Raw genomic sequence first — 114,649 nt, 5'->3', positions numbered from 1 at the left:
CCGGGCGCCCGCCTCCAGGCCGGTGGCCAGGAAGGCCGCCAGGAGGATCAGGACCAGGGCGCGGGAGGGCCAGCGGCGGGGACGGGGCGCCTCGGGGGCGTCCTCCTCCTCGTCCGCCCGGTCCAGCCAGGGCCGGTCCAGGCGGGCGACCTCGCGGCGCAGGTCCTGGACCTCCGCGTGGTAGTAATCGCGCTCCTCGCGGACCCGCTGGAGTTCGGCGCGTTCGGCCCGGACGGCGGCACGGGCGTCGACGATGTCGATGCGGGCGCCCTCGGGTCCGTGCCGGGAGTGCCAGCGCTCCAGCCGGGCCAGGGGGAGGTCGGCGTACTGGGTGGGCCAGTTGTCCTCGGGGACCTCGTCGTCGGGGAAGTGTTCCAGGTCGGGTTCGGTCTCGGCCGCGTAGTCCAGCGGCGCCGGTTGCGGGGGGTCGGTCTCCTGGTCGGGGACCACGGGCAGGGGCGGCGCGTCGGCGGGGGTGCGGTCCTCGGGACCGTCCGTGAGGCCGGGCCCCGGGGCCGGGTCGGGGTCCGCGGTCCCTCGGTCCGGCGACGGCCCCCGTGTTCCGGGGGAGGCGGCGATGGTCCACTCGTCCGTGGGAGCGGGGGGCTGGTGGAGGGATTCGGGGGGCGGTGCGGACTCGCGGGCCAGGCTTACCGTCCCGCCCGTTCCGAAGGTGTCCTGGGCCGGGGCCGGTGACGGCTCCGCGGTCTCCTCACGCAGGGCTCCGGTCCGTGGGTCGGACGCGTCCGTGGACGCCCGGTCCGGGGACCCGGGCGCGGGCGCGGACATGTTCCGTGGCGCTCCGTCCGCGAACAGGGGCGCCGACGCGGCCGCAGCCTCCCGCGGCCAGCTACGGGGCTCCTCCCGCGGCGCGCTGCGGGGCGCGGACTCCTCCGCGTCCCCGTTGCGCGGTGACGCGCCCGCGAACTCGGACGCGCGCGCGGCGCGGCCTCCCGGCGTCCCGTCCGGGGATCCGGGCGCGGATCCGACCCCGCCTTCCGGCGCTCCGTGGGCGGGCACGGCCGCGTCCCCTGGCGGTCCACCCTGGATCGCGGACTCGTCCGGTTCCGGAACGGCGCGTCTGCCTCGGCCGAGGAACCGGAAGGTCTCCCGGCCGCTCCGGGGGGTCCGCGGTCCGCCCTCCCGGGACGTGTGCTCCTCTGGTCCGTCCGGCATCGGCGCACCGGCGGACCACAACCCGTTCCGCCCCGCCTCCTCGGCCCCGGAGGCGGGCTCACGGGACTCGAAGGCCCGGTCGGAGGCCGGTTCGCCGCCGGTGTCCGGGACCAGACGCGGCCTGCGGTGGGGTTCGGGCGCCCCGAAGACGCCGGACCGCGCGGAGGCGCCCTCCGGGGCCGCGGACGCCTGCCCCCGGGCGGGTGCGATGCGCGGGTGCGGGTGCGGCGAGGCGTCACCGGGGCCGTCGGTTCCCGGTTCCTCGGGCGGGCGTTCGGACGCGGGTTCGGGCCAGAGCGCCTCGTTGTCCCCGTCCGCCTCACCGCCCCCGCGCTTCCCGCTCTGTCCGTGGGCCTCCTCGTCCCTGTGCGGCTCACCGCCCTCGCGCGTCCCGTGCTCCCGGTGGGCCTCGCCGCCTCCGCGGGTTCCCTCGGCCCCGTGCGCGGCGGGGTCCGCGCGGTCGTCCCCGCGCCCTCCGGTGCCCGCCCCGGCGGAGGAGGGCTCCACGTCCTCCTCGGTGATCCCCTTCAGGGAGCGCTGGCCGCCGGGTACACCCGGGACCGCGTCCGTCTCCAGGCCAGGGCGGCCCACCGGGACGCGGGATACGGGGAGCGGCCACGGACCGGTCTCCTCCTCCCCCGGGGCCTCGACCTCGGGCAGGTCGGGCAGGGGCGCACCGCCGTACACGGCGTCCCCGTCCGGCAGCCGTTCGGGGACGGGGACCTCGTCGAACCGCCGGGGCCGCGGGTCGAGCCAGTCGCGCAGCAGCGCGCGCCGGTCGGCGAAGGTCGGGGCCTCGGCGACACCGCGTTCGGCCAGGTGGCGGGCGAGCGCGTCCCCGCCCTCCTCCCGCAGGACGGACACGAGCCCCTCCGCGACCGCGCGGTAGTCGGGGGCCGGGGGTCGCAGGAAGGGCCCGGGCGCGTCGGCGACCGGCGGGCCGAAGGCCAGGTGCTGGCCGTCCGGGGTGCCCAGCACCGGGTCGTAGGTGGAGAACGACCAGCTCCACCCGGCCGCGGGGATGGCGCGGGGCGGGGTGAGCACGTCGTGCAGCATCCGGTGCATGCCCCACAGGAAGCGCAGCTGCACCGCCTGCCACAGGTCGGCCCGTTCGGGAGCCAGGGCGATGTGGATCGGTGCTTCGGGCCGGTACAGGGCGGCGGCCACCGCGCCCACCAGGAGGGGTTCGCCCCCGACGGTGGTCTCGGCGGCGCGCCGGTCCCGGGTGCGCACGGCCCCGGGTGCGGCGGTGCGCTCCCAGGGCTCGGGCGTGGGCAGGGCGTCCATGGTCGCCCAGCCCGGCTCCGGCGGGCGGCGCGGGGCCGGGCGGGTGTGGGGATTCTCGTGCAGGGAGAGCAGCCGCGGCAGGGTCAGGCCGTGCGCGGGCCCCACGATCGCCCAGGCGTGCGCGGACCGGACGTCGCCGGGCCAGCGGTAGACCAGCGCGGCCTGCCCGTCGGGGTAGGCGCGCGCCCAGAGGGTCTCGGGGTACTCCCCCGGGTCGGTGTCGGGCAGCGCGGAGCGGTAGTCGGCGGTGAGCGCGGGGACGAGGCGGTCGCGCCAGGAGCGCAGGACGGGCTGCTCGGCCTCGGGGAGGGAGGAGGCGGCCGGTCCGGGTCCGAACCGGCCGAGGAGGGTGGGTTCGGCCCAGGCGAAGTGGATCTGGTGGTACGTGCTGTCGGGCAAGTCGCCCCTCCCACGGGTTCGCGGACCGAGGCGGCGCGGCCGCTCCGCCGCCACTAGGGAAGGTATCCGGTCAAAGGATGGTGAAAACCGCGCATGAATACTTATGAGGTGTTACACGTGGTTTGTCCGGGACTGGTGACCGGCCCCGGCCATGCCCGCCCTTCCGGGCAGGCGACAGACGGCAGACAGCAGGCGGGGCCGGGACGTCCACAGGGTGAGGGACTGGCTGGTGCCGCACAGTGGAGACGGCCTAACCTTGGTCCGGGGGCGCTGCGCCTCGCCTGTGGACGCCGCGTGTACCCCCGATTCCAGTGTGACCGACCGCCCTCTCTCCCGCCAGGTCGCGACCTCGCCCTGTGGACAACGCCGCACCGCACGCGGCCCCGCCCCACCCCGGTGGCGGAGCGGGCTGGCAGCGGAGCGGGCCGGGTACCGCGCGGTCCGCAGGAGCAGCCGTCCCAGCACCACCGGGGGTGCCCGCACCGGTGCACGGCGTTCGGCCCGTCCCCGGCTACCCCGCCTCGGCCATGCGCCTCCACTGCTCGTCGCTGAGCACCAGGTCGGTGGCCTCGATCGCCTCGTCCAGCTGTTCCAGGGAGCTCACCCCCACCAGCGGCACCACCTTCGGGTCACTGCCCATGAGCCAGGCGAGCACGACCTGGTTGCGGGTGGCGCCGGTCTCGCGGGCGACCTCGTCCAGGACGGCCAGGCGGGCTGGGGTCCCCGGGTGGTCGTAGGCCCGGTCCAGCTCGGCGGCCTTCTCCGGACGGGTGTAGGCGCCCCACAGCAGCGAGGTGTAGGCGACCAGCGTGTACTCGCGGCCCTCGGCGGCCTCGGCTCGGACGAAGTCCAGGAGTTCGGGCGTGGCGTGCATGTGGCCCGCGGACCGCAGCGGCAGGTCGAGGCGGGGCTGGAGGTAGCTGTACCGGTACTGGAGCACGCGGGGGCGCGGCCACCCCCGGGCCTCGGTGACGGCGCGGGCCCTCTCCAGCTTCCAGGCGCGGTGGTTGCTCAGCCCCAGGTGGGCGACGGCGCCCTCGCCGACCAGGGCGGCGAAGGCCTCCAGGGTCTCCGGGAGCGGGGTTCTGGGGTCCTCGTTGTGGGCGTAGAGCACGTCCAGGCGGTCCATTCCCAGGCGCTCGCGGCTGCGCTCGGCGGCCGTCGCCACGGCCCGCGCCGACAGTCCCTCCTTGGTCTCCGCGCCGGTGCCGGGCACGGTGGGCTGCGCGCCGAGCTTGGTGGCGATGACCACCTCGTCGGTGACGCCGCGCTCGCGCCGCCAGCGGCCCAGGAAGGTCTCGCTCTCGTGCCCCTCGAAGCCCTCCACCCAGTACTGGTAGCAGTCCGCGGTGTCCACGAAGGTGCCCCCGGCCGCCACGAAGCGGTCGAGCAGCGCGGCGGAGGTGGCGTCGTCGGTCTCGCTGCCGAACTTCATCGCGCCCAGGCACAGGGCGCTGACACGGCGGTCGCCGATGGTGGTGTAGCGCATCAGGAGGTCTCCTTGAGGGGTTCGGGGGCGCGGGCGGCGAGCACGCCGCGGTAGTAGTCGATCTTGTGCTGGATCACCGTCTGGCACCGGCGCATCTCCTCCATGCGCTCGTCCAGCCGCTCCTGGTGGCCCTGGAGCAGGTCCAGGCGGTCGGGAACGGTGTGCTCGCCCTCGCGGATGAGCTCGGCGAACTCGCGCAGCCGGACGATGGGCATGTCGGTCTCGCGCAGGCACCGGATCATGTCGAGCAGTTCGACGTCGTCGGCCCGGTAGCGGCGGTGCCCGCTGGGAGAGCGCTCGACCCGGCGGAGCAGTCCCGCCTTCTCGTAGTAGCGCAGGGTGTCCAGGGTGAGGTCGAAGCGCTGCGCGACCTGGCCCGGCGTGTAGTAGTCCCTCATGAACAGAAAGCATGGGACCTGGAGCGCACTCCAGGTCAAGGGAGGGAACGAAAAAGCCGTCTAGGTCTCGCTGGCGCGGATGGCGCCGACCACCGCGGCGGTGAGGTCGTCGATGATCTCCTCCTCGCCGACCTCGGGGTGCTCCAGCCACCACTCCCCCGCCGCCTGCACCATGCCTACGACGGCGTGCGCGACGATCTGGGAACGCGGGCGGTCGCCGACGCGCCGTTCGGCGACGAGCTGGTCGGCGAGCTCCTCGCCCAGGCGGCGGACCATCATGCCCAGGTCGCCGCGGGTCCGGGAGTCCTCGGAGGTGGCCCGGTCCATCAGGAACCGGTAGAGGTTGAGGTTCTGGGAGATCATCGACAGGTAGGCGCCGACCGTGGCGCGGGCCCGGACCTCGAACTCGGTGTGCTGGTGCAGCTCCTCGCGGATGCGCTCGATGAGCGGGTCCACGTGGCGCCGGGCGAGCGCCCGGTACAGGCCGCCCTTGTCACCGAAGTGCCGGTACAGGATCGGTTTGCTGATCCCGGCCTCGGCCGCGATGACCACCATCGACGCGTCCGGGCCGTCGCGCTGGATCACCCGGTCGGCCGCGTCCAGGATGGCGCGGCGCCGCTCGGGGTCGCGTCCGCGCGCGCCCCGCCCTCCGCGCGGGGCCGAGGCCTGCGGCGCGGGCGCGCCGGAGGCGTCACTGCTGTCGGTCAGCGCGGTCGGCCGCGCGCGTTCGAGTGCCACAAGGGTTCACCGTAGCGGCTCGCGGAGCCCCGGATCAGGCCCGGAGCGCGATCCAGGTGGCCCTCGCCAGGGCCAGGAGGCGGCCCTCGCCGTCGTGGAGGGCGCTGGCGGTGGTGATCTTACGGCCGTCGACCGCCTCCAGGTACCCCATCACCACGTGGGCCTCACCGATCCTGGGCAGCTCGTCCACGCGGACGGTGATGCGGCCCAGGAGGGCGGGACGGCCGGAGATGGCGCTGGACCAGCCGCCGGGGCAGTCCAGTGCGGCCCACACCTGGGCGGGACCGACCGCGCCGGAGCCCTCGTCCAGGGACGGGTGCGGGGTCCAGGCGCAGGCGACGGTGTTGCCGACCCCGTCGGGGCCGGTGCCCGGGCGCACGGAACCGGCGAACAGGCGCAGGCCCTCGCCCTCGGCGCGTTCGGGGCCGCAGCTGTAGCAGCGCGGGAAGGGGTGGTCGGTCAGGCCCGCGTAGCGCTCCTCGGCCTCGCGGGCCTCGGGCACGGTGACGGGGCCGCCGGGAATGGCGGAGTCACGGGGGAGGTCGGCGGTCACCGCCTCGGCCACCAGGTGGGCGTCCTCCCCGGCGCCGGGGTCGGTCAGGTGCAGGGCGCCCTCGGGGCCGCTCTCCACCGTCAGCGGGCGGCCCAGGGGCGGCGGGGTGCGCAGGGTGACCCGCACGGCCGGTCCGCCGACGGAGGTGAGCCGCGCGGCGAGCAGTCCGGCGGTGTAGCCGCCGTTGCCCGAACCGTCGGGGCCGTTGTATCCGATGGGGATGGTGAGGGTGGGGGCGCCGTTGCCCGCGGTGGCGTTCATGCGAGCCAGGTTAGAGGTCGGATGTCCGGACCGGGAAGCCCTGCCGCCGGGCGGGGGCCGGACGTCGACCCGCGTGACGGCCCCGCCGTCGCCGGTCTCGGGAAAGGCCGGGGCGAACGTGTTCCCGTCCGCGAGCACACCGCTGCCCCGACGGGCCTCCTCGGGCCCGAGCGCGGTCGAGCCGCCGTAGGAGAGGTTCTGGCTGCGACGTCACTCTCCCCCCGGCGATCGGCCCGGTCACGGCCTCCGTTCCGCCCGCGCCCTCCGGAACCGGGGCCCGGCGTCCGGACCGCTCAGCCGCCCAGCTGCCGGGAGGTCTCGCCGACGTTCTCGGTGAGCGTGCGGACGTTGTCGGCGACCTCGGGGGCCTCCCCGGTGAGGGCGAGGAGGCCGTCGTGGGTCTCGTGCACGCACCGGGGCGAGGGCATACTCCCCATGTCGAGCCGGTGCAGGGGGCGGGGGTAGAGGTTCCAGGTGCCCGGGACGGTCAGCACGGCGATACTCCCCACCTCCTCGGTGTCGCCCCCGCTCTCGTGCAGGGTGATCCGGACCAGGGCGACGCCCCCGCCCAGGTCGTTGGCGCCCACGGGGAGTTCGAGCGCCTCCGCCTTCTTGGGCTCCAGGGCGTAGGCGATGTCGGTGGAGGACTCCTCGCCCACCGCGGGCAGGTCGATCTCGTAGGAGGCCGTCACCTCGACGGGTCCGCCGACGCCGTCGACGCACTCGGTGACCGGGACGAAGTCCTCGGTCCGGACGGTGATCCGCTCGAACACCTTCAGGTCGTCGGAGTCGTTCCTGAGGACCACGGTGAGCACGGTGGCGTGGACCTCCGCGTCCTGGGCGGCCGTGTCCTGGGCCGGGTCGGTGACCTGTCCGCCGACGACCTGCGAGCCGTCGGCGGACAGCTCCACGACCTCCAGGGCGCCGCGCCCGAGCCAACCGCCTCCGCCCCACACGACGGGGACGGCCGCCAGGAGGGCGGCCAGCACGGTCGCCCACGCCACGGTCCCCCCGGACGGCTTCCAACCTCGTGCGCCTCGGGGCCCGCGCCGTCCGCGGCCCGCGGAGGCCCCCTGTCCGTCGGTCGGTGCCATGTGCGCTCCCGGTCTGAGGGCGGCTCCCGGCCGCCGGGTCGGTGTGCCCCGGTGCGGGGCGGGTTCAGTCGGTGGTCGGCGCCGCGGGGACCGGGGTCGGCGGGGTCGGTCCCGTGGTCGTCCCGTGCGTGTCGGTGGCCTGCTCGTCCTGGATCCTGACGCACACGGGCTCGTAGGCCAGGTCCGGCAGCTCGCGCTCCCACTCCCCCGGCCCGAGGAGGACGGGCGCGCCCGCGCAGCGCGTCTCCAGCGCGATGGTGAGCGCCTCCTCGTCGAGGTAGGGGGCGTGGGGGTCGCGGCTCAGGTCCCACAGCGCGGGGTCGCCGTCGGTGGGGGCCGCGGCCACGACGTGGAGGCCGGACGTCGTCCTGGGGGCCGCGACCAGCGCGATCCTGCCCGGAACGGTGACCGAGTCCGTCCGCCGGTAGTCCAGGACCGCGACCGGCGGCGACTCCCACAGGACCAGTTCGTCGGACCCGACCGCCGGTTCCGCGGTGACCAGGGCCGCGGCGTTGCCCTGGGCGGCCGGGCCCGCGTGGGTGTCCGCGTGCTGGTGCCGGCTGGGCCGGGTGGAGGGCTCGTCGCAGAAGACCCCCGTGCAGTACTGGGGCGTGTCCACCGGGCCGTCGCCGTGCTGGACCGCCTCGACGGACACCACGAAGACGCCCTCGTCGCCGGTCACCGGGATCGTGTCGTGGCCCACCGGCGCGGGCGCGAGCCGAAAGCCCCCGCCGGGGAAGCCGACCGCGCCCAGGTCCGTCTCGCCGATGGACGCCCGGGTGGTGGCGTCCCACAGGCCGAGGACCCCGTCGTCGGTCAGGGTGACCAGGGTCCTGGTGTGTCCGGTCATGCCCAGGGAGACGAGCCGCTCCTCCTGGGCGACCCGGGGCCCGGCCTCCCAGGTCCCGGTGTCCCACAGCCGCGCGCCGCCCTCGGCCGTTCCCAGCGCCAGGTACTGGGCCTCCAGGAACGAGCCCCGCCAACTGCTGACGAAGACCGCGCCCGAGGCGTCTCCGGTGTCCAGGCGGGCCCGCTCGGTTCCGGAGTCGACGTCCCACACCACGGCGCCGCCCCCGCCGTGCCGGGCCGCGACCAGGAGGCCCTCGGTGTCCAGGGCGACCTCCTCCACGGCGCCGGGCGCCCGCTGGTCGAGGACGGTGTCGCCGGTGTAGACGTCCCAGACCAGGATCCGCCCTCCCTCGGTGCCCCCGGCGAGGAACCGGCCCTGGTAGGCGAAGGCCAGGGCGCTCAGGGATTCGCCGCCGCTGTCCAGGTCCATGACCCGGTGCGGCTCGGCGAGGCGTGCCATCGCCGCCGCCGAGGCGTCGGTGTGGGCCAGGCCCGCCGCCTCCAGCGCGAGCGCGCTGGACAGACGGGGGTCCCCGGTCGCGGTGTCCAGGGAGCGCGCGGCGAGGACGTCGGCCAGGCGTTCGCGCTCCCCGGCGTCCAGGTCCGACACCGAGCGGGGCGGGGCGTCCGCGCTCCCGTCGTCGGCGGAGGGGAGGCAGGAGGCGCCCAGGCACAGGAGCAGGGGGAGCGCGAGAAGGAGGCGGACGGAGGCCGTCCGAGGGGGCGTGGAGGGAACTCGAACCCGGGGGAAGGGTAGGCCCATGCCCTCAGTCTAGGCCGCGGATCCCCGCCAGCGCAGGGGTTTCGGCCGCCGAAACCGCCCGGTCACGCTCCGGAGCGCACCGCAGGGCGCCCGGGCCGGAAGGGCCGCTCCGCCACCGAACGCCGTCAGGGCCCAAAGGAGCCCGGGGCGCCCCGCGCTCGGGCACGGCGTTGTGGCAGGCGAAGTCAACTGTTACCGTTGGTAACACATACTGACCCCCTCCCCCGGAGGGCCCCCGACAAAGGATGTGAGCGCATGAGTGAGGCCACCGCGCCCGGCTTCAGCCTGGAACTGAGCGAGGACGTCCGCGAGGTCCGGGACTGGACCCACGGGTTCGCCGCCGACGTCATCCGCCCCGCCGCCGCCGAGTGGGACGAACGGGAGGAGACCCCCTGGCCGATCATCCAGGAGGCCGCCAAGATCGGCCTGTACTCCCTCGACTTCTTCGCCAACCAGTGGCTGGAGCCCAGCGGCGTCGGCATCCCCGTGGCCTTCGAGGAGCTGTACTGGGGTGATCCGGGCATCGCCCTGGCCATCACCGGCACCGGCCTGGCCGCGGTGTCCGTCGCCGCCAACGGCACCCAGGAGCAGCTCTTCGAGTGGACGCCGCAGATGTTCGGCACCCCCGACGACATCCGGCTCGCCGCGTTCTGCTCCTCCGAGCCCGACGCGGGCAGCGACGTCTCGGCCATCCGGACCCGCGCCGTCTACGACCAGGCCAAGGACGAGTGGGTGCTCAACGGCACCAAGACCTGGGCGACCAACGGCGGTATCGCCGACATCCACGTCGTGGTCGCCTCGGTGGAGCCCGAGCTCGGCTCGCGCGGGCAGGCCACGTTCATCGTGCCGCCCAACACACCCGGGCTCAGCCAGGGACAGAAGTTCGCCAAGCACGGCATCCGCGCCTCGCACACCGCCGAGGTGGTCCTGGACGACGTGCGCGTGCCCGGCTCGTGCCTGCTGGGCGGCAAGGACAAGCTCGACGAGCGCCTGGCCCGCGCCCGCGAGGGCAGGGGGTCCAAGGGACAGGCCGCCATGAAGACCTTCGAGGCCTCCCGCCCGACGGTCGGCGCGATGGCGGTGGGCTGCGCCCGCGCCGCCTACGAGTACGCCCGCGACTACTCCACCCAGCGCGAGCAGTTCGGCCGCCCGATCGGCGAGAACCAGGGCGTGGCCTTCACCCTGGCCGAGATGGCCACCCGCATCGACGCGGCCCGCCTGCTGGTGTGGCGCGCGGCGTGGATGGCGCGCAACGACAAGGACTTCGACAGCGCGCAGGGCTCGATGAGCAAGCTCTACGCCAGCGAGACCGCCACGTTCGTCACCCAGAACGCGGTACGCATCCTCGGCGGCAACGGGTACACGCGCGACTACCCGGTGGAGCGTTGGCACCGCGACGCCACGATCTTCACCATCTTCGAGGGCGCCAGCGAGATCCAGAAGCTCATCATCGGCCGCGCCGTCACGGGCCTGCCGGTGCGCTGAGGCCCCGGCGGTCCGCCGCGCGGCGGCATGCGCGGAAGAGGGGGGTCGGCGCGCGCCGCCCCCCTTTTCCGCGTCCCCCGCCGGGCCCGTCGCTCAGTCGGCGCTGTGTTTCTCCAGGAAGGTGTAGACGTCGTGCTCGTCCACGCCCGGGAAGGTCCCCGAGGGCAGCGCCGAGAGCACGTGGGAGTGCGCGCGGGCCGACGGCCACACGTTGCCCTCCCAGCGCGCGGCCAGCTCGGCGGGCGGGTGCACGCAGCACTCGCCGTTGGGGCAGTTGGACTTGGTGCGGTTGGTGGTCTCGCGCCCGCGGAACCAGCGCGACTCCTTGTAGGGCACGCCCAGGGTGATGGCGAAGTTGCGCTCGCGGCTGGGGTCCACGTGCGCCACGCACCAGTGGGTGCCGTTGGGCTTGTCCGTGTACTGGTAGTAGATCGAGTAGCGGTCCGGCGAGGCGAAGACCTGTCGCCCCGACCACTGGCGGCACATGCGCTGGCCCTCGATGGCCCCGGTGTCGTCGGTGGGGAAGACGAGGCCGTCGTTCTCGTAGGCCTTGTAGATGATGCCGGTCTCGTCGTTGCGGATGAAGTGGCAGACCAGGTCCAGGTGGCGGTGGGCCAGGTTGGTGAACCGGTGCGCGGCCATCTCGTAGGAGACCGAGTACACGTCGCGCAGGTCCTCCACCGACAGGTCGCGGGCCTGCTTGGCCTCCTGGAGGTAGCGCACGGCGGTGGACTCGGGGATGAGGACCGCGGCGGCGAAGTAGTTGGCCTCCACCCGCTGGCGCAGGAAGTCGCCGAAGTCGCGCGGCCTGCCGTGGCCCAGCACGACGTGGCCCAGGGTCTGGAGCAGGATCGTGCGCGGGCTGTGCATGCCCAGCGTGGTCTCGCGCTTGAGGTAGATGCGCCGGTTGACGTGGTCGGTGAGGGAGCGCACCGAGCGGGGCAGGTCCTGCACGTACTTGAGGGAGAACCCGTGGTGGGTGGCGATGGCGAGGATCTGCCCCTGTGACAGGGCCCCCGCGGTGTAGTTGACGGCGTCGAGGGTCTGGGCCGCCGCCTTCTCGATGTGCTCGAAGTAGTTGCCGCGCTCGCGCATCTGGCGGCGCAGGTCGGCGTTGGCCCGGCGGGCCTCCTCGGGGGTGGCCGTCGGCTTGGCGCTGCGCCGCCGGAGCTCCCCGTACAGGCCCACGATGTGTTCGAGCACGTCGTTGGGGACCCGCTTGCCGATCCTCAGGTGCGGCAGGTTCAGATCCTGGTAGAGCGTGTCGCGCTGTGCCTCCTCGACCGCGATCTCCAGCTGCGCGCGGCGGCTCGGGGGCTGCTTGGACAGCAGTTCCTCCACCGAGACGCCCAGTGCCGAGGCCAGGGAGGTGAGGAGGGAGAGCTTGGGCTCGCGCTTGCCGTTCTCCAGCAGGGAGAGCTGGGAGGGGGCCCGGCCGACGCGTTCGCCCAGGTCGGAGAGGGTGAGGCCGCGTGCCCGCCGCAGGTGGCGGAGCCGCTGACCAAAGGTGACGAGATCCAGGTCACCTGTCAAAGACGGTATTTCTTCAGCACCAAAGTACGCCATGGCTTCATAGTACGGAAAGAAATGTCGATCTTCGCAAGATTTCCCATGGAAAAGCCTCGGAAGTTGCCCAAGAATCTAGTTACCGGCGGGGAACTTACCGCTCAGGGCTCACCCCCTGGCTCTGACCCGGCCTTCTCGACCGGTGTGAACACTTGGGGACTACACGTAAGGCGGGATCGAACATGGGCACCAGCGCTCGACGACAGGAAGCCAGCGCCGCACTCCAGCGCGACTGGGAGACCAACCCCCGGTGGGCCGGTATCGAGCGCACCTACTCCGCCGACGACGTGGTCAAGCTCCGCGGTTCGGTCACCGAGGAGCACACCCTGGCCCGCCGCGGCGCGGAACGCCTGTGGGACCTGCTCCACACCGAGGACTACGTCAACACCCTCGGCGCCCTCACCGGCAACCAGGCGGTCCAGCAGGTCCGCGCCGGACTGAAGGCCATCTACCTCTCCGGCTGGCAGGTCGCGGCCGACGCCAACCTCTCGGGCAACACCTACCCCGACCAGAGCCTGTACCCGGCCAACTCGGTCCCGGCCGTGGTCCGCCGCATCAACAACGCGCTGATGCGCGCCGACCAGATCACCTGGGCCGAGGGCGACGACAGCGCGCCCGAGTGGCTCGCCCCGATCGTGGCCGACGCCGAGGCCGGGTTCGGCGGCGTCCTCAACGCCTACGAGCTGATGCGGGGCATGATCGCCTCCGGCGCGGCGGGCGTGCACTGGGAGGACCAGCTGGCCTCCGAGAAGAAGTGCGGCCACCTGGGCGGCAAGGTCCTCATCCCCACCGGGCAGCACGTCAAGACGCTCAACGCCGCCCGCCTGGCCGCGGACGTCGCCGGCGTCCCGTCCCTGGTCATCGCGCGGACCGACGCCCAGGCCGCGACCCTGATCACCAGCGACGTCGACGAGCGCGACCAGCCCTTCATCACGGGCGAGCGCACCGCCGAGGGCTTCTACCGCTTCCGCAACGGCGTCGAGGCCTGCGTGGCGCGCGGCCTGGCCTACGCCCCGCACTCGGACCTGCTGTGGATGGAGACCGCCACCCCCGACCTGGAGGTGGCCCGCGACTTCGCCGAGCGGATCAAGGCCGAGTACCCGGACCAGATGCTGGCCTACAACTGCTCGCCGTCCTTCAACTGGAAGCGGCACCTGGACGACGCGACCATCGCCAAGTTCCAGCGCGAGCTGGGCCACATGGGCTACAAGTTCCAGTTCATCACCCTGGCGGGCTTCCACTCGCTCAACTACTCGATGTTCAACCTGGCCAAGGGCTACGCCCAGAACGGGATGACCTCGTACGTCGAGCTCCAGGAGGCCGAGTTCGCGGCCGAGTCGCAGGGCTACACCGCCACCCGCCACCAGCGCGAGGTCGGTACCGGCTACTTCGACTCCATCAGCACGACCATCTCCCCCGAGGCCAGCACCACGGCTCTCACCGGCTCCACCGAGGAAGACCAGTTCTCAGCGGCTCACTGACACTGGTCTTCGTTCCCAGGAGGCCGTCCCTCCCCGCTTTCGTGGCTGGGGCGGGGCGGGCGGCCTCCGCCCCCTAGCCGTCGGCCATGCGCGCTCCGTGTCACACGCGCATGGCCGGCGGCTCGTCCTGTGCGCGGCGTCCGCCGTGTCCGTTGCCGGTCTCCCTGAACGCGGGTCCGGCCCCCGCGGGGACGGGGGCGCCCCGACCGCCCGCGCGGCCGGGTCCTAGGCTGGCCGCTGCACGGGGCCGCGCCCCCGCGGCCCGCCCGCAGATCCGGAGGTCTGGCGTCAGCTTCTCGGCCTTGAAGGACCGAGCTTGCAGCTCTTCCACACACTTGGCAGGTGTGCTTCAGGCCGCGTCGTCGGCAGCGTGACTCACTGCCCAGCCCGCCACACCCCTGGAGGAGATGTTGCGGGCTGCGTTCACATCGGCGTGCTCAGCGAAGCCGCACGACGTGCATCGGAAAGTGGCCTGGCTCGGCCGGTTCCTCTTGTCGACGTGGCCACACGCGCTACACCCCAGGGAGGTGTAGGCCGGGTCCACGTACACCACCGGCACTCCGAGCCGTTTCGCCTTGTAGGCGATGTAAGCGCCCAGTTGAGCGAAGGACCAGGAGTGCAGCGTGACCCGCTGGGGCTTGCGTAGCCGTGCCCTCTTGCGGATGCCACCCAGGTCTTCCAGGGCGACACCCTGACAGGTGCGTTGAGCCTCGGTCACGATCTGCTTGGCGATGCGGTGGTTGGTGTCGGCCGCGAACCGCGCCTCGCGGCCCGAGAGGCGGCGCAGGACACGCTTGGCGGACTTGGTTCCCTTCTTCTGGAGACGGCGCCTGAGGTGGCGGTTGCGGTGGCGGACCTGGTTGACCTGCTTGCCCGAGTGAACGGTGCCGTCGCTGGTGGTGGCGATGTTCGCGATGCCGAGGTCCACACCCACGAAACCTTCGGGGGTGTACTCGTCGGCCTCGGGAACCTCGCAGGTGGCGTACAGGTAGAAGCTGTTGCCGCGCCGCACGAGGTCGGATTCACCCCGCCGGTACTGGGCGAGCGTCTTGGCCTGGTCGGGCGAGCACGCGAACGGCACGCCCTTCACCCGGCCGTGCACGGTCCAGATCGACACCGTGTGCGCGTCTATCTGCCAGGACAGGCACCGGTCGTCGAACGGCTGCGCGGCGTCCTTGCGGAACCGAACCGGCGTGTTCTCCACCCGGGTACGCCGCTTGGACCCCTCACAGCCGTGGTTTCCGGCTTTGAGGTTGGCCTTCAGCGTGGCATAGGCCCCGGCGACCTTGCGTGCACAGTGGATCGCCGGTTGCGCGGACAACCCCATCGCTTTGAGGTCGTCGTAGACCAGCCGCTGCAACGGTGTCTTCGCCTTCACCCCGGACTCGTGCGCACGGCGCGAGACGCGGTTGGCCGCCTGGTTGCACAACTTCAGCGTCTCCCACAGCGTCGCCTCCTGGGCGGCGCCGGGGAGCAGCTTCACCTGCACAACGATCTTCACACCCACAGGTTACCGTCTTATCCATGTCACCAAGGTGGAAACCAGATCCCAATGTCAGGCGTGGAAGAAGCGTTGTATCCGACCTTCATGCTCATCTTGTCTTCGTCACCAAGTACCGGCGTGGTGTCCTCACCGACCAGACGCTGGCCCACTGCGAACAGGTCATGCGGCAGGTGTGCGAGACCATGGGAGCTGAGTTGCGCGAGTTCAACGGCGAGGATGACCACGTCCACCTGCTCGTGCACTACCCGCCCAAACTCCCTGTCTCGACACTGGTCAACCGGCTCAAGGGCACCTCGGCGCACTACCTGCGCAAGCAGTTCCCCGACCACGTGCGACAGTTCCTGTGGGGCAACCACTTGTGGTCGCCGTCCTACTTCGCCGCCTCGTGTGGGGACGCGCCGCTGTCGGTGATCGCTGAGTACATCGACCAGCAAAAACGCCCAGAATGACCGCCCGTGCGGGTGAGGGAAGCGATTCCTCCCGGCCATGAACGGCCGGGGTTCCTCGCTAGGAGATGTTGAAGGCGTTCGAACCGCTCCTCACCGCCCTGGCCGCACTGCGCCGGGTGCTCGCCGTGGGTGCCCTGGCCACCGTCGTGGTCCTGGGCACCGCGGCCTGCGACGACCTCATGCCCAACGTGGACGTCGAACAGGGCGACGACGGAGACGACGGTGGAGATGACGGCGGGGACGACGGAGACGACGGCGGTGATGACGGGGACGACGACGGCGACGAGGGCGATGACGGCGACGACTGAGCCCGCGCCCCGCTGACCCGAGCGCGCCCGGGCGCGCTCGGGCGGCGGCGCGGGTCGGCTTCCCCTCCTCCGCGCGTTCGGACCCCTCCCCCGTCCGCCGGGCGGCGTGGCCCCGCCACACCGCGGCCTGTCACTCTCCGCGCTTTCCTGGCCACGGACACGGAACACGCCCTAGTGTGGGTCACGGACGGATAACACCCGACTCGTGCCCGCCGCCCAGGCCCGGGCGGACCCCCGGCACGAACCGCGACCCGAGGGAGTCAGCGATGAGCTTCGAGGACATCAGCAGCCGGACCCTGACCGCCCTGCGCCGGGCGCTGGCGGGCTCGGCGATCGCCGCCGTGGCCGTGTTCGGCGTCGCGGCCTGTGAGGACCCCGAGGGGGCCGACGCCCCGACCGTGGACACGCCGGGCGACGACCAGGGCGACGAGGACGACGGCGGCCAGGAGAACAACCAGGACGGCGGAGAGGACGACGACGGCGGGAACGAGGACAACGGCGGCGAGGGCGACATGGAGAACAACGACAACGACTGACTGCCCCCCGCGCAGCGGCAGCACGTGCCGGGGCGGGGCCCGGGGGCCCGCCCCGGCACGCCCTCGGCCCGCCCCGCTGCCCCAGGTCACCGGCCCCCGCCGACAGCGCGTACATTGCAACGCGTGACCGACAAGACCCGCACCCCGGACGCCGAACTGCCCGCGGGGGCGCCGCCCGCCCCCTCCGCCCCCGTCGAGCGCGGCCTGCTGCGCTGGGAGATCCTGTGCGTGCTCGCCCTGTCGCTGGGCGCCGCGGCGGTCTCGGCGACCATCTCCTTCCTCGGCGTGCTCACCGAGCCCCAGTCACTGGCCGAGCAGACCGCCAGCCTGGTGCGCCCCCGAGCGGACGAGGAGCGCCCCTGGCTGGACCTGTCGTGGCAGCTGTTCGCGCTGGCCAACGCCCTGGTCCCGGTGCTGCTGGTGGCCTACCTCCTGCGCCGCTCGGGCGACTCCTCGGCCACGATCGGCTTCGACGTGCGCCGTCCCGGCTTCGACCTGGGCACCGGCGCCCTGCTGGCCGCGCTGATCGGCCTGAGCGGCCTTGCGCTGTACGTGGTCTCCTGGCAGCTGGGGCTGACGGTCACGATCAGGCCCAGCACCCTGGCCGGGAACTGGTGGGACGTGCCCGTCCTGGTGCTCCAGGCGGCCAAGAACGGGATCCTGGAGGAGGTGATCGTGGTCGGCTACCTGCTGCACCGGCTGGGGCAGCTGGGGTGGACGCCGTGGAAGGCGGTGCTGGCCAGCTCGGTGCTGCGCGCCTTCTACCACCTCTACCAGGGCGTCGGGATGTTCTTCGGCAACCTGGTGATGGGGCTGGTCTTCGGCTGGTTCTACCTGCGTTACGGACGCGTGATGCCCCTGGTGGTGGCGCACACGGTCATCGACGTCGTGGCCTTCGTCGGCTCGGTCTACCTCATCGGCCGTCTGGACTGGCTGCCCTCGTGAGGCCGCGTGCGGCGATGGCGTCCTCCAGGTAGCGGGGACGGCCCAGGAACAGGCCCGTGGCCAGGTTGACCACGGCCAGCACCGCCAGCAGGAGCAGGGGCGCGTGCCAGCCGCCGCTGACCTCGCGCAGCAGTCCGAACAGGAAGGGCCCCGCCCCGCCCATGAGGTAGCCCAGGCTCTGGCTGACGGCCGAGAGCGCCGCCGTCCCCGCCCCGGTGCGGGTGCGCAGCGCGAAGGCGGTCAGGGCGAAGACGAAGCTGCCCATGCCGATCCCCACGAGCGTGGTCCAGGCCCACACCCCCGACAGCGGGGCGAACCACAGCCCGACCAGGCCCACGAGGTAGGCGGCGGAGAAGGCCAGCACGAAGGGGCGCTGGTCGCTGGTCCGGGTCAGCAGCGTGGGCAGCACCAGGGACATGGGGATGCCCAGGACGGTGAGGTAGGACAGCGCCAGGCCCGCGGTCTGGGCGTCCATGCCCTGGTCGCGCAGCATCTGCGCGTACCAGCCGAACATGATGTAGGCGACCGAGGACTGGGTGCCGAAGTAGAGGACGGACTGCCAGCCCAGGCCGGTGCGCAGCACCTGGCCGAAGCCCAGTGCCTGGGAGGCGTCGCCGCGCGCGGGCTCGTGGCGCAGCACCAGCAGCCAGGGGACGGCGGCCACGACGCCGAAGAGGGCGTAGGCGCCCAGGGCCGCGCGCCACTCGCCGGTGGACTGCTCCAGGGGCACGGTGGCCGCGGCGGCGATGGTGGTGCCCAGCGCCAGGCCGGTGGTGTACACGGTGGTCATGAGGCCCACGCGGTCGGGGAAGTGCTCCTTGACCAGGGCGGGCAGGATGACGTTGCCGACCGCGCCGCCGGACAGGGCCACCACGCTCAGGGCCAGGAACATCCACGGCTCGGGGGCCGCGGCCCGGGCGGCGAGGCCGACGGTGAGGGCGATGAGCGCGTAGACCAGCAGGTGGTGCTCGCCCAGGCGGCGGCCCAGGACGGGGGTCAGACCGCCGAAGAGCGCGAAGCACAGCACGGGCAGGGTGGTGAGGATCCCCGCGCCGACGGCGGTCATGCCCAGCCCGGCGGTGACCTCGTCGAGCACGGGGCCGACGCTGGTGATGGCGGTGCGCAGGTTCAGGGCCGCCAGGGCGATTCCGGCGGCGAGCAGCAGCAGTGCCGCGCGCGGGGGACGGCTCGGGGCGGTCCGGCCTGCGGCGGGGCCGCTCGTCACGGGGGTGCGGGGGGCTGGTCCGGCGCTCATGGAGGCGACTCGCAGAAATTCATAGGATGACCCGATGTACTTCATGAGGATAACGCATTATCGTTCGAAGCCAATTCCCGACCGCAACTGGTCTAAGCTCCGGCCTTAACCGTTCCGTACCTGTGCGCTGGCCCAGTCATCCGGCGACCCGCCCCTAGGAGGTATACGCGTGCCCCTCGCCTCGACACGCCGGACCGGTCTCGTCGACCAGGTCATCAGTCAGTTACGAGCACAGATCGACTCGGGCGAGTGGGGTGTGGGCGACCGCATCCCCACCGAGTCGGAGCTCTCCGACCAGCTGGAGGTGGGCCGCAACACCGTCCGCGAGGCGGTACGCGCCCTGGCCCACGCCGGGCTGCTGGAGATCCGCCAGGGGGCGGGCACCTTCGTGCGGGCCTCCAGCGAACTCGGCGGCGCCCTGCGGCGCCGCCTGGAGCGCTCCCGCCTGCGGGAGAACCTGGAGGTGCGCCGCGCGCTGGAGGTGGAGGCGGCCCGGCTGGCCGCGCTGCGCCACAGCGAGGAGGACATGGCCGACATCGACCGCGCCATGGCGCTGCGGGAGGCCGCCTGGCGCGAGCGCGACATGGGCGCGTTCGTGGAGGCGGACTTCACGTTCCACCGCGCGGTGGTCAACGCCACCCACAACACCCTGCTCATCGACCTGTACGACGACATCGCACAGGTGGTGTACGCGAGCATCGCGCACACGGCCTACGAACAGGGCGCCGAGGCGACCGACCGCCCCTCCTCGGCCACCGACGGCGTGGACCACTCCAAGCTGACCGAGGCGATCCGCGACGCCGACGCGGCCGGGGCCGCGCGGGAGGCCACCTGCTACATCGACGAGCTGCTCTCGTTCACCGAGGACTGAGCGGTCCGCGTCGGCCCACGTCCGACCGGGCGGCGCCCCCCAGGCCTGGGAGCGTTCCCACGCGCTTCCGGGCCGGTGCGCCCGCACCGGGTCCCGTCCGCCCCGGCGGGCCCGTGCGACCCCGGCGGGCACGCCGCGCGGCCGTGGCGTCCCGGGGTCGGGGGAACGCCTTCCGGCTCGCCCCAGAGCGTCACCGAGGGGCCTTGCGGCTCACTCCCGGGGGTCGCCCACGGCGGAGCGCGGCGAGAGCCGCGAACGGGCCGCAGGATGCCCCTCGGCGCCGCGCGCGGCGGTGTCGCGCAGGGCGCCCAGGGTCCGCGGGCGCCCCGGGCGCCGCGAGCGGTGCTCGGAGCGGTCCTCCCAGCCCGCGACCCGCGAGGGGTCCAGGCCGAGCAGGTCCAGGGTGCTCTCCCCCGCGTAGACGGCGTCGATGATCTCGCGTTCGCGCGAGATGCTGTCCACGGTCGCGGCGATGATGGAGCCGACCTGCCCCCGGGGCAGGCACACCACGCCGTCGTCGTCGGCGACGATCCAGTCGCCCCGGCGCACCGGCAGGGGTGCGGGACCGCCCGGCGTCATGCTGATCTGGCGGCCCACCGAGCCGCCCGCCTCGTGCGCGGCCTCGCGGACCGCGACCCCGGCCCCGAAGACCGGCAGCGCGCACCGGGCGATGGCCGCGATGTCGCGGACGCAGCCGTCCAGGACGATGCCCGCGACCCCGCGGGTGCTGGCGGCCACGGCCAGGATCTCGTCCACGTAGCCGTACTCGGCCTCCCCCGCGACGTCCACCACGAGGGCGGAGCCGGGCGGGGCCTGGGCCACCGCGACGTGGATGGCGAGGTTGTCCCCCGGGGTGCAGCGGACCGGGAAAGCGGTCGCCGCGAAGGCGGCCCCCGGCCAGACGGAGAACAGGTGCGTCCCGAACGGTCGGCCGCCGCACCGCGCGAGCGCCACCGTGCCCACAGCCGTCAACGTTTCCGCCAGTGCCACGTCAGCCTCCCACTACACCCGCGCCCGGTGCGGCCGGTACGGACCGACCCCTTCCCATACTCACCGGTAACTTAAGCGTGACGCAAGCCATGCACGCCGGAAACACGTAAAAATGCTACCGCTGGTTACAGATACGGACGGAAGAGGCCGCCCGCGCCTACCCAGCGTGCCCGCCACCGGGGTCACCGGCCCGCGGCGCGCCCCTCTCCGTGCGTCGCGCCGCGGATCGTCGGCCCCTAGGGCGCGACCCACTCCAGGGGACGGTCACCCCCCTTGCGCTCCTTGCGCACCGACAGGTGGTCCCAGGACTCCACGTAGCCGACCCCCGGGGTGGCGCGCACCCCCTCCAGCGCCTCCACCAGCTGGCAGCGGTCGGGCGCGGTGAGGGTGCCGATGACGTCGTAGCGCCCGAAACCGCTGGCCAGGAAGGAGATCCTGGGCATGTTCGCCAGCGCGGCCCCCAGCAGTTCGGCGTCGCCCCGGCAGCGCAGGCCGAAGCCCAGCCGCTCGTTGGCCCCCACCGCCGTGGGCTCCACCAGCGCGGTCACGTGCACCACGCCCGAGTCGAGCAGCCGCACCACCCGCGAGCGGGCCGCGGCCTGCGACAGCCCCACCTGGCGGGCGAGGTCCGCGTAGGAGGACCTGCCGTCCCTGAGCAGCTGCCGCACCAGGCGCCAGTCCAGGGCGTCCAGTTCGATGTCGCGCAGCTCCCGCACGCTGCTGTGGGCGTCCTTGAACACCGAGTTGGCGCGGAAGACCTCCGCGCCGTCCACCCCCGGCAGCGCGCGCAGCTCCGAGAGCTCCTTGGTCAGGGCGGCGTCGTCGGCGACCCGCACCTGCGCCACGGCCGGGAACCGCCCGGCCGAGTGCGCGGCGAAGGTCACCGCCTCCCTCTCCCCCAGCGCGTCCAGCATCGGCCCCACGGGGCCGCTGACGCGGAACGACACGTGGCTGAGGACCTCCATTCCCACGACCCCGGCGTGCAGCACCCCGACGATCCTGATCGCCCCGGACTGCACGAGCTGGCGCACTCTGGCGCGTACCGCGGTCCTCGACAGACCGACCCCGTCGGCCAGTGCCTGGAACGTCGCTCGGCCGTCCCCTTGCAGCGCGCGCATGAGCGCGGTGTCAACCGCATCGAGCACGATGGCTTGCCTTTCGTTCCCATGACGCCGCCCTTCCCCCGGACGACGCCCCCTCCTGCGGCCAGATCATCGCAGCTGCGGCGAGCGCGCACTACTGATCGCCAAAGAAATCGGTTGATCTCCCCCTTTGGCGGTGCCGGAGGGGTCGGCCAACGCCCCATCCACCGCGTGCGAGACACATAACAGACTTGTATAGAACATCCCTCATGACTGAGTAGCGGTGCACACAAACCCGCGCAAAGCGCCACACTGAGAACTGTCGGGCCCGCACACGCACCCCGCGGGCTCTCCACGCCCGGAGGAGGACGGCCCGCACGGTACGTCCGAAAAGCACGGGTAGGCCCGTAGGGGAATCGGACGACCCTTCTCCGGCGTGTACATAACAAAGGTTTCGGACACGAGTCCGTGCCCGCGGCGTGGCACCGCACGGCGACCGCGGCGGGAACAGCGAAGACAACGGGGCGGTCCGCCCCGCGGCTGGAGAGGAACCACCGGTGACAGCGGAGGACGATCAGCGGGACGAGGCGCCCGCGCGCCCGGGTACGGGCCGGGCGCTGCTGTGGACCGCGGCGTCGGTTCCCCTTCCCGGGCTGGCCCACCTGCGGATGCGCCGCAGGGTCGCGGGCGCGGTGATCCTGGGGGTCTACCTGGCCGGGATCCTGGGGCTGGTCGTGTGGGCGTGGCGACTGGGCGCCGACGAGGCGAACACCATGGCGCGGCTGGCCACCATGGCGCTCCAGGATCAGTGGCTGCTGGGAGCCATGGGCGTGGTGTTCGTCGTGGCGGTGCTGTGGTTGACGGTCATCGTGCACTCGTGGGTGATCACCCGGCCCGCCGGGGCGCCCCGGAACTCGCGGGTGCTCGGCGCGGCCGTGGTGCTGCTGCTGTGCCTGACCGTCGCGGCGCCCTCGGCGCTGGCGCTGCACGGCGGCTACACGGCCTACCAGACGCTGAACAGCGTCTTCCACGCCGAGGAGGACCCCCTCATGCCCCCGCACGACGAGGCCGACCCCTGGAACGGCCAGGAGCGGGTCAACGTGCTGCTGATCGGCGCGGACTCCGCGGACAACCGCTACGGGGTGCGCACCGACAGCATGATGGTGGCCAGCATGGACACCGCGACCGGCGACACCGTGCTGGTGGGTCTGCCGCGCAACCTGGAGAACGTGCACTTCCCCGAGGACAGCGCCCTGGCCGAGCGCTACCCCGAGCCCTACGGCTTCGACCTGCTGCTCAACGACGTGTACCAGACGGTGGCCGAGGAGCCCGAGGAGCTGGCGCTCAACCCGGACGCGGCCAACCCCTCCGCCGACACCCTCAAGAAGGTCATCGGGTACAACCTCGACCTGGAGATCGGCTACTACGCGATGGTCGACATGATGGGCTTCCGCGACCTGATCGACGCGATCGGCGGCGTGGAGGTGCTCATCGAGGAGCCGATCCCCTACGGCGTGCACGGCGGGGTGCTGGAGCCGGGCCTGCGCCGCCTCGACGGCCACGACGCGCTCTGGTACGGCCGCTCGCGGACCAACAGCGACGACTACGGCCGGATGGGCCGCCAGGGCTGCCTGATCAAGTACGTGGCCGAGCAGGTGGACCCGATGACCGTCCTGACGAGCTACCGCAGGCTCGCGGGCGCCACCGAGCGCACCCTGAGCACGGACATCCCCCAGGCCAAGGTGCCCGCGTTCGTCGAACTCGCCGACAGGGTCACCGACACCGGGAGCATGAGCACGTTCCAGCTGTCGCCGCCCCAGGTCAACACGGCCAACCCGGACTGGGAGCAGGTCAAGGCACTGGTCACCGAGGCCATCACCGGTGGTGGGCCCGAGGGCGACGACGTGGCCGCGGAGCCCTCCGGCGCCCCCTCCGAGGAGGAGTCCGCCGCGCCCTCCGAGCCGGCCGAGCCCACGGAGGACGACGGGCTGACCGAGTGGCAGGAGTACACGGGCCTCGACGAGGAGGAGCCCGCCGAGCCGGGCCGCCAGGTGGGCGAGGAGCCCAGCAACCTGGAGGCCCTGTGCCCCTGACCGGGCGCTGAACCCGGTGCGCGGCCCCCGCTCCCCAGCGGGGGCCGCGCGCAACCCCGCGTGACCGGTGTCGGTCAGAAGAACGCGGACCGTTGCGGGCCGCTCACCGCCGTGTGACCCTGACGCGGTGACCCCCGCGCAGATCTGGACCCTCGTCGCGTTGGGCGCCTTCCACGGCCTGCACCCGGGCATGGGCTGGCTGCTGGCCGTGAGCCGCGGCCTCCAGGAGGGCGGTCGCGCGGAAGTGCTGCGGTCGCTGCCCGCCATCGCCGCCGGGCACGCCGCGAGCGTGGCGGTGGCGGCCGTGGCCATCACCGCCACCGGCTCGGTCACCGCGTCGGTGCTCTTTCCGGTGGCGGGCGGCACACTGATCGTTCTGGTGGGGCTGGTGATGCTGCTGTCACGCCGGCACTTCCACTGGCGCGAGGTGCGGCTGCCGCTGTGGCAGCTGTCGGCGTGGTCGTTCCTGATGTCGTCGGCGCACGGCGCGGGGCTGATGGTGATGCCGGTGCTGGCGGGCCGACTCGCGCACACGCACTCCGGCGGGCACGGCGGGCACGGCGCCCCTGCGGAGGGGGCCGCGGCGGCGGAGGACGCGGCCCCGGACGGCGGGGCGGGGGAACCGGCTCGGGCGGGCGGAGACGGCGGAGGAGAGGGTCCGGCAGCTGGCGGCGGGGCGGAGGGCCCGGCGGCGGAGACTGCCGGAGGCACTGGCGCGGAGGCGGCGGGCGGGGCGGTGGCCGAGGGGGCCTGGACCCTCTGGGACGCGACCCTGGTCGGCCTGGCCGCGACCGGCGTGCACACACTGGCGATGCTGGGCGCGGCGGGGGTCGCGGCGCTGCTCGCGCACGACTTCCTGGGGGTGCACGCGCTGCGCTGGCGCGGTGTGACCATGGACCGGATCTGGGCGCTGACACTGGTCCTGGGCGGGCTGTTCGTCCTGTGGTCGATCCGGTGACCCGCGACGACGGCCTCCGGGGACGGTAGAGCCGCCCCGACGGGGGAAAAATGTCCGCGGTGCCGGAAACCCGGGGGTCCTCCCGGGAGTTGTCTCTCTGAAAACGCGCCGGCGGTGAGGGCACCGCCCGGCACGAACACGGAGGAGCGGGGCATGACACACAGCAGCTCGCGGCCCGAACGCCGGTGGACCGGCGTGCTCATGGCCGTGGCCGTTCTGTTGGTGCTGGCCGTCGTCGCCGTCGTGAGCGCGCGCTGGGTGGCGCGCAACACCGACCTGTTCCCCGCCTCGACGCCCTGGGGGCCGGAGTGCTCGGTGTGGACGGGTGAGGTGCACGTCCGCCTGGACCGGGACCAGGCCCGGCGGGCGACCACCGCGGCCGCCGTCGCCGTGCAGGGCGACAGCGCCCCGATCGGGGCGCCCGACACCAGCGACATCCCCGAGGCGGTGATGACGCTGCTGGAGGAGGGCCCGGAGGAGGACGCCGGACCCTCGCTGACCTGCCGTTCCACCAAGAACCCGGACCTGGAGGTACAGGAGGGGCTGGAGCCCTCGGGCCTGAAGCCGCGCGCCCAGCACCTGCTGGAGGGCATGGAGGCGCACTTCTCCGGCCTGAGCCTGGGCGGCTACGAGCCGGGCGGCTTCGACACCGGCCACGGCGACGACTCGGCGCACTACGACGGCCGCGCGATCGACGTCTTCTACCGGCCGGTCAACGAGGACAACCGCCGCGCGGGCTGGGTGATGGCGCACTGGCTGATCGCGCACGCCCCGGACTACGAGATCGACGTGATCATCTTCGACGACCGGATCTGGAGCACGAGCTTCCCGTCGCTGGGGTGGCGCGACTACGAGGCCGACCCCGACAACGAGATCCTGCGCCACCTGGACCACGTGCACGTGGACGTGCAGCGCGGGCAGGAGGCCCCCGAGGGCGGGTGAGGCGACCGGGCCCGGCCTCCCCCGGCCACGGGTCGCACGCGACGGCGCGGGCGGGAGGCCGCGCACGGGCGCACGGAGCGACGGCAGCCGGAAGGCCGCGGCGGGCGCCGGGGGGCAGCCGGGGCCACGACGGGGCGCGCGGGCACGGGAGCGGTCGCGGGGACAGACGACCGGGGGGACCGCCGCGGGCACGAGGGGTGAGGCGGTCGCGGTCACGGCGGACACGGGCCGTGACCGCGGCCGCCCGTCCTCATTCCTCCAGGCGGAAGCCCACCTTGAGGCCGACCTGGAAGTGGGCGACGTCGCCCTCCTCGATGTGGCCGCGTATCTCGGTGACCTCGAACCAGTCGAGGCCGCGCAGCGTGGCCGCGGCACGGTCGATGCCGTTGCGGATGGCCTGGTCGATCCCCTGCGGCGAGGTTCCGACGATCTCCGTGACGCGGTAGGTGTTGTGGGACATGTGGGACCCCCTGCGTGGTCGATTCTCGGCCGCGCGGAGCGCGACCCCCCGCTTCCTGCCTCCCCCCAATCCCCCGGAACCACACGGAGCCCTCCCGGCGCACCCGCCTCGCGCCGATGCGGAGGGGCCGAGCGCTTTGCCGTTGGCGGGGGCTTCCGGGGAACGCTGTTGGGGCCGGCTTGACCCGTGATCGCACCCCGCGTACCAGGTGATATGAGTGAAATGCCAGGTAGTTGACGATATGGGACTTAAGACCCTGTATCGGCGGGACTCTCCCGAAACAACGTCGTAACTGACTCTTGACGTACACCGGGGGGCATCGGTGTACATTGGGTCCTAGCGCTTCGGTCCCCCGTCGGAGCGCGGGAGCGGTGTTCCGAGCCCCCGTTGGAGCACCGCCTGCGACGCCGGGTGGTTTGCCCCCGTAACCACCCGGCGTCGCCTTGTGTCCGGCCCCGGGCCGCCCGTGCGGGCGGCCGGAGGCGAAGACCCGAACGTGCCCGTGGCTTGACCATGGAGGCAGTTTCCCGGCTTGGGGGTCAGCATTGGGTAAACCGGCGGAGACGCAGTGCTCGCGGCGCGGATGCCGCGCCGAGGCGACGTGGGCGCTGGTGTGGAACAACCCCAAGCTGCACACCCCCGACCGGCGCAAGGTGTGGACGGCCTGCGACGAGCACCGCGAGTACCTGTCCTCCTTCCTGGACATGCGGGGGTTCCTGCGCGAGACCGTCCCCATGGACGAGTTCGAGGGCTGATCGGTCGGCGGGACCCGCCATCGCGCCCTCCGGGTACCGGGGTCGGCGCGGGACTCCGCGGCGGGGCGCCCCTCCCGGGCGGGGCGGCCGCGGACCGCGTCCGCCCGGGAGGACTCCGCTACACCACCATCCGCCAGGCCGCGTCGCGCACCCTCCCGTGGCCGAGGTCGCCCGCGCGGGAGAGCAGCCGCGGCCAGGGCCCGGCCCAGCCGTTCTCGGCGCCCGCCCGCTCCACCAGGCGCAGTCCCAGGAGGGCCGCCGTCTCCCCCGGCGCGCCCAGTGTCGCCGAGGCCGCGGCGAACAGGCGGCGCACCACCTCCTCCCGCGTCCGCGGTTCGACCTCCGACGCGCCGTAGGAGGGCTGGATCGGCATCAGGAGCCGGTCCAGCTCCCACTGGCCGACAGTCCCCCGTGCCAGCAGGTGGGCACCGGCCAGGAGCAGGTCCACGAGCCGCCGCGCCCGGGGAGCGCCGCCCCGGTCGTCGCACTCGATCGCGATCCTGCGCTGGACGAGGAGGAGCGCCTCGGGAGCGTACTCCCTCCGGATTCCGAGCATGCCGAGCACAGCGTCCGCCTGCTCCTCCAGCACGGGATCCCGGTCCCCGTCCTGCGACATCCGGCGTTGGAGGAGCCCGACCAGCCTCTTCACCCTGCGGTGGGCGGAGTCCTCCGCCTCCCGGCCGGGCCCGCGTGCGGGCACCCCGTGTCCGGGTCCGGGAACGGCCGTCAGGAGCCGGGCCAGCATCCCGCTGATCCGGTCGGTCCCGCGTCCGTCCAGGAGCAGCTGTTCGAAGGCGCGGATCGCCCGCTCGCCGTCCCGGTCCATGTCGCACACGGCCTCGGCCAGCGCGTCCGGGTCGTGGTCGGTCCAGGGCGCCCAGCGGCTGGTCCAGCCGGGGAACCGCCAGTGGTCGCGGGAGGGCTCCGGCAGCGAGGCCACCACCCGGGCGGCACCCTTCCTCCGCGACGGCGGACAGGTCGACGGGGAGACCCGCAACACGGCGAACTGGATCTCCACCGGCGTGAACCCGGGCGCGCCTCGGATCAGGGCGGGCAGCGCGGCGGGGTGGTCCAGGGCGCGCATGAGCGCGCCCGCCACGGCCGCGCGCACGTCCCGGTGCGGTCCGTCGCCGGTGTCCAGGACACGGGCGAGGTGCTCGATCCCGCCGGGCGGGCGGTGGTGCTCCAACAGCCGGGCGGCCGTCTTGCGGACGGTGACCTTGGCCGGACCGTCCAGGACACGGCACAGCGCCGGACCGAGGCGGGAGGGGGCGACACCCGTCGCGCAGCGCGACATCGCCGGACCGGCGGCCCGGGACTGGGGGCCGTCGGCGTGCGCCAGGACCAGGCCCAGGGCGCGTTCGGGCTCGTCGCAGCGGCCGAGGGCACTCAGGGCGGCCTCGCGCAGGACCGTGTCGGGACCGTCGAGGTAGGGGGACAGCCGGTCGGCCGCGCCGGGCAGCGCACCCAGACCCCGCAGGGCGCGCTCGCGGTCGTCGATCGCCTGGGAGGGGTCGGCGGCGATCCCCGCCAGGTGGTCGGCGGCCCGGGCCCGTAGTGTCTGCGGCCACTCCCGGACCGTCCGCCGGTCGAGGTCGGGCACCCAGGCGCCCGCGCCGGGGGCGGGGCCCTCCCCGCCGGTGACGAAGGCGGTGTGGAGCGCGGAGGGCTCGGCGTGGCGGACGAGGAGGCTCCACACCCGGGGAACTCGGGCCGTTGAGGGGTCGGCGTCGAACAGCGCCCGTGCGTCGGCGCGGGCGCCGGGGCCGGTCAGGTACAGCCGCGCCGCCTCGCGCGCGGTGGCCTCGGCCTCCGCGGTGGTGGGGACGCCGGTGTACCGGAGGCCGTAGGGACCGGTGGCGCCCCCGGCTCCAGGGGGAGCCGCGACACCCCCGATACCAGAAGGGCCTACGGTGCCCCCGGTTCCGGTGGGACCCACGGCACCCCCGATACCAGAAGGGCCCGCGGTGCCCCCGGTCCCACTGGGAACCACGGCACCCCCGAGGCCGGAAGGGCCCGTGGTGTCCGTGGAATCCGTGGCGGACGCGTCGTGGCCGAGGGCGGCCGCCAGGTGCTCGCGCAGTTCCGGAACGCCGTGCACGCGGCGGCCGAGTTCGCGGGCCAGGGCGACGGCGGGACCGAAGTCGCCCCGGGCGCGGGCGTCGTCGAGCGCCGGGGCCAGACGCCGGTACAGTTCCCGCTCCAGTCCCCGGGGCAGCACCTGGTCCAGGGCGGGGTCCAGGTCGATCCGGGAGGCCCGGCGGCCCGGCGCGCTCCACCACGGGGGGCGCGAGCGCGGACGGCCCCGCTCGCCCAGCCCCCGCGCGCCGAAGCGCGCGACCAGGCCGGTGTAGGCCTCCAGCGCCCAGTCCGTCGCCTCCGCTTCCTGCCTGGTCAGAGGGTGGCGTAGCAGGGCGGCGGCTAGGTCGCGCAGGGCCCGGCGGGTGTCGGCCGAGGTGTCGCGCGAGCCCAGGGTGTCGGTGAGCACGCGGTGCAGGGCGGGCAGGGGCGCCCGCGCGAGCAGCGCGGGGGCGACCCGCGAGAGGGCGCACAGCAGGGAGCGGCGGACCGGGTCGCGTTCGGCCCGGGAGCGCTCGGCCCGCTCGGTGAGCACGCGGGCCAGCAGGTCCGGGTCGCCGGTGCGGGCGGTGGCCTCCACCAGCCGGGCCAGGCCGCGCGCACGGCGGTCGGGGTCTCCGGCCGAGGCGGCCTCCTCCAGCGGTCCGGTCGCCTCCCCGTAGGGCAGGTGGGCGATCGCGTCCAGGTCCTGGTCGGGGTCGCCGTAGCGGGCGCTGCGGCTCTGGAAGGCGGTGATCTCCGCCAGTGCGCGGCGGGCCTCGGCCTCGGCGCGGTCTCGGGGAAGCAGGTCGAGGTAGGGCAGCAGGAGCAGCGCCCCGCGGCCGTCCCCGCGCCGGGCGATCCGGTCCAGGTGGGCGGTGCGCACGGGCAGGGGCATGGCCCGCAGGACGGGCAGGACCTGCGCGGGGGCGTGCCTGGCGTACCTGAGCAGGCCGCGGATGTCACGGGTGCCGTTGGGACCGGCGGGATAGCGGGTGGAGTAGTGGCGTTCGTCGCCGTCGCGGTGGAGCAGTCGGTGGGTGTGGGGTGCGAGGAGGGCGAGGTAGCGGCGTTTCTCGCCGAGTTCCCCGAGCAGGGCGGCGAGTTCGGCCGGTCGGACGGGGTCGAGCGCCTGGAGGGCGCGCCTCAGGTCGGTGAAGCGCTCGAACGTCCAGCCGCCCCGGGGGTGCGTCTCCCGGAGCAGGGCCAGGAGGACGTCGGGGTGGCGCCGGGCCAGCCGCCGCCAGGAGCGCACCGCGTGGCGGAGGCCGGGCAGGTCTTCGGCGACCCGTTCGGGTGAGCACGCGGGCAGGAGGGCGGCGGCTTCGGCGTCGCCGTACTCCGCGCGCACGCGGGACAGGAGGGAGTCGGCGAGGCTGGTGCGCCGTGCGTGGTACAGGGTGCGGTAGAGGGCCCGGCGCAGACCGGTGGGCGCGTCGTCCAGAACGGGCGGCACGGCCTCGTCGGGCAGGGAGGGCTCGCGAAGGGCGCGCAGTGCGGCCCGGCGGAGTTCGGGGTCGGGTCCGGCCAGATGCAGGGCCAGGGTGCCGGTATCGTGCGCGGCCGCGGCCATGTGCACGGCGAGGCGTCCGTGACCGGCGGTTTCGAGCTGCCGGAGGATCCCGGTGAGGTGGGGTGTGCCCGCGTGGTCGCGGGCGTGCAGCGCCAAGGCGCGCATGCGCCCGGAGACGGAGCGGTCCTCCACGGAGCGGAGGAGTGAGGTGGCCGACCCGTACGTCGGCGCGGTGGGGCTCAACGGCCCGGGCGGGATCCGCCCTTCCTGATCGTCATGGCGCACATCATGGACCACCGCGACGAGCCCGCGCAACCCCGGGGCGGCGCCCAGCCGGTCGGCGTGGCTCCGGCCGGAGACGCCCAACCGTCCACGACCCCCGACCGGTCGGCGCCGATCCACCGGTCAGCGGTTCCCGGTACCGGCGAGCCTCAGCCGGTCGGCGGCTTTCCTCCCGTTGGCGGCTCCCACCGTCGGCGAACCCCAGCTGGTCAGCGGCTCCCGACCCGTCGGAAGCGCTCAGCCCGCCTGCGGCCCCCAGCCGGTCGGCGGCTCCAGGATCCGGCGGGCGCGGTCGAGGTCGTCGGGGGTGTCGCAGTCGGCCACGGCCAGGTCGTCGGCCAGGGCCACCGCGCGGGGGGTGAGGGGACCGAGCAGCCCGTACAGGGAGCGCCCCCGGTAGTCGGCGAGGGCGGCGCGCACGGCCCCGGTGCGCCACACGCCGGTGAGCCACTGCTCGCGTCCGGTCGAGTCCGCGAACACCGCGCCCGCGCCGTCGGCGTCCTGGTCGGCGGCGGCGAGCAGGACGGCCAGGTGTCCGGGCTCCAGGTGGGGCAGGTCGGCGGCCAGCAGCGCGAACCGGGGCGTGCGCACGTGCGGCAGTCCGGCGCGCAGCGCGGGCACGGGGCCGGAGCCGGGCGGGTCCTCGCGGACGTAGAGCGCGCGCGGGCTCTCGCGGGGCGGACCGACCACGATCACCCGTCCCCCGTCCCTCGTCCCGGCGTTGTGGGCGCGGACGGCGTCGGTGACCCGCTCCAGCAGGGTGCGTCCGGCCACGGACAACCCGGGCTTGTCGGCGCCGCCCATGCGGCGGGCCGCGCCCCCGGCGAGGACGACGGCGTCCAGGGTCTCGTTCATGGTTCCAGCATGGCCCACGGCGTCGGCGGCGCGCTCACCCCTCCGTCTCGGCGAGCCCGTCCATCACGTCGTCCAGGACGGTCCGGCGGTGGTCCATCGACATCAGCCGCAGCTCCTTGAGCGCGGGCACGGTGTCCACGCTGGTGCCCTCCGATCCCCGCACCGTGCACACCCGCATGCAGTGCTGGGTGGGCTGGCGCCAGAAGTCGCGCTCCTCGACGGGGGCGATGCGGTACACCGTGGCCGGGTACGTGACCGGCCTGCTCGGGGAGTACCAGTGCTGGGTGCGGGACAGCACGAACCCGGTGAGGAGCGAGTCGAACACGCCGCCGGTGGCCAGGTCGGCCAGGGCCTCGCGGTCCCCCTCCCGGCGGCACTCGTCGCAGCCGTCCAGTTCCGCCCGCAGCAGCCAGCGGGCGCGGGCGTGGCTCACCTCGGAGTTCTTGAGTTTGCTCGGGTGTCGGTGTCCCATGCAGGGAAGGGTACGCCGCTCCCGGGGCGCCGTCCGTGCGGACGGAGCGCTCCGGAAGCGGACGCCTCGGGGGCCGGGCCCGCGCACCGCCTCAGCCCTTGACGCACACCACCTGGCGCAGGTGGGCGACCACCTCGACCAGGTCGGTCTGGGCCTCGATCACCGACTCCAGGTCCTTGTAGGCGGCGGGGATCTCGTCCACGACGCCCCGGTCCTTGCGGCACTCCACTCCCCTGGTCTGCTCGACCAGGTCGGCCTCGGTGAAGGTCTTACGGGCCTTGTTCCGGCTCATCCGCCGCCCCGCCCCGTGCGAGGCGGAGTTGAACGAGGCCGGGTTGCCCAGTCCGCGCACGATGTAGGTACCCGTCGCCATGGATCCCGGGATGATCCCGAGGTCGCCCTTACCGGCGCGGATGGCGCCCTTGCGGGTGACGAGCACGTCCACCCCGTCGTAGGTCTCCTCGGCCACGTAGTTGTGGTGGCAGGAGATCCACTGCTCGAAGCGGGTGCCCGGGACCTGCTCGGCCAGGGCGCGGCAGGCCAGGCCCATCATGACGTCGCGGTTGCGCCGCGCGTACTCCTGGGCCCAGAACAGGTCCCGGCGGTAGGCGTCCATCTCGGGCGTGCCGGTGACGAACACCGCCAGGTCCCGGTCAGGCAGGTCCTGGTTGTGCGGCAGCGCCTGGGCCCGCTCGATGTGGTGGGAGGCCAGCTCCTTGCCGATGTTGCGCGACCCGGAGTGCAGCACCAGCCACACGGCGCCGCCGTCGTCCAGGCACACCTCCAGGAAGTGGTTGCCGCCGCCGAGGGTGCCCATCTGGCGCAGGGCGCGCTCGCGGCGGGGGCGCACGGCGTCGGCCAGGGCGTCGAACCCGGCCCAGAAGCCGGACCAGTCGGCCTCGCGCAGGGTGGGGACGGCTGCGGGGTCGACCGGTTCGTCGTGGGCGTGGTAGCCGACCGGGATCACGGCCTCCAGGGCGGAGCGCAGCCGCCGGAGGTCGTCGGGCAGGCGCTCGGCGGTCAGGTCGGTGCGCACGGCGGTCATGCCGCAGCCGATGTCCACGCCGACGGCTGCGGGGCTGACCGCGTCGCGCATGGCGATGACCGATCCGACGGTGGCGCCCTTGCCGTAGTGCACGTCGGGCATGACGGCCAGTCCGTGCACCCACGGCAGGCGGGTGACGTTGCGCAGCTGCTCCATGGCCGCGGCCTCGACCTCGTCGGGCGCGGCCCACATGCGGATGGGGACGCGTTCCCCGGAAACCTCGGTGTAGGGCATGTTCAGGCCACCTCCCCTTCCCGGCACGGCCTGTGCGGTCGTTCGTACGGGGCGCGTACGCGGTCGCGCCCCTGGGACATCAAGCCAGAGCCGGTCTGAGGAGGCAACGGATTTTAGGGCGGGGCGGGCGCGGGGTCCGGGCGCACCGGTGGCGTGCCGCGGGCGGGACTCAGCCGCCGATGGCCGACATCGGCCGGGACGGCTGGAGGAAGCTGGGGTCGTTGATGCCGTGTCCGGGCAGCTTGGCGGACACCGCGGCGGTCCAGCTCCGGGCGATCTCCTCGTCGGTGGCGCCGCCCCGCAGCAGGGAGCGCAGGTCGGACTCCTCTCGGGCGAACAGGCAGTTGCGCACCTGTCCGTCGGCGGTGAGGCGGACGCGGTCGCAGGCGCCGCAGAAGGGCCGGGTGACCGATCCGATGACGCCGACGGTGGCCTGCTCCCCGTTGGGGAAGCGGGCTCCGCGCACGTGGAAGAGCTCGGCGGGGGCGCTGCCGCGCGTGTCGGCGTCGGCCGCGTCGAGCGTGAACTTGGTTTCGAGGGTGGCGAGGATCTCCTCGGCGGTGATCATGGTGTCGCGCCGCCAGCCGTGCTGGGCGTCCAGCGGCATCTGCTCGATGAACCGCAGCTCGTAGCCGTGCTCAATGCAGAAGCGCAGCAGGTCGGGGGCGTCGTCGTCGTTGACTCCGCGCATGAGCACCGCGTTGACCTTGACGGGGGTGAGCCCGGCCCGGGCGGCGCTCGCCAGGCCGTCGAGGACGTCGTTGAGCCTGCGGCGGCGGGCGAGGGTCTCGAACACGTCGGGGCGCAGGGTGTCGAGGGAGACGTTGACGCGGTCGAGCCCGGCCTCGGCGAGGGCGGGGGCCATGCGGGCCAGTCCGATGCCGTTGGTGGTCAGGGCGGTGTGGGGGCGGGGCTCCAGCGCGGTGGTTCCGGCGACGAGGCCGGGCAGGCCTCGTCGGAGCAGGGGTTCTCCGCCGGTGAAGCGCACCTCGGTGATGCCGAGGCGGGTGACACCGATGCGGATGAGGCGCAGGAGTTCGTCGTCGGTGAGCAGTTCCGGCTTGGGCAACCACTCCAACCCCTCCGGTGGCATGCAGTAGGTGCACCTGAGGTTGCAGCGATCGGTGAGCGAGACCCGCAGGTCGGTCGCCACTCGTCCGTAGGAGTCGGCCAGCACGGGCGTCACCCTCTCCAGTCCGGGTTGTCGGGCGGTCCGTGTACGGAGGTGTACCCGGCCCGCAGGGTACCCATAGATAAGCGTAGAAGATCCCTTTAAGCGGCGGGCAGTCCCGATCGTGCCATATGCCGTTTTTCGTGGGCCAACACGAGACACCGGTCGGCGTATCGGGTGATCCCACACCCCTTGGAGCCACGGGCCGCACGGTGCCGCCCCGCCCTGCTGCGCACCGGCCCCGCCGCGCCGTAGGGTGACCATCCGACGGTCGTACACGGCTTCGATCGTCGCAGACGAAGGCTCGGGCGAGGAGGCGGGACACGGTGATCACCACACGCGAGTGGGCCCTGGCGGGCGGACCGGACGGTTCTGGGAAGCTGGCGGCGCGGGCGTGGGCCCCGACCGAGGGCGAGCCGACCTGGCTCGCGGTGCTGGTGCACGGCTACGGCGAACACCTGGGCAGATACCACGCGGTGGCCGAGGACCTGGTCAGAGCGGGCGCGGTGGTCTACGGCGCCGACCACCGCGGGCACGGGGGCTCCTCCGGTGAGCGGGTGCTGATCGACGACTACGCGGGCGTGGTCGAGGACGTGCACCGGCTCGTCACCCAGGCGCGCACCGCCTACCGGACGCTGCCGCTCGTGCTCATCGGCCACTCCATGGGCGGGCTCATCGCCTCCCGCTACGCCCAGACCCACCCCGAGCGGCTGAGCGCCCTGGTGCTGTCCGGGCCGGTGCTGGGCCGGTGGGAGGCCCTGGAGCGGATCGCCGCCGCCGAGGAGATCCCCGACGCCCCCATCGACCCGTCCACGCTCTCGCGGGACCCGGCCGTGGGCGAGGCGTACGTGGCCGACGAGCTGGTCTGGCACGGACCCTTCAAACGCGCCACGGTGAACGCCATGCTCACCGAGATCGAGCGGGGTCTGGCCGCAGGGAGCGTGGGACCGCTGCCGCTGCTGTGGGTGCACGGCTCCGACGACCGGCTGGTACCGCTGGAGGGCACTCGGGTGGGCGTGATGGCGATCATGGGCGAGGACTTCACCGCGCGGGTCTTCCCCGGCGCCCAGCACGAGGTGTTCAACGAGACCAACCGCGACGAGGTGCTGGGTGAGGTGGTCCGCTTCGCCCAGCGCTTCGCCGTGCCCGCGGGCGGCGTCTGAGGGGCGTGCCGGAGCGGCGCCGACGTGTCCACAGGCGCGGATCCGGGGTGGTGCCGGGGCGGCCGGGCGTGGTGAGCTGTTGGCAAGGGGACCTCGGGCCTTCCCCTCCCTTCGGCGTGCCCTCACACGTAGAGCTGGCCCCGGGGCTGCGCCGGGTGGACCAGGGTCTCGGTGTAGGCGGCGGCCAGGCGCTCCACGGCGTCCACGAGCACGTCCGGCGGCTGGGTGTAGGCCAGGCGCAGATAGCGCTCCAGGGTTCCGTCGGCGCCGAACACCGGCCCGGCGGCCGGGTGCACCCCGTGCCGGATCGCGGCCGTGGCCAGCGCGCTGGCCACCGGGTGGGGCAGGGTCGCCCACAGCACCAGCCCGCCCCCGGGCACGCTGGGCCGCCAGTCGGGGAGGCGTTCGCGCAGCGCGTGCAGCAGCGCGTCGCGGTTGCGGCGCAGCTGGCGGCTGCGCTCGGCCCGGATGCGCAGCACGTCGGAGAGCAGGTGGGTGGCGGTGAGCTGGTCCAGCACCGCCCCGGCCAGGTCGAAGCGCTGACGGGTGGCCATGAGCCGGGCCACCATCGGCGGTGTGGTGCGCACCCACCCCACCCGCAGGCCGCCCCACAGCAGCTTGGCCACCGACCCCACCGTCAGCACCCGGCCGTCGGTGTCGTGGGCGGCCACCGGCGCGGGCAGGTCGCCGGAGTCGATGGCCAGTTCGGCGACGGTCTCGTCGACGATCAGGTGGGTTCCCGCCCGGCGCGCCTCGCGCACGAGGACCCGGCGCTCCTCGTCGTCCATCAGGGCGCCGGTGGGGTTGTGGAAGTCGGGGATCAGGTAGGCCAGTCGGGGTTTCCACTGGCGGAACGCGTCGACGAGGTACTCCATGTCCCAGCCCTGCGGGGTCACCCCGACCGTGCGCACCCGCGCCCCGGCCCGCCGGATGGCGTCCAGGGCGTGCGGGTAGGTGGGCGACTCCACCAGGACCTCGTCGCCGGACTGCACGAGCATGTCCACGGCCAGCGCGACGCCCTGCTGGGCACCGTTGGTGACGAAGATCTGCTCCGGGGTGGTGGGCAGCCCGCGCTCGACGTAGCGCCGGGCGATGGCGTGCCGCAGTTCGGGCAGCCCGTAGGGGTAGTAGCCGAGCCCTCCCACGTGCGCGGCGAGCTGTTCGGCCGCCCGGAACGCGGCGGCGCGCAGCCCCTCCACCGCCGGGGGCGCGGCCACCCCCAGGTCGATGTGCTCGGCGGTGGGGACGAAGGGCGAGGGCTCGCTGGTCGCGGAGTCGGGTAGGACGGTCCAGCTGCCCGCGCCCTGCCTGCTCTCCAGGAAGCGGTTGTCGCGCAGCCAGGCGTAGGCGGCGGTGACGGTGTTGCGGCTGACCCCGAGGGCGGCGGCGAGGTCGCGTTCGGCCGGGAGGCGGGTGTTGGTGGGCACGCGGCCGTCCAGGACCAGTCCGCTGACGGCGCGGGCGATGGCCAGGTAGAAGGGGCGCTCCACGGGCGCCTCGCCGATGAGGCGCGCCAGCAGACGTCCGTTGATCCGCCGGGTGCCGCCCCCGGAACGCTCCGCCGCGCGGTGAGCGCCCTGTCTCGCCATGCCGTCCCCTGCCGCCGCGTTGAAAGGGCCAGTTACCTGGATTGGCTCTTCATTCCAGGCGCCACATCCGCCACGATACCCAGGTGGCCCCCTTACTGGACCCGGGCCCGGCGGGGGGCCAACGGGGACGGCGAACGGCCCGGCCGGTCGCCGCGTGCGCTCCGGGCCGCCGCCACCGGCCGCTCCGCCGGAACCGCGTGCCCGTGTTCCCGCGCGGGTTCTCATCCGATGATCCCAGGAAAGACAGGTGTTTCCGTGACCGCACAGCCCAGCCCCGCCCGTGACGCGGCCGCCGCTCTGCTGAGCCGGGTGCTGGTCACCCCCGCCCTGCCCCGGCCCCGGCTGCGCCGCCTGGCGCAGCTGTACGCGGGCCTGGTCCTCTACGGGCTGAGCGGCGCGCTGCTGGTGCACGCGGGACTGGGTGCGATGCCCTGGGACGTGCTGCACCAGGGGTTGTCCCGACAGACGGGGCTGTCCATCGGCACGTGGAGCGTGCTGGTGGGCGCGATGCTGATGCTGCTGTGGATTCCGCTGCGCCAGAAGCCGGGTCTGGGCACGCTGAGCAATGTGGTCGTCGTGGGGATGACCGTGGACCTGTTCCTGTGGCTGCTGCCCGAGGCGGATTCGCTGGTGGTGCGGGTGCTGCTGCTGGGGCTCGGGGTGGTGGTGTGCGCGGTCGCGACCGGCTGCTACATCGGCGCCCAGCTGGGGCCGGGTCCCCGGGACGGGCTGATGACCGGCCTGGCGGCCCGGGGGTTGTCGGTGCGCCTGGCCAGGACCGTGATCGAGGTGACCGTCGTGGTCACCGGCTTCCTCCTGGGCGGGACCGTGGGGGTGGGCACGCTGGTGTTCGCGGTGGCGATCGGGCCGCTGGCCCAGGTCTTCCTGCCCCTGATGCGCGTGCCCGATCCGGTCGCCGGGCGGTCCGGTCCCCGCCGGTCCCGGGGAGCCGAACGCGGGAGTGCGCCGGGGCCCGTGCACCCGGAGTGAGCCGTCCCGGAGCGAACCCGTGCGGAGGGGCGCCGGCACCGCGCGGTACCGCCACGCGCACGGCCGCGACGGACCGTCCCGGCGCACGGGGCGCCCCGTATCGCCGCGGGTGCCCGGCTCCGGAGGCCCGGCGGGGTTGCGGACGCGCCGAGTACGCCTATTCCGGCTGACCTTGGCCTTCCCGTCACCGGATCTTGATCACCGCGTCATAACTTCTGGTCCAACAAACTCCCCCATTCCGCCACATACTTCGCTGCACCTGCCGGTGCACGTGCAACTGCGGGTGGCGCCCCTCCGGAGGAGAGGGAAAGATGGGGACCGCGGTGAACGGAAAGGACCGTGTTCGGGACGGTTCCTGGGCACCGGCCTTTTCGGCTGCCTCCACCTGGGCACATTACCGGGTGGAAGGCGAGCGGCGGCTGGTGCGGAGGCGGAACGTGGCCCGAACGGCGCCTGGCGGCGGTGCCGCCCCCCATGGCGGGCAGGAGACGGGACCCCGGCGGGACGCGCACACGGGTGCGCGCGCGGGCGGCCGTCGCAGGACACCGCGCACCCCACGAGGCGCCGACCGCAGAGACCATGACGACCTGATGGGGGTGAGCCGCGTGCCCGGCTGGATCGAGGACTACGCAATGATCGGCGACATGCAGACCGCCGCGCTGGTCGGGCGCGACGGGTCCATCGACTGGGCGTGCCTTCCCGACTTCGACTCCTCGGCCTGTTTCGCCGCGCTGCTGGGCGACGAGCAGAACGGCTGCTGGACCCTGCGCCCCGCCGAGGGCGAGCCGCGCGCCACCCGCCGCCGCTACCGGGGTGACACGCTCATCCTGGAGTCGGAGTGGGACACCCCCTCCGGGTCGGTCCGGGTCATCGACTTCATGCCGCCGCGCGGCGGCGCCCCGCACATCGTGCGCATCGTCGAGGGGCTGAGCGGCTCCGTGCGCATGGAGACGACCATGCGCATCCGCTTCGACTACGGCCACGTCGTGCCGTGGGTGCACCGGACCGGGGCCGAACTGGTGGCCATCGCCGGACCCGACGCCATCTGGCTCAGCACCCCCATCTCCCTCCAGGGCCACAACTTCACCCACGACGCCACCTTCACCGTCACCGCGGGCCAGCGGGTGCCCTTCGTGATGACCTGGCACCCCTCCCAGGTGGAGGAGTCCGACCACCTGGACGCGGAGAAGGCGCTCTCGCGCACCGAGCGCTTCTGGGAGAAGTGGGTCAACCAGTGCACCTACGAGGGCCCCTACCGCGAGGCGGTGATCCGCTCCCTCATCGTGCTCAAGGCCCTGACCTACCGCCCCACCGGCGGGATCGTCGCCGCCCCCACCACCTCCCTGCCCGAGGAGATCGGCGGGGTGCGCAACTGGGACTACCGCTACTGCTGGCTGCGCGACGCCACCATCACGCTGGAGGCGATGATCCGCTCCGGCTACAAGGACGAGGCGCTGGCCTGGCGCGAGTGGCTGGTGCGGGCGATCGCGGGCGAACCCCAGCTCATGCAGATCATGTACGGCATCCGGGGCGAGCGCAGACTCACCGAGTGGGAGGCCGAGTGGCTGCCGGGCTACGAGGCCTCCCGCCCGGTCCGGATCGGCAACGCCGCCGTGGGCCAGTACCAGCTCGACGTCTACGGCGAGGTCATGGACGTGCTGCACCTGGCCCGCCGCCACAACATCCGCGGCGGCGACTACCTGTGGGGCCTCCAGCGCTCGCTGGTCAACTACCTGGAGTGGTGCTGGGACGAGCCGGACGAGGGCCTGTGGGAGGTGCGCGGGCCCCGCCAGCACTTCGTGCACTCCAAGGTGATGGCCTGGGTGGCGGCCGACCGCGCGGTGCGCAGCATCGAGGAGTTCGGCAAGGAAGGGCCCATCGAACGCTGGAGGGCCCTGCGCGACACCATCCACGCCGAGGTGTGCGAGTACGGCTACGACCCCCAGCGCAACACGTTCACCCAGTACTACGGCAGCAAGGAGCTGGACGCGGCGCTCCTGCTGATCCCCGAGGTGGGTTTCCTGCCCTACGACGACCCGCGCGTGGTCGGCACCATCGAGGCGGTGCGCAAGGACCTGATGGTGGACGGGTTCGTGCTGCGCTACCGCACCGACCTGGACGACTCCGCCGACCAGCTGCCCGGCAACGAGGGCGCGTTCCTGGCGTGCAGCTTCTGGATGGCCAACGCGCTGCTGTCGATCGGCCGCCAGGACGAGGCCCGCGAGCTGTTCGAGCGGCTGCTGTCCCTGCGCAACGACGTGGGCCTGCTGGCCGAGGAGTGGGACCCGCGTGAGAACCGCCAGGTCGGCAACTTCCCCCAGGCGTTCAGCCACGTGCCGCTGGTGACCACCGCGCTCAACCTGTCCACCCGCCAGGGGGGATGGCGCGCCGAGTAGGCCGCGCCACCCGGCCGCCCCCGTACCGATCCGTCTCCCCCGACCCCCTCCCCCGCCCGCTCTGCGTCCCCCACCGGAGCGGACGTGCACCAGAGCGGACGCGCGTCCCCCGCGCCCCGGCCCCGGGACCGTGGGGCGGGGGCGTCGCCGTGTACGGGACACGGCCGTGGCCGCCCGACGCCCCACGCGGGACGGGCCGCGGGGCGCACCGGACGTGGGAGCGGCTCCGCCAGGTCCGGGCTCCGAAGCGGCGCGGGGGCTCAGTCCCGGCGGAGGCGGGCCAGCGCCGGGATCATTCGCTCGCCGATGTCCTCCGGACCGGGGAAGACCCGGGTCACGGCGCGCTGGTGGGCGAGCCCGTGCAGGCCCAGCCACAGCCCGACCGCGTCGGCCTCGGGGTCGGTGCTGGTGGAGATCCCGGCCTCGACGCAGGCGGCGAGCGCCTCGCCGAGCACGCGCAGGCTCGCGTCCCCGAGGCTGACGAGGTCCTGCTCGGTCACCGACGAGTCCCCGAGCGTGGGCATCCACAGGCCGCCGAACATGGTGCGGTACCGCTCGGGGCGTGAGCGGGCGAAGCCGAGGTAGGCGTGGCACACGGCGTACAGGCGTGCGCGGGGATCGCCGCCCGCCCGCGCCACCGCCGCGTTCAGCGCCTCCTCCAGCTCGTCGAAGGCACGGCGGACCACGGCCAGCATGATGGCGGGCTGGTCCGCGAAGTGCGGGTAGATCGACGGCGCCGCGATCCCGACGCGGCGCGCGAGGGACCGCAGGGTGATGGCGCGCTCGTCCCCCGTCTCGTCGAGCATCTCCACCGCGGCGTCGACGATCTCCTCACGCAGGCGACCGCCCTGTCCCCGGCGGTTGCGGGTGCGCGGCGCGGAGGCTTCCTTCGTGTCCTTCATGGTGTCACCTTACGGCTGGAAGTCGATGCGGTCCGTCTTGCATCCTTGAGTTTACGGCTGTAAGTTTACGCGCGTTAGCAAAAAGCTTCCGACAGGAGTCCCCATGAACGCCGCCACCACCGCCACCCAGGTCCTGCTGCCCGGCCGGGTCGAACCCTCCGGCCTCCAGGTACGGCTCCGAGCACTGTCCGCTCCCGGAGCCGGACACGTCCTGCTGCGCATGGAGGCGACCGGGGTCTCGTTCGCCGAGCAGCAGATGCGCCTGGGCAAGTACTTCGACCAGCCCCCGTTCCCGTTCGTGCCGGGCTACGACGTCGTCGGCACCGTCGAAGCCGCCGGTCCGGGCGTGGACACCTCCCTCATCGGGCGCCGCTTCGCCGCCGTCACCAAGACCGGCGCCTGGGCCAGCCATCTGGTCCTGGACGCACGCGACCTCGTGGCGGTGCCGGAGGGGGCGGACCCGGCGCAGGTCGAGACGCTGCTCGTCAACGGCATCACCGCCTGGCAGATGCTGCACCGCACGGCCCGCGTGCGGCGGGGCGGCACCGTCGTCGTACTGGGCGCCAACGGCGGCGTGGGCACGGTCCTGGTCCAGCTCGCCCTGCACGCCGGGATCACCGTGATCGGTACGGCCGCGCCGCGCCACCACGAGGCCGTGCGCGCGCTCGGCGCGACCCCCGTCGACTACCGCGACCCGCACGTGTACGACAGGATCCGGGACCTGGCGCCCGAGGGCGTGGACGCGGTGTTCGACCACGTCGGCGGCGGGAACCTGGTCCGGTCGTGGCGCCTGCTGCGGCGCGGCGGCACACTCGTCTCCTACGGCACGGCGTCGACGAAGGACGTCGAGGGCGACTCCCGGCTGCCCGTGCTCGCGCTCTTCGGCCGACTCCTGGTGTGGAACGCCCTGCCCAACGGCCGGAGCGCCCACTTCTACAACTTCTGGGCCGGACGCGCCCGCCGCGCCGACGCCTTCCGCGCCCGGCTGCGCGAGGACCTGACCGAGGTGCTGCGGCTGCTCGCCGACGGGGTCCTGGCACCGCAGGTGGCCGCCCGCGTCCCGCTCTCGGAGGCCTCCCGCGCGCTGGCCCTCGCCGAGTCCCGCACGGTCGTCGGGAAGGTCGTGCTCGTCCCCGACGCGTGAGGCCAGCGCGCTCCGGACCTCCCCGCCACCGGTCCACGGTCCTCGAAGCCGGTGGAGCCGCCCGTGGTACGCCCCTCGTCCACGAGTCCGTCCGCACAGCGGTGAAGTCCGATCACCGAGCACATCCGCGCCGACGTGCACCACTGGCGGGACCCTCCCAGAAGGCAGGTGCGGAGAGCCGGTCATGATTCCGGTGCGATTGTGCCGTTCTTCTGCGCCCTCCCTCCTCCTCGGCCTAGTCTCAGGCCCTATGGGACAGACCAACGCCCCGCTCGACTACGTCTTCCTTCTCGGGCGGGAGATCGGAGTGGACGGAGACGTCCTTTCGATACGTGACCCGGCACTGCGTGTGCTGGCTGTGGAGCGAGTGCCCTGCGAAGTGGAACTCGGTGTGGCCCTCGCGCTCCTGGAGACCAGTGGGGCGGAACGGCTCCAGCAGATACTCCTGGAGGTCGTTCGCCCCTCCGGGGATGTCGCACTGGCCATGAGCGGAAAGGCGGATGCACCCTCTTCCAGCCGTGCGGCTGTCTGGGCCAGCCCTCTCCACGTGGTGATCGACGAGACCGGTGAATGGACCGTGAGGGTACGTGCCGGTGGAGTCCAGGCCGTGCGAGTGGTCGATGTCGTGGTGAAGGCGACGGAGTAGATGCCTCCGCGAATGACCACCCACCTTCTCGAGAGGATGCGGCGAAGGCGCATCGCCGAGGAAGACGTCCTGGCGGTGCTGCAACGCCCTCTGGCAGAGGAGCTCGACTCCGCGAACAACTCCTACAAGCTGTACGGACACACCGGTGACGGCAGGAAGATCTACGTTGCGGTGAAGGACACGACCTGGGGAACTCCAGACCCTGTGATCAAGACGGTGGTGGAAGTATCGTGATTCCCATGGCAGCGCCCCGGAGAGTGACGATCGACCAGGAAGCGGACGCGGGTTACCTGACTCTCGCCGACGCTCGCGTGGAGAGAACCCTCGACTACGGTCCGTTCGTCGTGGACTACTCCGCTGACGGTCGGCCGGTGGGGGTGGAAGTCCTCACCCTGGGGCGTCCTCTGGACACCACAGCCCTTCTGGAGGTTCTGCAGGAGTCCGGAGCGGCGGACCCGGACACACGAGCGTGGGTGAACGCGTTCGCCGCCCAGATCCTGGGGCTCGATGACCGGGTGCCCGTCCCGCCGCTTCGGCGCGGACCGAAGGCACCCCCTGAGGAGATGCGCTTCCTGACTGTCGCGGAGGTCGCCTCGATCATGCGCGTGTCGAAGATGACGGTGTACCGCATGGTTCACGCCGGAGTCCTCCCGGCGGTCCGGGTGGGCCGCTCCTACCGGGTTCCCGAGCGCTCCGTACACAAGTACGTCGAGGAGATGGGCTCCCGGCTCCGCGTCCTCGGGTGAGAAAGTGCGCTCCCGGGAACGGGGCGGGCCCGAAGCGGACGTGGATGTCGCCCGCTGCCGCTAGTGTTCTGGCCATGCCGAAGGACCTGAAAGAAATCATGGACAGCGGTTGGGCCGAGGCCCTGGAGCCGGTCGCGCCGCAGATCGCCGCGATGGGCGACTTCCTGCGCCAGGAGGTCGCGGAGGGCCGCACCTACCTCCCCGCCGGTGAGAACGTCCTGCGCGCCTTCAAGCAGCCCTTCGAGGACGTGCGCGTGCTCATCGTGGGCCAGGACCCCTATCCGACCCCGGGCAACGCGGTGGGTCTGAGCTTCTCGGTCGCCCCGGACGTGCGCCTGCCCGCGAGCCTGCGCAACATCTACAAGGAGATGGTCGACGACCTGGGCGTGCCCATGCCCTCCAACGGCGACCTGACCCCGTGGACCCAGCAGGGCGTGCTGCTGCTCAACAGGGTGCTGTCGGTGGAGCCGGGCAAGGCCGGTTCGCACCGGGGCAAGGGCTGGGAGGCCGTCACCGAGCAGGCCATCCGGGCGCTCGCCGAGCGCGACAAGCCGCTGGTGGCGATCCTGTGGGGGCGCGACGCCCGCAACCTGCGCCCGCTGATGCCGGGCGTACCGTGCGTGGAGTCCGCGCACCCGAGCCCGCTGTCGGCACGGAACGGGTTCTTCGGCTCGAAGCCGTTCAGCCGCGCCAACGAGATGCTCAAGGAACAGAACTCCGACCTGGTGAACTGGGAGCTGCCCTAGCGGATCCCACCACGGGAGCACGCTCACTTCTCCCGGACCCCCGAAACCCATGCTGACCTGCGGACTCGGCACCACCCCCGGTGCCGGGTCCGACCGTGTTTCCCCCACCTCCCTCGAAGTCGGAAGAGGCACCCCCGATGGCGAAACGGCTCACCTACGCGGACGCGCTCAAGATCCTCGGCCACAACGACTCGGAGGTGATGAACCTCGCCGAGAGGCTCGCGGACGGCGGACTGGGACTGGTGGGGGTGCCCGACCTCTTCGGTCTGCGCGGGTTCCTGGTGAGCAAGGGCCGCCAGGCCATCGAGGGGATCCGGGGCAAGCTCAGCGGTGAGAGCCGCCTGTCCCGGACGGAGAAGATCGAGGCGGCCCACAAGGTCCTGGTCCTCATCTCGTTCTTCGAGGCGGTGGAGGAGTGCCTGGACAGGGCCGAGGCGCCCTTCTCCCTGGACGCGCTCAAACTCTCCGAGGCCGAACCGTTCACGCACTTCGACTCGGCCCTCCAGGACCTGGGGGAGCTCCCCGCCCCCGCCGACGTGCACACCGAGAACGTGGCCCCCTACGAGATCCTCCAGGTCTTCCACCTCCTCACGGGCAGCTTCAGCGACATCCTGGTGAGCCATCCCGAGGCCGTCGAACACGGTGTGGACCACGACCACCCCCTCATGGCACGGCTGACCGACGAGGTCCCCGAGGACGCCGCCCGGCGGCTCACCGAGTACCTGCGCCAGCTCGCCGCCGAGGTCCCCGAGTTCGGCATGTGGGTGCACCTCTACGAGCACGACCGCACCCGCCAGGTCCTCGCCCAGGGGTTCGGGGAGCTGAGCGAACTGCTGGAGCTGGCGGGCTCCGGCCGACCGGTGGACCAGCGCAGGCGGGAACTCGCAGCCTCCTACCGGGCGGTGCTGCGCCAGCCCGTGCTGCGCTCGGACGAGGCCTCGTCGGGGCTGGTCCTGCCCGCCCTGGAGGACGCCTACGTTCCCCCGTGCGGCCGTGTGCTGAGGGCCGACAGCAACGGCTCCCCCTCCACGGAGGAGGCGTGGCAGGAGGCCGTGCTCGTGGACGACCTCCGGCGCTTCTTCGCGCTGCACCTGATCCATTCGAGCTCCGTCGAGACCCCCACGGTCGTCCTGGGCCACCCGGGCGCGGGCAAGTCCAAGTTCACCGAGATGCTCGCGGCCCACCTGCCCGCCGCCGACTTCCTTCCGATCCGGGTGGAGCTGCGCTCGGTCCAGCCGAACGCGCCCATCCACGCGCAGATCGAGGAAGGACTCGCCGAGACGCTCCACACCCGCGTGTCCTGGCGCGAACTCGCCGAGTCGGCGGACGGCGCGCTGCCCGTCATCATCCTGGACGGCTTCGACGAACTCCTCCAGGCGACCGGTGTGGACCGCTCCGACTACCTGGAGCGGGTGGAGGAGTTCCAGCACAAGCAGGAGGCCCTGGGGCAGCCCGTGGCGGTCATCGTCACCAGCCGCACGGTCGTGGCGGACCGGACGCGCTTCCCCATGGGCACCACCGTGGTCCGGCTGGAACCCTTCACCGAGACCCAGATCGGACAGATGGTCCGGGTGTGGAACGAGGCGAACGCGCGGGCCCTGGCCTCCCGCGGCCTGGACCCGCTGACCGTCGACTCCCTCCTGCCCTACCGCGAACTGGCCGAGCAGCCCCTGCTGCTGCTCATGCTGCTCATCTACGACGCCGGGGACAACGGTCTGCGGCGCGCCTCGCACGCCCTGTCCCACGGTGAGCTGTACGAACGGCTGCTGACGATGTTCGCCAGGCGCGAGGTGGACAAGCACCACTCCGGCCTGGGCAGGAACGACTTCGACGAAGCGGTCGAGGAGGAGCTGCGCCGTCTGGAGATCGCCGCGCTGGCGATGTTCACCCGGCGCAAGCAGAGCGTGAGCGCCGACGAGCTGGACCGGGACCTCGCGGTCCTCATGCCCGACGCGGCGGTGCGCGCGGCCGACGCCGACCTGCACGGACGGATCGACCCCGCCCACCAGGTGCTGGGCAGGTTCTTCTTCGTCCACGAGTCCCGGGCCAGGCGCGGCGAGGGCAGCGCGAGCGTGTTCGAGTTCCTGCACGCCACCTTCGGCGAGTACCTGGTGGCCAGGGCCGTGGTCGTCGCCCTGGACGAGCTTGACGCCTCACGCGCGCGCTCCCCGCGGCGCCGGGGTCGGAGCACCCGCCCCGACGACGGCGAGCTGTACGCCCTGTCCTCCTTCGCCAGCTACGCGGGCAGGGAGAAGGTCGTGGACTTCCTCGCCGAACTCCTGGAGCGCCGGTTCGCCGAGGAACCCGAGGCCCGCGAGGACTACGCGCGCCTGCTCGTGGAACTGTTCCAGGAGGCGCCCTTCCCCGCCTCCAACCGGTCCTACACCGCCTACGAGCCCGCGCGGCTGCCGCTGACCCGCCGCGAGGCCAACTACACCAGCAACCTCGTGATCCTGCTGTGCCTGGTGCGCGAGGAGCCGGTGGACGTCCGCGAGCTCTTCCCGGAGGCGCACGAGCCCGACCAGACCCTCCAGGGCACCACCACGCTGTGGCGCACCCTGCCCGGCGCCGAGTGGTTCAGCATCGTGTCCGTGCTCCGCGTCCGCCACCTGGACGGCTGGGAGGCCGGCGGCCCCGTGACGGTCATCGGCAGGGAGGACGGCGCACCGGTCAACGTCGGGGAGTGCATGGGGTTCGAACTGCGCAAGAACAACGACGCCGTGCCCTCCGTGACCGACCCCTACGGCATCTCCGTGTCCTACGACACGGTCGCCTCCCGTCTGCTCCGGTCGATGGCGATGCGCGTCAACGGCACGGCCGCGCGCTTCGTGTTCGGGCTCCTGCCCTACCTGGGCCACGTGTCGGAGGACCTGGGCACCTGGTACGCGGACGTCCACTCCGAGGCGACGTGGACGGAGGCCCACGAGGTCATGCGGCTGCGGCTGGAGCCCGCCGCCGAAAGCCCCGGGGAGCGCCTGCGCACCTACCGGCGTCTGCTCGCGCAGCGGGCCCTCGGACGCCTCGAACTGGTGGTGCTCAGGCAGGCGGCGGAGGACCTGGCCCTCGCGCCCGAGGCGTCCGCGTTCGGTGCCGAACTCGTGGAGATCGTCAACCTCTACCTCAACGGTGTGCGGACGGTGGTGGTCGGGCCCCAGATCCGGGAGGAGACGGTCGTCCCGGTCCTGCGGGCCCTGGCCCCGCACACGCACGAGGACGTCTTCGAGCGGGTCCTCGGACTCGCCCGGGCCTCGTGGGAGCCGGAGCACGGCGCCCGTGCCGTCGGCGGTGTCGGGGAAATCGGGGAACAGGCCGCCGACACCGTCCCCGGGCTGCGCCGGACGCCTTTCCCGACGGGCCACTACAGCAGCAGCGGGGGCTGAGCGCGCCGCCCCGGCAGCCGGCCGTGCCGAAACCCGGCGCGGCCCGCGTCCCCGTCCAGGGCGACGGTCGGACGCGTCGGGATCCGGCGGGTCCGGCGGCCTCCTCACGTCCCTGTCCCGTGCGTGCGGACCAGCCGCCGCGCCCCCGCTACCCGGCCGCGCGCACCCGCTCCACCAGGGCGGGGAGCGCCGTGCCGATGGGGTCGCGGACCACGGCACCGGCGAAGTCGTCGTAGGGCGTGGGCTCGGCGTTGACGACCACCAGGCTGGCCCGCGCCATCATGGCCACGTCGCACAGCCCCGCCACCGGGTGGACCGTCAGCGACGTGCCCACGGCCAGGAACACGTCGCACTCGCGGGCGGCCCGGCTGGCCGCGTCGACGACGTCCGCGTCGAGCCGCTGCCCGAAGGAGATGGTGTCGGACTTCTGGATGCCGCCGCACTCCGGGCAGCGGGGGTCGGACTCCTCGTCCAGGCGCGCCAGCACCGTCTCGCTCGGCGTGCGCAGGCCGCACGCCATGCACACCACCCGCAGCATGGTGCCGTGCACCTCGATGACCGCGTCCTCGGACGTCCCGCCCCGCTGGTGCAGGCCGTCGATGTTCTGGGTGATCAGGGCCCGCAGCCGCCCGGTGGCCTCCAGGTCGGCCAGGGCGCGGTGCGCGGCGTTGGGGCGGGCCCGCCACACCGGGTGGGTGCGGCGCTGGGCCCACACCCTGCGGCGCACGTCCGCGTCGCCCATGTAGATGTCGATGTCGGAGAGGGCCTGCGCGTCCGGGTCGGTGGTCCACACCCCGTGCGGTCCGCGGAAGTCGGGGATGCCGGAGTCGGTGGACACGCCCGCCCCGGTGAGGACCGTGACGCGTTCGGCGGACTCCAGGAGTTCGGCGGCCCGTTCGAACTCCCCTGGGTCGGAGAAGGGCGCTGATTCGGTGGTCGTCGAGGCCATACCCCCCATTCTTACGCGGACGGGGCACCGTTCGCCCCACCGCGCCCGCCGCCGCGCACGGCGCGCCCCGCGACGCTCCGGCGCACCGCCCCGGGCCGCGGCGGTGCGCGGCGCCGGCCCGACCCGGGGCATAATCTCGGGGGCACAGGAAGGGCACGGAGGCCACATCCCCTGCCGATGCACACGAGGTGGGCAAAGGGTGCGAAAATCGACACCGTCATGAAGCAGCCGTCCTACATCCTCGTGGTCAACGGGACCAAGGTCGAGCGCCCGGTGTTCGTCCTGGGCGCTCCCCACTCGGGAGTCGCCGAGGTCGCCCGTGCCCTGTCGCGCGTGCCCGGCCTGCACCTGGGCGCGGGCTCGTCGGGCGTGCTCAACGCCGTCTACGCCGTGGCCAGACGCCCCTCCCTCGCGTTGGAGAAGGTCGCCGGGACGGCGAGCCTGCTGCGCGAGGCCTACGCCGAGGCCTGGCAGCTCACGCCCCTGACCTGCCCGCGCTGTCCGGGACCGTGGGCGCGCGTGCCCGCCAACGCCGCCGCCGAGCCGTGCGAGCACAGCGCGGAGGTGCGCCGCTACGGCGACGCCAGCCCCGACCTGCTGTTCTGCGCCACCGCCCTGCACGCGGCCTTCCCCGACGCCCTGTTCGTCCAGGTCATCCGGGACGGCCGCGACGTCATCGCGGACATGATGGAGGACGAGCGCTCGCTGGCCTGGCTCAAGCCGAGCTTCATGAAGCTCGACCACGAGTTCCCCAACCACTTCTTCGGCCTGGAGGAGGAGTCGGACCTGTCCGCGTTCACGGAGGGCTCCACCGCCGCCAAGTGCGCGATGCGCTGGCGCGGGGCGATCCGCATGTCGGCCCTGCTGCGCCGCTCCATCGGCGCCGAGCAGCTGATGACCCTGCGCTACGAGGACGTGCACGGCGGCGAGGTGGAGGCGGCCGAGCGGCTGCGGGAGTTCACCGGGGCGCGGGTGTCGGCCTCGGAGCTGCTGACCGCGGAGTCCTGGGGCGTGGGGTCGTGGCGCGAGCGCCTGACGCGCGACCAGTACGGCGACGTGCGCCAGGTGGCGGGCACGGAGCTGTCCCGGCTCGGCTACACCTGAGCCCCCGGCGGGACCGGCGCGCGCTCATGGCGGCCCCGGTCCCCTGTTCGCGGGCCCGGACGGGCCCCGGCCCCACCCCCCGGCCCCGATCCCCGGTCCCCCGTCCGAAACGGCCGGACACGCCCCGGCTCCGGCGCCCTCAGTCCGCGCCGTGCACGGTCATCAGGGCGTCCGCCGCGGCGCGGGCGGTGCGCGCGGCGTCGACGACCCCGGTGACGTTGCGGGCCACCACGGCGCCCTCGTGCAGCATGGCCAGCGCGTCGCCGAGCGCCCCGGGGTCCCTGGCGCCCGACCGCTCGGCCAGGTCGGCGTAGAGGCCGCGCAGCCACCGTTTCTGCTCCTCGGCGACGGCGCGGCCGGGGTGCTCGGGGTCGGAGAGCTCGGCGTAGGCGTTGACCATGGCGCAGCCGCGCGGGTTCTCCTCGCCCGTCCAGTCGTCCAGGGCGTCGAACGTGGCGGCCACCAGCTCCCTCGGGGTCCGGGCCCGCTCCAGGTAGCCGTCCAGGTAGGCGCGCCAGCGGGCGTCGCGGGCGCGCAGGTAGTGGACGACGAGCTGCTGCTTGGATCCGAAGCGGTCGTAGATGGTCTTCTTGGTGACCCCCGCCCGCTCGGCGACCAGCTCCATGCCCACGGTGTTGATCCCGCGGGTGTAGAACAGCTCGGTCGCCACGTCCAGGACGCGGCGCGCGGCCGGGGTCAGCGGTGTCGTCGCGGTAGCGGGCACGGTGTCCACTCCCTCCCTCGCGCCCCGTCGGGGGCGCCTCGTTCGGACTACATTGTGAGTATACCGACCGGTGTGTTTACCTGCCCGCATGGAACACATCAAGACACGTCCCCGCCGCTCCGTACCACCCCTCCTGCTCGCCGCCGGACTGGTGGTGATGTGGAGCTCCGGCTTCGTCGGCGCGGATCTGGGCACCCGGTACGCGCCCGCGACCACGCTGCTGGCCTGGCGTTTCCTGGTCGTGGCCGCACTCCTGGCGGGGTGGTGGCTGTGGCGGGGTCCGCGGATGTCCCGGCGTGACCTGGCGGCGCACGCCGTGCTGGGCCTGCTGGCCCAGTCCGGGTACCTGTACGGGGTGTTCGCCGCCGCGCAGGCGGGTGTGGCCGCCGGGACGAGCGCGCTGGTGGCCGCCCTCCAGCCCCTGGTGGCGACCGCCCTGGCCGTCCCGCTGCTGGGCGAACGGGTGCGGCCGCGCCAGTTGGCGGGCCTCGCGCTGGGGCTGGGCGGGGTCGGCCTGGTGGTGGGCGCGGACCTGTTCCGGCCGGGCGCGGCGCCGTGGTGGGGCTACCTGCTGCCGTTCGGGGCGATGCTGTCCCTAGTGGCCGCGACCCTGCTGGAGCGCCGCGCGCGGCCCGGGGGCTCGGTGGTGCAGGCCCTGGCGGTGCAGTGCGCGGTGAGCGCGGTGCTGTTCACGGGGCTGGCCGCGGCCACCGGGACGCTGGCACCGCCCGCCGACCCCGGGTTCTGGGCGGCGGTGGTGTGGGTGGTGGTGCTGTCCACCCTGGGCGGCTACGGCCTGTACTGGGCCGTCCTGGCCCGCTCGGGCGTGGCCCGGGTGTCGGCCCTGCTGTACCTGACCCCGCCCACCACGCTGGTGTGGTCGTGGCTGATGTTCGGCGACCCGGTGGGGCCGGTCGCCCTGGCGGGGATGGCGGTGTGCGCGGTGGCCGTGGTGCTGGTGAGCACCGGGGGAACCGGAAGCCGCGCCGCCCGGACGGACACGAAGGCTACCGGCGCTCCCGGCCGGGAACCGAAACGCACGGCCGCAACCACCACGAGCACCCCCGACCGGGAACCGGAGCACACGGCCGCAACCACCACGAGCACCCCCGACCGGCTACCGGAGCGTCGGGCCGAGACCGCTGCCGCTGCTCCCGCCCGGGCGCCGGAACGCGGGACCGGGGACGCTACGGACGCTCCCGGGCCGGAAGCGGACCGACCCCGTCCGAGGAGACGGTGACCCCGGGCCGTCCGGCCTCCTCGACCGGGCTCCACACCTGCTCCGCGCGCAGGGGTCCGCTCCCGGTCGCGTCGGGGACCACGGCGGTGCACGCCACCTCCACCACGGCGTCGGGGTCCAGGAGGTCCACCACCCCCAGGACCGTCGTCGGCGGGTGGAAGCGGCCCATGTGCCGCCGGTAGACCGCGCCCATGCTCTGGCCGTGGGCACGGTAGGCCGCCATGGACGTGGTGAAGACGCGCATGTCCACCACGTGGGCGGGCTCGGCTCCCGCCGCGCGCAGCGCCTCCACCGCGTTGGCGAGCGCGCGGTCGAACTGCTCCGCCAGGCCCTCCCCGACGATCCTGCCGTCGGGGCGGTGCGCGCGCTGCCCGCCGACGTGGACCACCCGCCCGGGGCTGACCACGAGCGCGTGGGAGGAGCCCGTCGGCTCGGCGAGGGTGAGCGGGTTGACGATCTCGTGCGGTGTCCGGCCCATCGGCGGCCCCTCCTGCCCGTGTCGCGCCCGCCGACCGTCACGGACGGGCCCTTTGGGAACCCGCCGCACGGGCGGCTACGATGAGCGCATGTCGATCACTGTGCTGCTGTCCGCCCTCGCCCTCGTCGCCGTGCTGGGGGTCTTCGCCGCCATCTTCGTCGGCGGCGCCGTCTACGTCGGCCGCATGCGCCGCAACGGCACCGAGGCCGTCCTGGCCGGGGCCCGCAGGCACCGGGAGCTGCGCGACTAGGAGGTCCCCTCCGGGCCCCGGCGGGCGGCGGGGAGGTTCAGGCGCCGTCGAAGTCGTCGGGGTCGGGGCCGAACCTGCTGTCGGTGTTGAGCCCGCTGATGCGGTCCATCTCCGCGCGGGAGAGCTCGAAGTCGAAGACCTGGAAGTTGGAGCGGATGCGCTCGGGGGTCACCGACTTGGGGATCACCACGTTGCCGAGCTGGATGTGCCAGCGCAGCAGCACCTGCGCGGGCGTGCGCCCGTGCGCCTCGGCGACCGCGACGACGGTCGGGTGGCCGAGCAGCTTGCCCTGTCCCAGGGGACTCCACGCCTCGGTGACGATGCCGTGCTTGGCGTCGAAGGAGCGCATGTCCGCCTGGGTGAGCAGCGGGTGCAGCTCGATCTGGTTGACCATGGGCGTGATGCCGCCCTCCTCCATGACCCGCTCCAGGTGCGGGCGCTGGAAGTTGGACACGCCGATGGCGCGGACGCGGCCCTCGGCGTAGAGGCGCTCCAGCGCCTTCCAGGTCGGCACGTACAGGTTCCGGCGGGGCATGGGCCAGTGCACGAGGTACAGGTCGACGGTGTCCAGGTTCAGGCGTCCCAGGCTGGCCTCGAAGGCGCGCAGGGTGGCGTCGTAGCCCTGGTCGGGGTTGGCCAGCTTGGTCGTCACGAACAGCTCGCCGCGATCCAGGCCCGAGCGGCGCAGCGCCTCGCCCACCCCCTCCTCGTTGCCGTAGGCGGCCGCGGTGTCGATGCTGCGGTAGCCCGCCTCCAGCGCGGTGGAGACGGCCGCCACGACCTCCTCCTGGGGCACCTGCCACACGCCGAAGCCCAGCTGCGGAATGCGCAGGCCATTACCCAGAGTGAGTTCTGGAACGGTCGTCTGCTGCATCTGTCTCATCCCCCGTCGGCGCCGAACGGTCTGCCTTGCTCTTCCAACATGCGGTCTTCCCCCTACCGCAGTCGCATACTGCCACGTCCGGGCGGGTCGCGGTCCCAGATGCGCCGTGACTGTGCGGGCTTTTTACCGTTCACGCCCGGTGACAGCCGACGTGTGGGGACATCCCGGACACCGAGGTCTCCGCCCGGGCGGAGGGAGCCGCCGGCGGGAACGGCGCGGGGTTCCCCCGGTGTCGTCCTCCGCCCCGGCGGCACCTCCCACGCGTCACTGTGCTCTCTCTTTCCTCGCCCCTACCCGGTGGGACCGGTCCTGCCCACACACCCCCGCTCCCCTGTGCCCGGGGGGTCGCCGCCGATAGGCTTCCCTGGCCGTTCTGGAGGTGGGGCGATGGGACACGAACAGCGTGCCCGGGTCGGCGCCGAGCTGGCGCGGGAGCGGGCCGGGCTGGTCGAGCGCATCGTCGCCGAGGTGCACGCCGAGGTCCCGGCCTACCGCGCGCTGCACGGGTCCCAGCTCACCGAGGTCCGGGCGATCACCGGGTGGCTGATGGGCCGCTCGCTGGAGCTGTGGGCGGCCGGGGCGACGCGGCTGCCGCCGGAGGACGTGGAGCGGCTGCGCGGCATCGGCCGGTCCCGGGCGGCCGACGGGCGTTCGATCGGCGCGGTGGTGCGCGCGCACCGGGTGGGCTCGGCGGCGGCGGTGCGCCTGGTCGCCGAACTCGCCTCCGACCGGCTCGACGCCGCCGACGTGTTCGCCCTGGGCGAACTGTGGCTGACCTCGATCGACCAGATCTCCGAGAGCCTGTCCGCGGGCCACGCCGAGGCCGCGCGCCGCCTGGACGCGGACCTGGAGCGGGCCCGCCGGGCCTTCCTGGACGACCTGCTGATCGGTCGGCAGGCCTCGCGCGGGGCCATCCGCGACCGGGCGCGGACCCTGGGCATCGCCCCGCCCGACCCGGCGGTGCTGGTGGTGGCCGAGGCCGACGGCGGCCCCTGCGACGGGGCGCCGCGGTCGGCCGCGGTCGCCGCCGGGATGGAGCTGCCGGGCCTGGTGGAACCGGCGGGCGCCGACCCGCTGGTGACCACGCGCTCGGGACGCGTGGTGCTGCTGGTCCGCCCCGACGACGCCGACCGGGTGGCCGCCGTGCTCGGCGGACGCCCCTGGCGCGGGTGCGTGCTGGAGCCGCGCGCGCTGACGGACATGTCGGCCGCCTACCGGCTGGCCGACGGCGCCCTGGAGACCGCGCCCGCGCACGCCTTCGACTCCCGGGGGCTGCTCGGGACCTCCGACGCGTGCGTGCTGGCGCTGCTCAACGGCGGCCCGGTCACCCCGGCCGCGGTCCGCCGCACCGTGCTGGGGCCGCTGCTGGCCGAGGGCAACGCCCACCTGCTGGAGACGCTGCGGGCCTACCTGCGCGAGGGCGCGGCGACCACGGCCGCGCAGGCGCTGCACGTGCACGCCCAGACGCTGCGCTACCGGCTGCGCCGGGTGCGGGAGCTGACCGGGCACGACCCGCACCGGCCCTGGCAGCGGTTCGTGCTGGAGACCGCCTGCGCGATCGCGCCCTGACCGGTTCCGGCGCGGACGGCTGCCCGGGCCTTCCGGTCTGTGGCGCGGACAGGCCCCGACCCGCTCGCGCGTACGGGCCGGGGCGCGGTGCTCGCTGGGAGGGTGGCCCGCTCGCGCGTACGGGCCCCGCACGGCGGGGCCGCGCCATGAGACGCCCTGGCGGTCCGCTCGCGCGCGTACGGGCCGGGCACGGATCAGGGCGCCGTGGACGGCCCGGTCCCCTCCGGTGGCGTCTGCTGGAGGACCTGGTCGCGGTACTCCTGGAAGGACTCCCATCCGTCGTCGCCGTCCTCGCTCAGGAAGTCGCCGCTCGAGCAGTCGAGGGCGCGGCAGCCGAGCACCTGGGCCATGCGGAGGATGGAGGGCACGGACGGGGTCGCCGCCGCGGACGTGGAGCATCACGCTCCTCACCGGGTCCCCGGTGCCGATGTTGAGCTCCATGTCCCAGCCCTGCTCCTCGTCCCGGAGGTGGCCCCAGGCCGGATCGGACAGGTCCGCCTCGGGGAAGGCCTCGCGCAGCGTCGCCAGGAGCCGGGCCAGCGGCGCGATGGACTCGGTCCCGAGGTCCTCGGGGAGGTCGTCGACGGACTCCGCGTCCGCGGGCGCCGGCGTCAGCAGTACGTCCCAGCTCATGGGACTCCTCTCTCACGGGGATGCTCCGGCCGGACACTAGCGTCCGCCTGCGACGGTCCCGGTACGCCGCGGCCCGGCACACGCCGCACCGGGCCCGGCGGACCGCTCCGACCAGCGAAAGCACACGAAACTTACCCTCGGTTGGCGCGGGGTTAGGCCCCCGGAAGCGGTGGGTAGCCGAGACTGGCAGGCGGAGCGCGGCCACCGTGCGCGCTCCCCGCGACACGAGTCACACCGACTGGAGGGGGACCAGAGTGACGACCGCAGAGCGCAAGACCGGGGCACCCAAGCCCAGGAGCAGCCAGCCGTGGCTGCACCAGAGCGGCGAGGAGATCCAGGAGTTCGGGACGGTCCGCCAGTTCCCGGTCGGGCTGTCCTACGACACCCGGATGTACTCGTGCCAGCGGCTCAACCAGGTGCTGTGCGACACGCGCATCCTGCACGACCTGTACAAGAAGCACCACTGGCTCATGCGCGGGCACACCTTCTACCAGCTGCACCTGCTGATGGACAAGCACGCCGGCGAGCAGACCGCGCTGATCGACGACCTGGCCGAGCGCGTCCAGACACTCGGCGGGGTGGCGGTCGGCGACCCCCGGCACGTCGCGGAGATCACCAGCATCCCGCGCCCGCCCGACGGCGCCGAGGAGGTGCCCGCGATGCTCTCCCGCCTGCTGGAGGCACACGAGACGATCCTGGAGGACTGCCACGACGCCGCCGCGCGCACGCAGGAGCTGGGGGACGACGGCACCAACGACCTGCTGGTGTCGGACGTGATCCGCACCAACGAGCTCCAGGCCTGGTTCGTGGCCGAGCACCTGGTGGACACCCCGCTGGTGCGCACCTAGACCCGGACACACGTGTCGAGGGGCCCGGCGGTCGCGCCGGGCCCCTCGACGCGCTCGGGGGTTGACGGGGCGCGGCCGCGTCGGGGACAGTTCTGCAATCGGTTGCAGTACCGGCACCGTCCTCGGCGAAAGAGTTCACCTCAGGAGAGGGGCCCGCCCATGGTCCGCCGCAGCTCCCCCGCCGTCCCCGGCGCGGCACACACGGGCGCGGGCGCCCGGCCCACCCCCGGAGCGGAGGGCCGGGTGATCACCGTGGCCGCAGACGGTTCCGGCGACCACACCGGGGTCCAGGCCGCGATCGACGCCGTGCCCGCGGGCGGCGCCGAACGCGTCACCATCCGCGTCGGGGCGGGCGTCTACCGCGAGCCGGTGGTGGTTCCCGCGGACAAACCCGGGATCACCCTGCTCGGCTCGACCGGCGACCCCCGGGACGTGGTCCTCACCTACGACCGTGCGGCGGGCACCCCCAGGCCCGGCGGGGGCGTCCACGGCACGTCCGGCAGCGCCAGCGTCCTCGTCTCCGGAGACGGCACGCACGCCCGCGACCTGACCTTCGCGAACTCCTGGCTGCGCGAGGAGCACCCCGGCGTCACCGGAACCCAGGCGGTCGCGCTGCGCGCCACCGGGGACCGGCTGGTCTTCGACAACGTGCGCTTCCTGGGCCACCAGGACACGCTGTACGCGGACTCACCGGACGCGGACACCCCCGCGCGGCAGTACTACCGCGGCTGCTACGTCGAGGGCGACGTGGACTTCGTCTTCGGCCGGGCCACGGCCGTGTTCGACGGATGCGTGTTCCACTCCCTGGACCGGGGCAGCGACACCGACAACGGCTACGTGACCGCGCCGAGCACCCGGCCCGGCCGGGAGTTCGGCTTCCTGGTCACCCGCGGCCGCTTCACCGGGGACGCCCCCGCCGGGACCGTCTACCTGGGCCGCCCGTGGGTGCCCAGCTCGCACCCGGACGCCGAGCCGCGGGTGCTGGTGCGCGACTCCTGGATGGGCCGCCACTTCCGCGGGGAGGGCTGGATCGCGATGGCCTCCGGCCACGACTGGCGGCGGTTCCGGATGCTGGAGTACCGCAACTCCGGTCCCGGCGCGCTGGTCACCGCGGACCGACCGCAGATGGACCCGGCCGAGGCCGCCCGGCACACCGTCGAGGCCTACCTGGCCGGGGACGACGGATGGAACCCGGCGCGGGAGCGCACGGGGCGCCCGGAGTCCGCCGCCCGGGGACGCTGATCCGGTCCGCCGTGCGGGCGCGCCCGGGGTCGGGCTCCGCCTGATGGGCGCGTCGCGCGCCAGGAGGGCTCCGGACTCGTTCCCGCCGCGCGACCCGTCCGGCCCCGACCTCCGGACACGGCGAAGGGCGGTGGAGCTGACCGCTCCACCGCCCTCGCGGACGGACGGGGTGTGCGGCGGCGGTCCCTGCCGGGCGCCGACCCGCACCTGCGAACCCCCGGCTACTCCTGGTCGGCCTCGGGGCTCTCGGTCGCGTCGTCGGCGCTGTCGTCGGGGCTCTCGGCGGCGTCGGCGTCGTCACCGGCAGCGGTCTCGACGATGTCGCCCTCGGCGTCCACCGCCAGGACCACGCCCTGCCAGGACTCCTGGATGAACTCCAGGACCCGCTCGTCGTGCAGCAGCTCGGCGAGCAGCTGGATGCGCTCGTCCTCGGCGTTCTCGGCCAGGGTCACCAGGCCGTTGGCGTAGGACTCGACGTAGTCGTCGCCCTCGGGCTCCCAGGCCAGGACGTTGGACTGCTCGGGCAGGTCGGTCTCGATGGCGTAGTTGCCGTTGACCACCGCGGCGTCCACGTCGGAGATCGAGCGGGGCAGCTGCGCGGCCTCCAGCGGCGTCACCGTGATGTCGCGCGGGTTGTCGACGATGTCCCTCTCGGTGGCGGACTCCCCGGCCTCGGGGTCGACGGTCACCAGGCCCTCGGCCTCCAGGATGCCCAGGGCGCGGGCGAGGTTGGCCGGGTCGTTGGGGACCGCGATCTCGGCGCCGTCGGGCAGGTCGTCGATGCTCTCGACGCTCTCGGAGTACAGGCCGAGCCGCTCGATGTGGACGTCGGTCAGGTAGGTGAGCTCGGCGTCGGGCCCGTTGGCCGTCCACTCGTTGAGGAAGGCGCGGTGCTGGAAGTAGTTGGCGTCCAGCTCTCCCTCGACCAGGGCGGTGTTGGGGACGTTGTAGTCGGAGATCTCCTCGATCTCCAGGTTCAGCCCGGCCTCCTCGGCGAGGTTCTCCTCGATGAAGGCGAGGATGTCGCCGTGCGGCACCGGGCTGACGCCCACCCGCAGCACGTCCCCCTCGCCGCCGGACTCGGCGGCCTGCTCGCTGGGCGCGCCGCAGGCGGCGAGCGCCAGGGTGAGGGCGGCTGCTCCGAGTGCGGCTGGAGTCGTGCGCATGGTGCGCTCCTTCGTGATCGTGGATGGAGGATCGCGGGGACGGGCCCCGCGGCGGCCGGTACGGATGCCGGCGAGGGTGCGGCTCCGCGGACCCTGTGGGGTACCGAGGAGCTGATCAGAGCTTAATCCACCGAATTGGTAGGAATTATCACTTCTGGGGCTCCAGGCACGTGGCATCGGCCACACGGGTCATATTCCCTACTGAATCGGTAGAAATTATAGGGTTATGCGCGCATCATGGGGAGCATGCCCAGCGCACACAGCCCTCTCGGCGCACCACCCGCCCCCGCACCGCCCCGGAACCCGACGCCCCCGGCCGGTGGACCCGGCTCCGAGCACTCGCTCCTCGGCGTGCTGCCGCTGCCCGGCGGCGACAGGTACATGCTGGTCTACGGCGTCGTCGTGGACGAGCCGCGCACACCCGACCGGCCGCCGCCCCGCGTGCGCGCCGGGCTGCTCGTGGACCGCGGCGCCCGCCGGGTCTGGTCGGGCGGCCGGGAGGTCGAGCTGACCTACCAGGAGTACGAGCTGCTGGACTGCCTGACCGCCTCGCCCGGACGCGCCATCCCCCGCGAGGAGCTGTTGGAGCGGGTGTGGAGCGCACGGAAGGGACAGAGCTCGCGCACGATCGACGTGCACGTCCACCGGCTGCGCCGCAAGCTCGGCCCCGCCGGGGGCCTCATCACCACCGTGCGCAGGGTCGGCTACGTCTACGAGGGGCCTCCGGCGTCGGTGTCCGCCGTCGGGGCCTGAGAAACCCGCGCGCGGCCCCGGGAGCGGGGCCGCGCGGAGGGGACCGGGTCGGGGTCCGGCGTGTCAGCCGCCGAGCGCGGGCTCGGTGACGGGCAGACCCCGGGCCCGCCAGGAGCGGTAGCCGCCGACCATGTCGGTGGCCCGGGTCAGGCCCAGCTCCTGGAGCTGGACGGCGGCCAGGCTGGAGGCGTAGCCCTCGTTGCAGAACAGCACGACGAGCCGGTCCGCGGAGTCGGCCTCGGGGATCCGGTCCGGGCTGGTGGGGTCGAGCCGCCACTCCAGCACGTTGCGGTCGATCACCAGCGCACCGGGGATCTCCCCCTCGGCCTCGCGGTTGACGGCGGGGCGGGTGTCGACCAGCAGGGCGCCCGCCCGCTGGGCCGCCAGCGCCTCGGCGGGCGAGAGCCGGTCCAGACGGGCGCGCCCGCTCTCCAGGAGCCGTTCGACGGCACTCACCGGCGGCCTCCCCTGGCGGGTACGCCCCCCAGGACGGGGGCGTCCGGTTCGGGGTCGGTGGTCAGGACGCTCCGGGTGCGGCGCAGCGCCCCGTCGCCGCCGACCTCGTAGTAGTGCATGGCGGTCAGCGGCGGCGAGTAGGCGTGCACGCTCACGGCGGGCGAGTCGGAGGCGTTGACGACGTCGTGCACGTGGCCGAGCGGGAAGCGGCCTCCCCCGCCGTCGGGCAGGGCGCGCTCGCGCAGCCCGGCGTCCCAGTACCGCTCGACCAGGTCCCCGGCGACGACCGTGAGCGCGCCGAGCGAACCGGCGTGGTCGTGCAGGCGGGTGGACTGGTCGGGGGTCCAGGAGATCAGCCAGACGTCGGTGTGGTCGTCGGCGCGCAGCCGGACCGACCAGCGGTTCCGTGCGTCGAAGCGGACCTCGTGGAGCCCCTCGCGGACCTCCCGGGCGACCTCGGCGGTCAGCTCGGACAGGCGGTCCAGGGTGAGCGGGGTGGGCGCCGCGGCGGGCGCTGCTGCGGTGTCGGTCATGGCGTGGTCCTTCGGAAGGTCGTGAGCGGTCCTTGTCGGTCACACGGGCCGCTGACACCGCTCGTCGAAGACGGTCGCCCGCGGGTGCGGTGGTGGTGCGCTGACTGCCATGACCGCAGTTAACCACATTCCCTACCTGTTTAGTTGCCTAAAGGCCGCCGCGCCGGGGGCACCGCGACGGAAAACGGTCACAACGGGACAACGGACAGTGACAACGCTTTCCAGCACCCGCCCCGATCCTCTAGGTTGTGGGGGTTGCCACCCCCACCCTGCCCTCACGGAGCGAGAACCATGCCCCTGGTCGCCGGAATCGACAGCTCGACCCAGTCCTGCAAGGTCGTGGTCTGCGACGCCGACAGCGGCGCGGTGGTGCGCGAGGCCCGCGCCCCGCATCCCGACGGGACCGAGGTCCACCCCGACGCCTGGTGGTCGGCCCTGGAACAGGCCTCCTCCGGCCTGCTCGACGACGTGGCCGCCGTCTCCGTCGCCGGACAGCAGCACGGCATGGTCGCCGTGGACGAGGTCGGCGCGGTGGTCCGCCCGGCGCTGCTGTGGAACGACACCCGTTCGGCCGGGACGGCCCTGGACCTGATCGAGGAGCTGGGCGGCCCCGCCGAGTGGGCCAAGGCCGTGGACAACGTGCCCAACGCCAGCCTGACCGTGAGCAAGCTGCGCTGGCTGGCCCGGCACGAGCCGGAGCACGCCGACCGCACGACCGCGGTGATGCTCCCCCACGACTGGCTCACCTGGCGGCTGACCGGAGCCGGATCCGAGCCCACCACCGACCGCGGCGACGCCTCCGGCACCGGTTACTGGTCGGCGACCGACGACGCCTACCGCCCCGACCTGCTGGCGCGGGCCTTCGGACGCGAGATCCGGGTGCCGCGCGTGGCCGAACCGGCCGAGGCCGTGGGGCGCACCCCCTCGGGCGCGCTGGTGGCCCCGGGCACCGGGGACAACATGGGCAGCGCCCTGGGCCTGGGACTGCGCCCGGGGGACGCGGTGGTCTCCCTGGGCACCAGCGGCACCGTGTTCGCCGTGAGCGAGGGCCCCACCCAGGACCCCAGCGGCATCATCTGCGGGTACGCCGACGCGACGGGCCGGTACCTGCCGCTGGTGTGCACCCTCAACGCGGCCCGGGTGCTCGGCGCCACCGCCGCGATGCTGGGCGTGGACCTGGCGGGCCTGGACGAGCTGGCGCTGGCCGCCGAGCCGGGCGCCGAGGGCGTCGTGCTGCTGCCCTACCTGGACGGCGAGCGCACGCCGGTACTGCCCGACGCCGCGGGGTCGCTGCACGGGCTGCGCCGGTCCAACATGCGCCCGGAGAACATCGCCCGCGCCGCGGTGGAGGGCATGCTGTGCGGGCTGGCCGACGGGCTGTCCGCGATGACCGACACCGGGATCCCGGTCAGCCGGGTGCTGCTCGTGGGCGGGGCGGCCCAGTCGGCCGCCGTGCGCGCGGTCGCGCCGACCGTCCTGGGCGCGCGGGTGGTCGTGCCCAGGCCCGCCGAGTACGTGGCCGTGGGCGCCGCCCGGCAGGCGGCCTGGACGCTGGCGGGGACCGCCGAGGCGCCGACCTGGGACCCGGGCGAGCCGGAGGCCACCGCCGAGCCCGTGGACGCGCCGCACGTGCGCGAGCGCTACGCCGAGGCGCGCCGCTCCGCCCACGGTCTCTAGGGGTCGGAACACTCCCCCGCCCGGGCGTCCGGGCGAGGGCCCGTCACCCGACCGAACCGGCGGTCACGGTTCGGCTGTCCCTGCGCCGGCCGCACACGGTCACGCACGCCGGCGAACCCCGGACCCGGCGGTACGACGCCGCGGAGGTCGTGGTGTGCAGGCCGGTTTCCCGGCGGCAGCGGAGATCGGTTCGGTAAAGGGGACCGGCGGCCCTCACCTCCCCGGCCCCGCCTCCAGCCGGGCGCGCACCCGCTCGGCCTGCCGCAGGTCCTCGGCCGCCTCGTACCCGGCCAGGGCCTCCTCCAGCGCGGCGCGCGCGGTGGCGGCGTCCACCGGTTCCAGGGCCTCGGCCCGCCTGAGGTGCATGTCGCCGACCCTGCGGTGGTCACCGAGGCGCCCGTGCAGTTCGGCGGCCCGCGCCCACCGGTCGAGGGCCTCTTCCCGGCGGCCGCGCCGCAGCAGCAGGTCGCCCAGGGTCGCGCCGAGCCGCGCCCGGTTCTGAGGTCGTCCGCCGGGTCCCCGGCGGCCAGGTCCAACGCCCGGACCAGCAACTCCTCGGCCTCCGCGTCCCTGCCCTGCTCCAGCCGCACCCCGCCGAGCTTGCGCAGCGCGTTGCGGACCGCGCGCGGGTGGCCCGCGGCCCCGGCGACCTCCAGCGCCTCCGCGAAGCGGTCGGCCGCCTCCTCCGTCCCGCCGCCGCGCAGCGCGGCGTCGCCGACCGCCTCCAGCGCGGTGAGCAGCACCAGCGGCTGCGGCGGTGCGACGGCGCGGGCCAGTTCCAGTGCCCGTCCGGCGTCCTCGCGGGCCCGCGCGAGGCTGTCGTCGCGCCGGTAGGCGATGGAGCGCTGCACGCACAGCCGCGAGAGCCGGGCCGGAGACGCCCCCCGCGGTGCTGTGGGTGCCCGCGAACGGTTCGTCGTCACGCCTGTCGTCGCTCAAGGGTCACCTCACGGCCGCGTCACTGCTGGGGCACGGGAAGCCTACCCAGCGGCCCGCGGACGACCCGGCCGCGCGGCCGGAAGGTGACCGCTTCCGGCCACGGCCGCCCGGTGTGACACCCCGAGAAGGGAGGAAACACCGGTTTCCCGGCGCATGCTGGCCTAGCCTGTCGGCGCATCCACCATTCGACGAAAGCGGGGCGAACATGAACCACGTACGGCTTCGCCAACTGGGACGGTCATCCCTGCGCGTGTCCCCCCTGTGCCTGGGCGGGAACGTCTTCGGCTGGACCGCGGACGAGCACGCCTCCTTCCAGATCCTGGACGCCTACACCGCGGCGGGCGGGAACTTCCTCGACACCGCCGACTCCTACTCCGCGTGGGTCGAGGGCCACCGGGGCGGCGAGTCCGAGACGGTCATCGGCCGCTGGCTCGCCTCGCGTGGACGTCCCGCCGACATGGTGATCGCCACGAAGGTGAGCGAGCACCCCGACTTCCGCGGCCTGTCCGCGTCCAACGTCAAGGCCGCCGCGAAGGCCTCGCTCGAACGGCTGGGCGTGGAGACCATCGACCTGTACTACGCGCACTTCGACGACGCCGAGACCCCGCTGGCCGAGAGCGCCGAGGCCTTCTCCGAGCTGGTGGACGAGGGCGTGGTGCGCCACGTGGGGCTGTCCAACCACAAGCCCGGCCGCATCCGGGCGTGGCTGGAGGTGTGCGAGGAGCGGGGCCTGCACGCCCCGGTGTGCGTGCAGCCCCTGTACAACCTGGTGGAACGCGGGATCGAGGCCGACCTGGTGCCGCTGGCGCGCGAACGCGGTCTGGCGCTGCTGCCCTACTTCGGCCTGGCCCGGGGGTTCCTCACCGGCAAGTACCGGCCGGGTTCGGCCGACGTGGACAGCCCGCGCGCCGGGAAGGCCCGCGCCTACCTGGACGAACCGCGCGGCCGACGGGTGCTGGAGGCCCTGGACACGGTCGCCGAGCGGTGCGGGGTCTCCCAGGCGGCCGTGGCGCTGGCGTGGCTGGCGGACCGGCCGTCCGTGGCTTCGGTGCTGGCCAGCGCCCGCGACACCGGCCAGCTGGCCGACCTCCTGCCCGCCAACCACCTGCGGTTGGACGAGGAGTCCGCGGCCCTGTTGACCAGGGCCACCGACCCGGAGCCGCCCGAGGACGCCTGAGGCCCCGGAGAGGTCCCAGGGGCCCAGGGTTCCCCGAGCCCCGGAGGCGCCCCGGTCTCGGGAAGCCCCGGGCCCCGGGGCGCCGGGCGCGTTCAGACGAGTTCGGCCAGCAGGGGGATCTGCTCGGGGTCGGCCAGGGCCGAGCCGACCGCCACCATCCGCGCCCCCGCGTCGAGGTACTCGCGCGCGTTGCGGGCGTCCATGCCGCCGGTGGCCACGATCCGCAGCTCGGGGAAGGGCCCGTGCATGGCGCGGAACCACGCCGTGCCGAGCGACGTGGCGGGGAAGGCCTTCACCCAGCGGCCGCCCGCCCTGATCACGCCCTGGATGTCGCTGGGGGTGGCCACACCGGGCAGGTGGGGCATCCCCGCCGCCTCCGAGGCGGCCATGACCTCCGCGTCGAAGCCCGGCGCGACGGTGAAGGCGGCACCGGCGCCGGCCACGTCGCGCACCTGCTCGGGGGTGATCACCGTGCCCGCGCCCACGGGGTGGCCGCGCTCGGCCCCGGCCCTGACGGTCGCGCGCAGCGCCTCCAGGCCCAGGGCGTCGCGGGCGGGCACCTCGACCGCGGTGACGCCCAGGTCCCACGCGCGCTCGGCCAGTTCGACCGTGGTGTCCACGGGCATGCCCCGCAGGATCGCCAGTACGCGGTGTCCCCCGAACAGTCCGTCCAGTCCCTGGTCACTCATGTCCTTCTCCTCTCACCGCGGCCACGGCCGCCGAAGCCTGGTCGGTCCACCGGTCGTCGGGGACCGCGAGCAGTTCGTCCACCAACTCCGCCGGGGGCGGGTCGGCCAGGTCGCCCACCACGCGCAGGACGCGCCCGGCGCACAGGTGCCCCAGCCGCAGGCGGCCCCGCGCGTCGAGGCCGCGCAGCCCTCCCGCCAGGTACCCGGCGGCGAAGGCGTCCCCGGCTCCCACCGGATCGACCACCTCCACCGCCGGGGCGGGCACGTACGCCTCGTCCTCGCCGTGGAACTCGGTGGCGCCGTGCTCGGCGTCCTTGACCACGAGGCGGTCCACGTCGGGCAGGAGTGCGCGGACGTCGCGGGCGGTGGGGGTGCCCCACAGCTCCTCGGCCTCGTCCCTGCCGACGAGGACGACGTCGGCGAGCCGGGCCAGCTCCAGCAGGCGGGGGGCCGCCTGCCCCTCCTTCCACAGGCGGGGCCGGTGGTTGACGTCGAAGCTCACCGTCAGGCCGGGGTCGGCCAGCAGGCGCTCGGCCAGGGCGTCGCAGCCGGGCGAGAGCGCCGGGGTGACGCCCGACAGGTGCACCGCCCCCGCCGTCCGGACGAGGGGGTGCTCGGCCAGTTCGGGGCCCATGGCCGAGGCGGCCGACCCCGCGCGGTAGTAGTGGACCGCGCTGCCCGAGGGTGAGGGGTCCTTGACCAGCAGGCCGGTGGGCCGGCCGGGGTCGGTCCGCACGCCGGACACGTCCACGCCGCGTTCGCGCAGGCTCCGGGTGACCACCCGCCCGAAGGGGTCGTCCCCCACGCCGCTGAGCCAGGCGGCCCGGTGCCCGAGGGCGGCCAGGGCGCACGCGACGTTGGACTCCGCGCCCGCGGTGCCCATGGACAGGAGCGGGGCGCCGTCCAGGGGGGCCGGTTCGGCCGCGGTGAGCAGCAGCATGGTCTCGCCGACACAGGTGACCTGGGGCGTCACGGGTTTCCTCCGAAGGGCTGGGCCGCGGGGGCGGACACGTCCACGGGAACCGAGAAGAGGGCGCCGTCGCCGGGCCCGGGGCGGTCGAGGCCGGTCGCGGCTGAGGTGACGAACAGCCGGGGGTCGGGGGCGTCGACGACGCACACGCTGGTGGGCTGGGCGGCGGGCAGGTCCACCACGCGCTCCAGGGTTCCGTCGGGGTCGTAGCGGTGCACCCTCCCCGCGCCCCAGACCGCGACCCACAGGTGCCCCTCGGCGTCGACCTGCATCCCGTCGGGGCTGCCGTCCACGACCCGGGCGAAGACGGTCCGCTCCCCGGGGGTGCCGTCGGAGGAGATCTCGTAGGCGTCGATGCGGCCCTCGGCGCTGTCGGCGAGGTACATGCGGGCGCCGTCGGCCGTGAAGGCGGGGCCGTTGGGGACGGTGTAGCCCTCCAGGACCCGGGTGACCCGGCCGTCGGGGTCGGCGCGGTAGAGCGAACCGGCCCCGGGGGTGCCGTCGTAGGCCATCGACCCGGCCCAGAACCTCCCGCTCGGGTCGCAGCAGCCGTCGTTCATCCGCATCGGCGTGGCCGCGCCGTCCTCGGGCCTGGCCAGCCACTCCGGTGCGCCGCCCTCGGACAGCAGCGCCACGCCCGTGCCCGCCGCCGCGACGAACCTCCCCGGTTCGCCCCGGGCGGGGGCGACCGCGCCCAGGGGGACGTCGAGGGCGGCGACCACCTCGGCCGGGCCCGGCGTGCGGGGGTCGAGCCGCAGGAGGCGGCCGGTGAGGATGTCCACCATGAACAGGTCCCGGCCCCTCAGGCGCAGCCCCTCCCCCAGTTCGAAGCGGTCGGTGCTCCACGGTTCGCACAGCATGCGCGTCACTCCCTTCCTCACCACTCCGCGAAGGACCCGTCCTGGTGGCTCCACACCGGCGGCCTCCAGCGGTGGCCGATCCGGTCCGCCGCGCGCACGGCGTCCTCGTCCACGCTCACGCCCAGCCCCGGGGCCTCGGAGCGGTGGATGTGTCCGTCGGGGAAGGCGAAGACCTCGGTGTCCAGGACGTAGTCGAGCAGTTCGGCGTCGCGGTTGTAGTGGATGCCCATGCTCTGTTCCTGGATGAGGAAGTTGGGCGTGGCGAAGGCGACCTGCAGGCTCGCGGCCAGGGCCACGGGGCCGAGCGGGCAGTGCGGGGCCAGCAGGGCGTCGTAGGTCTCGGCCAGGGAGGCGATCCGGCGCACCTCGGAGACCCCGCCCGCGTGGGAGAGGTCGGGCTGGACGACCGCGACCCCCGCCTGGAGCGCGGGCAGGAACTCGGTCCGGCCGAACAGGCGCTCGCCGGTGGCGATGGGCACCGGGCTGGACCGCACGACGTCGCCGAGCAGGTGGCCGTACTCGGGCAGGACCGGCTCCTCCGCGAACATGGGGCGCAGGGGCTCCAGCAGGGGCAGGACCCGGCGGGCGGTGGCCGCGTTGAAGCGGCCGTGGAAGTCCACCGCCACGTCCCGGTCCGGGCCGAGCACGTCGCGCACCCCGGCCAGGCGCTCCACGACGCCGTCGATCTCGCGCACGGTGGCCGAGCGCCCCATCACCCCGGACGCGTTCATCTTCACGGCGGTGAGCCCGGACTCCACGCGGGCCGCGACCGCATCCGCCAGCTCGGCCGGGTCGTCGCCGCCGACCCAGCCGTACACGCGCACCCGGTCGCGGACGGGGCCGCCGAGGAGCCGGTGGACGGGGACGCCCAGGCGCTTGCCCGCGATGTCCCACAGCGCCTGGTCAAGCCCCGCGACGGCGCTGGACAGGATGGGCCCGCCCCGGTAGAACGCGGCCTTGGTGAGGCGCTGCCAGTGGTACTCGATGGGCGCGGGGTCCTGGCCCAGGAGGAGTTCGGACAGCTCCTCGACCGCGGCGCGCACGGTCTCCGCGCGCCCCTCCACCACGGGCTCGCCCCAGCCCACGACGCCGTCGTCGGTCTCCACCCGGCACATCAGCCACCGGGGCGGGACCAGGAAGGTCTCGATACGGGTGATTCTCACTGAGATCTCTCCAGATCGTCTACGGCCGCGTCGTCCTCGGTGACGCGGAGGAGGTCTTCCCTGGCCTGCTCCAGCAGGGAGCGCATGGCGGACTCGGCGGCGCGCGGGTCGCCCGCGGCGACGGCCTCGGTGACCGCGCCGTGGGTGGGCACCGGGTCGTCGTGGGCGCCCCCGTGGACCAGGCGGTCGCGTTCGGAGAGCCCCGCGGCGAAGAAGACGTCGGTGCGGGTGAACAGCTCGTTGTGCGTGGCCGCCAGCAGCGCGCGGTGCCAGCGCAGGTCGGCCCGCGCGGCCTCCTCCGCCGGGCCGCGGCCGGTGTCGGCGATGTCGGTGAGCGCCGCGCGCAGTTCGGCGACGTCGGCGTCGGTGCGGCGCAGCGCGGCCAGGCGCGCCGCGGCGGGTTCGAGGGCGTCGCGCAGTTCGGCCAGCTCGCCGAAGAAGACGTCCCCCGCGCCCGCGGCGATCCGCCACCGGACCACGTCCGGGTCGAGCAGGTTCCAGTCGCCGCGGGGGCGCACGAACGTCCCCTTCTTCTGGCGGGAGCCGACCAGGCCCTTGGCCGCCAGGACCTTGATCGCCTCGCGGATCGCGGTCAGGCTCAGGTCGAGCTCACCGCTGAGCGCGGCCAGGTCGATCGTCTCCCCCTCGCCGATCCGTCCGGAGAGCACGCGCTCCCCCAGCAACCGCACCGTCTGGCCGTGCACACCGCGCCCCGAGTAGGCCGCCATCACTTCCTCCGTTCCGGGCGTCCCGTCACGACGACGCCTTGTAGATACTCCACCCTCCGTCGACCGGCAGGCTCGTCCCGGTGACGTAGGAGGCCTCCGCGGAGGCGAGGAAGGAGATGACGGAGGCCACCTCGTCAGGGTCGCCGAAGCGGCCCGCGGCGGTCTGCGCGACGCTGTCGCGGCGGTCCTCCTCGCCCACGTCCTCCCAGGCGGCGGTGAGGATGGGGCCGGGCAGCACGCAGTTGACGCGCACCCGCGGCCCGTACTCGACGGCGAGCTGGCGGGTCAGGGCGGTGAGCCCGCCCTTGGTGGTGGCGTAGGCCGGTCGGCCGGGGAGCCCGAACCAGGCGTGGACCGAGGAGGTGATGACGACGCTGCCGCCGCTGGCGGAGAGGTCGTCCAGGCAGGCGCGCACCCCCAGGAACGCGCCCGTGAGGTTGACGGCGAGCTGGCGCTCCCAGGACACGAGTGTGGTCTCGTGGGCGGGCGCCTGCTCGAAGGTGTAGGCGTTGGAGACCAGGACGCCCACCGGCCCGAAGGCGTCCCGGGCCGCCGCCACGACCCCGTCCCAGGAGTCCTCGTCGCTCACGTCGGCCCGCACCGCCAGGGCGCGCCCGCCCTCGGCGCGGATGCGTTCGGCGGCCTCCTCCAGGCTCGGGGACAGGTCGGTCAGCACCACCGAGGCGCCCTCGGCGGCCAGGCGGCGGGCGGTGGCCTCCCCGATGCCGCGGGCCGCGCCGGTGACCACGGCGGTGACTCCGCGGTGCCTGGTGTGTGTCATGTCGCTCCGTCCTGTGCTGCGTCCCGGCCGGGCCGGGAGCGGTCGTTGCTCTGCTGCGCCGCGTGCTCAGGCCCGGTCGGGCGCGAACACGACGGCGGGCGCGGTGTCGGTGTCGGGTTCGGGGACCACGGCGTCCAATCGCGCCGGCTCGCCCGGCCGGGTGCGCGCGACCGTGCGGCCGGACGCCCGGTGGACCAGCGCGCCCGCGCGCGAGGACGTGAAGACCCCGCTCAGGCGCCGCCCTCCCGGCTCGGGGGCGCCCCAGCGGGGCTCCTCGCTCCAGAAGCCGTCGGGGGTCACCTCGGCCACCGGCCCCGTGCCGGTGCCGAAGCCGAACTCGACGGCGAGGGAGGTGGACTGCCCCGGTTCGAGCTCGGTGAGCGGACCCAGCGCCTCGACCTCGGTGACGCGGTCCACCGGGCACAGCCCGCCCAGGTGCTCCAGGGGCCGGTCCACGGGGCATTCGAGCCATACCTCGGCCCTGGAACCGCCGTCCGGGTACTCGGCCCCCTCCCGCACGGCGAAGCGCTGGGTGAGGGTGCCCTCGGCGCCCACGTCGGCCAGCCACCCGGAGGCCGTGGGGAAGCCGACCTTGCCGACCACGTCCTGGAGGGGGACCCGCACCACGGAGGGCGTGTGCTCCACCACCCGGGGGCGGCCGTTGCCCGCGACGAGCGGAACCGTGTGCGGGCCCGGGCCGCTGACGCCCACGTAGACCCCGCGTGCGCCGTCCGGTCCGCCGGGCCCGTCCTGCCGCCCGTCGAACCCGCTCGGCCCGCCGGTCCCACCAGAGTCACCGGACCCACCAGGACCGCCGGTCCCACCAGTCTCGCCGGGGCCGCCGTCGAGCTGGGTGACGTTCCACAGCGCCCACCTGCGCGTGGTGCCGGAGACGTTGACCGCCTCCAGGTCCAGCCGGTAGGCGGCGCTGTCGGGCGCCAGGGTCAGGCGGCGGACGAGCCGCAGCCCCGAGCGGGGGTCGTCCCCGCTGGTGAGGGTGAGCACGGCGGAGCCGTCGGGGGCGGTCGAGGTCTCGGCGGTGTAGGGGCCCGAGTCCAGGACGGAGTCGGGCGGCCCCGCCCACTCGTCGGGCCCGTCCCACCCCTGGGGAGCGGGCCAGGTCTTGTCGCCGCCGACGTTGTTCCACGCGCTCATGGGCCCGTCCACCGGCCCGAGCACCACGCCCTCCACCGGCTGGAGGTCCTCGCCCAGCAGGCGGGGGTTGCGGTACAGGTGCTCGCGGCCGCGGTGGCGCACCGACAGGAGCCGCCCGCCCAGCGCGGGGGCGGCGGTCAGCCGCAGCACGCCGTTGTCCAGGACCACGAGTTCGTGGGCCCCGGAGGCGTCGCGCCGCACCTCGACGGGGCGGCTCACCTCTCGGCTCCGTTGACCAGGCACACCTTGCCGCGGCTCTCGCCCGCGGCCAGGCGGTAGGCGGCGTCGGCGTCGGCGAGGTCGAAGCGGTCGGAGACCACCCGCTCCGGGGACAGGCCCCAGCGCACCAGGTTCACCGACAGCTCCGCCATGGCGGGCAGCGAGGTCACCCAGGAGGCGTACAGGGTGAGCTGCTTGTGCAGGAGGGTGTCCGACACCTCGGTCTCCAGGGTGCCGCCCTCGCCGACCAGGGAGACGCGGCCCCACTCGGCGGCGTTCTCCAGGGCCAGGGAGCGGCCCGGGCGCGACCCGGAGCAGTCGATGGCCGTGGCCGCGCCCCGGCCGGAGGTGACGCGGGCGATCTCGTCGGCCGCCTCCTCGGGCGAAGCCAGGGCGTCGAAGACGTCCAGGCCGGCGGCCCACTCGCGGCGGCGCTGGTTGGGCTCCACCCCGATCACGCGGACCGCGCCCATGCCCCGGCCGATCATCCCGGCCGCCAGCCCCACCGGGCCCAGGCCCACGACGAGCAGGTCGCCGTCGCCGTTGACCCCGATGCGCCGCAGCCCCTCGTAGGCGGTGCCGAACCCGCAGGCGATGAGCGCGCCGTCCACGAAGGACAGCTCGTCGGGCAGGGGGACGCAGGTGGACTCCTCCGCCAGCAGGTACTCGGCGTGGCCCCCGTCGCGCTGCCAGCCGTAGGCCGCCCGGGAGGGGTCCGTGCAGCTGATCATGAAGCCGCGGCGGCAGTTGTCGCACAGCCCGCACCCGGCGATGTGGTACACGATGACCCGGTCGCCGGGGCCGAACCTGCGGCACCCCGGCCCGGCCTGCACGACCGTGCCCGAGGGCTCGTGGCCCGCGACGACGCCCTGGTAGGCGGGGCCCTCGACCCCCCGGTGCGTCTTGTGCTCGTGGTAGATGAAGCCGATGTCGCTGCCGCAGATGCCCGACGCGCCGACCCGGATCAGCACCTGCCCGGGGCCCGGCTCGGGCACGGGCAGGGTGTCCAGGACCGCGGTCGAGTCCCCGGGCAGGCGCACCCCGCGCATGGTCTCGGGAAGTGCGGTGGCGGCGGCCGTGGTGTTCATGACTGTGTTTCCCCCGTTCGGAGCGGCTAGGCGAGGCGGTTGGCCGCGCTGCGCCTGCTGATGACGACGTTGATCAGGACGGCGCCCACGATGATGAGGCCGCGCACCACGTCCTGGAAGAAGGAGTTGACGCCGAGCAGCACCAGGCCGTTGGCGATGACCGTGATGAAGACGACCCCGAGGAAGGTACCGCCGAGCGAGCCGCGTCCGCCGGCCAGGGCGGTACCGCCGATGACCACGGCGGCGATCACGTCGAACTCCAGCCCCGCGGCGGCGCCGCCGTTGCCCGAGCCCAGGCGGGCGGCGAGCAGCACGCCGGTGATGGCCGAGAGCAGGCCGGTGGTGGCGAACAGCAGGACGCGCACCCGGGCCACGTTGAGCCCGGCCAGCTGCGCGGCGGCGGCGTTGCCGCCGGTGGCGTAGACGGAGCGGCCGTAGGCGGTGTACTTGGCGACGTAGGCGAAGACCGCGAAGAGCACGAGCATGACCAGCGCGGCGGTCGGAACGCCCAGGACGGAGCCGCCGAGCACGTCGAGCAGGCCGCTCTCGGGCAGCGGTACGGGGAGCGCGTCGGTCATGTACAGCGCCATACCGCCCAGGACGCTCCACAGTCCCAGCGTGGTGATGAAGGAGGGCACGTTGAACCGGGCCCGGAGCCATCCGGCGAGGGCGCCCCACAGCACGCCCATGGCCAGGGTGAGCATGATGGCGCCGATCACGCCCAGGTTCCACTCGGTGGCGCCCTTGGCCACGATGACCGAGGCGAAGGCGACGGCCGGGCCGATGCTGATGTCGATCTCCCCGGCGATGATCACCAGGGTGACGCCCCAGGCCGCGATGCCGATCGTGGCGGCGTTGCGCAGCAGGCCGAGCTGGTTGTCCAGGCTCAGGAACCCGGAGGCGGAGAGCCCGAGGACGACGTAGAGGATCAGGATGGCGGCCAGGAGGCCGATCTCGTTGAGGCGGTGGCCGTAGCGGCCGATGAGGTCGCCGCGGGCGGAGACCGCCTCGCCGGTGACCTTGGTGGTGGTGGTCATTGGTCTACCTCGCCGTTCACGCCGCCATCGCGGCGGCCATGATGTTGTCCAGGGTGATGTCGTCGCCGGTGAACTCGCCTTGCAGCCGTCCTCCGCGCAGGGCGAGCACGCGGTCGCACACGAGCGGGAGTTCCTCCAGTTCGCTGGAGACGAAGAGGACCGCGGCCCCCTGCTCGGCCAGCTCGCGCACGATGGCGTAGATCTGGGCCTTGGCCTCGACGTCCACGCCCCGGGTGGGCTCGTCCAGCAGCAGGATGCGGCTCCCGGCGTGCAGCCAGCGGCCGATGACGGCCTTCTGCTGGTTGCCGCCGCTGAGGTTGACGATGGGGGTGTCGGTCGCGGCGGCCTTGATCGAGAGCCGGTCGATGAGGCCCCGGCCGATCCCCGAGACGCGGGAGGGGAGCACGGTCCCCGCCTTGGAGGCGCCGCCGAACCAGGTCATGACCATGTTCTCGGAGACGCCCAGGAGGGGGACGACGCCCTCTCCCTTGCGGTCCTCGGGGGTGATGCCCACGCCCAGGCGCTTCATCGCGCGGGGGGTGGGGCGGGCCACCGGCGAGCCGTCCACCTCCAGGGTCCCCCGGGAGGGGGTGAAGCCCGCGAGCGCGCGCAGGATCTCGGTCCGCCCCGAGCCCATGAGGCCGCCCAGGCCCAGGACCTCGCCGGGGTGCAGGTCGAAGGAGACGCCGTCGACCTTGGGCGGTACCGCCAGGTCGCGGACCGACAGGAGCGGTGTCCCGGAGGCGGCGGCGCGGCGCACCGGCCTGTTCTCCTCCTTGGTCTCGCCTCCGAGCATGAGGGAGACGATGTGCCGGGTGGTGGCGCCGCGGACCGGCGTGGTCTCCACGACGGCGCCGTCGCGCATGACGGTGACCGTGTCGGCGACCCGGCGGATCTCGTCCAGGCGGTGGCTGACGTAGATGACGCCGACGCCGCGGGAGGCGACGCGCTCGACGGCCTTGAGGACGGTCTCGGCCTCACCGGCGGCGAGCGCGCTGGTGGGCTCGTCGAGGATGAGCAGGCGCGGCCGGGCGCGGAAGGCCCGCGCGATCTCCACGAGCTGCTGCTGGGCCAGGGGCAGTTCGCCGACCCGGGTGTCGGGGGCGATGTCGACGCCGAGTTCGGCGAAGACCTCCTCGGCCCCGGCCCTGACGCGGCCGTAGTCGATGCGCCCGGCGGCCTTGGGCCACGTGCCGAGGTAGAGGTTCTCGGCCGCCGACAGCTCCGGGACCAGGCTGAGCTCCTGGTAGACGGTGCCCACGCCGAGCTTGGTCGCCCGGCGGATGCCGCCCTGGCCGAGCGGCTGGCCGCCGATCTCGATCTCGCCCTCGTCGGGTGCCTCCACGCCGGACAGCAGGCGGATCAGGGTGGACTTTCCGGCGCCGTTGCGTCCGAGCAGCGCGCGGACCTCTCCGGCGCGGATCTCGAAGTCGGCGTGGTCCAGCGCTCGGACGCCGGGGTAGCTCTTGGTCGCGCCGCGGACGCGGGCCACGACGTCGGTGTCGGCCGGGGGCGCGGCGGAGGTGTCGCTCATGGGTACTCCACAGGTGGGACGAAGGGGGCGGACGTGCTCGGACGGCCGGTCTAGGGGACGCCGTCCGGGTGCTCCTCCAGCCACTCCTCGCCGTCCTCGGGCGTGGTGTAGAGGTCGATGGGCGCCTCGGTGACGAACTCCTCGGGCGCCTCGCCCGCGATGATGCGCTCGACCGTCTCCCCGGCCAGCAGGCCGACCGCGATTCCGGAGATGTCGACGTTGGCCTTGAGGATGCGGTGGTCGGACAGCGCGCGGGCCGCGTCGGTGGACATGTCGCTGCCGAAGACCACGACCTCCCCGGCCAGGCCGCGGTTGGTGACGGCGCGGACCGCGCCCATGGTGGCGCCGCCCGCCTCCCCGTAGAAGGCGTCGAGGTCGGGGTGGGCGGTGAGCAGGCGCTCGCCCACGTTGACGGCCTCGTCGATGGTGGCGCCCTCCTGGTTGGCGACGATCCGGGCGTCGGGCAGGCGGGCGAAGAGCGCCTCCTCGAAGCCCTCGCGGCGCTGCACGCAGACCTCGACGAACTCGCAGTTGAGGACGCCGATCTGGGGGTCCTCCACTCCCTCGTCCTCGAAGTGGTCGGCGGCGGCGTCACCCAGCAGGCGCCCGAACTCGTGGGGGTCGCCCAGGATGTAGGAGGTCACGTACTCCTTGGCGGCCTCGTCCTCGATGCAGGTGTTGTAGCAGATCACCGGGATCCCGCTCTCGTGCGCCAGGCGCACGGCGGGCACCGAGGCGGTGGCCGAGACGGGGGACAGCACCAGGGCGTCGACGTCGGCCGAGGAGACGACGTCCACGAAGGTGCTCTCCTCCGAGGCGTCTCCGCGGGCGTTGAGCTCCAGGAGCTGGAGCTCGCGTCCGGAGTCGTCGGCGTAGTTCTGCATGCCCTCGCGGACTCCCGCGTAGAAGCCCTGCGCGTCCATGTAGACGACGCCGATGCGGCCGTCCTCGCCGAGCCTGGCACCGCATCCGGCGAGCAGCAGCACGCACAGGGCGGCGGTGAGAGCGGCGAGCGCGCGGCCCGGGGGGCGCGGCGGTCGTCTGCCCATGGGGTCCTCCTTGGCGTAGGGCGTACGCGCTCACCTGCGCGGACGCCTTCCTCAACTGCAGGAGAGCATGCCAGAGTGACTCAGGTAACGTCAAGAATAAATAGTAATTAATTATTTTTCGGGTGGCGCGGGGCACACCGTATCTCTTGCGGACACGGCGTTGCGGCCGTCCGGAGGAGGGCACGGCGGCACGCGGAGGGAGGCCCGGGTCGGGCCCCGCATGCGGTGGTGCGGCGGGGTGGAGAGAGCGCGGAGGAGGTCGCGGAAGCGGGCGCGCAGACGGGCGCGGCCGCACGCGAACGGGCTGGTCAGGGGACCCGCGCACCGCCCCGGGGCACGGGAACCGGCCCTCGGGTCCTCCCCGCCGCGCGTGTTCGGGCCCTCAGGCCGGGTCGGGGCGCGGCTCCCCGCCGTCGAGGAGGTCCGCGAGGTCCGCGGGCGGGAGCGTCCGCCCCCGGGCGAACGCCCGCGCGAACTCCGCCTCGCCCAGGGCCGCCCGTGCGCGCGCCGCCGCGCGGTCCACGTCGCCCCGTTCAGCGGCGGGCACCGGCGCGCCCGCGCCCTCGCGCAGGGTCTCGGCGGCGCCCAGGAGCCCGGCGGCCTCGCCGTGGCGGCCGGTGAGCGTGTGCGCGGCGGCCACGCCCTCCAGCGCCAGGGCCAGCGCGCGCGGGTCGCCGCTGAGACGGGCCGCGGCCAGCCCCTCCCGGTGCAGGCGCAGCGCCTCGGCCGCGTCGCCCCGCAGTTCCGCCGAGAAGCCCAGTTCGGCCAGGGCCAGGGCGGCGCCCGGCAGCCAGCCCACCCGGGCCGACCACTCCGCGACCGGCCGCACGTACCGCTCGGCCTCCTCCAGCCTTCCCCGGCGCCGCGCGCTGAGCCCCAGACCGAGCCGGGCGTACCGCTCCCCCGGCACGTCCCCCTGCCCCCGCACCAGGTCCAGCGCCCTGCGGTGGAGTCCGTCGGCGCGGTCGAGGTCCCCCTCCAGCAGGGCGATCCGGCCCAGCCCGGCCGTGGCCCCGGCGGCCTCGGACCACAGCTCCAGCTCCTCGGCCATGCCCAGGGCCTCCCCGCGGAAGCGGGCCGCGTCGGCGAGGCGGCCGGTGGCCTCGGCCGGCGTCGCCAGGACGGTCAGGGCGTTCAGCTGGCCCCAGCGGTCCCCGAGCCCGCGGAAGAGTTCCAGCGCCTCACGCCCGAGGGCGCCCGCCGCGTCCAGGTCCCCGCGTCCCAGGGCGTGCGAGGCACGTGCGGTCAGGGCGGCGGCCAGCCCCCAGCGGTCGTCGCGCTCGCGGAAGACGGCCAGCGCCTGGGCGACCAGGTCCTCGCTGACGGCCCGGTCCCCCCGGCTGTACAGCACGAACCCGAGCATCCAGGCGGCGCGGGCGCGTTCGAGCACCGCGTCGCCGGACGCCCCGGGCAGGTCGTCGAAGGCTCCGAGCGCGGTGCGGACCGGGGCGGTGTGGTCGTCCCCGTCCCCGGCCAGGATCTCGAACACCGCGGCGGTCGCCCCGGCCATGGCCGCCTCCGTGGAGGCGGACCCGCGCACCGCGTCGCGGACGCGCCGGGTCAGGCGGCGGCCCTCCCGGTAGCGGCCGCGCATGTACCAGTACCAGCCCAGGGAGTTGACGAGGCGGGCGGCGTGCCCTCCGGCTCCGCGCCCGACCGCCTCGTCCAGGGCCGCGCGCAGGTTGGACGCCTCCGCGTCCAGGCGCCGGAGCGCCTCCCCCTGGGAGGAACCCAGTATCCGCCCCGCGTACCGGCGGGCGAGGGCGGTGTAGTGGTCCAGGTGGCGCCCGCGCAGGACGTGCGCCTCCCCGGCCTCGGACAGGCGCTGGCAGGCGTAGTCGGCGACGGACTCCAGGAGCCGGTGGCGGCGGCCGGTGAGGGGGTCGTCCACGGCCACGACGAGGGAGCGGTCGACCAGGCTCGTGAGAAGGTCCACGACGTCGGCGGCGTCGATGCCCCCGCCCGAGCAGACGGCCTCGGCGTCCTCGGGGGCGCATCCGCCGGTGAACACGGCGAGGCGGCGCAGCAGGACGCGCTCGCGCTCGTCGAGCAGTTCCCAGCTCCAGTCGACCATGGCGCGCAGGGTCCGCTGGCGCGGGGGCAGGTGGCGGCGGGCGGTGGCCAGCAGCCGGAAGCGGTCGTCCAGGCGGGAGAGCACACCGGTGACGCCGAGGGCGCGCACGCGGGTGGCGGCCAGCTCCAGGGCCAGGGGGATGCCGTCGAGGCGGCGGCACAGCAGGGCGACGTCGGCGGCGTTGTCCGGGGTCAGGGCGAACCCGGGGGCGGAGGCGGCGGCGCGTTCGGCGAACAGGCGCACCGCGCCGGAGTCGCCGACGCGGTCGGCCGGTGTGCCGGCGGAGGGCACGGGCAGGGGTTCGACGCCGAACAGGACCTCTCCGGGCACGCCGAGGGGTTCGCGGCTGGTGGCCAGGACGCGCAGGTCCGGCAGGCGGCCGAGCAGGGCCGAGACCAGGTCGGCGACCTCGCCCGCGAGGTGCTCGCAGTTGTCCAGGACGAGCAGGGCGTGCCTGCCCTCCAGCGCGCCCAGCACGTGGCGCAGGGGGTCCGTCCCGCCGCCGTCGCGGACCCCGAGTGCCCGGGCCAGGGCCGTGACCGGGTCCGGTTCGGACGCGGAGGAGCCCGGCGCGGCCCGCTGGGCGGCGAACTCGACCATGTGCGCCCCACCGCCGAAGCCGGGGGCGAGCTCGTGCGCGATCGCGAGGGCCAGGCGGGTCTTGCCGACCCCGCCGATCCCGGTGAGGGTGACCAGGCGGACCTCCGCCAGCAGCCGTGCCACCCGCCGCTGCTCCTCCTCGCGGCCCACGAGCGCGGTCAGCGGCAGGGGCGGGAAGGCGCGGCCGGTGACCGTGTGCGCCGGGGCGGCGCCGGCGGAGGGCGCGGCCCGGGTTCCGGGCGCGGTCCCCGGTCCGGGAGCGGGCGCCTCCGGTGTTCCACGGGCGTTCCCCGCTCGGGGAGGAACGTTCGAGTCCGTTCCGGATGTGTTCCCCGTACCGGAGGCAGGTGCCCCCGGTGTCCCGTGGCCGCCCTCCACCTGCGGCAACGGCTCCCCCGGCGATCCGGACGCGGTCCCCGGCGCGGAAAAGGGCTCCTCCGGCGTCCCGTGGAAGCTCCCTGCCTGCGGAAACGGTCCCCCCGGCGCCACGGCGGCGCCTCCCGCCCCCGGCACAGGCGCTCCCGGCGTCGCACGGACGGCCCCCGCGCGCGGCGCGGGTTCCGTGGGAACCCGGGAGGCGCGTGCCGTCGCGGGCACGGTTTCCGCCGGTGTTCCGGGCCCGGAGACGCCCCCGGAAGCCGGTGAGGTCGGCTGGTGGCGCAGGATGCGGCCGTGCAGCTCGGCCACCTCGGGGCCGGGGTCCACCCCCAGTTCCTCCCGCAGGCGCCCGGCCAGGGCCGTGTGCGCGGCCAGTGCCTCGGCCTGGCGCCCGCCCTCGTACAGGGCGCGCATGTACGCGGCCACCAGCCGCTCGCGCAGGGGGTGCTCGGCCACGAGGGCGCCCAGCGGACCGGTCACCCCGCGGTGCTCGCCCAGGTCGAGCCGGGCGAGGGCGTGTTCCTCCAGCGCGCCCAGACGGCGCTCCTCCAGCCGGGCGGCCGTCGGCCGGGCGAACTCCTCGTCGGCCACGTCGGCATAGGCGGGGCCCCGCCACAGTTCCAGGGCCTCGGTGAGCAGCCGGGCCCGTTCACGGGGACCGGCGGCGTCCTGGGCCGCGTCCGCCAGCAGGTGGAAGCGCTCGGCGTCCACGGAGGCGGGAGGCACGTCGAGGAGGTAGCCGGGCGGGCGGTGGCGGACCAGGTCGCGGGCGCCGGGTTCGGCCTCCTCCAGGGCCCGGCGCAGGGCCCACACCTTGCGTTGCAGGGCGCGTTCGGGGCTGCCGGGCCGGGGCCCGTCCCCCCACAGCCACTCCACGAGGCGGTCAGCCGACACCGGCCAGCCCCGGTGGACGAGCAGGGCCGCCAGCAGGACGCGGGCCTTGCGTTCGGGGATCGGCACGGCCCGGCCGCCGTCCGTGAACGCGCGGACGGGGCCCAGGACACCGAAGCGCATGGCCTCACCGTAGCCGAGGGCGGGGACGCCGACCCGGTACGGGCCGGGCGCGCGAATCCCGGCCCGGCGCGGAAACCCCCGGCCCGGCGCGGACCGAACGCGAGGACCCTGGTCGGACACGCGCCGCATGCGCGAACGCCTTGACCGGGGCCGCCCGGGACCGGGCCGAGTGCGGACCGGGGCCGGACCGAGTGCGGGGGCGGCGAGCGTGGGTGCCGACGACACACCACCCCCGAGGGAGAGTGATCCCCGTGTCCGCCGACACCACCGCCAGGGCCCCCGCCACCGCGTCCGGTGACGCGCCCGTCCGCGTGTGCGTCATCGTCGCCAGCACCCGGGAGGGCCGCTTCGGTCCGACCGCCGCCGCGTGGTTCCGGGAGCGGACCCGCGGTCACGGCGGTGTCGCGGTGGACCCGGTCGACCTGGCCGGGACCCGCCTGCCCGGACGCCTGACGGAGGGCGAGCCCCCGGCCGCCGTGGCGGCGCTGGCGCCGCGCCTGGCCGCCGCCGACGCGTTCGTCGTCGTCACCCCCGAGTACAACCACAGCTTCCCGGCTCCGCTCAAGACCGCGATCGACTGGTTCGTCGACGAGTGGCGGGCCAAGCCGGTCGGCTTCGTGTCCTACGGCGGCGCCTCCGGCGGCCTGCGCGCGGTGGAGCAGCTGCGCCAGGTCTTCGCCGAGCTGCGCGCCGTCACGGTGCGCGACTCGGTGTCCTTCGCCGACTTCTGGGACCGGTTCGACGCCGAAGGCGGTTGGCCCTCCGAGCCCGAGGCCGCCGAGGAGGCCGCCGCGCGCATGCTCGACGAGCTCACCTGGTGGGCGCGGGCGCTGCGCGCCCACCGCGCGGCCGTCCCCTACCCGTCCTGACGCCCGCCCCGCCGTCGCCGGGGACGGACAACCCCATAACCCGCGGCCGACCCCTCCGAGCCGCCCGACGACCCATGGAGAACCGATGACCCTCCAGGCCCCGCACCGCCGCGCGACGTGGCGCGAGTGGCTCGGGCTGACGATCCTGACCCTGCCCGTGTTCATGATGGCCAACGACGTGTCGGTGCTCTACCTGGCACTGCCCCGGATCGGCGCCGACCTGCTGCCCTCGGCCGCCCAGTCGCTGTGGATCCTGCACGTGGGCGAGCTGCTGGGCGCCGGGCTGGTGCTGACCATGGGCCGCCTGGGCGACCGGGTGGGGCGGCGCCTGCTGCTCCTGACCGGCCTGGCCGTGTACGCGGCCGCCTCGGCGGCGGCAGCCTTCGCCCCCGACCCCGTGACGCTCATCGCGGCCCGCGCCGTGCTGGGCGCGTCCGTGGCGGTGATCTCGCCGTCCGCGCTGGCGCTGCTGCGGCAGATGTTCCCCGACTCCCGGCAGTTCGCCACCGCCGTGGCGCTGTACCTGAGCGCGTTCTCGGTGGGGATGGCGCTGGGCCCGCCGCTGGGCGGCCTGTTGCTGGAGTTCCTCTGGTGGGGGTCGGTGTTCCTGGTGAACGTGCCCGTGGCCCTGTTCGCGCTGGTGACCCTGCCGTTCCTGCTGCCGGAGTTCCGCGACCCCGGTGCGGGGCGGCTGGACCCCGCGAGCGTCCTGCTGTCCACGGCCGCCCTGGTCCTGGTCGTGTTCGGTCTCCAGGAGGCCGTGTCGCGGGGGCCGGAGCCGCCACTGCTGGCCGCCGTGGCCGGGGGTCTGGCGCTGGGCTGGCTGTTCTGGCGCCGCCAGCGGCGGCTGGACGACCCGCTGCTGCCCCCGGGACTGTTCTCCGCGCGGGGGTTCGGCGCGGCGGTGTCCCTGACCCTGCTGATGCTGCTGGTCGCGGGCGGCCCGAACCTGTTCCTCGTGCAGTTCCTCCAGTCCGCCCTGGAGGTGTCGCCCGGCCTGGTGGGCCTGCTGCTGGTCCTTCCCGCCGTGGCGGGCCTGGCGGGCACCATGCTCACCCCGCTGCTGCTGCGGTGGGCGACCGCGGGGCAGGTGCTGGCGCTGTCGACGCCCGTCGCCCTCGTCGGGCTGGTGTCCATGGCGGCGTCCGCCGGTCCCGGGTCCCTGTGGGGACTGGTCACCGGTACCGTCCTGCTCTCCCTCGGCGGCGGCCCGGCGATGACGCTGGGCAGCCAGCTGGCGCTGTCCGCCGCGCCGCGGGAGCGGACGGGGACGGCCTCGGCGGTGGTGGACGTGGCCTCGGGCATGGGGCAGACGCTGAGCCTGGCGCTGCTGGGCGGGCTGGGGCTGGCGGTGTACCGGGGTGTCCTGGAGGGTTCCGTGCCCGCCGGTGTCCCCTCGGACGCGGCCGAGACCGCCGGTGAGGGCGTCGGCGCCGCCGCGGCCGTCGCCGGTGACCTGGGCGGCGCGGTGGGGTCCGCGCTGCGCGAGGCCGCAGAGACGGCGCTGGGCACCGCGCTCCAGACCGTCTCCGTGGTCGGCGCGGTGGTGCTGGCCTGCACGATCGTCGTGGTGTCGGTACGGCTGTGGCGGCACCGCCCCGACTGACCGCAGGACAGCACGTGTGCGCGCCGGAGTCCGTGCGCGGCCCCGGCGCGCACACGTGCCGGAGTCCGCGTACGGCCCTGGGCTCGGCTCTGGGCTCGGGCCTGCGCGAGGCCCTGGAGCGGGCCCCGTGCCGGGGCCCGCGTCCGGTCGCACCGAACGGCCCCGTACCGGGACCGACGTGCGGTCGGCCGGGGCGGACCGCTCACCGGGTGTGACGGGCCTCCCGCGTCCCCTCGCCGGGTGTTATCCCCGCGCCGGGTCGGGTAGCGGGCCGGGGCGGAGGACGACCCGGCCCGGCGCGGCCCTCGGCGGGAACGTCCGGCGCGGCGGGAGGACGGACCGGCCGCCCCCGCGCGTTCGGTCCCCACGCCGACGACCGCTACCGAACAAACTCCGGATACTCACCTAGAGTGATCAAGCCACTACCGCACGCACGGGGGACGAAGACGACATGACACACGACTTTCCCGACGACCGCGGCAGCGACCCGGGTTCCTTCGACGAGTTCCTGGCGCGCTTCCTGGGGGCCCGGGGGCCGGTCCGCCGCGTGGACCTGTCCAAGCTGATGAGCCCCGAGGCCCAGCAGGTGGCCGACGCCGCGGTGCGCCGCGCCCTGGAGGCGGGCAGCGCCGACGTCGACGCGGTCCACCTGCTGTGGGCCCTGCTGCGCTACCCGCCCACACGGGAGATGATGCAGAACAGCGGCTCCGACGCCCAGCCGGTCATCGACGTGATCGACCAGGCGGTGTCGCAGACCCCGAGGTCGGTGCGCGGGTCCGCCCGGCTCACCCCCGCCGCCAAGCGCGCCCTCCTCGACGCCCTCCAGATCGCCCGCGCCACGGGCAGCTCCAGCATCACTCCCGAACACCTGCTCTTCGCGCTGGCGGTCAACACCGACAGCGCCGTCGGCCAGCTCCTGCGCAGCTCGGGGATCACCCCGCAGTCGCTCCAGAAGGCCGCCGGGGCGCCGCCCGCCGCCGACCAGGGAGAGGGCGAGCCCTCCGCCACCCCGACCCTGGACGAGTACGGCACCGACATGACCGGGCTGGCCCGCGAGGGCCGCCTGGACCCGGTGGTCGGCCGCGACGACGAGGTCGAGCAGTGCATCGAGGTGCTCGCCCGGCGGCGCAAGAACAACCCGGTGCTCATCGGCGACCCGGGCGTGGGCAAGACCGCGATCGTGGAGGGCATCGCCCAGCGCATCTTCGACGAGGACGTCCCCGAGACCCTGCTCGGACGCCGCCTGGTCCAGCTCGACCTGGCCGGGGTGGTGGCGGGCACGCGCTACCGGGGCGACTTCGAGGAGCGCCTGAACGCCATCGTGGACGAGATCCGCGCCCAGTCCGACCAGCTGCTCGTCTTCATCGACGAGATCCACACCATCGTCGGCGCCGGTGCCGCCGAGGGGTCCATGAACGCCGGGAACATGCTCAAGCCCGCGCTGGCCCGCGGCGAACTGCACATCATCGGCGCGACCACCGTGGACGAGTACCGCAAGAACATCGAGAAGGACGCGGCCCTGGAGCGCCGATTCCAGCCGATCCAGGTGCCCGAGCCGTCGGTGGAGGACACCGTCGAGATCCTGCGCGGGCTGCGCGACCGCTACGAGGCCCACCACCAGGTGCGGTTCGCCGACGAGAGCCTGGTGGCGGCGGCCGAGCTGTCGGACCGCTACGTCACCGACCGCTTCCTGCCCGACAAGGCCATCGACCTCATCGACCAGGCGGGCGCGCGGGTGCGCCTGCGCCTGAAGTCCTCCAGCTCCGGGCTGCGCGAGCTGGAGGGCAGGCTCAAGGGCCTGGAGGAGGAGAAGGAGAAGGCGGTCCAGCAGGAGGACTACGAGCGCGCCTCGGCGCTGCGCGACGAGATCGCCGCCGCCAGGAGCTCGATCCACCAGGCGCGCGGAACCGGTTCGTCGGTCCCCGAGGTGACCAGCGCCGACATCGCCGAGGTGGTCTCCCGCAGCACCGGCATCCCGGTCTCCCAGCTGACCCAGGAGGAGCGGGACCGGCTGGTCAACCTGGAGGAGGTGCTGCACGAGCGGGTGATCGGCCAGGACGAGGCGGTCACGGCCGTCTCGGAGGCGATCCGCCGCTCGCGGGCCGGTCTGGGCGACCCCGACCGGCCGGTGGGCAGCTTCCTGTTCCTGGGGCCGACCGGTGTGGGCAAGACCGAGCTGGCGCGTGCGCTGGCCGAGGCCCTGTTCGGGTCGGAGGACTCCATGGTCCGCATCGACATGAGCGAGTTCCAGGAGCGGCACACCGCCAGCCGCCTGACCGGGGCGCCCCCGGGGTTCGTGGGCTACGAGGAGGCGGGCCAGCTCACCGAGGCGGTGCGCCGCCACCCGTACTCGGTGCTGCTGCTGGACGAGGTGGAGAAGGCCCACCCGGACGTGTTCAACCTGCTGCTCCAGCTGCTGGACGACGGCCGCCTGACCGACGGGCAGGGGCGGACCGTGGACTTTCGCAACACCGTGGTCATCATGACCAGCAACCTGGGGTCGGAGGCGATCACCGGCGGCGCGCCGATGGGCTTCACCGCCGACGGCCAGATGGACCCCGACACCGAGCAGCGGGTGATGCGGCGGCTGCGCGAGGAGTTCCGCCCCGAGTTCATCAACCGCATCGACGAGGTCATCATCTTCAAGCAGCTCGGCGAGGAGCAGCTGGGCCGAATCACCCGGCTGCTGCTGGAGCGCACCGAGGAGCGGCTCAAGGCTCAGGACATCACCGTGCGGTTCACCGACGAGGCGGTGGGCTGGCTGTCCGAGCGCGGCTACCAGCCCGCCTACGGCGCCCGGCCGCTGGCGCGCACCATCCAGCGCAACGTCGGCAACAGGCTCTCGCGCATGGTGCTGGACCAGCAGCTCGTGGCGGGCGACCACGTCCTGGTGGACGTGGACGAGCAGGGTGAGCTGCGCATCTCCACCGTGCAGTCGTACTGAGGGGCGGGACCGCCGCGCCCGGCGGGGCGAGAGGGAGCGGGCTCCGCGAAGCCGGAGGGCGGCCCCCGGGGGGCGGACCCGCGATCCGGCTCCGGTGGGGGCTTCCTCCGGAGACGGCGGGGCGCCGCCCGCGCTCGGCGTGGGCGGCGCCCCGTGTCCTCCGTGGGCGGGCCGGGTCCCCGGTGCCGAGAGCGCGGCGCCCCGCCGTGGGCGGGTGGCCGCGGCCCCGGCCGGGCCGGGAGGGCCTCCGCTTCAGGGCTCGGGCCCGACCGCCGGTCCCGGGTCGGTCAGCAGGCGCCGAGGTCCCGCCAGACGCCCCACTCACCCGTGGTCCCGGGCTCCTCCCCCCGCGTCCACCACTGGGCCCGGTACAGGCGTCCGCCGTGGCTGACCTGGTCGCCGCCGGTGTACACCTCTCCCGAGGACCAGGCCGGGGTCTCGCACGCGTCCGGGTCGGTGGGATCGGTGGGGTCGGTCGGGGCGACCCCGCTCTCACGGATGCGGTCACGGATCCACTCCCCCGCGGGCTTGAGCGACTCGGTGCCCGTCCAGGGGCCGTCCGCGGCGCAGGTGCCCGTCTCGAACACCGCGCCGGAGCGGAAGTCGTCGGAGAAGTTCCAGTTCACCCAGCTGATCTGCTCCTCGGCCAGGAGGTCGAGGTAGGCCTGGGCCGAGGCGAAGTCGTTGGGCCCGTCGCCGGTGGCCTCCTGGGTGCCGAACTCGGTGACGAACAGCGGCAGGTCCCGCGCCGCGGCCCGCAGGCCCTCCCGGTGGAAGTCGCCGTGCGTGGCGGCGTAGAAGTGGAAGACGTACATGATGTTGTCGGCGTCCACCGGGTCGGCGGTGATCTCGGTGTGGTCGGAGCCCTCGGACAGGCCGAGGGAGGACCAGCCTCGGGTGCCCACGAGCACGACGGCTTCGGGGTCCCCGGCGCGCACGACCGGGATGATCTCCTCCGCGTAACCGCGGATCGCGTCCCAGGAGACCCCGTGGGGCTCGTTGGCGATCTCGTACAGGACGTTGTCCTTGTCGGCGTGGACGGAGGCGATCTCGGAGAAGAAGGTGCGCGCCATGTCGGTGTTGTGGTTCGGGTCGCCGGGCGTGAGCATGTGCCAGTCGACGATGACGTACATGCCGCGCGCGCTGCCCTCCTCGATCAGCTCGTGGACCCGGTCGGTGAAGCCGCGCGGGTCGGTCTCGTAGCCGCCCTCCTGGACGTACATGGACACGCGCAGGACGTCGGCGTTCCAGTCGTGGGCGAGCGCGTCCAGGGAGCCGTCGGTGAGGCAGTCGCTGTACCACTGGAGGCCGTGGGAGCTCATCCCGGTGAGCTGGACGGTCTCGCCGTTCTCGTCGCAGAGCTTGAGGCCGCAGACCCGCAGTCGGCCGTGGGTCTCGACGGGACTGGCGGCGGCCCGGGCCGGTGCCTCGGCCACCGCGGAGGCGGGGGCGGCGGGGGCGGCCGCGGCCGGGCCCTGCGCGGCGACGAGCGCGAGGGGTGCGAGCAGGAGTGCGCCCGCGAGGGCGGTACGGACGGGGGCGGGACGCCGTCGGGCGGGGGCGGGGGGTTGCGCCACTGTGGTTCCTCCAGCAGGTGGCGGCCCGGTGCCGCCCGGGCGGGCGGTCCGAACCGGAAGGAGTCTTTCCCGTGCAACCTAGGCCGATCGTCACGCACGGGACAATCCCCCTGACGCAACGGATTCACTTTCGTGCACGCCCGCGCCGGGCGTCCGGTCGGCGTTCCCCCCGTTCAGCGGCCCCGCCCGGCGACACGCGAGCCGGACAGAACCTCCCCGCGCACGACGAACCCGTGGGGCGCGCGGGTCACCAGCGGTGCGCGCCCCACGGTTCCACCCGCGCGAGGGTACGGCGGGTGTCTCAGGCGGGTTCGGGCTGGGGCTCCGGTCCCGGCGGTTCGGGGAGCGGTCCCGGGCCGGGCGGTTCCGGCACGGGCACGGGCTCGGGCTCGGGCGGGGGAGGCGGCATCGGGGTCGGAGGGAACGGGTCCGGCGGCATCGGATCCGGTTCGCGCAGGGTGCCGTCACGGGTACGGGTGTGCATCTGTCCTCCTCACGGGCGCGGCCCGCGGACTCCGCCGCCCGCGCGCCGCACCGCTCGTCAGGCCCCGGCTCGCAACCGGGGCAGAACCTCCTCCGCGTAGAACGCGAAGAAGCCGTCCTGGTCGTCGCCCACCTGGCAGACGTAGACCTCGTCCACACCGGCCTCCAGGTACGGGCGGATCGCCGCCACGTGCACCTCCGGGTCGGGTCCGCAGGCGATCTCCTCCGCCACCATGTCCTCCGTGACCAGCCCCCGGGTGAGCTGTTCGAAGTGGCGCGGCAGCGGCAGCAGTTGGGGCGCCTCCCCCGCCAGCGCCTCGTTGGGCCAGCGCTCGTGCGCCACCCGCCGGGCCTCGGCCTCGCTCGGCGCCCAGCAGACCTTGAGCCCGCCCTGGACGGGTTTGCCGTCGCCGCCCCAGGCGCGGAAGTTCTCGACCGTCTCGTCGCTGGGCGCCACCTGGATCAGGCCGTCGGCCTCCCTGGCCGCCAGCCCCGTGGCCTTGGGTCCGAACGCCGACATGTAGATCCCCGGCGGCTCCTCCGGCAGCGTGTACAGGCGCGCGGTGTCCACCTCGTAGTGGCGGCCCCGGTGGGTGACGAGCTTGCCGGTCCACAGCTTGCGCATCACCTCCATGGCCTCCTCCAGCATCTCCAGGCGCCGGGCCGCGGGCGGCCAGGGCTGGCCGAGGATGTGCTCGTTGAGCGCCTCGCCGGTGCCCACGCCCAGGGTGAACCCGCCCCGGACCATCGCCGCGGCGGTCGCCGCGGCCTGCGCGACCACCGCCGGGTGCACACGCGTGGTCGGGCAGGTCACCGCCGTGGTGACCGGCAGGGACGTCACCTGCCCGATGGCGCCGACCACCGACCACACGAAGGGGCTCTGCCCCTGCGCGTCCAGCCAGGGGTGGTAGTGGTCGGAGATCCACAGGGAGTCGAACCCGGCCTCCTCGGCGGCCCGCGCCTGGCGGACCAGTTCCCTGGGCCCGTGCTCCTCGCTGGCGAGAAAGTATCCGAAACGCGTCACGTCGTCCTCTCCCGATTCGCGGTCACCGGTCGCCGTCCACCGCGGCGGCCTCCGGTCAGCGGCCGGGCCCGCCCGGTCCCGTCCCGGACCCTTCCGGTCCGTCGGCGTCCGGCCCCCGGTCCCCGGAGGTGCCGCCGCCCTCGTCGTCCCTCTGGTTGAGGCGCCTGCTCGCGCGCTCGTTGAGCGCCGTGGGCAGCTTCAGCACCCGGTTGACCACGGTGTCGTCCGCCTCGCGCCCGGGCCTGCGCTCCACGGATCCGCCCGGGTCCGGCAGGACCCGGTCCATGAGGCGCATGGCGCCCTGGACGAAGGAGGGGCACAGCCCCCGCGCGACGATGGCCGCCCGGGCCAGTGGTGTGAGCACCAGGTAGCTGCGCCCCCGCGCGGCCGCCTCCACGATCCGGCGCGCCGCGCGCTCCCCGCTCACCGAGACCAGGGGCAGCCCGGCGCCCAGGGAGAACCAGGTGTACTCGTGTTCGGGGTCTCCGGAGAAGACGGCGGCCTTGTGGGAGCCGGTGCGCATCAGCCCCGGGACCACCGTGGTGGTCCGCACGCCCCGGCGCGCGACCTCGGCTCCCAGTCCCTCGGAGAGGCCGACCTCGGCGAACTTGGCGCAGGAGTAGGGCAGCAGGTGCGGCACGCTCAGGTGGCCGCCGATGGAGGTGATGGTGACCAGGGAGCCGCGGGTGCGCTCCAGCGGGCCGATGGCGGCCCGGGAGATGCGCAGCGGCGCCCAGAACATGGTCTCCATGGCGTCGCGGAAGTGGCTCTCCGAGAGCGTCTCGTGCGGCCCCACCTGGATGATGCCCGCGTTGTTGACGACGAAGTCCAGGTGGCCGAAGGCCGCGGTGGCCTCCTCGACCAGCTCCTCGGCGCACTCGGGGTCGCGGACGTCGCACCGGACGCCGCGCGCCCGCACGCCCCGCTGCTCCAGGTCGGCCACCGCGCGGTCGAGTTCGTCCCGGTCGCGGGCGCAGATCACGACGGACGCGCCGCGCCGGCCGAACTCGCGGGCCAACTGGAGTCCGAGCCCGCGGGAGCCGCCGGTGATGAGCGCGACCCTGCCGTCCAGCAGGGCGGGCCGCCGCGGACCGGCCAGCGCCGCGGCTCCCAGGCCCAGGGCGGCACCCGCCACCATCCAGGGGACCGTCCCGCCGCGTCGGCGGCGCCGCCGCGGTTCGGGTTCGTCCCACCGGTCACGCCTGTCCCGGATTCGGGACGCCGCCCAGCCCGCACCGGCCAGGACCAGGGGCGCCCTGCCGCGGATCACCGGCCGCCCCGTCCGCCGTGGCCGCGGGCCGGGCCCGCGGTGGATGCCAGCGCCATGTCACTCCCTGTGCGTCGGAGAAGAGCGTTCCAGGGGGATGTGGGTGTACGGCTACCCGAGGCGGCGGAGCGAAAACGGCCGGTGGCCGCGCCCCGGTCCGCGTCCCCGGGCCGGATTCCCGCAGCGGCGGCGGGGACCGCGGCCACCGCCGCGAACACGGGAGCGGTGTTCCGCGCCCCCGTGTCCCGGCGGGGCCGGGGAACGCCTCACTGGCCGCCGGGCCGGTAGTCGCCCTTGGGCTTGGCGGGTTGGTTGGGGACGCCCTGCGGCGGCGGGCTGAACGCGGGAGCGGCGGTGTCCTCGCTCACCGGTGAGCCGCCGGTGGGCGGTCCGGGGCGCTCGGGCTGGAACTCCTGCGAGCCCCCGGAGGGTTCGGCGCCCTGCTCCAGCTCCATCAGGCGGTGCTCCAGGATCTCCAGGACGTTGATCCGGTTGGCGTGTTCGGACTCGTAGTGGATGAGCTGGCGCATCTGGTCGGCGTCGAGCGAGCGGACACGGTGCTGGAGCGTCCCCAGCGGAAGGCCCTCGTAGCCCTCGATCGGGGGCTGGGTCTCGTGGTGCATCGACGTTCACTCCCTCTTCTGTCTGTACGGAACCGGGGTGACAGGCGTACGGGCTACCCCTGAGCCCCCGCACGAAACCGCAGGTGGCCACGGTCGGGCGGTGGCGGGGAAGGGCTCCGGGCCGCGGAGGCGGGCCTCCTCCGCGTGCGGGAGGAACCAGGTGCACCCGCCGGGCGGCCGGACGGCCGGGGCTGTCCCCGGCCCGCGCACGGGAGGAAGCAGGGGCGCTGGCCCACGCCGGCTACCGCCCTCGTCTGTCTCCTGCCCGCGCGCGAGAGGACGGGGACTTCCCGCGCATGGCCGAGCGCGGGGGCACCACACTCCTTGTCCGCGCGCGGGAGCGACGGGGACGGCCGTCTTTCCTCGCGCGAGGGCGACGGGGGCGCCCGTGGCCGACACGGTTCCGGATGCCCCGAACCGCCGACGCGGGGGCGCTGTTGGTGCGCCTGTCCCGCGCGCTGTACTCTCCGCACGCCGGTCCGCCCGCCCGCGCGCGGGGACCCGGCGCACAGCCACACGAGGGAGAGATGCCATGACCTACGTCGCCGCCCCCGAGCGGTACGAGACGATGCCCTACCGGCGGTGCGGCCGCAGCGGCCTGCGGCTGCCCGCCCTGTCCCTGGGGCTGTGGCACAACTTCGGCCACGAGCGCGGTATCGAGGACCAGAGCGCCATCCTGCTGCGCGCGTTCGACCTGGGCGTGACCCACTTCGACCTGGCCAACAACTACGGTCCCCCGCCCGGCTCCGCGGAGGAGAACTTCGGGCGGGTCATGGCCCGGGACCTGCGCCGCTACCGCGACGAGATCGTGGTCTCGACCAAGGCCGGGTACCTGATGTGGCCCGGCCCCTACGGCGAGTGGGGCTCGCGCAAGTACCTGCTGTCCAGCCTGGACCAGAGCCTGGAGCGCATGGGCCTGGAGTACGTGGACGTGTTCTACCACCACCGGCCCGACCCCGACACCCCGCTGGAGGAGTCCATGGGCGCGCTGGACACGGCCGTGCGCCAGGGCAAGGCCCTGTACGCGGGCGTGTCCAACTACTCCCCCGAGCAGACGCGCGAGGCCGCGGCGATCCTGCGCGACCTGGGCACGCCGATGCTCATCCACCAGCCCTCCTACTCGATGTTCAACCGGTGGGTGGAGGACGGACTGCTCGACGTGCTCGACGAGGTCGGCACGGGCTCCATCGCCTACTCCCCGCTGGCGCAGGGGCTGCTGACCGACCGCTACCTCCACGGTGTGCCGGAGGGTTCGCGTGCGGCCGGGAACAGCCCGTTCCTGAACGCCGAGGGCATCACCGAGGATGTGCTGGAGCGGGTGCGCGGGCTCAACGGGATCGCCCGGCGGCGCGGGCAGTCGCTGGCGCAGATGGCGCTGGCCTGGGTGCTGCGCGGCGGCCGGGTGACCTCGGCGGTGATCGGCGCGAGCAGCGTCGCGCAACTGGAGGACAACGTGGCCGCGGTGGCCAACCTGGAGTTCGACGCCGAGGAGCTGGCCGAGATCGACCGGTACGCCCCCCGCGCGCGCTGAGCGGGCGGTCCGCCCGATCCTGGTCCGGGCGGTGGGCGGGTACCCCCGCGCACTGAGCGGGTGGCGGACCCGGCCGGCATCGGCACCCGCCGCGAGGTACACCCCTCCGCGCTGAGCGGATGGACCAAGGCCTCGCCCTCCACGAGGGCGCGGGGGTACCCCGCTCGCTGACAGGCAGGGCCCCGGAGCGCACCACGGAGCGCCCGTCCGCGCGCTGACGTCCCTACCGCCCAGCTGACCACTTCCGCACCAACGTCCCCTGCCACCCCACCGGCCCCGCCGCGGACCCGCGACCGTCCACGGCGGGGCCCGCGTGTGCGCGCCGCGCGCCGTCGCGGCGCGACGACCAGCGCTTCCGCGGCGTGAGGCGCGACACGCCCGCGTTTGGAGCACCAGGCACGGGTTAGGCGCATGCGTATGCATCCCCGCTCCGAGGAGCCCAGAAGAAGAAGGCGGTGCAAGTAACCGTGAAGAACGTGTTCGTGGTCGGCCTGGACGAGCACAACCTGGAGATCCTGCGCAGGACCCCCACAGGACAGCACTGCGAGTTCCACCAGCTGCTGAACCTGGAAGAGCTCCAGGTCGGCGAGATCGACATCCAGGAACTCCTGGCCAAGGCGGAGAGGATCCTGGACGACTTCGACGGGAGCGTCGACGCGATCGTGGGCTACTGGGACTTCCCGGTGACCCTGTTCGTGCCCATCCTCTGCTCCCGCCGCGGCCTCCCCTCGTCCTCCCTGGAGTCCTTCGTCAAGTGTGAGCACAAGTACTGGAGCAGACTGGAGCAGCAGAAGGTCATCGACGAGTACCCGGCCTTCGGCCTGGTCGAGCTGTCCGAGGAGAACCCGGCGCCCCCCGAGAGCCCGGCCTACCCGATGTGGCTCAAGCCGGTGAAGTCGGCCTCCTCCGAACTGGCCTACAAGGTCGGCGACGACGAGGCCTTCCAGCAGGCGGTGTCCCTGCTCCGCGACGGGGTCGACCGCATCGGCCGCCCCTTCGAGCAGATCCTGGAGATGGTGGACCTGCCTCCCGAGATCTCCTCCGTGGGCGGGCGCACGGCCCTCGCCGAGGCCGCGATGCAGGGCGTGCAGGCGGCCGTCGAGGGCTACGTGTACAAGGGCGAGGTCGTGGTCTACGGCGCCCTGGACTCGGTCGACTACCCGGGCAGCTCGGTGTTCCTGCGCCACCAGTACCCCTCCAGTCTCCCCGAGAACGTGTGCCGCTGGATGTCCGAGGTCGCCACCAAGGTCATCGAGCGGGTGGGGATGGACAACTCCACGTTCAGCGTCGAGTTCTTCTACGACCCCGTGGAGGAGAAGCTGGGCCTGCTGGAGGTGAACACGCGCCACTCCCAGTCCCACGCCGAACTCTTCGAGCTGGTGGACGGGGTCGCCAACCACGAGCGCATGCTGCGCCTGGGCTTCGGGCAGGACCCCGCCCTGGACGAGGACGCCCGGGGCGAGTACCGGGTGGCCGCGGAGTGGTACCACCGCCGCTTCGAGGACGGCGTCGCCGCGCGCGTGCCCACCCCCGAGGAGGTGTCCGCGCTGGAGGAGTCCCTTCCCGGCGTGACGATCGAGATCGTGCCCAAGCAGGGGCAGCGGCTCTCGGACATGACCGCCCAGGACAGCTACAGCTTCGAACTCGCCAAGATCACCATCGGCGCCGAGGACGAGACCGAGATGCGCGCCAAGTACGAGCGCTGCGTCGACGAGCTCGTCTTCGAGTTCGAGGACGAGCACGGAACGAAGGACAAGCTGGCCGAACACTAGGGAGGGTCCCCGGTCCATGCACGTGGTCAACAACCTGCCCAACGCCGTCCAGGAGGACGAGCACCTGTGGATACCGATGTCGGACGGTGTTCGCCTGGCCGCCAGGGTGTGGCGGGCGACCTCCTCCGACGTGTCCCCCGTCCCCGCGGTCCTGGAGTACCTCCCCTACCGCAGACGCGACCTGACGTCGGTGCGCGACTCCATGCACCACCCCTACATCGCCGGGCACGGCTACGCCTGCGTCCGCGTGGACCTGCGGGGTACCGGTGACTCGGAGGGCGTGCTCACCGACGAGTACCTGGAGCGCGAGCAGCTGGACGCCGAGGAGGTGCTGGCCTGGCTGGCCGAGCAGCCCTGGTGCAACGGCAAGACCAGCATGATGGGGCTGTCCTGGGGAGGGTTCGCCGCGCTCCAGGTGGCGGCCCGCCAGCCCCCGAGCCTGGGCGCGATCGTCATCAGCTCCTTCACCGACGACCGGTACGGCGACGACTTCCACTACATGGGCGGTTGTCTGCTGTCGGACAACCTCGCCGAGGCGGGGACGATGTTCTCCGCGGGCACCTGCCCGCCGGACCCGGTGACCGTCGGCGACGACTGGCGGCGGATGTGGCACGAGCGGCTGGAGGCCACCGAACCGTGGGTCCTGGAGTGGCTGCGCCACCAGCGGCGCGACGACTACTGGCGGCACGCGTCGGTGAGCGAGAACTACTCGAAGGTGCGCTGCCCGGTGCTGGCCTCCAGCGGGTGGGCGGACGGCTACTCCAACGCCGTCTTCCGGCTGCTGGAGAACCTGGAGGCGCCCAGGCGGGGGCTGATCGGCCCGTGGTCGCACCGCTACCCGCACATGGGCAGCCCCGGCCCGGCGATCGGCTACCTCCAGGAGGTCGTGCGCTGGCTGGACCGCTGGCTCAAGGGCAGGGAGAACGGTGTCGACGAGGGCCCGTCCCTGTGGGCGTGGATGCAGGACAGCGTGCTTCCCTCCACCGCCTACACCGAGCGCCCCGGCCGGTGGGTGCGCGAGGACGTGTGGCCCTCGCCGAGCGTGGAGTACCGCGGCTACCCGCTGGCCAGGTACCGGATCGGCCGGCCCGGCGAGGAGGTGCACTCGGAGTCGCTGACCGTGCGGTCGCCGCTGACCGTGGGCCAGTTCGCGGGCAAGTGGGCCTCCTACAACGCCCCGCCGGACCTGCCCTACGACCAGCGTGAGGAGGACGGCGGTTCCCTGGTCTTCGACAGCGACGTGCTGTCGGAGGACGTGGAGATCCTGGGCGCCGCCGAGGTGGAGCTGGACGTGTCGGTCACCGAACCGGTGGCCATGGTCGCCGCCCGGCTGGTGGACGTCGCGCCGGACGGCAGCGCCACGCGGGTGACCTACGGGCTGCTCAACCTCACCCACCGCGACGGCCACGAGCACCCCGAGAAGCTCGAACCCGGTGAGATCTACCGGGTGAAGGTCACGATGAACGGTGTCGCGCAGGCGTTCCCGGTGGGGCACCGCATCCGGCTGTCGCTGTCCACCTCCTACTGGCCGCTGGCCTGGCCGCCGCCCAAGCCCGCCCTGCTGACCGTGCACCCGGAGAACAGCAGGCTGCTGCTGCCGGTGCGTCCTCACTCCGAGGCGGACGAGCCGCACCCGGAGCCCTTCGGGGAGCCGGAGGCGGCGCCGGAGATCTCCACCACGCGCCGGGAGAAGCCGGAGCACAGCTGGACCGTCTACAGGGACCTCGTGGACACCCGGTCGGCCCTGGAGATCGTCAAGGACGGCGGCATCCTGCACTTCGACGACATCGACCTGGACGTCGGTCGGCGCGCCTACGAGTACTACGAGTCCGTGGCGGGCGACTTCACGTCCGCGCGCGGTGAGTCGACGTGGACGATGCGCTTCGCGCGGGACGGGTGGCGGACCCGGACCGAGACCCACACGTCGCTGGAGTGCACCGAGACCGAGTTCCGGGTGTACGCGACCCTGGACGCGTTCGAGAACGACGAGCGGGTCTTCTCCCGGCAGTGGACCGAGACGCTGCCCCGGGACCACCTGTGATCCGCGGCCGGTGACCCGCGGCCGTTCGCGGTCGGGGAACGGCGGGCGCCCCGGTCCTCACCGGACCGGGGCGCCCTCGTGTGCGCGGGACGCTCCGGTCCCGTGGAGGCGGGGCACACGTGTGTGGGAGACGTCCCGGTCCCGCGGAAGCGAGACGCACGCGTGCGCAAGGACGCCTCGACCCCCTGAAGACGGGACGCACATGTGCACGGGAACGCCCCGGCTCCGCAGAGGCGGGGCGCACGTGTACGCGGGAGACGTCCCGGTCCCGTGGAGGCGGGACGCACGTGCGCGAAAGACATCCCGGCCCCATCAAGGCGGGGCGCGCCGGACCGCGGCTTCGAGGGGTTCGGGCACCTCGCGAGCCCCGGCTCGCCGTGTCGAGGAGGGGCACGAAACCCCCGGCGGACGACCGCGAGGCCCCGGATCCGAAGCGGCCGGGTGTGCGAAGGCCGGGTGCACGGAGATCGGGCGGCGCACGGTGACCCCGCAAGTCACAGAAGTCCCATGCGTCCCTGTTCGGACACGCCCGGACCGGGGCAGGGGACGGAGTAGAAGTCTGGAACCAGCACGTGAGCGGCCAAGGCGGGGAGAACCGGGTCCGGCAGGCCCGCACCTCACCCGGCCTGGGAACACAAGAACCAGCTCAACGGCACTCATGAGGGTCGTGGGATCTACGGGAGCCGTGAGAGCTGCGGGAACCCGGTGCGGAACCAGGATCGGAACCGAAGGACCCAAGGCCGAAAACAGCAATTCACCGCAGCGAACCGATCGAGGGGACGGTCTCGATGCCCACAGAACACCAGGAGGCACACCGGCGTCAGGAAGCGCACCCGCCACAGGACGCGGGCTCCCGGCCGGAGGCGGAACTCCGGCCGGGGGCGCGCCGCCCCACCGCCGCGGAGGCGGCGCGCGTGCTGTCCTCGGTTCTGCTGCCCAACCTGGCGCGGGGCGTGATCGTGCGGCGCCCGCTGATGACGGGTCTGGTCGCCGGCCTGGACGCCGACCGCAGGGCGGTCTCCCTCCTGCGCGGCCTGCGCGAACGCCACGGCGACGACCCGCTGCCGCTGCGCCTGGCGGGGCGGCGGCTCGCCCTGGTCCTGTCCCCGGAGGACGTGGGCCGGCTCCTGCGGGAGACGCCCGAACCCTTCTCCCCCGGCGGCATGGAGAAGCGCGGCGCGCTCTCCCACTTCCAGCCGCACGGGGTGCTGGTCTCCGACCACGACGCACGGCCGGGGCGCCGCGCGGCCAACGTCGCCGCCCTGGTGCCGGGCCAGACGATCCACCCCGACGGGGACGTCGTCGCCGGACAGGCGGACGACGAGGCGCTGGCGCTCAGGTTGGCCCTGCGCGGCGGGGAGGTCCTGGACTGGCGCAGGTTCGCCGACTCCTTCCACGCCATGGCCCGGCGCGTGGTCTTCGGCTCGTTCGCCGCGGAGGACCGCCGCACGACCGAACTCCTGCACGCACTGCGCTCGCGCGCGAACTGGGCCTACGCGGCCCCGGCCGACCACGCGGCGAGGGAGGAGTTCCTCGGGCGGGTGCGCGCCAACATCGAACGCGCCGAACCGGGCAGCCTCGCCGCCCGCCTGGTCGCGGGGTCGGCTGCCGCGGAGTCGGCCACCGGGTGCCCCCACGGCGGGGACGGGCAGGGTCGCGGCGCGACGGCCCCCGGCGGGAGCGGGTCCGGCGGGGACGGCCAGGGCGCGGACGTACACCCGGAGGACCAGGTGGCGCACTGGCTGTTCGCGTTCGACGCGGCCGCCGTCGCCGCGTTCCGCTCCCTGGCGCTGCTGACCTCGCTCAGCCCCGGCGCCCACGCGGCCCGCGAGGAGGCGGACGGCCGCGAGGGGCTCGACCTGCCGCTGCTGCGGGCGACGGTGCGCGAGTCGGTGCGGCTGTGGCCGACCACGCTCATGGTGATCCGGGAAAGCACGCGGGAGACGGCCTGGCGGGAGGAGGTGTTCGAGGCGGGAACGGCCTTCCTGGTCGTGAGTTCCTACTTCCACCGGGACTCCTCCCGGCTTCCGTACGCGGACGCGTTCGAGCCGGAGGTCTGGCTCGACGGGCGCGCCGAGGCGGAGCCGGGGATCGTGCCCTTCAGCTACGGTCCCGCCGGGTGCGCGGCGCGCGACCTGGTTCCGCTGACGGTGTCGCTGTTCCTGCGCGCCCTGCTCCGGGGCCGGAACCTGACCCGCGTGGACGCGGGCGGGCCGCTGCCCGCCTCGGGGCTCCCCGCCTCGCTGAACCACTTCGCACTGCGGTTCTCGCTGTGAAAGCCCCGGTCCGGACCCGCCCCGGGTCCGGACCGGAAACGTTCGAGGAGGAGTCATGAGCGTCGTCGAACAGATGCTGGACACCCGCTCCGACCGCCGGGGCGACGGGATCGAGGAGAGGGTACGGGCCTGCATCGAGGCCTGCGGCGCGTGCGCGCAGGCGTGCGTGCTGTGCGCGGACTCCTGTCTGGGCGAACGGGCGGTGGCCGAACTGGTCGCGTGCGTGCGCCTGGACCTGGACTGCGCCGACGTGTGCGAGTCCACCCAGCGGGTGCTCTCGCGCCGGACCGGGGAGGACGACACCCTCGTCCGGACGCTGGTCAAGGCGTGCGCGGAGGCCTGCCGCCTGTGCGGCGAGGAGTGCGACCGCCACGCCGCCCGGCACGAGCACTGCTGGGTGTGCGCCGAGGCGTGCCGCCGCTGCGAGTGCGCGTGCCGTGAGCTTCTCGCGGCCCTGTGAGGGCCGCGCCCCCACCCGAAGGAGGAAGGCGATGGAGTGGGCGACACCCGGCGCGCTGTTCGGGATCCTGATGGCCCTCGTCATCCCGATCGGGGTGATCTTCCTGGTGCTGTGGATCATCCGCCGGGACACGATTCGCAAGCAGGAGGCCGTGCGCTCGCCGGACTACTGGAAGGAGCGGCCCGAGGGCAGGCGGTACCCGACCGGCTGGGACAGGGACAGCATGCCGGGGCTCGGGACCGCCCGGCCCGGGGAGGGGACCGCGGGGACCTCGTCCGGTGAGGACTGGAAGCCGCCACCCGAGGGCGGGGACCCGCCCGACCGGGGGGCCGCGCCTCCGGACGACGACTGGCGGCCGCCGCCCGCGGGGCGGTGACCCCGGCTCCGCGGCGGCCGGGCTGCCAGGCCCGGTCGGCGAAGCCCCGCCCCGGGCCGAGGCCGCGACCGGCGGCCGGGATCAGACCCGGTCGGCCGGGAAGCCGCCGGTGGCGACCGGACCCCACCGCTTCGGGGTGACGCGGACGAGGGACTTGCCCTGGCGGCGCATGGCCTCGCGGTACTCGTCCCAGTCGGGGTGCTCGCCGGAGATCACGCGGAAGTACTCGACCAGGGGCTCGACCGCGTCCTCCCCGTCGATGACCTCGGCCTCCCCGTCGACCTGGACCCAGGCGCCGTCGAAGTCGTCGGACAGGACCACGACGCTGACCCGGGGGTCGCGCCGGGCGTTGCGGGTCTTGGCCCGCTCGGGGTAGGTGGAGACCACGATCCGGCCCTGGGTGTCGACGCCGCAGGTCACCGGGGAGGCCTGGGGCCCGCCGTCCGCGCGGCGGGTGATGAGGAGCGCGTGGTGGCGGGGGCGCACGAACTCCAGCAGGCCGTCGAGGTCGACACGGGTGTTGGTGGCGATCGAAGGGCTCATCTTCTCGCTTTCGCTGTTCGCGGGTCCGCGCGCGCCTCGCGCGGACCGGGACAGCGTATCCGCCTGTGGGCGGGGCAGGGCGGGGCCGACGCACGGCCCCGGACGGGGCCTCGGTTCAGTCGCGGCCGGAGTCGGAGCGGTCCCGGTCGGACGGGGTGTGGAGTGCCAGGAACTCCCTGCTGCGCCGTCTGCGCAGGAGCCGCACCGGGAGCATGAGGCACGGGGTCAGGACACAGGCGAGGGTGACTGTCCCCAGCAGGGCGCGCGGAAAGTCCAGTGCCCCATCGGAGGGCAGTGCGAGGGCGCCCAGGGCGCAGACGGCCGCGACCAGGGCCGCCACCGCCACCGGGATCCTCACGGAGGGGGCGTTGAGCACCTGCTCGGACTGGAGGGCGGCCACACGGTTGGTCTCGGGGTCGGCGCCGGGTCGGCCGAGGATCAGCCGGTCCGTGGCGGCGCGCAGTGTCTCGGGGGCGATGGCGGCCCGCACCGCCGGGTCCTGGGACACCCGCGGGCGCGGCGGCGTGACGAACAGGGCCATGAACGAGCTGAAGACCGCTCCGGCGACGATGCCGTACAGGAGCGAGGTCCACGGGTCGGACCCCAGCAGCAGGAACTGGGCGAAGCCCATGACGCAGCCGAGGGAAAGGCCCTGGTAGAGACCGTAGAAGACCTTCCTGCTGCGTTCGCTCCGATTGGCACGGAGGCGGAGACGGGTGAGGGGGTCCCGGGGATCGGGAGCGGCGTGCGCGGAGGGGTCGCTCATGCGGGAAGCCTATCCGTCTGCCGCGCGGGCAGGCCGGTCCCGGGGCCGCCGCCGGTCGGTGCCGTCCCGGGACAGTAGCCGGTTCACTTCGCGGTCGCGGCCTTGACGAGCGGCGCGTCGCGCACGAGCATCCGGAACCCGACGCCGTAGTACAGCCCGCGCGCCTCGGGGTGCCCCGGCGCGCCCAGGCAGGCGACCGTCGCGTGCGTGGCCCCGGCCTTCCTCGCCAGGCGCATCCCGTGCAGGAGCATCGCCCTGCCCAGCCCCCGGCGCCGGTAGTCCGGGTGCGTGCCGACCGGCTCGAACTCGACGGTCCCGTTGGTCTCGTCGAGCCACATGATGGTCGAGGAGGCCATCGTCCCGTCCGGCGCCTCCACCAGGACGTGCAGGTCGCCGCGGTACCCCGCCGTGCGCCGGACGTCCCGGTAGGCCTCGGCCGTGTACGCCGAGGGGGCCCAGGCGTCCAGGTGGGCCCGGACCGCGGCCTCCGGCCCGGCCTCGTCGGCGGTGCGGAACCGGAATCCGGTCGGCAGCACCGGCTGTTCCACGTCGGTGAGGTCGCGCTCGTTGAGCTGGGTCCAGGTCCCGTCGTCGCCGAGCGATTCGGGGTCGGTCCGGTAGCCGTGCGCCGCCCACCTTTCCAGGGCGAACCCGTCGGCGGCGCTGGGCAGCACCGTGCGTTCGAGGCCCGCCGCCGTGGCGTCGTACCAGGCGATCACCTCGTCGACCAGCCCGGCGTGGTCGGGGTGGACCTGGTGCATCAGGTAGGCGCCGGTGACGTCCCTGACCGAGCCGTCGCTCAGTCTCACCCGGCGCGGAAGGCGGACCCAGCCCCACGCCACCGGTTCCCCGCCGGAGAACCACAGCCGACGCGGCCAGGTCGCGCCGTCGCTGGCGTGCCCCCTGCCCCAGTTCCAGGCCAGCTCGCCGAACGAGGCGTCGCTGTTCACCAGGTCCGGGCGGATCGCGGTGACGCGTTGCGCCAGCCCCTGCATGAGCCGCACGTCCTCGGCGGTCACAAGTTGGGAACCCGTCATGGTGCGCCACTGTGTCAGGTCGCCGCGGAGCCGTCGAGCGGTTTTCCGTGGCCGCTGAATGCCATCCCCGCGTGCGCGGGGAGCACGGCGAGAAGGCTCCGTCGCTCGCGTCCATGGGGGGACCATCCCCGCGTGCGCGGGCTACCAAAAAGCTGTAGCTCCAGGAGACCAAACCTACAGAGCGCCATCCCCCTCTGCCCGGGGAACCACCACACACCACCACTCTCCTTTCACCCAGCCCGGATTCGTCGCACACCCCTCCCCGCCTCTGGAAGCGGCACGGGTCCATGCCCCGACCAGGGACTCCGGCGGTAGCGACCGGGAACGCTGGGTAGCTGGTGTAGGCGCTGTCCGTCGCACGGGGGCCGACGGCGTCTGGACCTGATCGGGAGGGGCAGAGAATGCAGCACAGGAGCGTGTGGACGGTCGTGGAGAACCGGCCGGAGTTTCCCCGTCTGAACCAGCACGTGGAGGTCGACGTCGCGGTGGTGGGAGGCGGCATCGTCGGACTGACCACCGCGCTGCTGGCGCGGCGGGCCGGTGCGGGCAGCGTCGCGGTGCTGGAGGCGGGGCGCCTGGGACAGGGCACGACGGGGCACACCACCGGCAAGGTCACCTCCCAGCACGGGCTGGTCTACGCGGGGCTGGTCGACCGCTACGGCCAGGATCGGGCCCGCCTGTACGCCGACGCCAACCAGGCCGGGGTGGAACTGGTCGCCGAACTCGCCGGTGAGTACGGCATCGACTGCGACCTCACCCGCGCGCCCGCCGTGGCCTACACCCGCGACCCCGGGCAGCGCCGGACCCTGGAGGAGGAGGCGGCCGCCGCCGAACGCCTGCGCCTTCCGGCGTCGCTGGTGGAGACGACCGACCTGCCCTTCGGGATCGAGGCGGCGGTACGGTTCGACCAGCAGCTGCACTTCCACTCGGGCCGCTACGTCGCCGGTCTGGCCGAGGCTCTGTCGGCGGCCGGCGGGCAGGTGTTCGAGCACACCCGCGTGCTGGAGGTGGAGGAGGAGCGGGACGGCACCGTGCGGGTGCGCACCGACGACGCAACGGTCCGCGCCAACTCCGTGGTGGTGGCGACGCTGCTGCCGATCAACATGATCGGGGGGTACTTCGCCAGGACGCGCCCCTTCCGGTCCTTCGGGCTGGCGGCCCGGCTCCACGGTCCGGCACCCCAGGAGATGGCGATCTCCATCGACTCGCCCAGCAGGTCCACGCGGCCGTGGCTGGACCGCGGCCCCAACGGGCTGATCGTGGTGGGCGGCGGTCACGAGACCGGCACCGGGCAGGACACCCAGGCGTTGTGGGACGACCTGGAACAGTGGACCAGGTCCACCTTCGACGTGGACGCGGTGGAGTACCGCTGGTCGGGCCAGGACTACACCACGGCCGACCAGGTGCCCTACATCGGCCGTTCGTCGATGAACGACCGGATCCTGGTGGCGACGGGGTTCAACAAGTGGGGCCTGAGCAACGGCACCGCCGCCGCCGTCATCCTGAGCGACCTCCTCCAGGGCCGCGACAACCCCTGGCTGGCGGTGTTCGACGCGACCCGCGTCGGTGACGCCAAGGCCGTGGGGCGGCTGATCAAGGACAACCTCAAGGTCGGCGCGGACATGGTCGGCGGGCACCTGGGGCGGCTGTATCCCCACCACGCCCGCCACCTGGACCGGGGTCAGGGCGGCGTCATCGAGGTCGACGGCGACTCCGTCGGCGCGTACCGCGACGAGCGGGGCGAGCTACACGCCGTCAGCCTGAACTGCACCCACCTGGGCTGCCGACTGTCCTGGAACGCGGCGGAGACCAGCTGGGACTGCCCCTGCCACGGCTCCCGGTACGACACCGACGGCAGCGTGCTCAACGGTCCGGCGGTCAAGCCCCTGCCCACCGTCGACCTCGACGGCGCCTGACCCCCACCGTCGGATCCAGGGTTCCGTCCCGAGGTGCCGGGCGCGCGCGTACCGGGCCCGGTCCTCGGGTCGGCTCGAAGGCCTACCGTGGGCACATGGTGTTGATACGGGTCTTCGAAACCGCCGAGGAGCGCTGAACCGATGTCGCTGGCCGAACGCCTCCAGAGCCTGTTCGTGGCCATGGCAGCCGTGGCGGGTCTGGCCGCGGGCCTGCTGCTGCCTGTCGGCCCGGCGGCCGAGCACGTGGTGCTGCCCGCCCTGCTGGCGATGCTCACCGCCGTGTTCGTGCAGATGGACGCCGCCCACGTGGGCGAGGTCGGGCGTGCCAGGACCCTGGTCGCCGTCAGCCTGGTGCTCAACTTCGTGTTCACCCCGCTCCTGGCCTGGGCTCTGGGAGCGGGGCTGCTCGGAGGCGAACCGGACCTGCGCATCGGTCTGCTGTTGCTGCTGGTGACCCCGTGCACGGACTGGTACCTGGTCTTCACCGCCATGGCGCGCGGGCACACCGGCATCGCCGCCGCCCTGCTGCCGGTCAACCTCGTCCTCCAGCTCGTGCTGCTGCCGGTGTACGTGCTGCTGCTGGGCGGGCTGGCCGCCATGGTCGACGCCGCCACCCTGGCCGAGTCGGTCCTGCTCGTCCTCGTCGTCCCGCTGGCCCTGGCCGCGGTGCTGCGGTGGGCCTCATACCGGTTCAAGGGGGCCGCCTGGCGCGAGCGGTACGTCACCGGACCGGCCTCGCGCCTGGTCCTGCCGCTGCTGTACGCGGCCGTGCTGGCGATGTTCGCCTGGCAGGCCCGCACCGTCCTGGAACACGGCGCCGACCTGCTCGCCCTGCTGCCGCCGCTGGCGGTCTTCTTCGTGGCGCTGCCCCTGATCGCCACCGGCCTGTCCCGGCTGCTGCGCCTGCCGGCGGACCAGGGGGTCACCCTGGTCATGACCACCACGGCCCGCAACTCGCCCATCGCGCTGGCCGTCGCGGTCGCGGCCTTCCCCGACCGGCCCCTGATCGCGGTGGCGTTGGTGGTGGGACCGCTGGTGGAACTGCCCGTGCTGGCCCTGCTCGCGCAGTTGGTGAGGGTGCGGCCTCCCGCCGCGAACGGGTCCGCTCCGGCCCGGACCCGCCAGGGGCACGGGCACGAGCGCTGACCCTTCGAACTCCGGCTCCTCGACGCCACGTCAGGGCGCGTCGCCGCCCCCGTCCGGAGCCTCCTCCCGAAGGAGGGCGCTCAGACGCTTGAGCACCCGCAGCTGCGCGGGGTTGTACAACTGCACCATGGCCTCGGCCATCGTGCGTTCGGCGCGCTCCGCACCGCCCGGCGCGTCGCCGGCGGGGTCGGCCGACCACGGGTCCTCCTCACTCCGTCTGCGCACGACCGGCAGCATGCGCGCGGCGAGGCGGTCGATCGCGGCGCCGTCCGCGTCCTCGGGCAGGTCCTCGAACTCCTCGTCCGTCTCGTCGGGGTCGCTGATCAGTTCGCGGAACTTCTCGACGGACCTCTCGCTGAGGACGGTCGAGTAGACCATCAGCAGTGATCGCTGCCGGTCGGAGAGCTCGTGGGAGACCGGCGCGAACGCGGGGGGAACGTAGGCCGGTGCGCGGTGGCGCAGGATGACGGCCAGCTCCGCCCGCACGCGGTTGAGCCGGTCGACCGTCGCCTCCAGCTCCTTGTCCAGCACGCGGATCGCCTCGTCCGGGTCCTCGTCCGCCCGTCCCATCGACGCCACCTCCGACAGCGGGACGCCCAGATCGCTCAACCGCTTGATCTGGAGCAGACGGACCAGGTGGGCGACCTGGTACTGCTTGTAGCCGTTCGCCGTCCGCTCCGGCACGTCCAGCAGGCCGACCTCGTGGTAGTACCGGACGGCCTTGACCGTCGTGTTGGCGAGCTCGGCGAGCTGCTGAGTACTCCAGGCCACGCGATGCCTCCTCCTCCGCCGCCGCGACCGCGGGTGGCGTCACGCCCCACGCGGACACACAGTCCACACCCTGCCCCGGGGGCAGGGTAAAGCGGCGCACCCTCGTTCGCCCCCGCCCGTACGCCGTCCCCGACGCCGGACGGCTCCCGGGCTTGACCCTGCCCCGAGGGCAGCCTCTGGAATGGGGACGAACGCCGATCGTGACCGGTTCGCTACCGAGCACGCCGGGTACGCCCCGGCGGCTCCGCGAACCCCGTCGATCAACCCCACAGAACACGGAGCCAGACACGTGCGAAGCCTTCGCAAGCCCTTCCGGATCATCCGCGCGAACCTCGGCGCCTACCTCGTGATGAACGCGATCGCCTACGGCGTGTTCCTCGTCGGCGTGGGGGCGGCCCTGGCCTTCCCCGAACTGAACGCCGCCCAGGTCGGCTCCCAGCGGGAGGACGGGACGGCCGACCTGGTGGGTGAGCTGTTCGCGAACCCCTGGCTGTTCGGTCTGACCATCTTCGGAGTCAACGTGCTGACCGTCGCCCTGCTGAGGATCATGCTGCCCTCGATGATCGTGCCCTTCGCCGGGATCCCCCTCTTCGCCCACAAGGCGTACGAGACCGGCGTGATCCTCGCACCCCTCGACGCGGCCACGGCCACGCTGATGATCCCGCACTCGCTGGCGGTCCTCATCGAGTTCCAGGCCTACGCCCTGCTCATGCTCGGTGCCTACCTCATCGGGAGGGCCTGGCTGCGCCCCGCGGCGGTCGGCGCCCCCGACCGCCGCCGCGGCTACCTCCACGGCCTCCGGCAGGCCGGCTGGCTGGGCCTGCCCGCGCTGGCGCTGTTCGTCGTCGGCGCGGCCTACGAGGCCTTCGAACTCGTCTACATCGTCCCCCGCATGCTCGCGGGCTGATCCCGAAGCGTCAGCGGGACGGAAGGACCGCCAGCTGAGCACCCGGCCGCCCACGACGACCGGGTGCCCGCGCGTCGGCGCTGACGCCGAGCCGGTCCCCGCCGGTCCGGGGGACGCCCGGGCCACACCACCGCCTCCCGGTCCGCGGCCCTGGCGCCGCAGACCCTCGGGGAGTTCTTCGCCGGACGCGCATGGTCGTCGGACTCGACGCCCGCGGGCCGACTGCGGACTACCCCCCGACGGCGCGGCCCGCGTAGTCGGGCGCGGGTTCGGCGAGGGCGGCCAGGCGCGCGGCGGCCTCCTCGGGGAAGGGGACCGCCCGGCCCAGCGCCTGGTCGACGTGGAGCGCCATCAGCTCCTCGGTCGCCACCAAGGCGTCACCGACCCGCATCTCGTGGCAGATCCGCACCTTCTTGGCGCCTGGTCGCTCCGGGCCCGGACCGACCACCCGGGTGCGGACCTCGACCTCGTCGTCCGCGGCGACCTCGCGCAGGTAGCGCACGTGCGCCTCCACCGTGTACAGCGAGCAGCCGGACCGCTCGCGGTAGGCGGCGTCCAGGCCGACCCGGTCCATCAGCGCGTCCGTCGCGAACCCGAAGACCAGGACGTAGTAGGCCTCGCTGAGGTGGCCGTTGTAGTCGATCCACTCGGGCCGCAGCCGCTGGGTGAGCGTCGCGCTCACGCGTCCGCCCCCGCCCGCTCGGCGGCCTCGGCGGCCTCCGCGCGTTCGACCTCCTCCAGCGCGCGGGCCACCGCGATCAGGCGGCGGTCGCGCTGGGCGATCAGTTCGGCGGTGGAGCGCCCGGCCACGACCTCGTCCGTGCCCGCGACCATGCGGTCGCGCAGCTCTGCGGTGAGTTCGGGCGCCTCCAGGCGGGTCCACGGGGACTTCAGGGACGGGCCGAAGTGGTCGAGCATGTGCGCCATGCCGCCCTCTCCCCCGGCCAGGTGGAAGGTCAGGCAGGGGCCGAAGAAGGCCCAGCGCAGCCCGGGGCCGCTGGTCATCGCCAGATCGATCTGCTCGACGGTCGCCTCCCCCTCGGCGACCATGTGCAGGGCCTCGCGCCAGGCGGCCTCCTGGATCCGGTTGCCGATGAATCCCGGCAGCTCCCGCTCCATGGTGATCACCGACTTGCCCGCGGCGCGGTAGAAGTCCGAGGCCCAGTCGACGGCCCAACGCTCGCTGCGCTCGCCGCCGACCACCTCGACCAGGGGCACCAGGTAGGGCGGGTTGAACGGGTGTCCGACCACGAGCCGCCCCGGTGTGCGGGCCCCCACCTGCATCTCGCTCATGCCGTAGCCGGAGGTGGACGAGGCGATGACCACGCCCTCGGGGGTGGCGGCGTCGATCTCGGCCAGCAGGTCGACCTTCAGGTCCAGGCGCTCCGGAGCGCTCTCCTGGACGAAGTCCGCGTCGGCCACGGCCTCTGCCAGCGTGTCCACGACCCGCAGGTTCGCCGTGGAGGCCCCCTCGGACAGGCCCAGCTCCTCCAGGGCGGGCCAGGCCGAGGAGACCAGCCCGCGCAGCCTGCTCTCGGCGTCCGGGGCGGGGTCCCAGGCGACCACCCGGTAGCCGCGGCCCAGGAAGTGGGCCACCCAGCCGCCCCCGATGACACCCGCTCCGACGCAGGCGACCGTGCGCACGGCCTCGGGGGTGGTTCTCGCGTTCTCCGTCATCGTGCTCCTCGTGTGGTCGGCGGTTCGTGTGGGGCGGCGGTTATGCGGCGCCGCGGAGCCCGAGCATGGCGCGGGTCTCGTCCGGTGTGGCCACCCGGGCGCCGAGCTGCTCGATGATGTTGACGGCCTTCTCGGTGAGCTGGCCGTTGGTGGCCTTCACCCCGCGGCTGAGGTAGAGGTTGTCCTCCAGCCCCACCCGGGCGTGCCCGCCGAGCAGCACCGACTGCGCCACCCACGGCATCTGCTTGCGGCCGATGGAGAAGCTCGCCCACTGCGCGCCCTCCGGGAGCAGGTTCACCATCGACTGGAGGACACCGGGGTCCGACGGCGCCCCGTAGGGGATGCCGGTGCACAGCTGAAACAGCGACGGGTCGTCGATGAGGCCCTCGGCGTGCATGGTCTTGGCGAACCACAGCTGGCCGGTGTCGAAGATCTCCAGTTCGGGGCGGACCCCGAGTTCCTGGATGCGCCTGGCGCCCGCGCGCAGCATGTCCGGGGTGGAGATGTACACCTGGCTTCCGTCACCGAAGTTCAGGCTGCCGCAGTCCAGGGTGCAGATGTCGGGCAGCAGTTCCTCCACGTGCGGCAGGCGGTCCAGGCCGTTGACGAGGTCGGTGCCCTCCTCGAACTCGAGCGGGTCCTCCTGGCCGATCACCAGGTCGCCGCCCATGCCCGCCGTGAGGTTGATGACGATGTCCACGCCGGTCTGGCGGATGCGGTCGACGACCTCCCGGTAGAGGGCGTTGTCGCGGGAGGGGGCGCCCGTCTCGGGGTCGCGGACGTGGATGTGCACCACGCTGGCGCCGGCCTCGGCGGCCTCGACCGCGGCGGCGGCGATCTGCTGGGGCGTCACCGGCACGTGCTCGCTGCGGCCGACGGTGTCCCCGGCGCCGGTGAGGGCGCAGGTCAGGATGGGTTTGGGGTTCATAGTGTCGCTCATGGCGGTGCTCCGTCTCCGTGCGTGTGCGGGGTTGCGGGTTCTGTGAACGGGCGGCCCTCGGGGCCGGAGGGGGCGTTTTCGGGCGCGCGGAACCGAGGTCGGGGCTCCGGAGGGGGTCGGGTCGGATACGGGCCGGCTCAGTCCCCCGGGACGTCGCTGGGGCCCGGGACGTCGCTGCCGCCTGGGATATCGCTGTCACCCGGGAGGTCACTGTTGCCTGGGATATCGCTGCCATCTGGGACGTTGTTGCCACGTGGGATATCGCTGTCCCCCAGGGCGCCGCGACGGCCCAGGACGTCGCTGTCGATGACCGAGCGCAGGGTGTCACGCATGTGGGCGACCGACCGCCCGGGCATCCCGGTCATGACCTGGATGCCCATGCCGTCGATGAGGGCGGTGAGGCGTCTGGTCATCTCCTCGACGTCGAAGTCGGCGAAGACTCCGCTCTCCCTACCCTCGCGCAGGGTGCGGGCGATGGTCTCGTGCCAGCGCAGGTAGGAGTCGGTGTGCAGCCCGCGCATCCTCGGGTCCAGCGCCGCCGCCGTCCACACCTGGAGCCAGATCGACCACTCCAGCCGCAGGCGCTCGGAGTCGGGGAGCTGGAGTTCGATGAGCCGCAGAAGGCGTTCGTAGGGGTCCTCGATGGTGTGCAGCCCCGCGACCTGACGGTCGAAGGCCTGCTTCACCGAGTGGCGCAGCGCCTCCACCAGCAGGTCGTTGAGGGTCGGGAAGTAGTAGTGGACGGTGGCGCTGGACGTCCCGCAGGCCTGGGCGATCTGGGCGACGCGGACCGAGTGGAAGCCGCGTTCGGCGATGAGGGTCCACGCGGCCTCGATAATCTGGAGCCTGCGGTTGTGCTCCCGGGCGGCCGCGGGGTGGTCCGCCAGGCTCGCGGAGGTCGGCCGTACCGCCGACGAGTCACGCGGTACCGCCGAGACCGTCTCCGCGTCGTCCTTGCCGTTGAGCAGCCAGTTGACCGTCACCCCGGTCTCGTCGGCGATACCGGCCAGTTCCAGGGCGGTGAAGCGCCGGGTGCCGGTCAGGGACTTGGAGAGTTTGCTGGGGTCGATGCCGAGTCTGGTCGCGAACTGGCGCTGGGAGAGGCCGGATCGGCGGATCGCCTCGCGGGCCCTGCCGCGCACGTCGTCGGCCACGTTGTCGCTCACGGTGGGAACGTAACAGCACGATGGCGATTTTCGCAACGCGGACGTGGTTGTCACTTCGTTACAGAGGCATCGGCCCGAGCGCCCCACTACCCAGGAAACCCTTGCTACCAAACGCTTTTCCCCATAACGGCAGCGCACAGCGGCGGGCGGAGAACAACGGTGAGGCGATTCTGACTGGTTGATTAGTCAAGCGCAACACAGTAGTAACTGGATAGCCCACGCCCTCGACCCCGGAGGTGACCCGAGCTATCCGCTGGAACATCGACAAAACAGTCTTCTGGCCCGCGCTGATCATGGTGATCGGCTTCAGCGCGCCGTTCGTGATCGCGCCGCAGACGGGTGAACGCCTGCTCGGCGAGGTCCTGTCCTGGCTCCAGTCCGACCTGGGCTGGGTGTACATGTGGTTCGTCGCCGCACTCGCGGTACTGCTCGTCTGGCTGCTCTTCAGCAGGTACGGCCGCATCAGGATGGGCGGCCCCGACGACCGCCCCGAGTTCTCCACCCCCACCTGGCTCGCGATGATCTTCACCGCCGCGATCGGCGGCGGCCTCATGTACTGGGGGATCATCGAGTGGGCGCACTACCACGTGGATCCCCCGTTCCAACTCGAACCGCACAGCGCCGAGGCCGCCGAGTGGTCGGCCACCTACCCCCTCTTCCACTGGGGTCCCACCGCCTGGGCGGTCTTCTGCGTACCGACCCTGGCCCTGGCCTACGCCTACCACGTGCGTAGAATCCGCCGCCTGCGCCTGAGCGAGGCCTGCCGCGGGGTGCTCGGCGACCGCGTCGACCGCTGGCCGGGGCGCCTGATCGACGTCTTCTTCATCCTCGGGATGATCGGGGCGGCGGGGACCTCGCTGGCCCTGGCCGTGCCCACCGTCGCCGAGGGCGCCTCCCGCATGCTGGGCTTCGAGCCGGGCGCCACCCTCAACACCATCGTCATCGGTCTGTGGACCGTGCTGTTCGGGGGCAGCGTCGCCCTGGGCCTGCACCGCGGCCTCAAGCGCCTGGCCAACCTCAACCTCTACCTGGCCGCCGCCCTGGGCGTCCTGGTCCTGGTGCTGGGCCCGGCGGTCTTCGTCATCGACACCTTCACCAACAGTGTCGGCATGCTCGCCCAGAACATCGTGCGGATGAGCACCTACACCGATCCGGTGGGCGGGTCCGGCTTCGAGGAGATCTGGACGGTCTTCTACTGGGGCTGGTGGATCTCCTACGGACCCTTCGTCGGCATGTTCTGCGCCAAGATCTCCAAGGGACGCACCGTCCGGCAGATCATCGTCGGCATGTGCGGCTTCGGCAGCCTGGGCTGCTGGCTCTCGTTCGCGCTGCTCGGCAACTCCAGCATGGCCTTCGAGCTGAGCGGGCAGGCGCCCATCGTCGACACCCTGGAGGCCGAGGGCGCGGTCTCGGCCATCTTCGCCACGCTGGAGGCGTTCCCGCTCAGCTGGATCATCACCCCGCTGTTCCTGCTGCTGTTGCTGGTCTTCCTGGCCACGACACTGGACTCCGCGTCCTACATCATGGGCTCGGCCACCTCCCGTGACCTGCCCAACGAGATCGAGCCCTCCCGGGCCAACCGCGTGCTCTGGGCCGTCGTCCTCGCGGCGGTGTCGGTCTCGGTGATGTCGGCCGGAGGAACCGACGCGTTGCAGACCCTGTCGGTCGTGACCGCCTTCCCGCTGATCTTCATCCTGAGCCTGGTCGCCGCCTCCCTGGTGCGCTGGCTCCGCGAGGACGAGCGCTACCGTTCCGGCACTCCGGCCCCCGGGGCCGGTACTGGAACCGAGCCCGGTCTCGACCCGGATCGGGGGAAGGAACCGGGACTGGACACGCCTCCTTCGCCGCCGGCGACGGCTGCGAGGTGACCCCCCGCACCCGGTGACGCCCGGGTCGGTCCGGAGCGGTCCAGAACCGTCCGGGGCGGTCCGGCTCCGGTAGCGGGCTCGCGTCCGCCGGACCGCCGGGGCCCGGCACCGCCGTGGTCGGTGCCTTCGGGATGGGCCGTGTCCGCGGACTTCGGGCCGGGTAGCGGCCCGCCCCGGTGTCCGCGCCCCGTTCGGTCCCCGGACTCCGGGCGGGGCCGCCCGGGGTGCGGCGGAGGCTCACACGGCCACATGTGGCCAGGAGATCCGCCACGAGGCGTATCGGAACGGACACTAAACTACGCTCTGGTTCCGCTTCGACGGCTCCGCAACCGTGGAGACCCGCCATACGGGGCACGGCACGAGCCGACCGTGGCGGACCCCTGCCCTGCCGTTCTCCGGCCCGACACTCCCCCGACAGCAAAGGCGCCCATGGAACCCCAGCCCCCACAGCACGGCCCGACCACCCACCCGGAGCGGGTTCCCCTCCCCGGGCCGGTGCGTGGCCTGGCCGCGGTGCTCTGGACCTCCGCCGCCATCTCCTTGACCGTGCTCGTCCTCAACATGACCACCGCACCCATGTTCGGCGTCGAGCCCGGATACGCGTTCGGCGCCTCGCTGCCCCACACCGTCATCGGCGTGCTCATGGCAGTGGCAGCGTTCCCCGTCACCCGCGGCCGTTCCTGGGCCCGGACCATGGCCAAGGTCGTCCTCATCATCCAGATCGTGCTGCAGTCGATGCTGCTGCTCGGCGGAAACAGCGTCATCTGGGCGCTGTTCCTGCTCCCCCTGGCCATCGCCGGAGTGGTCCTGCTGCACCGGCCCGTGTCCCAGTGGTTCTTCGCGTTCCACGCCCAGGCCGCCGGTCAGGGGCACACCCAGCAGTACACCCACCATCCGCACCACCAGATGAACCAGGGCTACTACCCGCCCCAGCAATACCCGCAGCAGCAGTACCCGCAGCAGTCTTACGAGCAGCAGCCACCACAGAGTGGCCCCTGGGACCAGAATCCCCGCCAGCAGTAGTCCGTGGTATGTCGGTGCGTGCGCGGGGAGCACCCCAACAGGTCCTGGGTCCGGGCTGAAGCGTCGGAACCATCCCCGCGTGCGTGGGGAGCACGGAGGAGCGGGGCTCCTGCGGGGCGGTTCCCTGGGACCATCCCCGCGTGCGCGGGGAGCACGCGCGCACCGGGCACGCGGGCAGCAGCAGCACGGGACCATCCCCGCGTGCGCGGGGAGCACGGAACCTGAGTTCCCAGCCGAACCCACCCATCGGGACCATCCCCGCGTGCGCGGGGAGCACGAGCACGCCGAGGCCAGCGCACGCAACCTCGCGGGACCATCCCCGCGTGCGCGGGGAGCACCGCCTGGGCGTGCGCGTCGACGGGGTCTGGTCGGGACCATCCCCGCGTGCGCGGGGAGCACGCCGCCGAGTCCGCGGTCGGCGCCGAGCACGAGGGACCATCCCCGCGTGCGCGGGGAGCACAGGGTCGTGTGGGTGTCGCCGGACGGGGACGAGGGACCATCCCCGCGTGCGCGGGGAGCACCGGGACGGGATGTCCCCGCCGAAGCTGAGGTTGGGACCATCCCCGCGTGCGCGGGGAGCACCAGCCGATGCGGTCGGCCATGCGGGAGAGCAGGGGACCATCCCCGCGTGCGCGGGGAGCACAGGGTGGATTCAATTGGTGGTCGCAACACCTTGATTCTGGAGGTGTCGATGCGTGAACCACAAGGCTGGACCTGGGAACCGCCAGGCCCACCACCCCCACGATCACTCAGGACACCCTCGTTGCGCCGCGAGGCGGAACGCCAGTTCTGGCACCACATCACCCAGGGCATGACCAGCGAGAACGCCGCTGTCATGGTCGGCGCGTCGCGCGTGGGCGGCAACCGATGGTTCCGCGAACGTGGCGGCATGGCAACTTTCCTGCTCACCCCACTCCAGGGCCGCTACCTATCGTTTCAAGAGCGCGAAGAGATCGCGGTGCTCCATGCCCAAGACGTCGGGGTCAGACAGATCGCCCGCCAGATCAATCGCGACCCGGCCACCGTCTCCCGGGAGCTGCGCCGCAACGGTACCGCTCACCGCGGCCGTCTCTACTACCGGGCGTTCATCGCCCAGAAAAAAGCGGAGGGCAGAGCCCAACGACCCAAACCGGCCAAACTCCTAGGCAACGAACCACTGCGCCAGTACGTGCAAGAGCGGTTGTGCGGGCACATCCAACGCAGCGACGGCACACCGGTGCCCGGGCCGCGAACGCCACCGTGGAAGGGACGTAACCGACCTCGGCGCAAGGACCGCCGATGGGCCACCTCCTGGAGCCCGGAGCAGATCTCCCGGCGCCTGAGGAGGGATTTCCCTGATGATGAGTCCATGCGTATCTCTCACGAGGCCATCTACCAAGCGCTTTATGTGCAGGGGCGGGGCGCGCTCAAACGCGAGTTGGTCGCGTGCCTGCGCACCGGTCGCGCGTTGCGGGTGCCGCGAGCCCGAGCTCGCGCTCGGGCAGGCTCTCATGTGGCCGCGCAGGTGATGATCAGCCAGCGACCCGCTGAGGCCGCCGACCGGGCGGTGCCGGGCCACTGGGAGGGGGATCTGATCCTGGGGACAGGGCGGTCGGCGATTGGCACCTTGGTGGAGCGCAGCACCCGGTTCACCATGTTGGTTCATCTGCCCGGGTGGGGACGCCCCGGTGGGTCGGGTGCGGGGGTGATGCGTCAGGCGTTGGTCGCGCAGATGGTGGTGTTGCCCGAGCAGTTGCGGCGTTCGTTGACGTGGGATCAGGGCGGGGAACTGGCTCAGCATGTCCGGTTCAGGGTCCAGACCGGAATCGCGGTGTATTTCGCTGATCCGCACAGTCCGTGGCAGCGGGGTACGAACGAGAACACGAACGGGTTGTTGCGGCAGTACTTTCCCAAGGGCACGGATCTGGCGCGGTGGAGTGCGCAGGATCTGCAGGCTGTTGCCGCGGCGTTGAACGGGCGTCCGCGTAAGACGTTGGGGTGGAAGACTCCGGCTGAGGCTTTGGAAGAACAGCTAGCCTTGCTACAACAAGCCGGTGTTGCGACCACCGATTGAATCCGGTC

General features: G+C 73.6%; 98 protein-coding genes, 1 pseudogene and 1 CRISPR repeat array (1 of these 100 cut by a window edge). Of the genes and pseudogenes, 45 read left to right on the top strand and 54 right to left on the bottom strand.

The genetic code is table 11. The features are described 5' to 3' along the window. The 7 genes from G011_RS0114450 to G011_RS31760 form a co-directional block, all read right to left on the bottom strand. On the bottom strand, positions 1-2,862 hold the 5' portion of the coding sequence (locus tag G011_RS0114450; protein WP_026338306.1) for a hypothetical protein. 75 nt of this gene lie to the left of the window's left edge; 2,862 of the gene's 2,937 nt are visible here — the first part of the coding sequence; its start codon is at positions 2,860-2,862; its stop codon lies off the left edge, out of view. A gap of 511 nt (positions 2,863-3,373) precedes the next feature. Further along, the gene (locus G011_RS0114445) at positions 3,374-4,351 is read right to left on the bottom strand and encodes an aldo/keto reductase (protein ID WP_019609101.1); all 978 of its coding nucleotides are present in this window, start codon (positions 4,349-4,351) and stop codon (positions 3,374-3,376) included. Beyond that, positions 4,351-4,749, bottom strand: a complete 399-nt coding sequence (locus G011_RS0114440) for a MerR family transcriptional regulator (protein ID WP_013152474.1) — start codon at positions 4,747-4,749, stop codon at positions 4,351-4,353. Before G011_RS0114440 ends, G011_RS0114445 begins: the two co-directional genes overlap by 1 nt. Positions 4,750-4,809: 60 nt before the next feature. Then, a complete protein-coding gene (locus tag G011_RS0114435) occupies positions 4,810-5,487 on the bottom strand; it encodes a TetR/AcrR family transcriptional regulator (RefSeq protein WP_019609100.1) in 678 nt (225 codons plus the stop codon). Between the two features lie 34 nt (positions 5,488-5,521). Next, positions 5,522-6,301, bottom strand: a complete 780-nt coding sequence (locus G011_RS0114430; RefSeq protein WP_026338305.1) for a hypothetical protein — start codon at positions 6,299-6,301, stop codon at positions 5,522-5,524. A 293-nt stretch (positions 6,302-6,594) separates the two neighbouring features. Continuing rightward, entirely contained in the window at positions 6,595-7,305 is a 711-nt protein-coding gene (locus tag G011_RS0114425; protein ID WP_019609098.1) for a hypothetical protein, read from the bottom strand. Between the two features lie 154 nt (positions 7,306-7,459). Beyond that, complete coding sequence (locus G011_RS31760; protein WP_019609097.1) at positions 7,460-9,007, bottom strand: WD40 repeat domain-containing protein; 1,548 nt, start codon at positions 9,005-9,007, stop codon at positions 7,460-7,462. A 255-nt stretch (positions 9,008-9,262) separates the two neighbouring features. On the opposite strand from G011_RS31760, the gene G011_RS0114415 reads away from it, so the two are divergent. Continuing rightward, on the top strand, positions 9,263-10,492 hold the full coding sequence (locus G011_RS0114415) for an acyl-CoA dehydrogenase family protein (protein WP_019609096.1): 1,230 nt from the start codon (positions 9,263-9,265) through the stop codon (positions 10,490-10,492). Positions 10,493-10,585: 93 nt separating this feature from the next. On the opposite strand, the gene G011_RS0114410 is transcribed toward G011_RS0114415, so the two are convergent. Further along, positions 10,586-12,025 carry a helix-turn-helix domain-containing protein gene (locus tag G011_RS0114410; RefSeq protein WP_019609095.1) on the bottom strand — a complete coding sequence of 480 codons (1,440 nt, stop codon included), beginning with the start codon at positions 12,023-12,025 and terminating at the stop codon, positions 10,586-10,588. A gap of 215 nt (positions 12,026-12,240) precedes the next feature. Here G011_RS0114410 and aceA point away from each other — a divergent pair, with 215 nt between their 5' ends. Then, positions 12,241-13,539 (top strand): isocitrate lyase, encoded by a 1,299-nt coding sequence (gene aceA / locus G011_RS0114405; RefSeq protein ID WP_019609094.1) that lies wholly within the window; start codon positions 12,241-12,243, stop codon positions 13,537-13,539. A 349-nt stretch (positions 13,540-13,888) separates the two neighbouring features. Here the strand turns inward: aceA and G011_RS0114400 are convergent, their stop codons facing one another. Then, a complete protein-coding gene (locus tag G011_RS0114400) occupies positions 13,889-15,040 on the bottom strand; it encodes an RNA-guided endonuclease TnpB family protein (protein ID WP_019609093.1) in 1,152 nt (383 codons plus the stop codon). A gap of 23 nt (positions 15,041-15,063) precedes the next feature. On the opposite strand from G011_RS0114400, the gene tnpA reads away from it, so the two are divergent. From tnpA to G011_RS0114380, 4 genes are all read left to right on the top strand, one after another. Further along, positions 15,064-15,492 (top strand): IS200/IS605 family transposase, encoded by a 429-nt coding sequence (gene tnpA / locus G011_RS0114395; protein ID WP_081642972.1) that lies wholly within the window; start codon positions 15,064-15,066, stop codon positions 15,490-15,492. Positions 15,493-15,557: 65 nt separating this feature from the next. Continuing rightward, positions 15,558-15,800: a hypothetical protein gene (locus G011_RS0114390; RefSeq protein WP_036552709.1), complete on the top strand. Its 243-nt coding sequence runs from the start codon at positions 15,558-15,560 to the stop codon at positions 15,798-15,800. A gap of 266 nt (positions 15,801-16,066) precedes the next feature. Continuing rightward, entirely contained in the window at positions 16,067-16,336 is a 270-nt protein-coding gene (locus G011_RS0114385; protein ID WP_019609090.1) for a hypothetical protein, read from the top strand. 123 nt (positions 16,337-16,459) lie between these two features. Next, on the top strand, positions 16,460-17,281 hold the full coding sequence (locus G011_RS0114380; protein WP_019609089.1) for a CPBP family intramembrane glutamic endopeptidase: 822 nt from the start codon (positions 16,460-16,462) through the stop codon (positions 17,279-17,281). Here G011_RS0114380 and G011_RS0114375 read toward each other — a convergent pair. Beyond that, on the bottom strand, positions 17,250-18,536 hold the full coding sequence (locus G011_RS0114375; protein ID WP_026338302.1) for an MFS transporter: 1,287 nt from the start codon (positions 18,534-18,536) through the stop codon (positions 17,250-17,252). The genes G011_RS0114380 and G011_RS0114375 overlap by 32 nt on opposite strands. Before the next feature lie 169 nt (positions 18,537-18,705). On the opposite strand from G011_RS0114375, the gene G011_RS0114370 reads away from it, so the two are divergent. Continuing rightward, on the top strand, positions 18,706-19,407 hold the full coding sequence (locus G011_RS0114370) for a FadR/GntR family transcriptional regulator (protein WP_013152461.1): 702 nt from the start codon (positions 18,706-18,708) through the stop codon (positions 19,405-19,407). Positions 19,408-19,617: 210 nt separating this feature from the next. Here the strand turns inward: G011_RS0114370 and G011_RS0114365 are convergent, their stop codons facing one another. Then, complete coding sequence (locus G011_RS0114365; protein ID WP_019609087.1) at positions 19,618-20,370, bottom strand: RraA family protein; 753 nt, start codon at positions 20,368-20,370, stop codon at positions 19,618-19,620. Between the two features lie 263 nt (positions 20,371-20,633). After that, complete coding sequence (locus tag G011_RS0114360; RefSeq protein ID WP_013152459.1) at positions 20,634-21,542, bottom strand: Lrp/AsnC family transcriptional regulator; 909 nt, start codon at positions 21,540-21,542, stop codon at positions 20,634-20,636. Between the two features lie 494 nt (positions 21,543-22,036). Between G011_RS0114360 and G011_RS0114355 the strand changes: the two genes are divergently transcribed. The 3 genes from G011_RS0114355 (at position 22,037) to G011_RS0114345 (ending at position 25,472) form a co-directional block, all read left to right on the top strand. Continuing rightward, entirely contained in the window at positions 22,037-23,572 is a 1,536-nt protein-coding gene (locus G011_RS0114355) for an LCP family protein (protein WP_019609085.1), read from the top strand. A 127-nt stretch (positions 23,573-23,699) separates the two neighbouring features. After that, entirely contained in the window at positions 23,700-24,530 is an 831-nt protein-coding gene (locus G011_RS0114350; protein WP_019609084.1) for a hypothetical protein, read from the top strand. 153 nt (positions 24,531-24,683) lie between these two features. Next, positions 24,684-25,472 (top strand): hypothetical protein, encoded by a 789-nt coding sequence (locus G011_RS0114345; RefSeq protein WP_019609083.1) that lies wholly within the window; start codon positions 24,684-24,686, stop codon positions 25,470-25,472. A 250-nt stretch (positions 25,473-25,722) separates the two neighbouring features. Here G011_RS0114345 and G011_RS0114340 read toward each other — a convergent pair whose 3' ends face one another. Continuing rightward, positions 25,723-25,932: a dodecin gene (locus G011_RS0114340; protein ID WP_019609082.1), complete on the bottom strand. Its 210-nt coding sequence runs from the start codon at positions 25,930-25,932 to the stop codon at positions 25,723-25,725. A gap of 545 nt (positions 25,933-26,477) precedes the next feature. On the opposite strand from G011_RS0114340, the gene G011_RS0114335 reads away from it, so the two are divergent. Then, entirely contained in the window at positions 26,478-26,687 is a 210-nt protein-coding gene (locus G011_RS0114335; RefSeq protein ID WP_013152454.1) for a hypothetical protein, read from the top strand. Between the two features lie 118 nt (positions 26,688-26,805). On the opposite strand, the gene G011_RS0114330 is transcribed toward G011_RS0114335, so the two are convergent. The 5 genes from G011_RS0114330 to moaA form a co-directional block, all read right to left on the bottom strand. Continuing rightward, positions 26,806-30,450: a hypothetical protein gene (locus G011_RS0114330; RefSeq protein ID WP_231391478.1), complete on the bottom strand. Its 3,645-nt coding sequence runs from the start codon at positions 30,448-30,450 to the stop codon at positions 26,806-26,808. Positions 30,451-30,777: 327 nt separating this feature from the next. Then, on the bottom strand, positions 30,778-31,395 hold the full coding sequence (locus G011_RS0114325; protein WP_019609080.1) for a molybdenum cofactor guanylyltransferase: 618 nt from the start codon (positions 31,393-31,395) through the stop codon (positions 30,778-30,780). 34 nt (positions 31,396-31,429) lie between these two features. Continuing rightward, on the bottom strand, positions 31,430-31,867 hold the full coding sequence (locus G011_RS0114320) for a hypothetical protein (RefSeq protein WP_013152451.1): 438 nt from the start codon (positions 31,865-31,867) through the stop codon (positions 31,430-31,432). Positions 31,868-31,958: 91 nt separating this feature from the next. After that, the gene (locus tag G011_RS0114315) at positions 31,959-33,146 is read right to left on the bottom strand and encodes an RtcB family protein (RefSeq protein ID WP_019609079.1); all 1,188 of its coding nucleotides are present in this window, start codon (positions 33,144-33,146) and stop codon (positions 31,959-31,961) included. Positions 33,147-33,315: 169 nt separating this feature from the next. Beyond that, the gene (gene moaA, locus G011_RS0114310) at positions 33,316-34,323 is read right to left on the bottom strand and encodes a GTP 3',8-cyclase MoaA (protein WP_019609078.1); all 1,008 of its coding nucleotides are present in this window, start codon (positions 34,321-34,323) and stop codon (positions 33,316-33,318) included. Between the two features lie 320 nt (positions 34,324-34,643). Between moaA and G011_RS0114305 the strand changes: the two genes are divergently transcribed. Continuing rightward, a complete protein-coding gene (locus G011_RS0114305; RefSeq protein ID WP_019609077.1) occupies positions 34,644-35,480 on the top strand; it encodes an alpha/beta hydrolase in 837 nt (278 codons plus the stop codon). Positions 35,481-35,602: 122 nt separating this feature from the next. Here the strand turns inward: G011_RS0114305 and G011_RS0114300 are convergent, their stop codons facing one another. Then, positions 35,603-37,069: a PLP-dependent aminotransferase family protein gene (locus G011_RS0114300; RefSeq protein ID WP_013152447.1), complete on the bottom strand. Its 1,467-nt coding sequence runs from the start codon at positions 37,067-37,069 to the stop codon at positions 35,603-35,605. 255 nt (positions 37,070-37,324) lie between these two features. On the opposite strand from G011_RS0114300, the gene G011_RS0114295 reads away from it, so the two are divergent. Both G011_RS0114295 and G011_RS0114290 read left to right on the top strand, forming a co-directional pair. After that, on the top strand, positions 37,325-38,059 hold the full coding sequence (locus G011_RS0114295; RefSeq protein ID WP_019609076.1) for a YitT family protein: 735 nt from the start codon (positions 37,325-37,327) through the stop codon (positions 38,057-38,059). Between the two features lie 590 nt (positions 38,060-38,649). Beyond that, the gene (locus G011_RS0114290; protein ID WP_013152445.1) at positions 38,650-40,455 is read left to right on the top strand and encodes a glycoside hydrolase family 15 protein; all 1,806 of its coding nucleotides are present in this window, start codon (positions 38,650-38,652) and stop codon (positions 40,453-40,455) included. A gap of 260 nt (positions 40,456-40,715) precedes the next feature. Here the strand turns inward: G011_RS0114290 and G011_RS0114285 are convergent, their stop codons facing one another. After that, positions 40,716-41,357, bottom strand: a complete 642-nt coding sequence (locus tag G011_RS0114285; RefSeq protein WP_019609075.1) for a TetR/AcrR family transcriptional regulator — start codon at positions 41,355-41,357, stop codon at positions 40,716-40,718. Positions 41,358-41,460: 103 nt separating this feature from the next. Here G011_RS0114285 and G011_RS0114280 point away from each other — a divergent pair, with 103 nt between their 5' ends. The 7 genes and pseudogenes from G011_RS0114280 (at position 41,461) to G011_RS0114255 (ending at position 48,019) form a co-directional block, all read left to right on the top strand. Continuing rightward, complete coding sequence (locus G011_RS0114280; protein WP_019609074.1) at positions 41,461-42,501, top strand: medium chain dehydrogenase/reductase family protein; 1,041 nt, start codon at positions 41,461-41,463, stop codon at positions 42,499-42,501. A gap of 250 nt (positions 42,502-42,751) precedes the next feature. Continuing rightward, positions 42,752-43,147, top strand: a complete 396-nt coding sequence (locus G011_RS0114275; RefSeq protein WP_036552724.1) for a hypothetical protein — start codon at positions 42,752-42,754, stop codon at positions 43,145-43,147. Positions 43,148-43,159: 12 nt separating this feature from the next. Further along, positions 43,160-43,381: a DUF4258 domain-containing protein gene (locus G011_RS0114270; RefSeq protein WP_019609072.1), complete on the top strand. Its 222-nt coding sequence runs from the start codon at positions 43,160-43,162 to the stop codon at positions 43,379-43,381. A gap of 5 nt (positions 43,382-43,386) precedes the next feature. Continuing rightward, positions 43,387-43,524: pseudogene (locus G011_RS32490) on the top strand (DUF2283 domain-containing protein); the annotation flags it as partial. Between the two features lie 186 nt (positions 43,525-43,710). Then, a complete protein-coding gene (locus G011_RS32485; protein ID WP_036552723.1) occupies positions 43,711-43,893 on the top strand; it encodes a helix-turn-helix domain-containing protein in 183 nt (60 codons plus the stop codon). A gap of 74 nt (positions 43,894-43,967) precedes the next feature. Next, entirely contained in the window at positions 43,968-44,639 is a 672-nt protein-coding gene (locus tag G011_RS0114260) for a uracil-DNA glycosylase (protein ID WP_081642971.1), read from the top strand. Positions 44,640-44,776: 137 nt separating this feature from the next. Then, positions 44,777-48,019: an NACHT domain-containing NTPase gene (locus G011_RS0114255; RefSeq protein ID WP_019609069.1), complete on the top strand. Its 3,243-nt coding sequence runs from the start codon at positions 44,777-44,779 to the stop codon at positions 48,017-48,019. Positions 48,020-48,167: 148 nt separating this feature from the next. On the opposite strand, the gene G011_RS0114250 is transcribed toward G011_RS0114255, so the two are convergent. Further along, entirely contained in the window at positions 48,168-48,968 is an 801-nt protein-coding gene (locus G011_RS0114250; RefSeq protein ID WP_013152440.1) for a Sir2 family NAD-dependent protein deacetylase, read from the bottom strand. A gap of 219 nt (positions 48,969-49,187) precedes the next feature. Here G011_RS0114250 and G011_RS0114245 point away from each other — a divergent pair, with 219 nt between their 5' ends. Then, the gene (locus G011_RS0114245; protein ID WP_019609068.1) at positions 49,188-50,072 is read left to right on the top strand and encodes a sulfotransferase; all 885 of its coding nucleotides are present in this window, start codon (positions 49,188-49,190) and stop codon (positions 50,070-50,072) included. Positions 50,073-50,211: 139 nt separating this feature from the next. On the opposite strand, the gene G011_RS0114240 is transcribed toward G011_RS0114245, so the two are convergent. Next, positions 50,212-50,805, bottom strand: coding sequence for a TetR/AcrR family transcriptional regulator (locus G011_RS0114240; protein ID WP_019609067.1), 594 nt, complete (start codon positions 50,803-50,805; stop codon positions 50,212-50,214). Positions 50,806-50,884: 79 nt separating this feature from the next. Here G011_RS0114240 and G011_RS0114235 point away from each other — a divergent pair, with 79 nt between their 5' ends. Then, positions 50,885-52,036, top strand: a complete 1,152-nt coding sequence (locus G011_RS0114235) for a DMT family transporter (protein ID WP_019609066.1) — start codon at positions 50,885-50,887, stop codon at positions 52,034-52,036. On the opposite strand, the gene G011_RS0114230 is transcribed toward G011_RS0114235, so the two are convergent. Then, on the bottom strand, positions 51,984-52,514 hold the full coding sequence (locus tag G011_RS0114230) for a RidA family protein (RefSeq protein WP_019609065.1): 531 nt from the start codon (positions 52,512-52,514) through the stop codon (positions 51,984-51,986). The two genes, G011_RS0114235 and G011_RS0114230, sit on opposite strands and share 53 nt — an antisense overlap. Positions 52,515-52,602: 88 nt before the next feature. Between G011_RS0114230 and G011_RS32105 the strand changes: the two genes are divergently transcribed. Then, a complete protein-coding gene (locus G011_RS32105; protein WP_174548284.1) occupies positions 52,603-52,764 on the top strand; it encodes a hypothetical protein in 162 nt (53 codons plus the stop codon). A gap of 37 nt (positions 52,765-52,801) precedes the next feature. Here the strand turns inward: G011_RS32105 and G011_RS0114220 are convergent, their stop codons facing one another. Then, on the bottom strand, positions 52,802-53,638 hold the full coding sequence (locus G011_RS0114220; protein WP_019609063.1) for an aldo/keto reductase: 837 nt from the start codon (positions 53,636-53,638) through the stop codon (positions 52,802-52,804). A 396-nt stretch (positions 53,639-54,034) separates the two neighbouring features. On the opposite strand from G011_RS0114220, the gene G011_RS0114215 reads away from it, so the two are divergent. After that, positions 54,035-55,216 carry a CdaR family transcriptional regulator gene (locus G011_RS0114215; RefSeq protein ID WP_019609062.1) on the top strand — a complete coding sequence of 394 codons (1,182 nt, stop codon included), beginning with the start codon at positions 54,035-54,037 and terminating at the stop codon, positions 55,214-55,216. 194 nt (positions 55,217-55,410) lie between these two features. Here G011_RS0114215 and G011_RS32100 read toward each other — a convergent pair whose 3' ends face one another. Further along, the gene (locus G011_RS32100) at positions 55,411-55,584 is read right to left on the bottom strand and encodes a hypothetical protein (RefSeq protein ID WP_019609061.1); all 174 of its coding nucleotides are present in this window, start codon (positions 55,582-55,584) and stop codon (positions 55,411-55,413) included. Positions 55,585-56,103: 519 nt separating this feature from the next. Between G011_RS32100 and G011_RS0114200 the strand changes: the two genes are divergently transcribed. Both G011_RS0114200 and G011_RS0114195 read left to right on the top strand, forming a co-directional pair. Next, the gene (locus G011_RS0114200; protein WP_019609059.1) at positions 56,104-56,697 is read left to right on the top strand and encodes a Dps family protein; all 594 of its coding nucleotides are present in this window, start codon (positions 56,104-56,106) and stop codon (positions 56,695-56,697) included. A gap of 159 nt (positions 56,698-56,856) precedes the next feature. Then, positions 56,857-57,939: a pectinesterase family protein gene (locus tag G011_RS0114195; protein ID WP_019609058.1), complete on the top strand. Its 1,083-nt coding sequence runs from the start codon at positions 56,857-56,859 to the stop codon at positions 57,937-57,939. Positions 57,940-58,160: 221 nt separating this feature from the next. Here G011_RS0114195 and G011_RS0114190 read toward each other — a convergent pair whose 3' ends face one another. After that, a complete protein-coding gene (locus G011_RS0114190; RefSeq protein WP_019609057.1) occupies positions 58,161-59,105 on the bottom strand; it encodes a MetQ/NlpA family ABC transporter substrate-binding protein in 945 nt (314 codons plus the stop codon). Positions 59,106-59,351: 246 nt separating this feature from the next. Between G011_RS0114190 and G011_RS0114185 the strand changes: the two genes are divergently transcribed. Beyond that, complete coding sequence (locus G011_RS0114185) at positions 59,352-59,858, top strand: winged helix-turn-helix domain-containing protein (RefSeq protein WP_036552721.1); 507 nt, start codon at positions 59,352-59,354, stop codon at positions 59,856-59,858. A gap of 63 nt (positions 59,859-59,921) precedes the next feature. On the opposite strand, the gene G011_RS0114180 is transcribed toward G011_RS0114185, so the two are convergent. Together G011_RS0114180 and G011_RS0114175 are read right to left on the bottom strand one after the other, a co-directional pair. Next, entirely contained in the window at positions 59,922-60,314 is a 393-nt protein-coding gene (locus G011_RS0114180) for a rhodanese-like domain-containing protein (protein ID WP_019609056.1), read from the bottom strand. Next, a complete protein-coding gene (locus G011_RS0114175) occupies positions 60,311-60,847 on the bottom strand; it encodes a cysteine dioxygenase family protein (protein WP_019609055.1) in 537 nt (178 codons plus the stop codon). The genes G011_RS0114180 and G011_RS0114175 overlap by 4 nt, the downstream gene beginning before the upstream one ends. Positions 60,848-61,138: 291 nt before the next feature. On the opposite strand from G011_RS0114175, the gene xylB reads away from it, so the two are divergent. Then, on the top strand, positions 61,139-62,524 hold the full coding sequence (gene xylB / locus G011_RS0114170) for a xylulokinase (RefSeq protein WP_019609054.1): 1,386 nt from the start codon (positions 61,139-61,141) through the stop codon (positions 62,522-62,524). Positions 62,525-62,737: 213 nt separating this feature from the next. Here xylB and G011_RS31755 read toward each other — a convergent pair whose 3' ends face one another. Next, entirely contained in the window at positions 62,738-62,890 is a 153-nt protein-coding gene (locus tag G011_RS31755; RefSeq protein WP_019609053.1) for a hypothetical protein, read from the bottom strand. 778 nt (positions 62,891-63,668) lie between these two features. Here G011_RS31755 and G011_RS0114155 point away from each other — a divergent pair. Beyond that, on the top strand, positions 63,669-64,640 hold the full coding sequence (locus G011_RS0114155) for an aldo/keto reductase (RefSeq protein WP_026338298.1): 972 nt from the start codon (positions 63,669-63,671) through the stop codon (positions 64,638-64,640). Positions 64,641-64,732: 92 nt separating this feature from the next. Here G011_RS0114155 and G011_RS0114150 read toward each other — a convergent pair whose 3' ends face one another. The 12 genes from G011_RS0114150 to G011_RS0114095 all read right to left on the bottom strand — a co-directional run bounded on the left by G011_RS0114150 (position 64,733) and on the right by G011_RS0114095 (position 79,979). Next, positions 64,733-65,329 (bottom strand): bifunctional 4-hydroxy-2-oxoglutarate aldolase/2-dehydro-3-deoxy-phosphogluconate aldolase, encoded by a 597-nt coding sequence (locus G011_RS0114150; protein ID WP_019609050.1) that lies wholly within the window; start codon positions 65,327-65,329, stop codon positions 64,733-64,735. Next, positions 65,322-66,302 (bottom strand): sugar kinase, encoded by a 981-nt coding sequence (locus G011_RS0114145; RefSeq protein WP_019609049.1) that lies wholly within the window; start codon positions 66,300-66,302, stop codon positions 65,322-65,324. Before G011_RS0114145 ends, G011_RS0114150 begins: the two co-directional genes overlap by 8 nt. Further along, a complete protein-coding gene (locus tag G011_RS0114140) occupies positions 66,299-67,159 on the bottom strand; it encodes an SMP-30/gluconolactonase/LRE family protein (protein WP_026338297.1) in 861 nt (286 codons plus the stop codon). Before G011_RS0114140 ends, G011_RS0114145 begins: the two co-directional genes overlap by 4 nt. A 17-nt stretch (positions 67,160-67,176) precedes the next feature. Beyond that, entirely contained in the window at positions 67,177-68,322 is a 1,146-nt protein-coding gene (gene dgoD, locus G011_RS0114135) for a galactonate dehydratase (RefSeq protein WP_019609047.1), read from the bottom strand. Further along, a complete protein-coding gene (locus G011_RS0114130; protein ID WP_019609046.1) occupies positions 68,319-69,050 on the bottom strand; it encodes a FadR/GntR family transcriptional regulator in 732 nt (243 codons plus the stop codon). Before G011_RS0114130 ends, dgoD begins: the two co-directional genes overlap by 4 nt. A 25-nt stretch (positions 69,051-69,075) precedes the next feature. Next, entirely contained in the window at positions 69,076-69,831 is a 756-nt protein-coding gene (locus tag G011_RS0114125; protein WP_019609045.1) for an SDR family NAD(P)-dependent oxidoreductase, read from the bottom strand. Between the two features lie 66 nt (positions 69,832-69,897). Then, complete coding sequence (locus G011_RS29835) at positions 69,898-71,205, bottom strand: hypothetical protein (protein ID WP_026338296.1); 1,308 nt, start codon at positions 71,203-71,205, stop codon at positions 69,898-69,900. Continuing rightward, positions 71,202-72,293: a zinc-binding dehydrogenase gene (locus G011_RS0114115; protein ID WP_019609044.1), complete on the bottom strand. Its 1,092-nt coding sequence runs from the start codon at positions 72,291-72,293 to the stop codon at positions 71,202-71,204. The genes G011_RS29835 and G011_RS0114115 overlap by 4 nt, the downstream gene beginning before the upstream one ends. 26 nt (positions 72,294-72,319) lie before the next feature. Continuing rightward, positions 72,320-73,330 (bottom strand): ABC transporter permease, encoded by a 1,011-nt coding sequence (locus G011_RS0114110; RefSeq protein ID WP_019609043.1) that lies wholly within the window; start codon positions 73,328-73,330, stop codon positions 72,320-72,322. A gap of 16 nt (positions 73,331-73,346) precedes the next feature. Continuing rightward, the gene (locus tag G011_RS0114105) at positions 73,347-74,864 is read right to left on the bottom strand and encodes a sugar ABC transporter ATP-binding protein (protein WP_019609042.1); all 1,518 of its coding nucleotides are present in this window, start codon (positions 74,862-74,864) and stop codon (positions 73,347-73,349) included. Between the two features lie 50 nt (positions 74,865-74,914). Next, a complete protein-coding gene (locus G011_RS0114100) occupies positions 74,915-75,913 on the bottom strand; it encodes a substrate-binding domain-containing protein (RefSeq protein ID WP_013152412.1) in 999 nt (332 codons plus the stop codon). Between the two features lie 382 nt (positions 75,914-76,295). Beyond that, the gene (locus G011_RS0114095) at positions 76,296-79,979 is read right to left on the bottom strand and encodes a BTAD domain-containing putative transcriptional regulator (protein WP_019609041.1); all 3,684 of its coding nucleotides are present in this window, start codon (positions 79,977-79,979) and stop codon (positions 76,296-76,298) included. A gap of 251 nt (positions 79,980-80,230) precedes the next feature. Here G011_RS0114095 and G011_RS0114090 point away from each other — a divergent pair, with 251 nt between their 5' ends. The 3 genes from G011_RS0114090 to G011_RS0114080 all read left to right on the top strand — a co-directional run bounded on the left by G011_RS0114090 (position 80,231) and on the right by G011_RS0114080 (position 85,398). After that, positions 80,231-80,848, top strand: coding sequence for an NADPH-dependent FMN reductase (locus G011_RS0114090; RefSeq protein WP_155979777.1), 618 nt, complete (start codon positions 80,231-80,233; stop codon positions 80,846-80,848). Positions 80,849-80,933: 85 nt separating this feature from the next. Next, a complete protein-coding gene (locus G011_RS0114085; protein WP_019609039.1) occupies positions 80,934-82,454 on the top strand; it encodes an MFS transporter in 1,521 nt (506 codons plus the stop codon). A gap of 451 nt (positions 82,455-82,905) precedes the next feature. Next, complete coding sequence (locus tag G011_RS0114080; RefSeq protein WP_019609038.1) at positions 82,906-85,398, top strand: ATP-dependent Clp protease ATP-binding subunit; 2,493 nt, start codon at positions 82,906-82,908, stop codon at positions 85,396-85,398. Positions 85,399-85,685: 287 nt separating this feature from the next. Here G011_RS0114080 and G011_RS0114075 read toward each other — a convergent pair whose 3' ends face one another. The 5 genes from G011_RS0114075 to G011_RS0114055 all read right to left on the bottom strand — a co-directional run bounded on the left by G011_RS0114075 (position 85,686) and on the right by G011_RS0114055 (position 90,372). Then, positions 85,686-86,975 carry a cellulase family glycosylhydrolase gene (locus tag G011_RS0114075; RefSeq protein ID WP_019609037.1) on the bottom strand — a complete coding sequence of 430 codons (1,290 nt, stop codon included), beginning with the start codon at positions 86,973-86,975 and terminating at the stop codon, positions 85,686-85,688. A 301-nt stretch (positions 86,976-87,276) separates the two neighbouring features. Beyond that, a complete protein-coding gene (locus G011_RS0114070; RefSeq protein WP_019609036.1) occupies positions 87,277-87,459 on the bottom strand; it encodes a hypothetical protein in 183 nt (60 codons plus the stop codon). Between the two features lie 57 nt (positions 87,460-87,516). After that, the gene (locus tag G011_RS0114065) at positions 87,517-88,482 is read right to left on the bottom strand and encodes a TIGR03557 family F420-dependent LLM class oxidoreductase (RefSeq protein ID WP_019609035.1); all 966 of its coding nucleotides are present in this window, start codon (positions 88,480-88,482) and stop codon (positions 87,517-87,519) included. Between the two features lie 55 nt (positions 88,483-88,537). Continuing rightward, a complete protein-coding gene (locus tag G011_RS0114060; RefSeq protein ID WP_019609034.1) occupies positions 88,538-89,752 on the bottom strand; it encodes an SDR family oxidoreductase in 1,215 nt (404 codons plus the stop codon). 263 nt (positions 89,753-90,015) lie between these two features. After that, positions 90,016-90,372: a hypothetical protein gene (locus tag G011_RS0114055; protein WP_019609033.1), complete on the bottom strand. Its 357-nt coding sequence runs from the start codon at positions 90,370-90,372 to the stop codon at positions 90,016-90,018. Between the two features lie 532 nt (positions 90,373-90,904). On the opposite strand from G011_RS0114055, the gene mgrA reads away from it, so the two are divergent. From mgrA to G011_RS0114025, 6 genes are all read left to right on the top strand, one after another. Next, entirely contained in the window at positions 90,905-91,903 is a 999-nt protein-coding gene (gene mgrA, locus G011_RS0114050) for an L-glyceraldehyde 3-phosphate reductase (RefSeq protein ID WP_019609032.1), read from the top strand. A 455-nt stretch (positions 91,904-92,358) separates the two neighbouring features. After that, on the top strand, positions 92,359-93,675 hold the full coding sequence (locus G011_RS0114045) for an ATP-grasp domain-containing protein (protein ID WP_026338295.1): 1,317 nt from the start codon (positions 92,359-92,361) through the stop codon (positions 93,673-93,675). 16 nt (positions 93,676-93,691) lie between these two features. After that, a complete protein-coding gene (locus G011_RS0114040; RefSeq protein WP_019609030.1) occupies positions 93,692-95,716 on the top strand; it encodes a CocE/NonD family hydrolase in 2,025 nt (674 codons plus the stop codon). A gap of 788 nt (positions 95,717-96,504) precedes the next feature. Further along, on the top strand, positions 96,505-97,992 hold the full coding sequence (locus tag G011_RS0114035) for a cytochrome P450 (protein WP_081642970.1): 1,488 nt from the start codon (positions 96,505-96,507) through the stop codon (positions 97,990-97,992). A 55-nt stretch (positions 97,993-98,047) separates the two neighbouring features. Next, on the top strand, positions 98,048-98,452 hold the full coding sequence (locus G011_RS0114030; RefSeq protein ID WP_013152398.1) for a four-helix bundle copper-binding protein: 405 nt from the start codon (positions 98,048-98,050) through the stop codon (positions 98,450-98,452). A gap of 31 nt (positions 98,453-98,483) precedes the next feature. Then, complete coding sequence (locus tag G011_RS0114025) at positions 98,484-98,828, top strand: hypothetical protein (RefSeq protein WP_013152397.1); 345 nt, start codon at positions 98,484-98,486, stop codon at positions 98,826-98,828. A gap of 81 nt (positions 98,829-98,909) precedes the next feature. Here G011_RS0114025 and G011_RS0114020 read toward each other — a convergent pair whose 3' ends face one another. From G011_RS0114020 to G011_RS0114010, 3 genes are all read right to left on the bottom strand, one after another. Continuing rightward, on the bottom strand, positions 98,910-99,371 hold the full coding sequence (locus tag G011_RS0114020) for a PPOX class F420-dependent oxidoreductase (protein WP_013152396.1): 462 nt from the start codon (positions 99,369-99,371) through the stop codon (positions 98,910-98,912). Positions 99,372-99,486: 115 nt separating this feature from the next. Continuing rightward, a complete protein-coding gene (locus G011_RS0114015) occupies positions 99,487-100,137 on the bottom strand; it encodes a hypothetical protein (RefSeq protein WP_019609028.1) in 651 nt (216 codons plus the stop codon). Between the two features lie 83 nt (positions 100,138-100,220). After that, positions 100,221-101,174 (bottom strand): GNAT family N-acetyltransferase, encoded by a 954-nt coding sequence (locus tag G011_RS0114010; RefSeq protein ID WP_026338293.1) that lies wholly within the window; start codon positions 101,172-101,174, stop codon positions 100,221-100,223. A gap of 401 nt (positions 101,175-101,575) precedes the next feature. Here G011_RS0114010 and G011_RS0114005 point away from each other — a divergent pair, with 401 nt between their 5' ends. Together G011_RS0114005 and G011_RS0114000 are read left to right on the top strand one after the other, a co-directional pair. After that, positions 101,576-103,090, top strand: a complete 1,515-nt coding sequence (locus G011_RS0114005; protein ID WP_019609026.1) for an FAD-dependent oxidoreductase — start codon at positions 101,576-101,578, stop codon at positions 103,088-103,090. A gap of 141 nt (positions 103,091-103,231) precedes the next feature. Continuing rightward, positions 103,232-104,236 (top strand): arsenic resistance protein, encoded by a 1,005-nt coding sequence (locus G011_RS0114000; protein ID WP_020722860.1) that lies wholly within the window; start codon positions 103,232-103,234, stop codon positions 104,234-104,236. Between the two features lie 30 nt (positions 104,237-104,266). Here the strand turns inward: G011_RS0114000 and G011_RS0113995 are convergent, their stop codons facing one another. Further along, entirely contained in the window at positions 104,267-105,007 is a 741-nt protein-coding gene (locus G011_RS0113995) for a MerR family transcriptional regulator (RefSeq protein WP_020722859.1), read from the bottom strand. Between the two features lie 289 nt (positions 105,008-105,296). Here G011_RS0113995 and G011_RS0113990 point away from each other — a divergent pair, with 289 nt between their 5' ends. Further along, on the top strand, positions 105,297-105,914 hold the full coding sequence (locus G011_RS0113990; RefSeq protein ID WP_019609025.1) for a hypothetical protein: 618 nt from the start codon (positions 105,297-105,299) through the stop codon (positions 105,912-105,914). 229 nt (positions 105,915-106,143) lie between these two features. Here the strand turns inward: G011_RS0113990 and G011_RS0113985 are convergent, their stop codons facing one another. From G011_RS0113985 to G011_RS0113970, 4 genes are all read right to left on the bottom strand, one after another. Next, entirely contained in the window at positions 106,144-106,596 is a 453-nt protein-coding gene (locus tag G011_RS0113985) for a thioesterase family protein (protein WP_019609024.1), read from the bottom strand. Further along, positions 106,593-107,591, bottom strand: a complete 999-nt coding sequence (locus tag G011_RS0113980; RefSeq protein ID WP_019609023.1) for a 3-hydroxyacyl-CoA dehydrogenase NAD-binding domain-containing protein — start codon at positions 107,589-107,591, stop codon at positions 106,593-106,595. Before G011_RS0113980 ends, G011_RS0113985 begins: the two co-directional genes overlap by 4 nt. Positions 107,592-107,631: 40 nt before the next feature. Beyond that, on the bottom strand, positions 107,632-108,531 hold the full coding sequence (locus tag G011_RS0113975) for a 3-keto-5-aminohexanoate cleavage protein (RefSeq protein ID WP_026338292.1): 900 nt from the start codon (positions 108,529-108,531) through the stop codon (positions 107,632-107,634). A 137-nt stretch (positions 108,532-108,668) separates the two neighbouring features. Continuing rightward, a complete protein-coding gene (locus G011_RS0113970; protein WP_019609021.1) occupies positions 108,669-109,697 on the bottom strand; it encodes a TetR/AcrR family transcriptional regulator in 1,029 nt (342 codons plus the stop codon). A 236-nt stretch (positions 109,698-109,933) separates the two neighbouring features. Here G011_RS0113970 and G011_RS0113965 point away from each other — a divergent pair, with 236 nt between their 5' ends. From G011_RS0113965 to G011_RS0113955, 3 genes are all read left to right on the top strand, one after another. Then, entirely contained in the window at positions 109,934-111,565 is a 1,632-nt protein-coding gene (locus G011_RS0113965) for a BCCT family transporter (RefSeq protein WP_026338291.1), read from the top strand. Between the two features lie 429 nt (positions 111,566-111,994). Further along, a complete protein-coding gene (locus G011_RS0113960) occupies positions 111,995-112,588 on the top strand; it encodes a hypothetical protein (protein ID WP_231391476.1) in 594 nt (197 codons plus the stop codon). A 65-nt stretch (positions 112,589-112,653) separates the two neighbouring features. Continuing rightward, positions 112,654-113,231: a CRISPR direct-repeat array (repeat unit 29 nt; unit sequence GGGACCATCCCCGCGTGCGCGGGGAGCAC). Positions 113,232-113,399: 168 nt separating this feature from the next. Continuing rightward, positions 113,400-114,641, top strand: coding sequence for an IS30 family transposase (locus G011_RS0113955; protein WP_051104366.1), 1,242 nt, complete (start codon positions 113,400-113,402; stop codon positions 114,639-114,641). Positions 114,642-114,649: the final 8 nt, after the last annotated feature.

Origin of the sequence: Nocardiopsis sp. CNS-639 (genome assembly GCF_000381685.1) — a bacterium.
GTDB classification, from domain to species: Bacteria; Actinomycetota; Actinomycetes; order Streptosporangiales; family Streptosporangiaceae; genus Nocardiopsis; species Nocardiopsis dassonvillei.
This window is presented reverse-complemented; position numbering and strand designations above follow the sequence as displayed.

Excerpts from the sequence above, each read along its gene's own strand:
- G011_RS0114445 (WP_019609101.1), bottom strand. The coding sequence starts at position 4,351 with ATGCGCTACACCACCATCGGCGACCGCCGTGTCAGCGCCCTGTGCCTG.
- G011_RS0114440 (WP_013152474.1), bottom strand. The coding sequence starts at position 4,749 with ATGAGGGACTACTACACGCCGGGCCAGGTCGCGCAGCGCTTCGACCTC.
- G011_RS0114430 (WP_026338305.1), bottom strand. The coding sequence starts at position 6,301 with ATGAACGCCACCGCGGGCAACGGCGCCCCCACCCTCACCATCCCCATC.
- G011_RS31760 (WP_019609097.1), bottom strand. The coding sequence starts at position 9,007 with ATGGGCCTACCCTTCCCCCGGGTTCGAGTTCCCTCCACGCCCCCTCGG.
- G011_RS0114415 (WP_019609096.1), top strand. The coding sequence starts at position 9,263 with ATGAGTGAGGCCACCGCGCCCGGCTTCAGCCTGGAACTGAGCGAGGAC.
- aceA (WP_019609094.1), top strand. The coding sequence starts at position 12,241 with ATGGGCACCAGCGCTCGACGACAGGAAGCCAGCGCCGCACTCCAGCGC.
- tnpA (WP_081642972.1), top strand. The coding sequence starts at position 15,064 with ATGTCACCAAGGTGGAAACCAGATCCCAATGTCAGGCGTGGAAGAAGC.
- G011_RS0114390 (WP_036552709.1), top strand. The coding sequence starts at position 15,558 with ATGTTGAAGGCGTTCGAACCGCTCCTCACCGCCCTGGCCGCACTGCGC.
- G011_RS0114385 (WP_019609090.1), top strand. The coding sequence starts at position 16,067 with ATGAGCTTCGAGGACATCAGCAGCCGGACCCTGACCGCCCTGCGCCGG.
- G011_RS0114375 (WP_026338302.1), bottom strand. The coding sequence starts at position 18,536 with ATGAGCGCCGGACCAGCCCCCCGCACCCCCGTGACGAGCGGCCCCGCC.
- G011_RS0114345 (WP_019609083.1), top strand. The coding sequence starts at position 24,684 with ATGACACACAGCAGCTCGCGGCCCGAACGCCGGTGGACCGGCGTGCTC.
- G011_RS0114340 (WP_019609082.1), bottom strand. The coding sequence starts at position 25,932 with ATGTCCCACAACACCTACCGCGTCACGGAGATCGTCGGAACCTCGCCG.
- G011_RS0114325 (WP_019609080.1), bottom strand. The coding sequence starts at position 31,395 with ATGAACGAGACCCTGGACGCCGTCGTCCTCGCCGGGGGCGCGGCCCGC.
- G011_RS0114320 (WP_013152451.1), bottom strand. The coding sequence starts at position 31,867 with ATGGGACACCGACACCCGAGCAAACTCAAGAACTCCGAGGTGAGCCAC.
- G011_RS0114315 (WP_019609079.1), bottom strand. The coding sequence starts at position 33,146 with ATGCCCTACACCGAGGTTTCCGGGGAACGCGTCCCCATCCGCATGTGG.
- G011_RS0114300 (WP_013152447.1), bottom strand. The coding sequence starts at position 37,069 with ATGGCGAGACAGGGCGCTCACCGCGCGGCGGAGCGTTCCGGGGGCGGC.
- G011_RS0114290 (WP_013152445.1), top strand. The coding sequence starts at position 38,650 with ATGGGGGTGAGCCGCGTGCCCGGCTGGATCGAGGACTACGCAATGATC.
- G011_RS0114285 (WP_019609075.1), bottom strand. The coding sequence starts at position 41,357 with ATGAAGGACACGAAGGAAGCCTCCGCGCCGCGCACCCGCAACCGCCGG.
- G011_RS0114280 (WP_019609074.1), top strand. The coding sequence starts at position 41,461 with ATGAACGCCGCCACCACCGCCACCCAGGTCCTGCTGCCCGGCCGGGTC.
- G011_RS0114275 (WP_036552724.1), top strand. The coding sequence starts at position 42,752 with ATGGGACAGACCAACGCCCCGCTCGACTACGTCTTCCTTCTCGGGCGG.
- G011_RS0114270 (WP_019609072.1), top strand. The coding sequence starts at position 43,160 with ATGACCACCCACCTTCTCGAGAGGATGCGGCGAAGGCGCATCGCCGAG.
- G011_RS32485 (WP_036552723.1), top strand. The coding sequence starts at position 43,711 with ATGCGCTTCCTGACTGTCGCGGAGGTCGCCTCGATCATGCGCGTGTCG.
- G011_RS0114260 (WP_081642971.1), top strand. The coding sequence starts at position 43,968 with ATGCCGAAGGACCTGAAAGAAATCATGGACAGCGGTTGGGCCGAGGCC.
- G011_RS0114255 (WP_019609069.1), top strand. The coding sequence starts at position 44,777 with ATGGCGAAACGGCTCACCTACGCGGACGCGCTCAAGATCCTCGGCCAC.
- G011_RS0114250 (WP_013152440.1), bottom strand. The coding sequence starts at position 48,968 with ATGGCCTCGACGACCACCGAATCAGCGCCCTTCTCCGACCCAGGGGAG.
- G011_RS0114245 (WP_019609068.1), top strand. The coding sequence starts at position 49,188 with ATGAAGCAGCCGTCCTACATCCTCGTGGTCAACGGGACCAAGGTCGAG.
- G011_RS0114235 (WP_019609066.1), top strand. The coding sequence starts at position 50,885 with ATGGAACACATCAAGACACGTCCCCGCCGCTCCGTACCACCCCTCCTG.
- G011_RS0114230 (WP_019609065.1), bottom strand. The coding sequence starts at position 52,514 with ATGGGCCGGACACCGCACGAGATCGTCAACCCGCTCACCCTCGCCGAG.
- G011_RS32105 (WP_174548284.1), top strand. The coding sequence starts at position 52,603 with ATGTCGATCACTGTGCTGCTGTCCGCCCTCGCCCTCGTCGCCGTGCTG.
- G011_RS0114220 (WP_019609063.1), bottom strand. The coding sequence starts at position 53,638 with ATGCAGCAGACGACCGTTCCAGAACTCACTCTGGGTAATGGCCTGCGC.
- G011_RS0114215 (WP_019609062.1), top strand. The coding sequence starts at position 54,035 with ATGGGACACGAACAGCGTGCCCGGGTCGGCGCCGAGCTGGCGCGGGAG.
- G011_RS0114195 (WP_019609058.1), top strand. The coding sequence starts at position 56,857 with ATGGTCCGCCGCAGCTCCCCCGCCGTCCCCGGCGCGGCACACACGGGC.
- G011_RS0114190 (WP_019609057.1), bottom strand. The coding sequence starts at position 59,105 with ATGCGCACGACTCCAGCCGCACTCGGAGCAGCCGCCCTCACCCTGGCG.
- G011_RS0114185 (WP_036552721.1), top strand. The coding sequence starts at position 59,352 with ATGCCCAGCGCACACAGCCCTCTCGGCGCACCACCCGCCCCCGCACCG.
- G011_RS0114175 (WP_019609055.1), bottom strand. The coding sequence starts at position 60,847 with ATGACCGACACCGCAGCAGCGCCCGCCGCGGCGCCCACCCCGCTCACC.
- xylB (WP_019609054.1), top strand. The coding sequence starts at position 61,139 with ATGCCCCTGGTCGCCGGAATCGACAGCTCGACCCAGTCCTGCAAGGTC.
- G011_RS31755 (WP_019609053.1), bottom strand. The coding sequence starts at position 62,890 with ATGCACCTCAGGCGGGCCGAGGCCCTGGAACCGGTGGACGCCGCCACC.
- G011_RS0114155 (WP_026338298.1), top strand. The coding sequence starts at position 63,669 with ATGAACCACGTACGGCTTCGCCAACTGGGACGGTCATCCCTGCGCGTG.
- G011_RS0114150 (WP_019609050.1), bottom strand. The coding sequence starts at position 65,329 with ATGAGTGACCAGGGACTGGACGGACTGTTCGGGGGACACCGCGTACTG.
- G011_RS0114140 (WP_026338297.1), bottom strand. The coding sequence starts at position 67,159 with ATGCTGTGCGAACCGTGGAGCACCGACCGCTTCGAACTGGGGGAGGGG.
- G011_RS0114130 (WP_019609046.1), bottom strand. The coding sequence starts at position 69,050 with ATGGCGGCCTACTCGGGGCGCGGTGTGCACGGCCAGACGGTGCGGTTG.
- G011_RS0114125 (WP_019609045.1), bottom strand. The coding sequence starts at position 69,831 with ATGACACACACCAGGCACCGCGGAGTCACCGCCGTGGTCACCGGCGCG.
- G011_RS0114115 (WP_019609044.1), bottom strand. The coding sequence starts at position 72,293 with ATGAACACCACGGCCGCCGCCACCGCACTTCCCGAGACCATGCGCGGG.
- G011_RS0114110 (WP_019609043.1), bottom strand. The coding sequence starts at position 73,330 with ATGACCACCACCACCAAGGTCACCGGCGAGGCGGTCTCCGCCCGCGGC.
- G011_RS0114105 (WP_019609042.1), bottom strand. The coding sequence starts at position 74,864 with ATGAGCGACACCTCCGCCGCGCCCCCGGCCGACACCGACGTCGTGGCC.
- G011_RS0114100 (WP_013152412.1), bottom strand. The coding sequence starts at position 75,913 with ATGGGCAGACGACCGCCGCGCCCCCCGGGCCGCGCGCTCGCCGCTCTC.
- G011_RS0114095 (WP_019609041.1), bottom strand. The coding sequence starts at position 79,979 with ATGCGCTTCGGTGTCCTGGGCCCCGTCCGCGCGTTCACGGACGGCGGC.
- G011_RS0114085 (WP_019609039.1), top strand. The coding sequence starts at position 80,934 with ATGACCCTCCAGGCCCCGCACCGCCGCGCGACGTGGCGCGAGTGGCTC.
- G011_RS0114080 (WP_019609038.1), top strand. The coding sequence starts at position 82,906 with ATGACACACGACTTTCCCGACGACCGCGGCAGCGACCCGGGTTCCTTC.
- G011_RS0114070 (WP_019609036.1), bottom strand. The coding sequence starts at position 87,459 with ATGCACACCCGTACCCGTGACGGCACCCTGCGCGAACCGGATCCGATG.
- G011_RS0114055 (WP_019609033.1), bottom strand. The coding sequence starts at position 90,372 with ATGCACCACGAGACCCAGCCCCCGATCGAGGGCTACGAGGGCCTTCCG.
- mgrA (WP_019609032.1), top strand. The coding sequence starts at position 90,905 with ATGACCTACGTCGCCGCCCCCGAGCGGTACGAGACGATGCCCTACCGG.
- G011_RS0114040 (WP_019609030.1), top strand. The coding sequence starts at position 93,692 with ATGCACGTGGTCAACAACCTGCCCAACGCCGTCCAGGAGGACGAGCAC.
- G011_RS0114035 (WP_081642970.1), top strand. The coding sequence starts at position 96,505 with ATGCCCACAGAACACCAGGAGGCACACCGGCGTCAGGAAGCGCACCCG.
- G011_RS0114030 (WP_013152398.1), top strand. The coding sequence starts at position 98,048 with ATGAGCGTCGTCGAACAGATGCTGGACACCCGCTCCGACCGCCGGGGC.
- G011_RS0114025 (WP_013152397.1), top strand. The coding sequence starts at position 98,484 with ATGGAGTGGGCGACACCCGGCGCGCTGTTCGGGATCCTGATGGCCCTC.
- G011_RS0114020 (WP_013152396.1), bottom strand. The coding sequence starts at position 99,371 with ATGAGCCCTTCGATCGCCACCAACACCCGTGTCGACCTCGACGGCCTG.
- G011_RS0114015 (WP_019609028.1), bottom strand. The coding sequence starts at position 100,137 with ATGAGCGACCCCTCCGCGCACGCCGCTCCCGATCCCCGGGACCCCCTC.
- G011_RS0114010 (WP_026338293.1), bottom strand. The coding sequence starts at position 101,174 with ATGACGGGTTCCCAACTTGTGACCGCCGAGGACGTGCGGCTCATGCAG.
- G011_RS0114005 (WP_019609026.1), top strand. The coding sequence starts at position 101,576 with ATGCAGCACAGGAGCGTGTGGACGGTCGTGGAGAACCGGCCGGAGTTT.
- G011_RS0114000 (WP_020722860.1), top strand. The coding sequence starts at position 103,232 with ATGTCGCTGGCCGAACGCCTCCAGAGCCTGTTCGTGGCCATGGCAGCC.
- G011_RS0113980 (WP_019609023.1), bottom strand. The coding sequence starts at position 107,591 with ATGACGGAGAACGCGAGAACCACCCCCGAGGCCGTGCGCACGGTCGCC.
- G011_RS0113975 (WP_026338292.1), bottom strand. The coding sequence starts at position 108,531 with ATGAGCGACACTATGAACCCCAAACCCATCCTGACCTGCGCCCTCACC.
- G011_RS0113960 (WP_231391476.1), top strand. The coding sequence starts at position 111,995 with ATGGAACCCCAGCCCCCACAGCACGGCCCGACCACCCACCCGGAGCGG.
- G011_RS0113955 (WP_051104366.1), top strand. The coding sequence starts at position 113,400 with ATGACCAGCGAGAACGCCGCTGTCATGGTCGGCGCGTCGCGCGTGGGC.